We start from the raw sequence: 113,612 nt of genomic DNA, 5'->3' as shown, positions 1-113,612 counted from the left end.
GCACGTCGCGCTCGTCTCCGACGCCGACTCGATCCCCGACCCGGAAGCGGAGGAGGGCGGCGTCGTCACGCTCATGACCCTCCACACCGCGAAGGGCCTGGAGTTCGACACGGTGTTCCTCACCGGCCTCGACGACGGCCTGTTCCCGCACGAGCGGTCCATGAACAAGCCCGGCGACATGGAGGAGGAGCGGCGCCTGGCCTACGTGGGCCTCACGCGGGCCCGCAAGCACCTCCACCTCACCCGCGCCGGGACCCGCAACATCTTCGGGCAGCCCGAGTACTACGCGGCCAGCCGTTTCCTGGCCGAGATCCCCGGCGACCTCATCGAATGGTCGGAGTCCGCGCCGCCGCCGCGCGTCGTGAAATCGAAGACCACCGCGAACTTCGGCTCGCCGATCGTCATGCGCAGCGCCGCGGACATCCCGTCGCTCGACGTGGGGGACAGGGTCACCCACGACAAGTGGGGCCTCGGCCGCGTCGTCGAGCTCAAAGGCTCGGGCCCCCGGGCCCAGGCGCGCATCGACTTCGGCGACGGCGAACCGAAATGGGTCATCCTCAGGCTGGCGCCGGTGAGCAAGCTGTGAGGGCGGGCGCGCCTCAGCGGAGGTCGAGCCCGACCTCTGCGAGGTAGCTCAAGGGCTCCACCGGCTCGCCGTTCACGTGCACTTCGAAGTGGACGTGCGAGCCGAAGGAGCGGCCCGTGTTGCCCGCGTTCGCGATCTGCCCGCCCGCGTCCACCCAGTCGCCCTCGCTCACGAGTACCTCGGAGTTGTGGGCGTAGTAGGTCTCGACGCCGTCGCCGTGGTCGATGACGACGAGGTTCCCGAACCCGGTCTCCCATCCGGCGTGCGTGATCGTGCCCGGGTAGGCGGCGTACACCGGGTCGCCGGTCTCGGCGTCGAAGTCGACCCCGTTGTGGTTGCGGCCCCAGCGCTGCCCGAACAGGGACGTGATCGTGATGTCGTCCAGCATCGGCGACCACTTGATCTGCGCGTCCTGCCCCGTCACGGGCGAGGTCCGCTCGGCCATCACGACCTCCTCGGCCGCCGCCGCGCCCAGCGGCGCGTCGGCGGGAGCGGCGCCGTCCGCACCCGTCTGCGGGGCCCTCGCTTCGGCGGCGAGCGCCGCGATGTCCGCGACCGCCTGCGACGTACCGGGTTCCTCCTCCTCCGAGGAGAACCCGGCCCCCGTGGCCATGGCGACGATCGACGCCCCGGCCACGGCGGAGCCGACGACGGCGGTGTAGCGACGTTGCGTCCCCGCCAGCAGCGGGGAGAGTTCTGCGGCCCACGAGGCGCGGTGCTGGCCCCTCGTGCGATGCGGCCGGGCGGCGTGGCGCCTGATCGGTTCGGCGGCCACTGGTCCGGTGTCGGACATTCGTACTCCACGCTTGACCTGCGAGTCGAAGATCGGCTCGGATGTGGCGGTGCCCATCGGCGGCGTCGGAGGACTGGGTCAGTCCCGGGGGGCCGTCCGTGGGCTTGGCAACCGCCACACGGTAGCGCCGCGAACGGCGCACGCGCGAGATTCGTCACCGCCCGGCGTGTCGCGACAATCAGGACATTCCGGGAAGGTAATGGTCAGGCGTTCTCCCCACAAATTTATGACTCGCAAGCTTCGTCAAGACAGCGCGGCCTTCGACTCGGTGAACAGCCGCACGATCTCCGGCCGCACCTCGGCCCGCTCCGACAGCGGCGCGGCCCAATCGACCCGGACCGCCGCCTCGACCCCGTCCTCGACGACCGCGAAATCCGCGCCCTCGCCGTCGAAGCCGGTCATGCGGGCCGTCTCGGCGCCGCGCCGACCGCCCGCGCCCCTGCAGATCACCAGCGTGTCGGCCGCGTGGTCGGTGTTCATGTGATGGCAGATCGCGGCCACCACCGACGGCTCGAACGGGTTGCGGTCAAGGCCCTCACCGAGCGCCGCGAGCACCGCGCCGTTGTGGTCGTAGGCGAGGAGGACCTCGTCGATGACGCGCACTTTCGCGGCCTCGGACAGGTCCACCGCGTCGAGGCGCGCCCGGTACTCGTCCTTGAACGCCTTGGGGCTCTTGATGTCCGCGAACTCGTAGAACGACGCGCCCTCGGCCTCGAAACCGTAGTTGCGGCGCGCGGCCTTCCCGAAGGCCTGCCCGCCCGAGAGGTCGCCGAGGTAGCGGGTGTACGCGTGGGCGAGGTAGCCGCCGGGCCAGTCGGCCGACACCGCGTTGATCCGGTCCACGTAGGCCCGCGTCGCCGGGAGCGGCTCGATCCCTGAGCGCCACCTCGGTCCCATCAGGAACTTCAGGTCGGCCTCGAGCGCCGGAACGCGCGCCAGCTCAGGGAACACGAACGGCCCCGCCACCGCGTCGTCGGCGAAGCGCGCCGCCGCAGCCTCGATCGCCTCGTACACGAAGTACTGCTGGGCATGCCAGCGCGTGTAGTCGCCCAGGCGCAGCGAGCCGTCGAAGAGCCGGTCGAACACGCCCGGGGCCTTGACCGCGTCCGCGTCGGCCGACGGGTCGAGGCCCTGGTGGCGCGCCCAGGAGGCTTCGCGGATCCGGGCCGAGAAGCGGGGCGTGCCGGCGTCGGCCGGGCCGTCCGCAGCGGCGGTGTCTGCAGGCATGTGCGCATTCCTTATCGAACAACGATCGTATTCTTGAGTAAGGCGAGCCTAACCTACAGCAGTGCGCAGGGGTAGGCTCGCGAACTCCCGACCCGTGGGCAAGGCCCCTCGGAGCATCGGCGAGAATGTATGAGCCGTGCTCACCCGTACGGCTGAACCAGAAAGAGCGCGAGAATCACGGTCGCAAGCCTTCCAAAGGTGGAGCCGACTGTGGCACCATGGGCTCTACTGGTCCCCTTGACAGCACATTCCCACACCTCACGGGAGGCCTCGTGAAACCGGTCAAAATCTTCAAGCGGCTCGGCGCTGCATTCGCGGCCGCCTTCATCGTCCTCGGAGTCGCCGCCGGCACCGCATCCGCCGCATCGGCCGACGCCGCCGACAACTCCTCGGTCGTATACCAGGTGCGCGGCAACTCCGGCGACCTGCAGTAGTCTCACCCTGCGCCTGAGGGGAGCTCATCGGTGATCCGCGAACAGCACCCTCGACTCTTCAGCGCGCTCGCATGGGCCATCACCGTGGTCGTGCTGGCCGGCGCCGTCGCCGCGCTGCTCCTGACCTGGACTGCAGAACAACTGCCCTACATGGAAGCCGTCACCTTCGTGGCGGCTTTCGTGCTCGCGCAGAACCTCCAGGTCATCCAGCACTTCCGCCAGCACCGCATCGCGTTCAACCTCGCCGACATCCCGCTGGTGCTGGCGCTGTTCTACCTGTCGCCGTTCGCGGTCATCCTCGTCCGCCTCATCTCCTCCCTCATCTTCTTCGCGGGCCGCTACATCCGCTCCGACGTCGGCCCGCTCAAGCCGATGTTCAACGTGGGCATGTCCACGATCGGCGCGGCCTCCGCCGTCGCGGTCGTCCAGTACGCGGGCCTCGGCGGCCCCCATGATCCCCGCACGTGGCTCGTCGCCGTGCTCGCCGTGGTCGCCGCGGGCCTCATGACCACCGTGCTCCTCTCGCTCATGCTGTTCTTCCTCAACGGCTGGGCCAGCATGCTCAGGGCCTGGTCGGGTTTCGCGCTCACACTCATCGGCCCCGTCATGTCCGCATCCGTCGGCCTGATGCTCCTCATCATGCTGGAGGCCACGCCGTGGTCGGCGATCCCCATCGCGATCCTCCTGCTCACGACGATCGGCCTCTCCCGCAGTTACATGAAGCTGCGGCGCCAGCGCCAGATCCTCGACGAGCTCAACAACTTCACGCAGCTCGTCGCCGACTCCGTGCGGTCCAACCGGCTCATCGACGCCACCCTCGGACGGCTCCGCGAGATCTTCGCCGCCGAATCCGCGACCGTCTGGGTCCCCGCCGAAGGCCGCTACCCCGAGATCCGCCTCACCTCCTCAGTGGACGACGCCGGGCTCACCGACCTCGACCCCGTCCCCGACGAGCTCCAGCAGGCCGTCACCGCCACCGGCGCATCCGCACTCATCGGCCCCCGCCACGGCAGCCGCGAGCAGCGGGCCGTCCTCGAAGCGGGCGGGCTGCGCAGTGCCATCCTCGTCCCGCTGCGCTCCGGCGACGAGGTCTACGGCTGCCTCTCCGTCGCCGACCGCATCGGCGGCGAGATGTCGCAGTTCCTCCCCGTCGACCTGCAGCTGCTGGAGACCGTCGCCGCGCACGTGAGCATCGCCGTCGACAACTCGCGCCTGGTCGACCAGCTCCGCTACGACGCCTACCACGACCCGCTCACCGGCCTTCCCAGCCGCCGCCGCTCCCTCGCGGCCCTTCAGGAGGCACTGTCGATCACCGTGCCGAACGAGGTCGTCGCGGTCTTGATGTTCGATGTGGACTCCCTCCACGAGATCAACGACGCCCTCGGCCACGAGGCCGGCGACACCGCGCTCAGAGAATTCGCCAAGCGACTCAAGGACAACGCCCCCGCCGCGTCCTTCCTCGGCCGCATCGACTCCGACGAGTTCATCCTCCAGACCCGCCTCGCCTCCACCGACGAGGCACTCGACACCGCACGGCGACTGCGCGCCGCCATCCAGGGGCCATTCGAGGTCGGCGGCGTCACCGTGAGCCTGTCGGCGGCCGTCGGCGTGGTCACGCACCCGGACTTCGCCGCCGATGCGGACGAACTGCTCAAGCGCGCCGACGCGGCGACCAGGCAGGCCAAGAACGCCGCCGACGGCGTGCAGCTCTACCACTCGGGACTCGAATCAGAGAGCCTGCGCCGCATCGGCCTCGCCGCCGACCTCCGCCGGGCCCTCGACCGCGGCCAGCTCGAAGTGCACTTCCAGCCGAAGGTCCGCCTCGACAGGGCCCTCGGCGAGCCCGGGGCCGTCATGGGCGCGGAAGCGCTCGTGCGCTGGCCGCACCCGACGTTCGGACCCGTCGCGCCCGAGGAGTTCATCCCGATCGCCGGATCCACCGGCCAGCTCGGGCAGCTGACGGAGATGGTCCTGGACGAGGCGCTTCGTCGAGCGGCCGAATGGGCCGGCGAGGACGGGCCGCTGCCGATGGCGGTGAACCTGTCGCCGCGCACGCTCGCGGACGCGGACTTCCCGGACAAGGTCGCGGCGCTCCTTGCGCGGCACGGCGTCCCGGCGGATCGGTTGACGTTCGAGATCACCGAGGACGACGTGGTCTCGGGGGAGCCGCGGCTCACACCGGCGCTCGACCGGCTGCACGAGATGGGCGTGCGCCTCTCGGTGGACGACTTCGGCACCGGGTACTCCTCGCTGGCGTACCTGCGGCGGCTGCCGGTCCAGGAGATCAAGATCGACCTGCGGTTCGTGCAGGGCATGGCCACGGACGCCGACGACCGCGCGATCGTGGAGGCGGTCCTGGGCCTCGCCCGGCACTTCGCGATCGACGTCGTCGCCGAGGGCATCGAGGCCCACCAGACCGTCGAGCAGCTGCGCGAGCTGCAATGCGAGGCCGGTCAGGGCTACTACTTCTCGCGCCCGCTGCCGGCCGACCGCTTCTCCGCGTGGCTCGCCCAGCAGGACGGCGGACGGGGTCAGAGCCGCCTCCGGGTGGTCTGAGGCAGGCACTCGCCGCACTACTGTGGCCCGCACCGCAAGGCAGGCCCCGCGTTCGATCTGGGCGGTCCGTCATGTACTCTTGTCAAGGCCGCGAGGGAAGCCTCGCGATCGCCCCTATAGCTCAGTCGGTAGAGCGTCTCCATGGTAAGGAGAAGGTCTGCGGTTCGATTCCGCATGGGGGCTCGGAAGCACTTCAGGCTAGTATTCAGCGAAGTGCTGTACTGCTCACACAGTTTTTCTGCTCACGCAGGGCCATCTGGTGGCAGTGAGCGCACGGCGGTGTAGCTCAGTGGTAGAGCAAACGACTCATAATCGTTGTGTCGGCAGTTCGATCCTGCCCATCGCTACTTTTGTTCAGCGTCGACCACCGAGGTATGCTGGTCGACGCTTTGTTTTGTTCAAGGAACGGTCCGCAAACCGGCGGGTCGAGTTAGAGGAAGGCACTCACCGTGGCCAAGGCTACTGACGTCCGCCCCAAGATCACCATGGCGTGCGTGGAGTGCAAGGAGCGCAACTACGTCACGAAGAAGAACCGGCGGAACCACCCCGACCGGCTCGAGCTCAAGAAGTACTGCCCGCGCTGCAAGACCTCGCAGGTCCACAAAGAGACCCGCTAGTCTTCCCCGCTCCGGTACATGCTCAACACTTCGTATGTCGGCCGGTCCTTGCCGCCCACCGAACCGGTGGTCATCACCCCCGATTCGGTGACCCGTTTCGCCCAGGCCCTCGGCCTCGACGACGACGGAACAGTTCCGCCCACATTCTTGATATCGCTCACGCTGCCCGCGGCGGAGCGGCTCATCGACGACCCCGATTTCGGGCTCGACTGGAGCCGCGTACTGCACCGCGAGCAGCGTTTCGCGTACCACCGCGAGCTGCGGGCGGGCGCCGCCGTGTCGTGCGCCTCGACCATCGAGTCGATCAAGTCCGTCGCCGGGAACGACCTCCTCGCGCTGCGCACAGACGTCCGCGAGGGCGAGGTGCTGGCCGCCGAGGTGTGGACCACCCTGTTCATGGCCGGAGACGCCGCATGAGCCTGAGCGAACTGTCCGTGGGGGCCACCGTGTTCACCGCGGCGTTCCCCGTCACGCGAGCCGACCTCGTCGCCTACGCGGACGCCTCCGGGGACCAGAACCCGATCCACCAGGACGAGGCCGCGGCCAAGGCCGCCGGACTCCCCGACGTGATCGCCCACGGCATGTACACGATGGGCCTCGTCTCCCGCGCCGTACTCGAATGGGCCGCGGACGCCGGGATCGACGCGACCCTCACCGACTTCTCCGCGCGCTTCGCGAAGCCCGTGGTCGTGCCCGCCGACGGCGGTGCCGAAGTGGTCGTGGAAGGCAAGGTCCGCAAGCTCGACGCGACCTCGGTCGAGCTGGCGATGACCGTCCAGAGCGTCGGCGAGAAAGTGCTCGCCCCGGCGCGCGCGACCCTCGTCCTGAAGTAGCAGAGCAAGAGTAAACGGCGCTGACCTCCTGGTCAGCGCCGTTCTCGTTTATTCACAGGCCTGTGGATAACTGGCTGTACTCGAAGAAGCCCTTGCCGCTCTTGCGGCCGATCTCGCCGGCCGCGACGAGGCGGCGCAGCAGCGCGGGCGGGAAGAACTTCGGGTCGGCGGTGTCCTCGTAGATGTTCTCGGTCGCGTGCGTGATCACGTCGATCCCGGTGAGGTCGGCGGTCGCGAGCGGGCCCATCGGGTGGCCGAAGCCGAGCCGGCAGGCCGTGTCGAGGTCCTCGGCGGAGATCACGCCGTCCTCCACGAGCCGGGCCGCCTCGTTCACGAGGGCGCAGATGAGGCGCGTGGTCGCGAACCCGGCCACGTCGCGGTTGACGACGACGCAGGTCTTCCCGGCGGTCTCGGCGAAGCGGCGGGCGGCCTCGAGCGTCTCGTCGCTGGTGTGGATGCCGCGCACGAGCTCGCACAGCTGCATCATGGGGACGGGCGAGAAGAAGTGGGTGCCGACGACCCGCTCGGGATGCGTTGCGGCGGCGGCGATCTCCGTGATCGGGATGGCCGAGGTGTTCGTCGCGAGGACGGTCTCGGGCGAGCAGATCGCCGACAGCTTCCGGAAGACCTCCTGCTTGACCGCGAGGCGCTCGAAGACCGCTTCTACGGCGATCTGGGAGCCCGCGGCGGCTTCGAGGTCGGTGGCCGTGGTGATCCGGGCCAGAGCGGCCTCGGCGTCCGCTGCGGTGACCTTCTCCTTGGCGACGAAGCGGTCCAGTGAACCGCGGATCGCCGCCTGCGCGCGGTCGAGTGCGCCCGCGTCAGTGTCGATCAGTGTGACGTCCAGGCCGCCCAGGCTCGTGACCTGCGCGATCCCGGAACCCATGAGTCCCGAACCGATTACCGTGACTTTTGCCATGGGGCGAGGCTATATGGTCGGTGCATGGCGGTCAATCTCACCAGGATTTATACGAAGACCGGCGACGACGGCACGACCGGTCTCGCCGACTTCTCGCGCGTCCCCAAGACGCATGTCCGGCTCGCGGCCTACGGGGACGTGGACGAGGCGAACGCGGTGATCGGCGCGGCGCTCGCGCTGCACACCGGCGAGATCGGGGAGCGGGAGCGGGAGATCCTGCTCGCGGTCCAGAACGACATGTTCGACGTGGGCGCGGATCTCGCGACGCCGGTGTCCGCGGATCCGAAATACCCGCCGCTGCGGATCGACGAGTCCTACGTGACGCGCCTGGAGGGCTGGATCGACGAGTGCAACGCCGACCTGGAGGCGCTGCGGTCGTTCATCCTCCGCGGCGGGACGCCGGGCGCGGCGCTGCTGCACCAGGCGTGCACGGTGGCGCGGCGGGCCGAGCGGTCGGTGTGGGTGCTGCTCGACGCCGAGCCCGACACGACGCACCCGGTGCCCGTGACCTACCTCAACCGGCTCTCCGACCTCCTGTTCGTGCTGGCCCGCTGCGCGAATCGAGGGCCCGCGAACGGCGCCGAGGGGGCCGGTCCGGGCGGCGACGTGCTCTGGAAGCCCGGCGCGGGAAGCGGAGAGTTACCGCTTGCCGGGCCGTGCGAGGCGGAAATGAGCAGGTTTCTTTCCAGCGTGTTGTGAAATCGTTACTGCTCTGTGCAGGGGTTCCAACTTGACGAGAGCGATAACACAGGTGAGGATATGAGCGGTAACATGCGTTCACGCAAATATCCAAAACCCTCGTATTCAACACGCTTGAAAGGCGACCCCCAACGTGTTCAAGAAAGCTCTCGCCGGCATCGGCGCCGGTGCACTCCTGTTCAGCATGGCCGCTTGCGGCGCCGATGACGGCGGCTCGGAAGGCGGCGACGACGGCAGCCTCGTCATCGGCTTCGCCCAGGTCGGCGCCGAATCCGCCTGGCGCACCGCCAACTCCAAGTCGATCCAGGACGCGGCCGAGGCCGCGGGCCACGACCTGAAGTTCAACGACGCCCAGCAGGACCAGGAGAAGCAGATCGAGGCCGTCCGGGGCTTCATCAACCAGCAGGTTGACGTCATCGTCCTGGCACCGGTGGTCGAGACCGGGTGGACCGACGTGCTGCAGGAGGCCGAGGACGCGGGCATCCCCGTCGTGCTCGCCGACCGTGGCATCGAAGCCGCCGACGAGGACCTGTACGTGACGCGCCTCGGCTCCGACTTCGCCGAGGAAGGCCGCAAGGCCGGCACGTGGGCGGCCGAGACGTTCGCCGACGACGCCGACGGCACCCGGATCCTGGAGCTCCAGGGCACCACCGGGTCCGCTCCCGCGAACGACCGCAAGGCCGGGTTCTTCGAGGTCCTCGACGCCGAAGGCCTGAACTACGAGATCGTCGACTCCCAGTCGGGCAACTTCACCGCCGAAGAGGGCAAGGCCGTGATGGAAACCTTCATCACCACCCACGGCCTCGACGGCATCGACCTGCTCTACGCCCACAACGACGAGATGGGCCTCGGCGCCATCCAGGCCATCGAGGACGCCGGCAAGGTCCCCGGCCAGGACATCCAGATCATCATCGTGGACGGTTCCAAGGCCGGCTTCCAGGCCGGTGTCGACGGCAAGCTCAACTACATCGTCGAGTGCAACCCGGCCTTCGGCCCGCAGCTGATGGACGTCCTCGAGTCGGTCGTGGCCGGCGACGAGGTCGAGAAGTTCACCCCGGTCGAGGAGGGCGTCTTCGACGCCACCCAGTTCGAGGCCGAGCTCCCGAACCGCCAGTTCTGACGGCATTCCCCCGACGTCCGGGCGGACCCTCGGGTCCGCCCGGACGCTTCCAGTCTCCGCATCTTCCAACCCCAAGCGAAGGTCTCATTCCATGTCTGACGACCCGATCGTCCAGATGACCGGGATCAGGAAGGACTTCACCGGTGTCCGCGCCCTCGACGGCGTGGACTTCACCCTCAGGCCAGGAGAGATCCACGCCGTCATGGGGGAGAACGGTGCCGGGAAGTCCACACTGATCAAGGTGCTCACAGGCGTCCACGACCCTGATGCCGGCGACATCCTGCTCGACGGGAAGCCGGTCCGCTTCCACAGCCCGGGCGCGGCCCAGGCCGCCGGGATCTCCACGGTCTACCAGGAGGTCAACCTCACCGACAACCTGTCGGTGGCGGAGAACCTCTTCGCCGGGCGCGAACCGCGCCTCGGCCCGTTCATCAACTTCCGCGCCATGCGCCGCAAGGCGAAAGCGCTCCTGGACGACATCGGGATCGACCTCAACGTCGCCGCGCCCCTGTCCTCCTACTCGATCGCCATGCAGCAGCTCGTCGCGATCGCCCGCGCGGTCGACATCGAGTCGAAGGTCCTCATCCTCGACGAGCCGACCTCCTCGCTCGACCGCGACGAGGTGGCCGTCCTCCTCGGCGTCATGCGCCGCCTCGCCGCCCAGGGCACCGCCATGGTGTTCATCTCGCACTTCCTCGAGCAGGTCTACGAGATCTGCGACCGGATGACGGTGCTGCGCAACGGGAAGCTCGTCGGCGAGTGGGCCACCGCAGACCTGCCGGAGAACGAGCTCATCGGGCACATGCTCGGCCGCGAAGCCGTGGTCCTCGAGCAGATCGAGCGAGCCGCCGCCGCGCACCACGTCGCGGACGAGGAACCGCTCGTGCGGGCGTCCGGCCTGGGCCGCAGGGGATCCATCGCGCCGTACGACCTCGAAGTCCGCCGCGGCGAGGTCGTGGGCCTGGCCGGGCTGCTCGGCTCCGGGCGCACGGAGACCATCCGGCTCATCGCCGGGGCCGACCGCGCCGACTCCGGGTCGCTGGCCTTCGAGGGCGCGACGGTGGGCGGCCACAACCCGCGCACCGCCTCCGCCCGCGGCATCGCGTACTGCCCGGAGAATCGCAAGACCGAAGGGCTCGTAGGCGACCTCACGGTGGCCGAGAACATGATCCTGGCGATGCAGGCCTCGCGCGGTTGGGCCCGGTCGATTCCGGTGGCCCGCCGCGACAAGCTCGTCGCCGAGTTCATCGAGAAGCTCGACATCCGCCCGGCGAATCCACACATGCCGGTGAAGAACCTCTCCGGCGGCAACCAGCAGAAGGTGCTGCTCGCCCGCTGGATGCTCATCGAACCGAAGCTGCTCATCCTCGACGAGCCCACGCGCGGCATCGACGTGGGCGCCAAGGCCGACATCCAGAAGCTCGTGGCCGAACTCTCAGGCGAGGGCATGGCGGTCCTGTTCGTCTCCGCCGAACTCGACGAGGTCACGCGCCTGTCCGACCGGATCGCGGTCCTGCGCGACCGCGAACTCATCGCCGTGCTCGAATCCGAGGCCGACATGACCACCGAGAAGATCGTGGACACCATCGTGGCGAAGGGCGGTGAGCGATGAACGCCTACGCGAAGCGCCTCATGTGGCCGGTGCTGATCCTGGTGGCGCTCATCATCGTCAACATCGCCGCCACCGGCATCGACTTCATCATTCCGAGCGTCAACGACGACGGCCGCCTCGGCGGCGCGTTCGTCAACATCCTGCGCCGCTCCGCGCCGCTGCTGCTGATCGCGCTCGGCATGACGCTCGTCATCGCCACCAAGGGCATCGACCTGTCGGTGGGCGCGACGTACGCCATCGGCGCGGCCATCGCCTGCCAGATGATCATCGACGGCACCGACCAGTCCGCGGCGGGCCTCATCTTCTCCGCCGTGGCCCTCGCGCTCGTCGTCACCGCCGTCATCGGCGCCTGGAACGGGACCATGGTGGCGTACTTCGGCATCCAGCCGATCGTCGCCACCCTCATCCTCATGATCGCCGGGCGCGGCATCGCCCAGCTCGTCACCGGCGGGCAGATCCCGAAGGTCGACGACTCGAGCCCGTTCCTGCAGCTCGGCCGCGGCGAGATCCTCACGATCCCGGTGCCGATCTGGATCGCCGCCCTCGTGCTGACCGCGATCGCACTGCTCACCCGCAAGACCGCCCTGGGCCTGCTGCTCGAATCGGTCGGCGGCAACCCCGAGGCGAGCCGCCTCGCGGGCATCCGCTCCAAGGGCATCACCGTCCTGGTGTACCTGGTGTGCGGCCTGTGCGCGGGCCTGGCCGGGCTCATCGGCGCGGCCAACGTCGGCAGCGCCGACGCCAACAACGGCGGCCTGTGGATCGAGCTCGACGCGATCCTCGCCGTGGTCATCGGCGGCACCGCGCTCCTCGGCGGCCGGTTCTACCTGCTGGGCACCACCATCGGCGTCGTCATCATCGGCATGCTGGACGACACCATCATCAACGTCGGCCTCTCGAGCCAGTGGCAGTTCACTGCGAAGGCCATCGTGGTCTTCGCCGTCGCGCTGCTGCAGAGCCCCGAGTTCCGGGGCTGGATCCTGAAGCCGTTCAAGCCGAAGCCGGAAGCCGCCGCGCCCGCGCCCGCCGAGGAGGTCCCGGCCAAATGAGCACCGAGACACTGACCGAGCGCCCGGGGCGCTCGACCCTGTTCGACGGCCTCACCAAGTACATCCCGATCGGCGCCACCGTGGCGCTGCTGATCGTGATGTACCTCGGGGGCATCGCCAACTTCCCGAACTTCGACAGCCCGCAGGTCCTCGCCGGGCTCTTCATCGACTACGCGCCGCTGCTGGTCATCGCCGTCGGCATGACGTTCGTGATCCTCTCGGGCGGCATCGACCTCTCCGTGGGCTCGGTGATGGCCTTCTCGACGATGGGGTGCGCGTGGCTCACCGTCGACGCGGGGGTCTCGGCGCCGCTGGCGATGGTGCTGGTGCTGGCGTTCGGGACGCTCTGGGGACTGCTCATCGGCGCGGTGATCCACTACTGCAACGTGCAGCCGTTCATCGCGACCCTCGTGGGGCTCTTCCTGTTCCGGGGCCTGACGCTCCAGATCTCGGACACCGACGTGTCCATGCGCGAGGTCGACTTCTGGCAGTGGGGCATGACCCACGTCGAGTTCGGCGGGAAGGTCCGCGACGGCGGCTTCTGGCTCCCGTACCTGTCGTTCATCGCGTTCGCGGTCGTGATCATCGCGTTCGTGGTCCTGCACTACACCCGGTACGGGCGCGGCGTCTACGCCGTCGGCGGCTCGGAGCAGTCCGCGCTGCTCATGGGCCTCCCGGTGGCGCGCACCAAGATCGGCGTGTACGCGATCAGCGGGTTCTGCGCCGCCCTCGCCGGGGTGCTGGCCGCGTTCGCGACCAAGAGCGCCAACCCGCTCGCGAACGTCGGCGCCGAGCTCGACGCGATCGCCGCCGTGGTCATCGGCGGGACGCTGCTCACCGGCGGGGCCGGGTTCGTCCTCGGCACCGTCGCGGGCGTCATGGTCTGGGGCCTGCTCAACACGCTCATCTCCTTCCACGGGGGGCTCTCCTCGTGGTGGGCGCGGATCGTGATGGGCGTGCTCCTGCTCGCGTTCATCCTCCTGCAGCGCTTCCTCGCCCGCTCGGGCGAGAAGCGGCGCACTTAGCCAACCTCTCCGCACCGCGAGGGCCGTCCATCACCTGATGGGCGGCCCTCGTCGTTATACGGTTCGACGGAACTGTGCGGCGAGATGTAGTATGTGTGCTATCAATGAATGAACGTATGCAACGGAGATGAAGATGGGACACCCCCCGCCTTTGAGCAGTGCAGACGGGCCCGCGATCGTCGTGACCGATCTGCGCATGAGTTACGGCGCGACGGCGGTGCTGACCGGGCTCGACCTCGAGGTCGAGCCCGGCGGGGTCACCGCACTGCTGGGGCCCAACGGCGCCGGCAAGACCACCACGATCGAGATCCTCGAAGGCTTCCGCGCCCGCTCCGACGGCGACGTGCAGGTGCTCGGCGTCGACCCGGCGCACGGGGACGAGGCGTGGCGCGCCCGGCTCGGCGTCGTCCTCCAGGAATGGCGCGACAACGGCAAATGGAAGGTGCGCGACATCGTCGCGCACTTCGCCGAGTATTACAAGCCGTACGCCGAGCCCTGGGGCGCCGACGAACTGCTCGAGATGGTCGGCCTCGCCGCGCAGTCCGGGCAGCGCGTCAGGACCCTCTCCGGCGGCCAGCGCCGCCGCCTCGACGTGGCCCTCGGCATCATAGGCCGCCCGGCCCTGCTGTTCCTCGACGAGCCGACCACGGGCTTCGACCCGCACGCGCGCCGGGAGTTCCACGAGCTCATCCACCGGCTCACGGACCTCGACGGCACCACGATCCTGCTCACCACGCACGACCTCGACGAGGCCGAGAAGCTCGCCGAGCGGATCCTCATCCTGGCAGGCGGGCGCATCATCGCCGACGGCTCGCCCGACCAGCTCGCCCGTGCCGCCGCGACCACGGCCGAGGTGAAGTGGATCCAGGACGGGCAGGCGCAGATCCACGCCACCGACGACGCCACGGACTTCGTGCGCAAGCTCCTCGCCACGGACGGCGGCTCGGTCACCGAGCTCGAGATCCACCGCGCCAGCCTCGAGGACGCCTACCTGGAACTGGTCGCCCAGTTCGAGGCCGGGGAGGGCGCGACCGCCGTCGACACCTTCCTTGCCAATTTATGGCTCGCAAGCTTCGCCAAGAGAGAGGCCATCCGATGAGCACCAACACCCTGCACGAGTACCGGACCGGCTGGAAGCGCGCGCTGATCGAGACGAAGATCTCGCTCACGTCCCCAGGGGACATGATGGGCTTCGTCATGCCGACGGGGATCGCGATCGTCGTGCTCCTGTTCATGCAGCGCGCCGACTTCGAGGGCGCGCCGGTGTCCTTGGGCTCCATGAACATGCCGAGCCTCATCGGCATGAATGTGGTGTTCGGCGGCATCACGGCGATGGTCGGCTCGCTCGCGATGGACCGGACGAACGGCACGCTGCTGCGCGCCAAGTCGATGCCCGGGGGCATGACCGGCTACCTGGTGGGGAACCTCGTCTCGACGGCGATGTTCATCAGCGTCACGGTGGTCGTGCTGCTCGCCGTGGGCCTGCCGCTGTTCGACGGCCTCGAGTTCGGGACGCCCGACCGGTGGCTGATCTTCGTCGCGGTGCTGCTCATGGGGATCGTCGCGGCGCTGCCGATCGGCGCGGTCATCGGGGCGCTGCTCGACAACCCGCGCAACATGGGCCTGGTCATGTTCCCGATCATGGGCTTGATCGCGATCTCGGGGATCTTCTACCCGATCACGGCCCTGCCGGGCTGGCTGCAGGGGGTCGGGCAGGTCTTCCCGATCTACTGGATGGGCCTGGGCATGCGGCACGCGCTGCTGCCGGATGCGATGGCGGCCGTGGAGATCGGCGGCCAGTGGCGCACCGTTACCATGTTCGCCGTGCTCGCGGTCTGGGCCGTGGCGTCGATGGCCTTGGCGCCCAGGCTGCTCCGGCGGATGTCGCGGCGCGAATCGGGTTCGGCCGTGGCGGCGCGCCGGGCCGACATGCAGAGGGACTGGTGATCGAGTCGTGGCCGCGGACGAGGTCTACAACCGCATCGCGATGCTGCGCGCCGAGCGGGGCGTCTCGCGGCGGCAGCTGGCCGACGCCCTCGGCGTCCACTACCAGACCGTCGGCTACCTCGAACGCGGCGAGTACAGCCCGAGCCTCCACCTCGCCTTGAAACTCGCGGAGTACTTCGAGGTGCCGGTGGAAGTCGTCTTCTCCACCAAGCCCTTCCCTCGCCTCGGCGCGTAGCGGAAGGGCCGGCGCCCCGCTCCCGGCAACACCACGGCGTTGAGCCGGCCGGGTGCGCGGGGCGGCCGGGCGAGTCGGGATCCGTCGTTCGCGGCGGGTCCCGATTCGTTGGGGGCCAAGCGTTCCCCTAAGGCCGCCGCGGCACCGATATGGTAGTGGCATGACCACACGCGGACAGGCGCTGCGGCTCGACGACGTGGCCGTGGCCGGGGTCGCCGTGCTCGTGTGCGTGGCCATGGGCGTCATGGGGCAGCCGGACTGGTGGTGGTCGACGGCGATGGCCGCGACCCTGGTCCTGCGCCGCGCGGCGCCGCTGCTGTTCGCCGTGGCCGCAGCGGCCGTCTCGACGGTGCACCTGGTCCTCACGACCTCGCTGCTGGTGCCGGGCGACCTCGTCCTGCTGGTGGCGGCCTACACGGTCGCGGCGGACGCTTCGCGGCGGACCCGGCGGGGCGGGCTGGTGCTCTGGGCGGTGTTCGTGGTCGTGTTCGGCGGGCTGGCGCTGTCCGGCGATGCGCCAGTGGCGGGCGCGAACCTGTTCGCCGTGGGGCTCGTTGCGGCGGGGCTCATGACCGCGTCGTCGGTCGGCTACCTCTCGCATCGCAAGACCGATGCGCTGCGGGTCGCGGAGTTCCGGCGGATGCTGTCCGAGCACGACGCCGACGCGAGGGCGCGCCTGGCGACCTATGAGGAGCGCGAGCGCATCAGCGACGACATCCACGACGTCCTCGCCCACACCCTCACCAGTGTCGTCGTGCAGGCCGAGAGCGGGCGGGCGACCGCGCCGACCCCTGAGGTCGCGGACCTGTTCGCCGTGATCGCCTCCAGCAGCCGGGCCGCACTGTACGAGGTCAGGGGCCTCCTGGCTTCGGCCAACGAGGTGGGGACCCACCCGACGCCCGGCCTGGACGACCTCGACGAGCTCATCGCGAGCTTCGCGCGGTCGGGCCTGCGCGTCGAACTCCGGCAGTCCGGGGAGCCGACCCCGCTCGGCCCGGGCATGGCCCTCGCCGTGTACCGGGTCGTGCAGGAGTCGCTGACGAACGCCCTGCGGCACGGCCACACCGGCGAGGCCGACGTCCGGATGGACTGGGGGCCGCGGGCACTGACGCTCACCGCCACCAACCCCCTGGACGGCGGCTCCCGGCACCGGCCGATCCGGGGGAACCGGGGCCTCGCCGGCATTCGGCGGCGCTGCGCCCTCTACGGCGGCGACGCCTTCTATGAATGCGCTGAAGTTTTCACTGTGGTAGCGACATGGCCATTGACAATTCAGAAGGATGTGACCAAGGCATGAGCGAATCGGTCCGGTCTATTGATGTCCTCGTCGTCGACGACCAATCGCTGGTGCGCGACGGATTAACCCGCATCGTCAATGCGCAATCGGATATGCGGACCGTCGGCATCGCCGCCGACGGCGAGGAGGCGATCGCGCGGGTGCGGGAACTGCGGCCCGACGTGGTGCTCATGGACATTCGCATGCCTGTACTGGACGGGATCGAGGCCACCCGGAGGCTCATCGGCGACCGCGTGAGCCCCGCGACGCGGGTCCTGGGGCTGACCACGTACGACCGGGACTCGTATGCGATCCGGATGCTCAAGGCCGGCGCGATCGGCTTCATCCTCAAAGACAGCACCGCCGCCCAGCTCGTCACCGCGATCCGCTCCGCGCACAACGGGACCTTCACCGCGGCGGGGAGCACCACGCAGCGGCTCCTCGACAAGATCGCCACGGACGCACCGGTTCCGGCCGCTGCCGGCGCCGATGCGCTCGCCATGCTGACCAACCGCGAACGGGCCGTGTTCGAGCTCGTCGTGGCCGGGGCCTCGAACCCCGAGATCGCCCGGGAGCTGTTCATCGCGGAGGTCACGGTCAAGACCCATGTGGGGCGGATCCTCGCGAAGATCAACGTGCGCGACCGGGTCGCGCTGGTGATCTGGGCCCACCGGCACGGGCTCGCGGACCTCGGCACCGCCGGGGCCGGCCCGGGACGCAGGGCGGACCGAGTGTTACCAGACGAACACGTGTCGCGCTTCCGTCGATGGAACCACATCGGGAGTCCGACCATAGTGGGATATCCATGGAGAAGATCCCCGAATCGTATAATGCGGTCATCCGTGCGGACCGTTAGCCTTGGCGTTGTAAAGAGCCATCGCGAACAAAAGACGCTCGATCCCCAATCGACCGTCCTTATTACTCGTCGATGGCGACCCCCCATCTGGTTCATTCAACGGCTCCCGCGGAGATGGGCGACAATGCCGCGGACTGCCTCGCGAGATAGGAGAAGCATGAACGACTCCATTCAGCAGGAACTCACGATGGTCAGCCCGAGCTGGGACGTCGAGGCCCGCGAAACCGACGGCACCACGCCGTCGCTGCAGGCCCAGATCGACGCCGAGTTCGAGAAGATCATGAGCCCGTACCTCGCCAGCAGCGGCTGGCTGTGCACCGTCACCATCGAGTGCGGCACGTTCATCTGCGCCTGCCAGTAGGCCGCATCGGCGGGCGGCTCGGGTCTCGCACCTGGGCCGCCCGCCTTTCCCGTACCCCCGCGAAGAGACAGGATCGAACGGTGCCCACGAGCAACGACATGCTGGTACTGGCCCAAGCCGCGGCGCTCCACGAACGGCGCCCCGGCCCGGCGAACGGGAAGGGCGCGAACCCCGCGGCGACCGACGCCTGGGCGCGGCGCCTCCTCGACGAGAACGGCGCACTCGACGCCTACCTGCTGCTGCAGGGACTCGACCGGGAAGGCCTCGCCGCGCTGCTCTCCGGCGGCACCTGGACACCGCGCCCCGGCAGCACCTCCTGGCTCGTGCAGGCAGACGCGTGGCTGGTGCGCCCCGCCGCACCCCCGCGCCCGACCGGGCCGCTCGTCGTCGAAGGCACCCCCGTCGACCGCCTCCCGTTCCCCGGGCTGCTCGGCCCGGTCGCCGCCGCGCAGGCCGCGCACCTCGACCGCTGGCCCGCGCTGGCGCCGGAGGCGCGCGCCGACCTCCTGGACCGCCTCGCCGAACGCCTCGCGACACTCGCGATGCGCTGCCTGGTCACCGAACTCGCGCGCGACACCGCCCCGGGCGCGTACGAACGACTCGACACCGCGCTCGCGAGACCCGAAGAGCGACTGCGCTTCTACGCGCGGTACCCCGTCCTGGCCAAGGACCTGACCGTCGCCATCGCGAACTGGCGGGCGCAGGTCGGACGGGTCCTCGACCGCCTCGCGGCCGACGCCGACGCGCTCGCGGACGCCGGACTGCTGCCCTGCGATCCCGGCACACTGCGCGCCGTCGACCTCGCCACCGGCGACAGCCACGAAGCGGGCCAGTCCGTCGCGATCCTGCGCTTCGCCGACGGACACCGGCTCGTCTACAAGCCCCGGGACTGCGCCGTCTTCGCCCTCTACCGGGACACGCTCGACGCGCTCGCGCCGAGCCTGCCGCCCGAGTCGCGCCTGTACGCGCCGCTCGCGCTGGTGCGGCCCGGATACGGGTGGGTCGAGCACATCGAACACGCCACCGACACCGCCGAGCCCGGCCCGTACCTGCGCAAACTCGGTGCGCTGCTGGCGATCGCGCATGTCCTCGGCGCCTCCGACCTGCACCTGGAGAACGTCATCGCGTCCCCTGCAGGGCCCGTCCCGGTCGACCTGGAGACCCTCGTCCAGAACCGCAGCCACGACTCCGGCGCCGCGACCGCCGCCCAGAAGGCGGCCCGGTGGCTGAACGAGTCCGTGCTCGGCACCGGCATCCTGCCCGTCCAGCTCACCGCCGGCGAAGGCACCAGCATCGACGTCAGCGTGAGCACCGGCGGCCTCAACGAGGACGCCGGGAACGCCACCGCGCACCAGCTCGTCCACCCCTGCACCGACCGGATGCGGATCGAAGCCGTGACCGGCCCGATCGGCAGGGCCAAGAACCAGCCGCCCGGCATGACCGCCGCGCTCGTCCGCGAGCACCGCACCGCCCTGAGCGACGGCTTCGCCGAGACCTACCGGGCCGTCATCGCCCAGCGCCCGCGCCTGCGCGCGATCCTCACCGCCGCACCGGACATGACCGTGCGCCACATCGTGCGCGCCACCCGCTCCTACTCGCTCCTGCTCACCGAGATGCGCCAGCCCGGCCGCCTGCGCAGCGGCATCGACCGCGACCACCTCCTGCGCAGCCTGTGGGTGCGCCTCGCCGACCACCCCGACGACGCCGAACTCGTGCGCGCCGAAGAGCACGCGCTCCGCCGCCTCGACATCCCCCTGTTCACCACCGGCTTCGACACCGCCGCACTGCGCACCGACGGGCACGACGTCGCACCCCGCCACTTCCAGCGCACCACACGCGAGGACGTGCTCCACCGCCTCGACCGGCTCACCGGCGACACGCTCACCGCGTCGCAGCCGCTCATCGAGGAATCGATCCTCGCCGCCACCCCCGCGCGCGAACACACCGAACCGGAACCCGAAGCGCCGCAACGAGTCGGCGACACCGCCGCGGCACTGCGCCGCGCCGCCCGCGCCCAAGGCCGGCTCCTCGCCGACACCGCCATTCTCGGCGACGACGACGCGACCTGGATCAGCGTGTGCAGCAGCACCGACAGCACCGGCCTCGAATACCGGCCCATCGGCCCCACCCTCTACGACGGACTCGCCGGCATCACCTTCGCCGCCGCGTACGCCCACGAGACCCTCCCCGGCCTCGGCCTCGACGACCTCGCCCACCGCACCGCGCACGCCGTCGCCGCCATCCTCGACGACTGGGACCAGGACCGCGTCGACCTTCCCATCGGCGCCTTCAGCGGCGCCGCCGGACTCCTCTACGCCCTCGCCCACTACGACACCCGCCTCGGCGGCGGACGCCACCGGGACCTGCGTGCCGCTACCGTCCGGCGCCTCGCCGCCAACGCCGCCCACGACACGTTCTACGACGTCATGGCCGGCGCCGCCGGAGCGAGCGCGGTCATCGCGGCCCTCCCCGAAGCCCGCACCGACTACGGCCGCACCGCACTCCGCGTCCTCGCGGACCACCTCATCGCGCACGCCACCGACACCGGCGACGGCAGCCTCGCCTGGGAGACCGGCATCGCGCACGCCCGACTCGGCGGCTTCTCCCACGGCGCCACCGGCATCGGCTGGGCCCTCGCCCGCACCGCCGCCCTCCTCGGCGACGACCGCATCGCCGCCGCCGCACACGCCGCACTCCGCTTCGACGACACCCTCTACGACCCCGCCAGGCACCGCTGGCTCGACGTCCGCCCCGAAACCGTCGCCCAAGGCCGGGCCTACCCCGCCCACTGGTGCCACGGCACCGCCGGCATCGCCATGGCCCGCGCCGCCGCCGCGACACTCCTCAACGCACCCGAACTGCTCGACCTCGCCGCCCTCGGCGCGCAGGCGACCACCGGCGACACCCTCCCCACCGACGACTCCCTCTGCCACGGCACCCTCGGCAACCTCCTCGCCATGACCGAGACCGCCCGCCACACCCCCCACGACAACGGCCTCCGCGACTACCGGGCCCGCGTCACCGACCGGCTCGCCCGCACCGCACCGCACAGCGGCCTCCCAGCGGGCATCACCACCGTCCGCGGACTCATGCTCGGCACCGCCGGCGTCATGCACGCCCTCTGCCGCGAACTCGACCCCGCCCTCCCCAACCCGCTCATCCTCGAAGGCCCACCCGGGCGCTGACCGCAGCACACCATCCACTAAGGACCGCGCACCCCGGGTCGGCCGAACGGCCGACCCGGGAAGCCGCCCGGCAACTGCCCGCGGCCGACCCGGATCATACGATCGCAGGAGCCTTCGACCAGCGGATTCCATACCGTGGCATGATTCGCGAGCCGCCCCGTACAGGGATCATTGGCACCATGTTGATCACCCAGACAGGCCTCCGATGAACACGGTCATCGTCACCCGCGGCCTCACCAAGCGGTTCAAGAGCCACACCGCGGTCGACAGCCTCGACCTCCTGGTCCCACAAGGCGTCGTCTACGGATTCCTCGGCCCCAACGGGTCCGGGAAATCCACCACGATGAAGATGCTCCTCGGCCTCACCCAGCCCACCGCCGGCGAGATCGACCTCTTCGGACAAGCCCTCACCCCCGCCACCCGCGGCAAGCTCCTGCCCTCCATCGGCTCGATGATCGAAGCCCCACCCGGCTACGGGCACCTCACCGGCTGGGAGAACATGCAGATCGTCCGCGCCATGCTCGACCTCGCCGAACCGCAGATCGAACGGGCCTTCGCCACCGTCCGGCTCACCGAGCACAAGCACAAACTCGTGCGCAACTACTCCCTGGGCATGAAGCAGCGCCTCGGCATCGCCATGGCCCTCGCCCGCGAACCCGCCATGCTCGTCCTCGACGAACCCACCAACGGCCTCGACCCCGCCGGCATCGAAGAGATCCGCACCCTCCTCGTCGACCTCGCCGGACAGGGCATCACCGTCATGGTCTCCAGCCACCTCCTCGACGAGATCGACAAGATGGCCACCGTCCTCGGCATCCTCTCCTCCGGCAAGATGATCTTCCAAGGCACCCGCGACCAGCTGTTCCAGCACTCCATCCCCGACATGGTCATCGAGACCCCCGACCGCGAGACCGCCGGCCGCCTCGTCGAAGGCGCCACCGTCATCCCCGAAGGGATCACCGTCAGCGGCCTCGACAAGGACAAGACCGCCGCGCTCGTCAAATACCTCGCCGAAGCCGACGTGCCCATCCACCAGGTCCGACGCGTCCAGCAGAGCCTCGAAGACGTCTTCATGGACCTCACCGGACGATCGGGCCTCCTATGAGCCGCGCCGTCACCCTCGAATTCCGCAAGATGCGCCGCCTGCGCACCCTGCCGCTGCTCATCGGCATCATCACCGCCGTCGCCGCACTCAGCGCCGCCTCCCTCTTCGCCGGCTCCACTCGCGAGACCTTCGACGACCCCGCCGCGGCGCCCTGGGCGGCACTCCTGCTCAGCTACACCATGATGGCCGCGATGACCTCGCCGATCCTCGCCGCCGTCCTCGCCAGCCGCCAGACCGACATCGAGCACTCCGGCATCGGCTGGACCCTCGCCTCCACCGCCGGCCGCAGCCCCGGCGCGCTGTGCCGGGCCAAACTCGCGGCGCTGGCGATCCTGCTGGTGCCCGCGGTCGCGGCGCAGTCGCTCCTGGTGGTCGGCATCGGGGTCCTCGCCGGCATCCAGGTGCCGCTCGACCTCGCGCCGTGGGCGCTCTACACGGCCCTGCTGTACCTGGTCGACGTCGCGTTCTGCGGGCTGCACATCTGGCTGGCCGCCCGCGTGGAGAACCAGCTGGTCAGCGTCGGGGTCGGCGTGCTCGGCGCGTTCCTGGCAGTGTTCTCGCTCCTCATGCCCCAGGGCGTGAGCTACGTGGTCCCGTGGGGCTACTACGCCGTCATCTCCCATGCCGGGCAGTCCGGGGGATCGGTCGACTACGTGACCGCACCGTACGGGCTGGTGGCCGGATTCCTGATCCTCGTCGCGGTCCTCTTCGCCTGGTTCACCAGGCGCTTCGACCGGATCGAAAGGTAGTGCACCGTGTTCCGTGCGGAACTGATCAAGCTCAAGCGCTCCAGCACCTGGATCATCGCGCTCATCCTGCCGGTGCTCGCCGTGGTGACCGGCACCATCAACCTCGCCAACAACGACGACGTGCTCAACGCGGGCTGGGACTCGTTCACCTCGCAGGTCGTGCTGTTCTACGGGATGCTGTTCTTCTCGATCGGCATCAGCCTGCTCGCCGCGACCGTGTGGCGCATGGAGCACCGCGGCACGAACTGGTACCTGCTGCTGACGAACACCGTCCGGCCCGTGCGGCTCGTGCTGGTGAAGATCGCGGTCATCCTCGTGCTCGTCGCCGCCATGCAGTTCGTGCTCGTCGCGGGGACCGCGATCGCCGGGGAGCTCGTGCTGCGGCTCGACGGCCCGTTCCCGTGGGAGTTCGCGGTCGTCGGGGTGATCACGATCGGCGCGGCCCTGCCGCTGATCGCGGTGCAGTCGCTGCTGTCGATGTCGATGAAGTCCTTCGCGGCGCCCGTCGCGCTGTGCCTGGTCGGCTGCGTCATCGGCGTCGCCGCCGTCACCTCGGTCACCCTGCGCCCGGTCTCCTACGTACTGCCGCAGGCGATCAACACGCGGGCGTTGAACCTCGGCTCCACCGCCATCGCCGAGTCCGGGCGGCTCGCGGTGCCCGACACGCTCCCGATCCTGCTCACCGCCTTCGCCATCGGGGCCGTGTTCGTGCTGCTCACCACCACCGTGATCCGCACGGTCAAGCTGCGCTGAGCGTTCGGCGGGAGCTGTTCACGTCGGCGTTGCCCCGGGGTCGTCCTCGACTGGGAGGGTGAGGACTGTTCACTCGAACCCCACGGTGTATTGGAGACAACAGTGCAGATTGCTCGTCGGCGGCTGCTGGCCGCCGGGGCCGGCGGCGCGATCCTCCTCGGGACTCCCGGGATCTCGTACGCGTCCTCACGCCCCCAGCTCACCCACGGCGTCCAGTCCGGTGACGTGACCGATCGGGGCGCGGTCCTGTGGACCCGCGCCGACCGCGGCTCGCGGATGCGCGTCGAGCTCGCGACGCGCCCGGACTTCAAGCACGCCAGGACCATCGGCGGCCCGGCCCTGACCGCGGACACCGACTTCACCGGCAAGGTGCGGCTCCGGGGCCTGCGGCCCGGGCAGCGGTACCACTACCGGATCCGGGCCGAGGGCGAGCGGCGGTCCGAGGCGCTGGAGGGCTCGTTCACCACGGCCGCCTGCGAACCGGCGGACATCAGGTTCCAGTGGTCGGGGGACCTCGCCGGGCAGGGCTGGGGGATCAACCCGGACTTCGGCGGGTACCGGATCTTCCAGGCCATGGCCGACGCCGAACCGGACTTCTTCCTCTGCTCGGGCGACTTCGTGTACGCCGACGGCCCGCTGGTCGAGTCGGTGGCGCTGCCGGACGGCACGACGTGGAAGAACACGCTCGTGGACGAGAAGCTGAAGGTCGCCGAGACGCTCGAGGAGTACCGCGGGCAGTTCAAGTACAACCTCTTGGACGAGAACCTGCGGGCGTACCTGGCGAACGTGCCGATGGTGAACCAGTGGGACGACCACGAGGTCACCAACAACTGGTACCCCGGGGAGATCCTGGACCTGCCGCAGTACACCGAGAAGAGTGTGGACGTGCTCGCCGCGCGGGCCCGGCAGGCCTTCGCGGAGTTCACGCCGGGCGGGTTCGGCGCCACCGACGCCGCGGGGCGGATCTACCGGAAGCTCGCGTACGGCCCGCTCCTGGACGTGTTCGTGCTCGACATGCGGACCTTCAAGAGCCCCAACCCGGATGCGGACGGCGCCACCGGGACCGTGCTCGGCGAGGAGCAGCTGGCGTGGCTCAAGCGCGAGCTGCGCCGCTCGAAGGCCACGTGGAAGGTGATCGCGGCGGACCTGCCGATCGGCCTGATCGTGGGCGACGGCACGGGCGCGCAGGAAGGGGTCTCGAACGGTTCCGGAGGCGCGCCGGGCGGGCGCGAGACGGAGATCGCGGGGCTGCTCTCGTTCGCGAAGCGCGAGGGCGTGGCGAACATGGTGTGGCTGACCGCGGACGTGCACTACACCGCGGCCCACCACTACAGCCCGGACCGGGCGGTGTTCCAGGACTTCGACCCGTTCTGGGAGTTCGTGTCCGGGCCGCTGAACGCGGGCGGGTTCGGGCCCAACAGGCTCGATGCCACGTTCGGGCCCGAGGCGGTGTTCGTGCAGGCACCTCCGGCCGCGAACACGTCCCCGGCGCAGGGGTACCAGTTCTTCGGCGAGGTCGCGATCGACGCCGAGACCGAGACGTTCACGGTGTCGCTCAAGGACATCGACGGCGGCGTGCTGTTCACGCAGGCGATCGCGCCGGTCTAGGACGCGGCGATGCCCGCCTCGCTGTTGCGAGGCGGGCATCGCATCACGTCTTATTCGCCGCCGCTTTCGCGGTTGCTGTAGAACTCGGCCCCCGGCGGGGCGGCCTCGAGCCAGGAGAGGAACCCGGTGACCGCCGAGGTGGTCATCGCGAGCTCCACTTCGCCGGTAGCGCTCTTGCAGCGCAGGATCGCGACTTCGGGGGGGAAGATCTGGGCTTCGGGGCCGGCCGGCTTGCGGCGCTCGGAGACCTGCACGTCGTGGCGCAGCAGCGAGTACCGGGGCCCGAACGCGAGCGAGAACATCCGGTACCAGCGGAGCGTGCCGCTCTCGTAGACGGCGAAGCCGGGCGCCCAGCCGCGCCCCTCCATGTGCCGGGAGAGCCTGGCGGCCATGGCGACCGAGCCCGAGCGGGACAGGAAGGAGCGGCGGACGTAGGTCAGCACCAAGAACACCGCGACGGCCGCCGCCAGTGCGGCGACGACGAGCAGTGCCTTCAGCATGGCTACGCCGAAGCGGGGGCGACCGCCTCGGCGGTCTCGGCGAGGATGGTGACCCCGTCGGTGGTCACCGACAGGAAGCCGCCCTCGATCTGCCAGGCCAGTTCGCCGCCGTCGACCGGCTGCACCCTCACGGTGCTGTCGATCCGCAGCTCGCCCAGCAGGGGTTGGTGGTTCGGGAGGATTCCCAGTTCGCCTTCAGTGGTGCGCGCGTATACGGCCTTGGCCGCTCCGGACCACACTTTCGAGTCGACTGCTACGACTTCGACGTTCAGTTGCCCTGCCACAACGCTCCTTCAGCAGACTCCGGGATGATTACCGGAAGTCTAGACGGACGCGGGCGCGAACGTCGAATGGCCCAAGGGCGGGGGACCGGGTGATCACCCGCACTGACCGGGGGAAGCAAGAGGGCCCCCGGCGGTGCCGGGGGCCTTCGAGGTGGAACTGGTGAGCCGGGAATCGGCTCGGGGAATTCACACGTGAGCGTTACACGCGGGCGCGCCGGGCCAACCGCTCGGGGTCCATGATGATGACGCTCTTGCCGTCCAGGCGCAGCCAGCCGCGGCCGGCGAAGTCGGCGAGGGCCTTGTTCACGGTCTCGCGGGAGGCGCCGACCAGCTGGGCGAGCTCTTCCTGCGTGAGGTCGTGGGTGACGCGCAGGACGCCGCCGTCGCGGGTGCCGAAGCGGCTCGCCATGTGCAGCAGGGCCTTCGCGACACGCCCGGGGACGTCGGTGAAGATGAGGTCCGCCATCGAGTCGTTCGTGCGGCGCAGCCGGCGTGCTATCACGCGCAGCAGCTGCTCGGCGATCTCGGGCCGGTTGGCCAGCCAGGGGCGCAGCGCCGTCTTCGACAGGCGGGCCAGGCGGGTGTCGGTCAAGGCGGTGGCGGTGGCGGTGCGGGGACCGGGGTCGAACAGCGCGAGCTCGCCGACCATGTCGGACGGGCCCATGACCGCGATCAGGTTCTGGCGGCCGTCCGCTGAGCGGCGGCCCAGCTTCACCTTCCCGGACATGACGATGTACAGACTGTCACCCGGCTCGTTCTCGGTGAAGACGGTCTGGCCCTTGTTGACGTCGATGTACTCCATCTCTTTGATGAGCGACTCGACAGCTTCGGGATCTACGCCCTTGAACAGGGCGGCCCTGGCCAATACATCTTCCATGTCCGTTCGCACCTTTCTTCAACGCACCGCTAGTGCAAGTACTGAGTCTATGCCTCTTGTCCGCATTGCGGGAGCGAGACCCCCGTAAATCCACATGCGCACGTAGACGCCGGAATCGACATTCGTATCCGAATGAATGCGCTCCGTTCGTTCCGAGCGTCACCGCGAGAGACTCACCACGCCGTCTCAGCAGGGTGTACGTTCCGGAAAACGGAAAGCGTCGACAGCGACCGGTACAGCCTACCTGCAATGTGACGCCACGCCCAGTATCAGGCAATGACGCAATCCCACAGGAACCCACAGATCAGGTGCAGGATCCGGTGCCGACGGGGTCCGAGGCGGTGCGCCCCGCGTCCAGGACAGGCGCGGATTCGTCCATGGTGAGCGCGTATCCGGTCTCCGGGTCGTCGATCGCGGCGGCGAAGATGACTCCGATCACCTCGCCTTGCGGGTTGAGCAGGGGACCGCCGGAATTGCCGCCGATGATCTGCGCGTACAGCTGGTAGACCTCGCGGGTGACCGTGCCGGCGTCGTAGATGTCGGGGCCGGTGACGATGCGCGCCTCGCGGATGCGGGCGGCGGTCGCCGTGTACGGGCCGCCGGCCGGGTAGCCGAGGACGATCGCGTCGTCGCCGGAGGCGGCGGTGTCGGACTGCAGCGGGAGCGGGGCGGCGTCGAGGTCGGGGACGGACAGGATCGCGAGGTCCTTCTCCGGCTCGAACACGACGACCTCGGCGTCGTACAGGTCGCCGTCGGATTCGACCTGCACGTACTCAGTGCCGGCGACGACGTGCGCGTTCGTGGCCACGAGGCCGTCGGCGTAGACGAAGCTGGAGCCCTCGATCTGGCGGTCGCACGACGGTGCCGAGCCGTGGACCTTGAGGACGGAGTCCTCGGCGCCGGTGACCACGCCGGAGGCGGCGAGCTCGGGGTCGGGCGGGTCGACGGAGCGGGCCTCGGTCGGGTCGAGCCCGGAGAACACGTCCGGCATCCCGGAGGTGTTGAGCGACTCGCGCATCGACTCGTACACGCCCTTGACGGCCTCGGGCATGTGCTCGTCGATGCCGGTGAGCAGGCTCGAGTTGCGTACGGCGGAGGCGACGGCGGGCATCGAGGAGTTCGCGAGCGGCGCCGCCGCGACCCAGGTGACCAGGAGCACTGCGGCGACGGAGACGAGCGGGCCGGCGAGGTGGTCGAGCCGCTTCGAGCCGTCCCTGCGCAGGCGCTTGCGCAGCCGGTAGCCGATGGAGGTGGCGATCGCCATGCCGCCCAAGGCGAGTGCGAAGACGACCAGCAGTGAGGCGATGAGCTTCGCGAGCGCCTCGGAGTAGAAGTCGGCGGCGAACGGCGCGAGCTGGGTGCCGAGGATCGCCCCGCCGAGGAAGCCGAAGAACGTGGTCGCGGAGGCGATGAACCCCTCGCGGTAGCCGTTGATGGCGAACAGGAGCGCCAGCAGCACGATCACGACATCGACGAGGAGTCCGGCAGTGGTCGGTTCCATGCGCCCTCCGTTCAGTGCCGTTCGAGCGCCATCGTCCGGCCGGCGTCCCAGGGGCGGGCCCATCCGCCCAGGTCCAGCAGCCACGACAGTACCCCGGCGGTGAAACCCCAAATCAAGGGCACACCGGCGACCTCGAAGCCCGGGCCGCTGCGGCCGGAGGGGAACGTGACGGTGCCCCGCGAGGCCGGGTCGGCCAGGAGCGGCAGCGGCACCTGGTGCGCGGCGGCCACTTCGGAGGCCGCCTGCGGCGCGACCAGGTGCGGACGCGTCCACAGGGCGAGCACGGGCGTGACCGCGAAGCCGGACACGGGGATCCAGAGTTTCGGGAGCGAGCGGCCCACGGCCACCGAGGCCGGGTCGACCGCGAGTTCTTCGGCGGCCTCGCGCAGGGCGGTCGCCGCGGCGTCGGCGTCGCCGGGTTCAGTGCCGCCGCCGGGGAACGCGACCTCGCCCGGGTGGTGGCGCAGCGTCGCGGCGCGCTGCTGCAGCAGCACCGAAGGACCGTCGTCGCCGTCCTTCAGCAGGACCAGGACCGAAGCGGTGCGCGCGTCCGCCTCCTGGTACGGCTGCAGGTGGTCGGCGATCACCCGCATGACCGTGGGCGGCTCGGCCTCGGCCGCGGCCTTCAGCAGCGGCGGCCACCAGTCGGGTTGCGGATCGCTCATGCGAGCTCCAGACCGAACGCCGCCTCGGCGGTCTCGACCATCGACTCGGTGGTGACGCCCGGCTCGGCCACGAGCGCGGCGACCGTGCCGTCCGGGTTCACGTACGCCAGGCCCGGCAGGCCCGGCACGCCGAGCCCGATCCGCACGGCCTCATCGGGATCGAACACGGAAGGGAATGTCATCCCGAACTCCTCGGCGAAGGAGCGCCCGAGGTCCCGAGTGTCGGCCGTGTCCACGCCGAGCACGTCGACCTGGTCGCCGTACGCCTGGTAGAACGCCTCGACCTCCGGGGCCTCCTCCTGGCACGGCACGCACCAGCTCGCCCACAGGACCACGATCATCGGCTTGCCGCCGGGACCGACCGAAGTCGCCGCCTCGTCGCCGAGGCAGTCGAGTTCGAGGTCGCCGACCCCGTCGATCGGGGTCGCACCGGAGGCGCAGGTGACCGACCAGGTCGGATCGCCCTCGTCAGGGACCGCGACGCGCGGCTCGGGGGACTCGCTCGTGCAGGCCGCCAAGAAGCACAGTGCGGCAGCGAACGTCAACAGCCGCTTCACTGGCTCACCGCATGCTCGATGCCAGCCAGACGGATCAACTCGTCCACGTTGTCGCCCTTCAGGAGTTTCGCGGCCTCGGCCGGATCCGTCGGGCCCTCGCCGTACGACGGGCAGTGCTTCGCGAGCGTGCACGCCCCGCACGCGGGCTTGCGCGCGATGCAGACGCGGCGGCCGTGGAAGATGATCCGGTGCGAGAACATGGTCCACTCGCGGGGCTCGATGAGCTGCTGCAACCGGAACTCGAGCTTCACGGGGTCCTTGCCGTCGACGAGGCCGAGCCGGTTCGTGATGCGGATCATGTGCGTGTCCACGGTGATCCCCGGGATGCCGAACGCGTTGCCGCGGATGACGTTCGCGGTCTTGCGGCCGATCCCCGGGAGCTTCACCAGGGACTCCATGTCCTCCGGGAGCCGCCCGCCGTGGTGCTCGACCAGGGCCTTCCCCAGGCCCATGATCGACTTCGCCTTGTTGCGGTAGAAACCCGTGGGCCGGATGATCGCCTCGACCTCTTCGGGATTCGCCTCGGCGTAGTCCTCAGCCGAGCGGTACTTCTTGAACAGCGTCGGCGTCGTCAGATTGACCCGCACGTCCGTGCACTGCGCCGACAGGATCGTCGCCACCGCCAGCTCGAGCGGATTCGTGTAGTCGAGCTCGCAATGCGCGTCCGGGTGGGCCGCAGCGAGGAGGCGGTCGATGACGCGGGCCCGGCGCTTTTTGGCCAGCTCGCTTTCAGTGCCCTTCCGGGCGTCGGCGGCGGTCACCCCGCCATGGTACGCGGGCGCCCCGGCAGCCGGCCGCCTCGCCGAGCCCCGCGCCCGCCGCGCAGGAGCAGCGCCGACGCCCCGATCAAGCCGCCGCCCGCGGCCGTCGCCGCCGCACTCAGCACCGGTGAGATCCCCGCCTCGGCAGGCGCCGCAGGGCGCGGCAGCACCTCCGCCGCCACCGCCGCGGCCGCGTCCACGATCCCCTCGCCCAGCCCCGGCCCGCCCGCCACTGCCGTATCGGTGAGCGCCCGCCGCACCTGGTCGGCACTCCACTCCGGGTGCGCCGAACGCACCAGCGCCGCCGCGCCCGACACCACCGCCGAAGCGAACGACGTGCCCGTCACCGCCTTGTACCCGCCGCCCGGCTTCGGCGCGTACAGCTCCACGCCCGGCGCCGCCAGGTCCGTCTCCGCGCCCGTCACCGCCGTCCGCCACCGGTCACCGTGCTCGTCGGCCCCCGTCACCGCCAGCACGTCCGACACCCGCGCCGGAAACCACACGTCCTCATCCGGCGCGTCGTCACGCTGATTCCCCGTGCACGCCACGATCAGCACATCATGCTGCTCCGCGTACGCGATCGCCTCCGCGAACGGCGGCGAGTCGTAATGGCCGCCCAAGGAGAGGTTCACGATGTCCGCGCCGTTGTCCACCGCCCACTCCACCGCCGCGCCCACCATCGCCGAATCGTGGTACCGGTTCTCGTCGTCCAGCACCCGGACCGGCAGGATCTCCGCATCCGGGGCGATCCCCGGATGCCGCGACTCGGCACTCCCCGCGATCAGCCCCGCCACCGCCGTCCCGTGCCCCACCGGATCGGCCTGCCCGAACGCCCGCTCGTACACCGGCCCCGGATCCGACCCGAACGCCAGCAGCCGCGGCTCCGCACCCGGATCGACGTCGACATAGCTGCGACCGGGAAGCACCGACCCCGCCAACGCGGGGTGATCCGCGTCCACACCCGAGTCGATCACCGCCACCGTGACCCCCTCGCCCGTCGCCACCGGCCACGCCTCCGGCGCCCGCACCGCCGAGAGATGCCAGGCGACGGGCGCGGACGCCCGGCCCGTCTGCGCGGAGAGCAAGAGCGCCAACAGCGTCGAGCACAGACAGGCGAGAACGAAGCGTGCAGAGCGGTCCCCCATGAGAACCGGATCGTTACACAGCGACAGGCCCACAGCGTGGGAATGACACACGTTCTCCTTTATGAATTCGTTATTCTCGCCCTACTGACGGAAACTTGACAGCGCCCTCGCGTTACGGTGACGATCGCGAGGGGACGCCGCGTTCGCTCGACATGCCTCGGCGACGATTGCAAGCCGTCAACGAGCACCGCCCCATCCAAGACCGGTAGGGGGGAAGGGCTGAGTGGGATCGATGTGGGAACCCAGTAACGAGATCGAGCACCGCCTCCGCGAGGCGCTGCGAGCCGAAGACCAGGACGGATACTTCCGCATACTGGCGCAGATCGAACTCGTCCTCCCATTGTCCTATGAGGACTCGAACGGGTCGGGCGCCGACACCTGGGCCACCTGGACCACCGACGACCGCACCCACATCCTCGCCTTCACCTCCGAGACCGCCCTCCAGACCTGCCTCCGCGACAACGCCGGCGCCTCCCGCCGCGTCTCCTTCACTGCGCTGGCCGAAGCCTGGCCCGACCAGGAGTGGTGGCTTGCCGTCAACCCCGGCCTGCCGATCGAGGGGTACCTCCCGGCATGGTTCGTCACCCAGGTCGCGCAGGGCATGACCACGGTCCCGACCGACCCCGCACCTGAGCCGGATCCCGCCGCCGACCCCTACGGCGACACCTATAACTCTGGCGCGCAAGCGTCTCCGTTCGCCGCCGCGCAGTCCGACCCGTTCGCGAACCCGATGGCGCCCGCTCCCGAACCGCGCCGCGAGAGCTTCATGCCTCCCGCCCCGCCGGTGCCCGACGTGCCGCCCGCGCCGCGGCGCTCCTCGGACCTGAACGGCAGCGCGCAGCAGCAGTCCACCGTCGGCGGCACCACCCCCGCGGGCCTCCCGCTGCGCCAGCCGCCGCGCGAACCCGAGGCCCCCGAACCCGACCCGTTCAACGGGCACTCCTTCGCGTCCCAGCCGCCGCCCGAGCCCGAGCAGTCCCAGCCCCGTTCGTCGGGCTTCGGCTCCCAGCCGCGCGGCACCGGATCGCAGCCGCGCGAGTTCGGCTCCCAGCCGCAGGGCTTCGGTTCGCAGCCCGAGGGCTTCGGATCCCAGCCGCAGGGCTTCGGATCCCAACCCCCGCAGCAGTTCTCGCAGCCGCCGGCCGCGCCGAGCCCGCAGGCGTTCCCCGCCGAGGCGCAGTGGCCGAGCCAGCAGAACCCGCAGGACCAGTGGCCGGACGCGCCCGACTGGCTCCGCGAGCAGCAGCCCGACCCGTCGACGCTGCCGACCCGCGCGCCCGCCCCGCCGCACGCCCCGCCCACCCCGTACCCGTCCGGCGAGTCCTTCGGGAACGCCGCCGCGTTCGGCACGCCGCCCGCACCGCAGCGCCAGCCGTTCCAGGGCGACGACGCGTTCCAGGCCGGCGACCCCTTCGGCAACGACGCGTTCGACTCCGCCGCCAACGCCTCCGGTGACGCCGACGCGCAGCGCTCCGCCGAATCGTTCGCGTCCATGTCGAGCGCGTTCGGCCGGCGCCCCGCCGAATCCGAACCGCAGCCCGGCGTCCAGCCGCAGGACCAGTCGCGGCCGACCGAGCTCACCGGCGAAGAAGCCGAACCGCTGCTCGCCGAGGCCGCGACCTCCGGCGACACCGCCGCGTTCCTCCAGACCCTCCTGTGCGCCAGCGTGATCCTCCCGATCGGCGACCCCGAGGCCGCCCACCTGCGCGTAGGCGACCCGGCGTTCCGCTGGGCCAGCGACATCGTCGACGGCATCATCGGCATCACCGTCTACACCACGGTCGAGCGCATGGCCGAACGCGCAGGCGCGGACACCCCGCACACCACCGTCCCGTTCGGCTGGCTCATCCAGCACTGGCCCGCACAGGACTACGCGCTGTACGTCAACCCCGGCACCTCCGTGGGCGCCAACATGAGCGGCCCCGAGATCGAGCCGCTCATCAAGTGGGCCGAAGCGAAGGACCTGCTCGCGTTCGCCACCGAGATGGAAAAGCGCCAGGCCGCGGCCGCGCGCGCCAACTCGCCCTCGCACAAGGTCCAGCCGATCCTGTGGCAGAAGACCATCCCGCACCAGCAGGTGCCGTTCTACCTCGAACGCGGCTACGACCGCGTGGGCGGCTTCGTGCACCCGGCCGAGGCCGTGGACCACCTCCGCACGCCCGCGCAGCTGTACCTCGCGCTGGGGCTCATCCGCTCCAACGAGGAGTTCAGCCCCGCCGACGACTCGGTGCACGTGCTCCGCTGGATCGGCTACCGCACCGACCTCTACCCGGTCGCCTTGGGCGGCAACGACTACGCGACGGCCGAAGAGCGCGGCGGCACCGTCGTCGAGCCCGGCCCGTTCCGCGGCGACGGGTTCGCGCCCTCCGAGGGCGACGAGCGCATCCCCGAGCACAAGGTCGACTCGGTCCGCCTCCCGCACGGCGCCAAGATCCTCCGGATCGACTCGCGCGGCGAGGTCACCGAACTCGCGCTCTACGACGCCGACACCCGCGAATGGTCGCCCGTCGACGGCGCGTACTCGAACGGACCCGCGGCGATCGAAGCGCCTTCGACGCCGGCGCTGCCCGCCGGGCCTTCGGCGCCCGCGCCGAGCGGCCCGATGGGCGAGGCGTACGGGTACGACGGCGCCCCGGGATACGACAGCGCTCTGGGCGAGGCCTGGGGCGACGCGGACGGCCACTACGACCTCGTGCGCCCCAAGCCCGAGGAGCGGGCCGCGCACGTGCTCGACACCCGCGACCGCGAATGGAAGGACGCCTGATGCGCGACGGCTACATCGCCCGCTGGAAGGGCGCCGAATACGACTCGAGCCCCGACGGCGCCCACGTGCGGCTGTACTCGCCCACGGGCGGCGACGGGTTCGTCGAGGTCGCCGACGGCCGGTTCCGGCGCGGCGTGCCGATCGGCGAACTCGAGGACTTCTTCTACGTGCGCACCGTCGCCACCTGGCGCGGCGAGCCGTTCCTCGTGCTCGGCGCCTCGGGGGAGTGGCTGCGGCTGGAGTACCGCGGCGGCCGCAGCGACGTGGCCCGCTCGCTCGGGCTCGAGCCGTACGACAACGGCGTGTACCAGATCTGGGCCCCCGCCGAGGAAGTCACCGACATCAGCGAGCAGTACCTCTAAGACCAGCAGTACCTCCAAGACCACGTGCAAAGCCCCGGTCGCTGGCGGCCGGGGCTTTCCGCGTGCGCCGGCAGCGGCGCTCCGGCAAAACTGTCAGGCGACCGCTTTCACATAGGTGTCGTTTGATGTATAGTTCAGGAAAATAAGAAAGCGTTTGCCTCCAGCTTCGGCGGAGCGTGCGGCCGTACTTTTCGCGCTATCAGCGGCGAAACTCGCGGCCGTGCCTCCGCGCCGCCTCGGCAAGCGCTTCCGCAGCCATGTTCGGCAAGGTCTGGAGCACATCCCTATGGCAGAGAGAATCACCGTCGGCATCGCCCTCAACGGGGTGACCGGGCGCATGGGCTATCGGCAGCACCTCGTGCGCTCACTCCTCGCCATCCGCGAGCAGGGCGGCGTGGAGCGCGCCGACGGCAGCGTGATCTGGCCCGAGCTCACCCTGGTCGGCCGCAGCGCCGACAAGCTCGCCGAGATCGCCGGCCGCCACGGCCTCGACAAGTACACGACCAGCCTTGACGAAGCCCTCGGCGACGACAAGATCGACGTCTACTTCGACGCCCTCACCACCCAGCACCGCCTCGCCGCAGTCAACTCGGCCATCAAGGCCGGCAAGCACGTGTACACCGAGAAGCCCATCGCGACGAACCTGGACGACGCCCTGGCCCTGGCCCGCGCCGCCCGCGACGCCAGCGTCAAGAACGGCGCGGTCGCCGACAAGCTGTACCTCCCCGGCCTGCGCAAGCTCAAGCGCCTGGTCGACTCCGGATTCTTCGGCCGGGTGCTCTCCGTGCGCGGCGAATTCGGCTACTGGGTCTTCGAAGGCGACTGGCAGGAGGCCCAGCGGCCCTCGTGGAACTACCGCGCCGAAGACGGCGGCGGCATGGTCCTCGACATGTTCCCCCACTGGTCCTACGTCTTCGAGGAGACGTTCGCCAAGGTCAAGTCCGTGTCCGCGCACGTCACCACCCACATCCCCGAGCGCTTCGACGAGCACGGCAAGGCCTACGCCGCCACCGCCGACGACGCCGCGTACGCGATCTTCGAACTCCAGGACGGCACCGTCGTCCAGATGAACTCCTCCTGGGCCACCCGCGTCGACCGCGAGGAACTCGTCGAGTTCCACGTCGACGGCACCGAGGGCTCCGCGATCGCCGGCCTGCGCAAGGCCCGCGCGCAGCACCGCGCGCACACCCCCAAGCCCGTGTGGAACCCCGACATCGACCAGCCGATCCCCTTCCGGCAGCAGTGGCACGAGGTGCCCGACAACGAGGTCTTCGACAACGGCTTCAAGATCCAGTGGGAGGAGTTCCTGCGGCACGTCGTGGACGACGAGCCGTGGCACCACGACTTCCTCGCCGCCGCCCGCGGCGTGCAGCTCGCCGAGGCCGGCTACCAGTCGGCCCGCGAAGGCCGCCGCATCGAGCTGGAGGACCTGGTCCTGTGACCCGCAAGTTCACCTCACGCGTCATCTACTCCGCGGCCCACGTGGTCGCGGACCCCTTGGCGGACAACGGCCCCGGCCGTCCGGCCGCGGTCGACTGGGACGCCACCATCGCCTACCGCCGGCACCTGTGGGACCTCGGCCTCGGCATCGCCGACGCCATGGACACCGCGCAGCGCGGCATGGGCCTCGACTGGGAGGCCACGAAGCAGCTCATCCGCCGCTCCGCCGAAGCGGCCGGCCCGGACGACCTCCTCGCCTGCGGCGTCGGCACCGACCAGCTCGGCGCCGTACCCACCACAATGGACGAAATCCGCGCGACGTACCTCGAGCAGCTCGCCGTGGTCGAGGACGCCGGCGCGGGCACGATCCTCATGTGCTCCAGGGCCCTCGCCGCGAGCGCGAAGAGCGCCGACGACTACAAGGCGCTCTACGCCGAGCTCTTGGGCGAGGTCAGCGGCAAGGCGATCCTGCACTGGCTCGGCCCGATGTTCGACCCGTCGCTCGAAGGCTACTGGGGCTCTTCGGACCTCGACGCCGCCGCGGACACGTTCATCGAGATCATCACCGAGAACGCGGCGAAGATCGACGGCATCAAGATGAGCCTGCTCGACGCCGAGGCCGAGATCGCGGTGCGCCGCAGGCTCCCCGAAGGGGTCCGCTGCTACACCGGCGACGACTTCAACTACCCGCGCCTCATCGCGGGCGACGAGTTCGGCCACTCCGACGCCCTCCTCGGCATCTTCGACCCGCTCGCGCCGCTCGCCTCCAAGGCCGTGCAGCGCTTGGACGAAGGCGACGTCGCCGGTTTCCACGCCATCCTGGACCCGACGGTCCCCTTGGCGCGGAAGGTCTTCGAGGCCCCCACGTTCAACTACAAGACCGGCGTCGTGTTCCTCGCGTGGCTCTCGGGCCACCAGGACCACTTCAAGATGGTCGGCGGCCTCGAATCCGCCCGGTCCATCACGCACTTCGGCGAGATCGTGGACCTCGCCCTCGAAGTGAACCTCTTCCCCGACGAAGCGCTCGCCATCGACCGCTTCAACGCCCTGCTCAAGGTCGCGGGCCAGCCGAAGCGGACCCTCGCATGAGCATCATGGAGCGGTTCTCCTTCAACCACGCGACCGCGAAGTTCTGGGACCAGCGCGAGGCCGTCGAGGCCTGCGCGCGCACCGGCTCCGGGATCGGCCTGTGGCGCGAACCGGTGCAGGAGATGGGCGTCGAGGCGAGCGCGAAGCTCGTCAAGGACGCCGGCGTCCAGGTGACGAGCCTGTGCCGGGCCGGGTTCTTCACGGACCCGACTGCGGCCGCGATCGACGACAACCGAAGGGCCATCGACGAGGCGGCCGAGCTCGGCGCCCCGACGCTGGTGCTGGTCTCGGGAGGCATCCCGGAAGGCGGCACGATCGACAGCGCCCGTGAAGGCGTCAAGGAAGCCCTGTCAGTGCTCGCCCCGTACGCGGGGGAGCGCGGCGTGACCTTGTCGATCGAGCCGCTGCACCCGATGTTCGCGAGTGACCGGTGCGTCGTCACCACGATCAACGAAGCGCTCGACCTGGCCGCGCCGTTCCCGGCCGAGCAGGTCGGCGTCGTGGTCGACACCTACCACATCTGGTGGGACCCGCAGGTCTGGCAGGGCATCGCCCGCGCCGGCCGCGAGGGCCGCATCGCCTCGTTCCAGTTCGCCGACTGGGTCACCCCGCTCCCGGCGGGGGTGCTCACGGGCCGCGGCCAGTTGGGCGACGGCTGCGTCGACTTCAAGCGCTACCTGGCCGAAGTGGACGCGACCGGATTCGTCGGCCCGATCGAGGTCGAACTGTTCAACGACGCGCTCTGGGCCCGCCCGGGCGCAGCAGTCTTCGAGGAAACCAGAGCCGCTTTCGAGCGGGTCCTGGTGTAGGAGCGCCGCGGGCGCGGACCGGCATGCGGTTGGGCTGCCGGACCCCGTGCTCGCGGGTGAGCCCCCTGGAATGCCGCGGGGGCGGGACCGGTCGGGGTCAAGACCCCGGTCCCGCCCCCGCGGTCGGCTTTCAGGGGCGAGGCCGCAAGGGGAGGACCGGCCCCGCCCCTGGGGTTCACTCGTGGCTCTGGGAGACGCAGAACTCGTTGCCGTCGGGGTCCTTGAGGACGGTCCAGGAGAACCCGCCGCCGGGGGCTTCGTGGTGGGAGACCTGGGTGGCGCCGGAGGCGATGAGGCGGGCGACCTCCTTCTCGGCGTCGGTGGTGACGAGGTCGAGGTGGATGCGGCCGGGCTGCGTGCCTTCGACGTACTGGAAGGCGAGGCCGGTGCCGCCGCTGAAACCGACCATGACGTACTCGCCCCAGTCCGCCGTGATCTCGCCGCCGAGCGCGGTGAGCCACCACTGCGCGAGATCCTTCGGCCGGTCGGTGTTGACGGTGACGTTCGCGATCTTCAAATCCATGCGGGCGAAGATAACCGGAGGGTCCGACACTGGATCACTCGCTGTGCCGTTACTCGCTGTGCCGTTACTTGCTGTGCTGTTACTTGAAATGGTCGCGGCCGTTCAGGGGTCGGTCGCGGTCCTTTTCGGTGGCGTCGCGGTGGCCGGTGTAGCCGGCGAAGACCACGAGGTTCTCCGTGTAGTCGCCGGTCTTTCGGTCGAAGGCGCCGCCGCAGGTGATCAGGCGCAGGGCCGGTTCGGGTTCGATGCCGAACACCGCTTCGTACGGCAGGCGCTCCTTCGCGAAGGACTCGATCGAAGTGACTTCGTAAGCGACCACGATGCCGTCCTCGCGGGTGACCTCGATGCGGTCGCCTTCGTCGAGCTCCCGCAGCGGGAAGAACACCGCGGGGCCGGAGCGTTCGGTGTCCACATGCCCCATGAGGACCGTGGGCCCGAACTCGCCGGGCGTCGGCCCGGCCTCGAACCAGCCCGCCTCGTGGGGCCGCCACATCCGGGGGACCTCGAAGTTCCCCTCGTAGTCGAGGCCGAGCGCGGTGAGCGGGGCGTGGACTCCGACCGCGTCGATGTCGACGCGGGTCGGCTCGGAGCGGTCGAGCCAGGTGCCGCCGGCAGGGTCGGCGACGGCGAACGGGTCGTCGTGGAACGGGCTTTGGAAGTGCGGCATCCGCAGCGTCGGCACCGGGATGACGCTGCCGAGCATGAGCCCGAGGCCCCCGGCGAGCACGAACGAGAGGACGACAGCGGCCACCGGCCGGAACGCAGGTTCCGGCCGGTGGATCGATCGTTGCTGATCGGGCGACGCGTCGCCCGCCGGTTCAGACGGCACTGACATTGCTGCGGCGCCGGAGCAGCCAGAGCCCCGCAGCGGCGATGAGGACCGCGGCGGCGCCCGTCCACAGGACCGCCGTGGCCGCCTGGGAGGCGGTCGAGCCGCCGCCGGTCGCGGGGGCGGTCCCCGAGGCCACCGTGAACTTCGTCGAAGCGGTGTTGGAACCGCAGGTCACCGCCACCGTGTACACGCCTGGCCTCATCTTCTCCGTGACGGTGAAGCTGCCCTGCGCGTTGTTGTTGTTCTTCGGCAGCTTGAAGCTCGTGTCGGTGTTCTCGACATCGCCCGTGGCGTCCAGGTCGCAGTTCGCCGCGAGCACGTCCACCCGGGTGCCGACGGTGCCCGCCGTCGGCGAGAGCGTGACGGTGACGGCCGCGTTCGCCGGAGCAGCGCTGGTCAGTACGAGTGCGGCGCTGAGGCTCAGCGCGGCGAGCATCCCTCGAATGGGCTGCGTCATTCGCATGGGCACGGTTCCTCCCCGAACGGCGCCGGGTCGCGCCCGGCACGTGACGTGTCAATGGCTCACGGTAACGGCTCTTGTGGACGCAGCAGGCGGTTTCAAGGGAAAACCGGCCCCTCCCGCCACGCCTGGGGAGTCGGGAATCGGACAACCTGCTCGGCGAAACGGACCGGCAATGCAATCGCGAAGCGGACCGGCAACTCGGCCGCCGAGCGGACCGGCGACGCGGCCGCCGAGCCGACGGACAATTCAGCCGCGCAGCGCGGCCGCAGGTCTGGAATAAAGCGGCCGCATCTGCCACGATGAGGGAATGAGGCTTCCCGGGAGCGGTCTGGTCAGCGGTCTCGCCGCGACCGCGCGCACCGCCGCGCGCCGCACCGTCACCAGCCAGTACCCGGAGAACGAGCCGGAGCTGCCCGAGCGCACCCGGGGCGTGATCGCCCTGCACGAACCGAACTGCACCTCCTGCATGCTGTGCGCCCGCGAATGCCCCGACTGGTGCATCTACATCGACTCCCACAAGGAGACCGTCGAGGTCGAAGGCGCGGCCCGGCCGCGGCAGGTGAACGTCCTCGACTGCTTCGACATCGACTTCTCGCTGTGCATGTACTGCGGGATCTGCGTCGACGTGTGCCCCTTCGACGCCCTGTTCTGGGCCCCCGACTTCGCCTACGCCGAAGGGGACATCCGCGACCTGCTCCACGACAAGGAGCACCTGGGGAAGTGGATGGGCACCGTCCCCGACGCCGCGAAACCGGAGGGCGTCGAGTGACGCTCGCCGACGTCCTGCTCCTGGCCTTCGGGCTCCTCGCGCTCGGCGCCGCGCTCGCCGTCGTCACCACGAAGCGGATCGTGCGGGCCGGATTGTGGCTCGCGGTCGCGTTCGCCGGGATCGCCGGGGCCGCGCTCGTACTCACCGCCGAATTCCTCGCCTGGGTGCTCGTGCTCGTGTACGTCGGCGCGATCGTCGTGCTGCTGCTGTTCGCGACCATGCTCACCAAGGCCCCGACCGATGCCTCCGACGACCTCGACCGGACTCGGCTGCCCGGCGCGCTCATCGCCGGCGGCGTCGGGCTCGGCCTCGCGGCCGTCGTCACCGGCGCGTTCGGCTGGACCAGGGCCGGGACCGCCGACCGCGAGAGCGGCGGCGCGGCCGTCATGGGCGAAGCGGTCTTCGCCGACTGGGTGCTGCCGTTCGAAGTGCTGTCGCTCCTGCTGCTCGCGGCACTGGTCGGAGCGGTCGTCGTGTCCACCCGGACCGGTGCCGCCGCCGAACACAATCACGTAACGAAGGATTACTAGCCGCGCGGTAAGCTGACGGCCATGACCTCACCGATATTCGCACTGGCCGACGAGTACATCACCGCGTACGCCCGGCTGCACCCCATGTTCGCCGGGTCCGCCGGCATCAAGGGCGACTTCGGCGTCGCCACCGATTTCGGCCCCGAGGCCGTCGCCGAGCGGGCGAAGCTGGACCGCGACACGCTCGCGACACTCAACGCGCTGGCCTCCACGGGCCCCGCCGACGACCTGGCCCGCCTCCACATGGCCGAGCGCCTCCAGGTGAGCGTGGACCAGCACGAGGCCGGCGAATGGCGCCGCGCGCTGCGCGTCCCCTACGGCATGCTCCAGAGCCTGGTGGGCTATGTGGACCTCACGCCGCGCAAGACCGAGAACGACTGGCGGCTCAACGTCTCGCGGATGCGCGCCATCCCCCAGATGCTCACGACCTGGCGCCAGACCCTCGACGCCGGAATCGAAGCGGGCCAGACGGTCGCGCGCCTCCAGGTCACCGAAGGCGTCAAGCAGGCCCGCCGCAACGCCGCCACGCGCACCTTCGACAAGCACCTCCAGGCCTACGGCGACGGCCCCCAGGCCCGCGACCTGCGCGAAGCCGCCGAAGCCGCCTACCAGGCCTTCGACAGCATCGCCGACTACCTCGAGCGCATCTACGCCCCGCACGCCACCGAGCAGGACGGCGTCGGCGAGGAGCGGTACCTCCTCGCGGCCCGCTCCACCCTCGGCGCGGTCCTCGACCCGCGCGACGCCTACGACTGGGCCTGGGACGAACTGCACCGCATCGAGGACGAGATGGCCGCCGAGGCCGTCAAGATCGTCTCCGGCGCCGGGCTCGACGAGGTCATCGCCCACCTGGACGCGACCCAGGCCGTCGGCACCCACGAGGAGTACCTGACCTGGCTGATCGAGAAGCACCAGGGCGCGCTCGAAGCGCTCAACGGCGTCCACTTCGACATCGACCCGCGCCTGATGAACCTCGACGTGGAGGTGGTGCACGGCTCCTCCGCCGGCTCGGCGTACTACAGCGGCCCCAGCGAGGACCTCTCTCGACCCGGCCGCACCTGGTGGCCCGTCGCCGAACGTGAGACCTTCCGCATCTGGGGCGAGCTGACCACGGTCTTCCACGAGGGCGTGCCCGGCCACCACCTCCAGATCGGCCAGACCAAGGTCGCCGGCGACGGCCTCTCCCGCTTCGCGAAGGTCTTCGGCTCCGTCTCCGGCCACGCCGAAGGCTGGGCGCTCTACGCCGAGCGCCTCTCCGACGAGCTCGGCTGGTTCGCCGACACCGGCAGCCGCCTCGGGATGCTCAAGGGCTCGGCTCTGCGCGCCGCCCGCGTCGTGATCGACATCGGCTGGCACCTCGACCTGCCGCTGCCCGCCGCCGAGGCCAAGGTCCACGGCGACCGCTGGAACTTCGACGTCGCCCTCGACGTGCTCAAGACCCGCGGCCGCATCGCCGAGCACCGCGCCTACCCGGAGATCGTCCGCTACGCGGGCTGGCCCGGCCAGGCCATCTGCTACAAGCTCGGCGAACGCGCCTGGGTCGACGCCCGCGCCGAGGCGCAGGCCGCCGCCGGAGCGGACTTCGACCTCAAGGCCTGGCACACCCGGGCCCTCAACCTCGGCCCCATCGGCCTCGACAACCTCGCGGCGGTACTGCGCGGGTAGACGCATGAGCAACGGGCCCAGGGCTAAAGCCTTGGGCCCGTTCTTTGTGTTCCGGTGAGCGCGACCTCTTCGTGCTTCGTGATCCAGTAAGCGCGACTTCGTCACGCTCACAAGATCACTGCTCTGGTCACTGCCAGCGCTGGGCCATGTCCGCTGCGGCCCTGTCGATGTCCTCGCCCAGCTGGCGCAGGTTCTCCTTCTCGAGGTCGGCAAGGCTCGCGGTGAGGCGGTCGGCCCGGTCCGCGCCCGGCAGCCGGAGCAGCCAGTTGCGGGCGATCACCGCTTGGCGGTACCGGTCGAGCAGGTGCTCGAGGTCCGCCACCGGCACCATGACGTCTTCGGCGGCCCGGCCCAGTGCGGGCGCGGCGGCCTCGGCGAGGTAGTGGGCCTGCCGGGCCGCGATGCGCGTCTCGTCCCTCGCGAGCGAGAGGTCGGTGGCGTAGCTGAGCCTGGCGTAGGTGTCGAGCAGGTGCGTCTTGGCCTGCGAGAGGACGCCCATGAGCGAGGACGCGGGCTTGTCGCCGTCCCGGCTGAGCCGGGCGTGCTCGGTGAAGAGCCGCACCTGGCTGAGCAGGACCGCGACCCAGGCCTGCGAGGCGATCCCCTCCGCCTGGCGGTAGGACTCGCGCATCTCGTTCTCAAGGGCCGCATACCATTTCGGGTATTCGGGGGCCACGAGGCCGAGCTGGTCGAAGCGGTCGGAGAAGTGGACGCGGAGTCTCTCGAGGTCCTCGGTGTGCTTGAGCGCATCGAGGAGGTGGTCGATCTCCGTGCTGCGCGGCGGTGTCTCGGTGAACAGGTGCGCGTAGCCGCGGATCGCGGTGCGCAGCCGGTGGATGGTGACGCGGATGGTCCCGGCGGAGCCGGGCGCTTGGCGTTCGAAGGCCATGATGGCGCGGTTGAGCGCGTCGACGTGATCGGAAATGTAGGCCAGGACGACGACGCCGGCGCGTGTCGAGGCCGTCATCGGTTGCGGGCCGGCGTGGGCCGGCGCTGATGCTGACATGGCTCCTCCCCCCGGAAGACCTGCTGGCTCAAGTATTCCAGGAGGCCTCCGGAGGGAGGAGTCGAAGCGGCGATTATTTTGACGACCGTTCAGGTTCCGGCCCTGGGGGCGTCACCTTCGCGAATCACCGCGTTGTCACGCCGGCATGCACTCCATGGCCGGCATCGTCGTCAGGTTGCCGGTGACGTTGAAGCCGAAGCTCGCCGTCCCGCCCGATGCGATCGTCGCGTTCCAGCCGGAGGGCCCGGCCATCTGCATGTCGCCCATCGTGGAGATCGTCGTGTTCCACGAGTCCCTGATGGTGATGCCGGAGTTCGGCGGCCACAGCCAGTGGATCATCCAGTCGCTCATGGTCGAGGCGCTGGTGTTCTTGACGGTGATGTTGACCGTCGCGCCGCCGCTCCACGAGTAGATGGAGGCGGTGGCGGTGCAGGTGCCCGTCGGGCCGCCGGTCGGGGTCTCGGACGGCGTTTCGGACGGCGTCTCGGTGGGCGGGTTGACCACGCCGCCGTCGTTGCCCGGCAGGTTGGCGCCGGGGCGGATACCGGTGACCTCGCCGTTGCCGCCGTCGAAGACGACGTCGGAGCAGGCGTAGAAGTTCTCGTTCGAGTCCGAGCGCACCCAGTGCGTGAAGACCACGTGGTAACCGGACTTCTGCGGCAGGGTCAGGTTCCCGTAGTAGTAGTGGTCGTCGCTCCCGGGGCCGCCGTTGGAGGGCGGGTTCGAGAAGGTGTGGAACTTCTCGAGGTCGTCCCAGGCCAGCGGTTGGTTCGGGTCCCATCCGTCCTTGGTGATGTAGAGGTCGAACTTGCCGGGGTGGTGGGCCCAGTTGTTGTAGCGCCACTCGACGGTGTCGCCGGCGGTCACGTGGGTCTTCGGCCAGTTGCCCGGGTCGTTGAGCGGCGAGAAGTCGTACGGGCCGCGGCCTCCGCCGTTGCAGATCTGCCCGTCGGGGATGTAGCCGACGGTCTTGCCCGCGCCGTTGGAGTCGAGGTTCCCGAACCAGTTGTAGAACGGGGTGGTCCCGACCTCGTCCATCGCGGCCTGGCAGGCCTCGTTGTAGGGGTCGAGCTGACCGCCCCCGCTGAGGCCGTCGAAGTAGCAGAAGTACTGGCGCGAGCCCGGGAAGACGGTGGCGCCGTGGGCCTCTGCCTCGTCTCTGCCGAAGAGGCCCGTGATGGTCATGGCCGTTACGGCGGCCAGGACCATGGACATGACGGCGGCGATTCTGCGGCGTCTGCCGCCGAGTGCCGCCGTGGCGGTGGTGGACATGGAGTTACTCCTCTGCCGGACATGGAGCGCTCCCAACCTGGCCCTTGAGGAGCCAGCGCGATCTTGTGGACTGCTGCTGACAGTATCGTGATATTCGAGTGTATCTATATCCATGGATGGAGTGCAACGGTATCCGGCCGCCCGGCAAGGAAACGGCTCGATCCCCGGGCGCGGATACACTCGGCTCCATGGACACCGGAGACACCGCACCCGCATTCACCCTCGACGACGAGACTGGCACGCCCCGCAGCCTCGACGGACTCCTCGAGTCCGGCCCCGTCGTGCTCTTCTTCTACCCCCAGGCGATGACGGCGGGCTGCACCGCCGAGGCCTGCCACTTCCGCGACCTCGCCGCCGACTTCGAGGCCGTCGGCGCCACCCCGGTCGGCATCTCCCACGACTCCGTCGAGCGCCAAGCGGCCTTCGCCGCCAAGCACTCCTTCGGCTACCCGCTCCTGTCCGACCCGGAAGGGAAGGTCGCCGAAGCCTTCGACGTGCGCCGCAAACTGGGCATCGTCTCGACCAAGCGCAAGACCTTCGTCATCGGCGAGGGCCGCGAGATCCTCGGCGCCTTCAAGAGCGAGCTGAACATGAACGCGCACGCGGACAAGGCCCTGGAACTGCTGAAGGAGCGGTAAGCGAAGAGGCGGCCCTGGGGCCGCCTCAATCCGCTCATGTGTCGTGCTTCAGATGCCGGTCGCGAGCTCGCGACCGAGCTTCAGATTCCGCTCGCAAGCTCGCGGAATGCCTTCCCCCGGTGGGAGATCGCGTTCTTCTCGGCCGCGGTGAGCTCGGCGCTCGTGCGGTCGAAGCCGTCGGGCGTGAAGAGCGGGTCGTAGCCGAAACCGTTGGCGCCCTTCGGCTCACGGCCCACCGTGCCGTGCATCTCGCCGTGGACGACGAGCTCGCGCCCGTCGGGCCAGACGATCGCGGCGGCGCACACGAACTTGGCGCCGCGCAGCTCGTCCGGCACGTCGGCGAGCTGGTCGAGCAGCAGTGCGTTGTTCGCCGCGTCGTCCTTGGCGCTGCCGGCCCAGCGGGCCGAGAGCACTCCGGGCATCCCGTTGAGGGCGTCGACGGCGAGACCGGAGTCGTCGGCGATCGTCGGGAGGCCGGTGTGCTTGACGCCGTCATGGGCCTTGAGCAGGGCGTTGCCTGCGAACGACAGCTCGGTCTCGGGGGTCTCGGGGTAGTCGGCGACGGCGTTCAGGCCGACGAGCTCGATGTGCGGTGCGGCCTCGGCGAGGATCTGCCGCAGCTCGTCGATCTTCCCGGCGTTGCGGGTGGCGAGCAGGACCCTCATGGCGAGAGCAGGGTCCGGGCCTGGAGGCCGGCGAGTTCCTTGCAGCCCTTGAGGGCCAGGTCCAGCAGCGCGTCGAGCTCGGCGCGGTTGAACACGGCCTCCTCGCCGGTGCCCTGGACCTCGACGAAGTCGCCTTCGCCGGTGCAGACCACGTTCATGTCGACCGAAGCGGCCACGTCCTCCTCATAGGGGAGGTCGAGCACCGGCACGCCGTTGACCACGCCGACGCTGATCGCGGCGACCGAGGTCGTCAGGATCTTGTCGGGCTTGCGGGCGATCTTCTGCTCCTTGAGCCAGTCGACCGCGTCGTGCAGGGCCACGTAGGCCCCGGTGATCGCGGCCGTACGCGTCCCGCCGTCGGCCTGCAGCACATCGCAGTCGAGGGTGATCGTGTTCTCACCAAGGGCTTTGAAGTCGATGCAGGCGCGCAGGGACCGGCCGATGAGGCGCGAGATCTCATGCGTCCGGCCGCCGATCTTCCCGCGGATCGACTCGCGGTCGGAGCGCGAGTGCGTGGACCGCGGCAGCATCGAGTACTCGGCGGTCACCCAGCCCTCGCCGGAACCGCGGCGCCAGCGGGGCACGCCGGGCGTCACCGTCGCGGTGCAGAGCACCCGAGTGCGGCCGAATTCAACGAGCACCGAGCCCTCGGGGTGGTCGGTCCAGGAGCGGGTGAACTTCACGGGGCGCAGCTCATCGGCGGCGCGCTTGTCAGGTCGAGTCATCCCCACCAGACTACGGGACCCCTGACGCGTGTGAAACACTAGTTGCTGCCCATCGCCGGACCACCCGGCACGGCACCCGGCGCATCGGCGACGATGCCGCCGACCACTGCTGACGCGAGTGGCGACCGAACCTTTCGATCCGCCGCGACGCGCCGCGCGCGAGTGGCGGAACTGGCAGACGCGCAGGATTTAGGTTCCTGTGTCCTAGGACGTGGGGGTTCGAGTCCCCCCTCGCGCACCACCGAGAGGCCCTGAGCGTTCGGGGCCTTTTTCGCTGTCCGAGTCAGTCCGGTTCGACGCAGACGACCGGGACGCGCTGGACGAGGTTGTTGGCGAAGCCGCCTCGGTTCCAGGGTTGTTCGAGGGGCTGGGTGCGGCCTTCGGCGTCGGTGGCCCGGGCGCACAGGACGTGGCGGCCGGGGGTGGCGGTCCAGCTGACATGCCAATGGCGCCAAGCCCAGCGGTGGACGGTGGGCGATTCGAGGTGCGCGGGTCCCCAGGTGCGCCCTTCGTCGGTGCTGACGTCCACGGCGATGATAGGGCCCCGGCCGGACCAGGCGCGGCCTTCGAGCAGCATGTGTCCGGGGCTGACGACACGGCAGCGGGACATGAAGTCGGGGAAGCCGGGCGGGATCATCAAGGCGCGCGGGGCGATCCGGGTGACCGGCGTGCCCTCCTCGTCCGGTTCCTGCCGGAACCGGTAGGCCGCCGTCTGCTGGAAGCCCGTGAACGGCTGCTCGGTGACCGTGATGTCCCGCAGCCATTTCACATGCGCCATGCCGTACCAGCCGGGGACGATGAGGCGGAGCGGACGCCCGTGCTGCGGCGGCAGTGCCGCGCCGTTCATCGCATAGGCGACGAGCACCTCGGGTATGTGGCCCAGAGCCGTGTCGAGCGGGAGCGCGCGCTGGTAGTCCTGCTCGACGCCGCGCTCCACGCCGTGGTCGGCGCCGGTGAAGACCACGTCCACCGCGCCGTCCCGCACGCCCGCTTCATCGAGCAGCGCCCGCAGCGGCACGCCGGTCCAGTCCGCGGTGCCGACCGCTTCGAGCAGCCACGGCTGGCTCACCGGGCGGGGCGAGAGGAGCGCGCGTCCGTTCCCGGCGCATTCCATGGTGACGCGGGTGGTGACCGGGTGGAGCGCTCGGAGTTCGGCCATGCCGAGGCGCAGCGGGTGCTCCACGTGGCCGCCCACGGTCAGTTCCCAGGCCGTGTCGTCGGCGACGTACGGGATGTCGTAGTGGGTGAGCACGTAGTGCATGCCGGGCGGGGTGACGTCGTAGCGCAGGCCCTCGAGCGGCAGGCCGTGGTTGCGGGCGGCGAGGGAGAGCTCGTCCGGGCCGATGCCCTCCTCGGGCTCGGCCAGGCGTGCAGGTGTGCTGACGTCCTCGATGCGGACCACGCCTCGATCGTACTGCTCAGGGGCCCGAAAAGGGCCGTGCTCAGCGCAAAGGCCCCCGGCCCTCGCGCTGAGCACGGTCGCCGTCAGAGGAGGTCGTTGGCGCAGCGGACGGCTGCTGCGAAGGCGGTGGGGTCGGCGTCAGCGGTGGCGCTGATGCGGATTGCGGCGGTCTCGCCGGCGCGGAGGGTGATCATGCCGCGGTCGGGGGTGGCGGCCGGGTGGACGGTGTCGGTGAGGCAGTGGGCGTCGCGGACGAAGGAGGTCGCGGTCAGGCGGAGCAGGACCGTGTCGCCCTCGCGGACCGCTTCGATGCGCAGCGGCTTCGGGTCGAGGCGCTGGTCGACGACCTCGGCGGCGTAGCGGAACGCGGGGGAGAACCCGGAGCCGGGCTCGGGGGCGGCGATGAGCACTTCGGTCGCGGGGTCGCCGAACGCGGCGACGTCGGCCGGTACCGCGATCTGGGTGCTGTCGCGCGCGGGGACGCTGACCTGGAGTGCGGTCTCGGCGAGGACGGTGCCGTCGAAGGTCTCGCGGGTCACGGCGAAGGTGCCGGTGTAGTCCTCGCCGGTGTCGTTGACGAGCACTAGCGCGAGGTGGTCGGGCGCGGGCTCGGTCCCCTCCCATGCCTTCGCCTGGGCCTCTTGGGAAGCGCGTGGTTGGAGTGTGGCCAGGCGCGGGGCGTAGGCGTCGCGCAGGGCGTGCCACATGGGCTTGCGGTGCTCATTGAAGTCGACCGCGGCCCAGGAGACCACCGGCCAGTTGTCGTTGAGCTGCCACATGATCGTGCCCGTGTTGAGCGGGGTGAGCGAGCGGCAGTGCTCGACGCCGAAGCGGATGGCGTGGGCCTGGTTGAGCTGGGTCGTCCAGTGCCAGTCCTGGATGGACTGCGGGTCGGGGAGGTGGCCCTGCCAGCCGCGTTCGAGTTTGGCGTTGCCGAGGTTCGCCTTCTGGTGCACCAGCATCTGCGGGCCGAACGGGTCGAGCGGTTCGTCGTGGACCACGCCGGTGAGGGTCGACCAGGCGGGCGGGGCCTGGAAGCCGAACTCGGAGAGGAAGCGCGGCTTGTACTCGGCGTACTTCGTGTAGTCCTCGCGGTTCCACACGTCCCAGATGTGCATCGTGCCGTAGCGCTCGTCGTTGGGGTGGCGGTAGTCGCCGAAGGAGTACGGGCTCGCGGGGGAGTACGGGCGGGTCGGGTCGAGTTCGGCCAGGAGGCCCGGCAGGACCTCGCTGTAGTAGGCGTCGCCCCAGCCGCGCTCGTCGACGCGGTGCGCCCAGTCCCAGTCGACCGAGCCCCAGGTGTTCTCGTTGTTGCCGTTCCAGAGCACGAGCGAGGGGTGCGGGCTGAGCCGCGCCACGTTCTCGCGCACTTCTGCCTCCACTTCGGTCCTGGTGTGCGCGTCCTCGCTGTAGGCGGCGCAGGCGAACGGGAAGTCCTGCCAGATCAGGAGGCCGCGCTCGTCGGCGAGGTCGTAGAACGCGTCGTCCTCGTAGATCCCGCCGCCCCACACCCGCAGCAGGTTCATGTTGGCTTCAAGTGCGTCCGTGAAGCGGCGCGCGTACCGGTCGGCGTCGATCTCGGTGAGGAACGCGTGGTCGGGGATCCAGTTCGCGCCGCGCACGAGGACGCGTTCGCCGTTGACCTGCAACAGGAACGGTGCACCGTGCTCGTCGGGCGCGGTGTCGAGCGCGACGGTGCGGAACCCGACCCGGCCGCGCCAAGCGGCATCGGCGGTGGCGACCTCGACGCCGTACAGCGGCTGATCGCCGTATCCGACCGGCCACCAGCGGCGCACGTCCGGGACGCGCACCTCCACCGTGGCCGATGACGCGCCGGGCGCGACGGTGCCGGTGGCGCGGCGGGTCTGGCCGTCCGGGCCGGTCACCGTGACGGTGACCGGGACGGACGCGTCGCCTTGGGCGCGTTCGATATCGACATGCGCGGTGAGGACGCCGTCATGGCCGCCGCCGACGCGCTCGACCACGTCCACGAGCGGACGGACCGAAGCGACGCGGACCCCGGACCAGGACTCCAGGCCGATCGGCTTCCAGATCCCCGCGCCCGCCACGTCGATGCCCCAGTCCCACCCGAACGAGCAGGCCATCTTGCGGATCTGGTTGTACTCGTGGTGGTTCACGCGCGGCAGCGCGCCGTCGCGCGCGGCGCGGGCCTCGGCCTCGGGCACCGGCGCGGCGAAGTTCACGGTGAGGGTGTTCGCGCCGTCGCGCAGCGCCCGGCGCACGTCCCAGCGGTAGCCGCGGTGCTGGTTCTCGGTGCGGCCGAGCTCGATCCCGTTGAGCGACACGACGGCGACGGTGTCGAGGCCGTGCGCGACCAGGTCGTGCCGGGCCGAGCCGTCGTCTGACCAGTTGAATTCCGTGGTGAACCGCCAGGCGGTGTCGCCGATCCACTGCTGCGCGGACTCGTTGTCGCCGTCGAACGGGTCATTGATCAGTCCGGCCCGGACCAGGTCGAGGTGGGCCTCACCGGGGACGGCGGCCGGGATCCCGGCCGCGAGCGGCGCGGCGACCGCCTCGGGTGCGTCGGCCGCGAGGTCGGCGGCGGTGAGCGTCCAGCCCTCGTGGAGCGCGCGGAAGGTCGAAGGAAGGTCGGTCATCGCTGGTCCTCTTGGTGTTCGGGTGTTGGATGGGGCAGGACGGCACGTCGGGAAGCGGTGCACCTCGGGTGCTGGGTGCTCGCAACTGGTTTGTCTGCTTGTGCCGCAATGCAACAGCTCTCCTCAGGTGCCGGCCTGTGGCACGTGCGCGGCGGCGATGCGCGTGGCGAGGGCGCTCGACGCGGCGACGTCCGGGAGCAGGCCCGCGCCGTCGAGCGGGTTCGATTCGCCCACGGCCACATCGGCTCCCGGAAGGCTCGCGCGGACCTCACGGGTGAACGCCTCGGCCAGCGCCGGGTCGGTGAAGACGCCGCCGATGCCGCGCACGCGTGGTTTCGCCGCGCTCGCCTCGCCGGTGCGGCGCAGGCCGGCGAGGGCCGAGAGTGCGAGTTCGCGGCCCGCGTCGGCGAGGATGGCGGCGGCGACCAGGTCGCCGCCGGCCGCCGCGGTGGTGACGGCGCGGGCGTATCCGGCGGTGCGGCGCACGCGATCCGGGTCGGCCTGGAGTTCGAGGTAGGCGCGCTCGAGGTCGGGGAAGTCGGCCGTGACGAGGCCGGTGAGCGCGGTCGCGTCGCCGCGGCCGTCGTGGGCGCGCATGACCGCGTCCAGGGCCGCCCGCCCGACCCAGTAGCCGCTGCCGGCGTCGCCGATGAGGTGGCCCCAGCCGTCGACCCGGGCGACGTCGGTGCGGCCCACCGCGAGTGTCACGACGCCTGTGCCGGCGGCGACCACGGCGCCGCGTTCGTCGCCGAGCGCGCCGAGGAACGCCGATACCGAGTCGTGTGCGATGTGGACGGACCTGACGCCGCCGTGCCGGTACCGCTCGAGGAGCCCGGCCGCTTCGGTGTGCGCGGACTCCAGGCCCGAGACGCCGAGCGCGAGCCGTTCAAAGGCGTGGCCTTCGGCGACGGCCCGGTCGACCACGGCGGCGAGCTGGGGCAGGAGCGGGCCGTCGGTGCGGACGCCGGGGGCCGACCACTCGGTGGCGCGACCCCCGTCCCGAAGGCGCACTTTGACACTGGTCTGCCCTGCGTCGATCGCCAGTGTCGCGGTCGCACCGTTCACCGGGCGGTCCTCTCGGTGTAGTGGCGGGCGATCACGTCGGCCGCGGGCTTGCCGTACGGGCAGTAGTCGTCGTTCGCGGCGGCCTCGTGCTCGGCGTAGAGGCGCGGCGGCCAGTCCCAGAGCATGAAGCCGCCGACCCAAGGGCGGGCGTCGCACGCCGCGAACATGGCCTCGTAGTACCGGGCCTGCTCCGCACCCGACGGCTCGCCCGGCAGGGACCAGTCGTTGGGCCGGTCGGGCGAGCCGGTGCGGGACGGGCAGCCGGCCTCCATGAAGAAGAACGGCCTGCCCGCGACGGCGGGCTCGATGCGGTCGAGCTCGGCCTCCCACCGGTCGATCGGGTAGTAGCCGCTGGAGGAGACCACGTCCACGGCGTCCCACCAGGTGACGCGGTCCTCCTGGTACTTGTCGCAGTTGTACGTGACGAGCCCCGAGTACACCTCGCGCACGTCGGCGATGAGCGCGCGCCACTCGGCCTCGCGGGCGTCGGCGCGGACCATTTCGCATCCGACGCAGAGCATCTCGCAGCCCTCGGCGGCGGCGATGCGGGCCGCGTGCAGGATGAACTCCCGGTAGGACGCGAACCACTCGCCCCATGTCGGCTCCCCTGGCACGTCCTGGTCGAAGAAGCCGATGTGCGCGCGCCAGGTGCCGTCGCCGACGTTGACCACGGGCTTGAGGCAGACCTTGAGGCCGTGGGACTTCGCCTCGCGGATCGCCCACACCACCTCGTCGTCGCTGACCGTGGGCGCCTCGCGGAACGGCACCTCGGTGGACTGGGCGGTCTCCTGCACGGCGGCGTAGGCGAGCGCGGTCCAGTTGGCGCCGATGCCGAGCATCGCGCGCATCGACGCGGCGGCCTCCGGGACCGCCCAGGTGCCGCGTATGCCGGTCCAGCCCCAGGTCATCCCCGCCACGTACGGGGCGAGAGGGTTCGTGCTCATTTCACGGCTCCCGAGGTGAGGCCCCTGTAGATCCAACGCTGGAGGAACAGGAACGCGACGAGGGTGGGGATGATGACGATGAGCGTCCCGGCCGAGATGACCTCCCACTGCGCGCCGAACGGCCCCTTGAACCGGAACAGCGACGTCGAGATCATGTCCTGCGAGGGCAGGTACAGGAACGGCGTGTAGAACTCGTTGTAGATCGCGATGCCCTTGATGATCACGACCGTGGCGATCGCCGGCCGCAGCAGCGGCAGCACGATCTTCCAGTAGATCGTCCACCGGTTCGCGCCGTCGATCATCGCGGCCTCGTCCAGGGACGGCGGGATGGCCTGCATGAACTGGATGAACAGGTAGATCGCGATGATGTCGGTGCCCATGAACAGCAGGATCAGCGCGGCCTTCGTGTCGTACAGGCCCATGCCGTTGATGACCTGGAACGTGGCGACCTGGCTCGTCACGCCCGGGACGAGCGTGGCGATGAGGAACAGCGCGAACACGAGCTTCTTGCCGCGGAACTCGAACCGGTCGAGGCCGTAGGCGGCCATGGTGCCGATGAGGATCGTGCCCGCCAGCGAGACGGCGAGGACGATCCCGGTGTTGACGATGCCCTCGAGCATCTTGCCGCTGTCGAAGGCGGTGACGAAGTTCGACAGGTTGAACCAGTTCGACGGCGGCGTGAGCGCGCCGGTCGAGCCGTACTCCTCCGCGGTCTTCAGGCTCGCGAACAGCACCGTGACGAGCGGCAGGAGCGTGCACGCCGCGGCGATGACCAGGCTGAGGTACTTCGCGGTGCCGACGGTGACCCGCTGGGCCTTCACGCCCGGGCGCTGGACATTGTGGATGGTGGTCATGTCAGGTCCACCTTCTCGTCGGGGAACAGCTTGCGCTGCACGAACGTGACCACGAGGACGATCACGAGCAGGACCACGGCCATCGCGGAGGCGACCCCGACCTGGCGGTGGGTGAACGCGGTCTGGATGGTCTGGATGACGAACGTGGAGGTGCCGTTCGCGCCGCCGGTCATGATGAACGGGATCTCGAAGACGCTGAGCGAGCCCGCGATCGACAGGACGAAGCACAGGCCGATGATCCGGCGGATGCCCGGCAGGATGATCGCCCAGAACTGCTGCCACTTGTTGGCGCCGTCGAGCTCGGCCGCCTCGTAGATGTCGCTCGGGATCGACTGGATCGCACCGAGGAACAGCACGAAGTTCATGCCCATGTACCGCCACACGCTGGTGCCCGCGAGGGACCAGTTCGCGACGTCGGGGTCGCCGATCCACTGCGGCGGGTCGGCCAGGCCGAACCACGACAGGACCGTGTCGAGCGTCCCGTCCGGCTGGAACAGGTACAGGAACACGAACCCGATGGCGACGCCGTTGATGAGGTACGGGAAGAACAGCACGCCGCGGAAGAAGTTCCTGAACTTCGTGTTGAAGCTCAGGATCGTCGCGAAGTACAGGGCCAGCCCGATCTGGAGGAACGAGGCCCCGAAGTAGTAGAGGCTGACGAAGAAGACCTCGAAGATGCGCGGATCGGTGAAGACCTGCACGTAGTTCTCGGCGCCGACGTAGTTGAGGTCCTGGTCGAGCCCGTCCCAGTCGGTGACGCTGAAGTACAGCAGGTTCGCCGCGGGCCAGTACGTGAGCAGGAGCAGCAGCGCGACCGCCGCCGCGATGAAAAGGTACGGGGTGAGCTGGCGCCGCGTGTGCCTCCAGGTCCGCCGCCGGGCGGCCCCGGAGGGCCGCGCGGGGCGGCCCTCCGGGTGGAGGCGGTCGGCGCTGGTGTCCGCCGCGGCGGCACCGGTTGCGTTGATCGCCATGGGATTCCCTTTAGCTCGCGACCCGTTCGACCGACTCGCCCCAGCGGGCGTTCAGGTCGGCGAAGACGCTCGCCTTGTCGCCGTCGGCGGCGCCGCGGGCGACGTCGACGAGCTCCTGGCGGTAGATGTTGCCGAACAGGTCGACCTGCGAGTCGCTGGAGACCTCGTTGAGCAGGCCCTCCTCACCGGCGGGAGCGGCGTTCATCTCCATGAGCTCGACGCCGTTCTCCTCCAGACCCGCGAGGTTCTGGGGCAGCGGGTCGGCCTTCACGGTGGAGATCATGGCCTCGTTCTCGGCGAAGCCCGACTCCTCGATGAACCACTGGATCCAGGCCCAGGCCGCGGCCTTGGACTCGGAGTGGCGGCTGACGGCGAGGTTGTAGTCGCCGCCGATGACCGCGTACTGGGTGCCGTCGACGTTCGCGGGGAACGCCATGTAGCCGATGTCGTCCGCGGAGGCGCCGTTGGCCTCGGCGGCGGCCTGCATCTGCGAGATCGCCCAGGAGCCGAGGGTCATCGTGCCGATCTTGCCGGTCGCGATGTCGATCTTGGACTGCTCCCAGTTCGTGGTCAGCGGGTCCTCTTCGGTGAGGCCCGCGGCGACCGCGTCGTAGAGCAGGGAGTCGATCGCGTACATGTCCTTGCCCTCGGTCCAGGGCGCGGGGTCCTTCGCCATCTCGCTGGAGGCGTCGGGGTCGGCGGTGACGCCGCCGAGGTTCCCGAAGGACTGGCCGAGGGGCCAGCCGTCCTTGTAGTTGGTGTACATCGGGATGGCGTCGGTGTTGTCCTCGACCTGCTGCAGCGCGGCGATGAACGCCTCGGGGGTGGTGGGCAGCTCGGTGATCCCGGCCTGCTCGAAGACCCGCTTGTTGTAGAGGACGCCGTTCGCGTTGCCGCCGATGGCGAGCCCGTACTGGGTGCCGTCGTAGGCGGCGCCGTTGAGGAACCGGTAGGTCTCCTCGAACTCGGCCTTCTCGCCGAGCGGCTCGAGGAACTGCTCGAACTGGTCCGGCTGGATCGCGGCCGGGATGCCGATCACGTCGCCGTAGTTGTCGCTGCTGAGGCGGGTCTGCATCTCGCCCGCGTAGTCGGTGATGCCTTCGACTTCGACCGTGACGTCCGGGTACTGCTCTTCGAACGCCGCGATGTACTCGTCGAACTTGCCGTTCTCGACGAGGTCGGTGCGCCAGGTGATGATCTTGAGGTCGCCCTTCACCTCGCCGTCGATCGTGTTCGAGGGGTCGTTGTCGCCGGCGCCGCCGGTGGTGCAACCGCTCAAGGCGATAGCGGCGGCGGCGAAGGTCGCGACACCGGCCAATGCCTTCTTTGTCATGAGGGACTCCTTGTCGGGTTCTTCATTGAACTGCTCCGCGCGGCCGTTCAAGCGGAGCTCTCGAAAGCCTAGGTTCTGAACCGGTTAATCGCAAGTTCATGTCAACGCTGTCTTGTTATCGATCGGTGACCAGGGTGACCTCGATCTCCGCGTTGAACTGGTGATTCATTTCGATCGCGCGGCCTTCAATTTGCCGAAACTCGTTCGACTGTCCGACGATGGACATCGCTTAACTTGACCGGGTAAGCTCAACTTTCAAGTGGAGGGGGCCGGTATGGGGGTGCAGCAGCGCGCGACGGTCGAGGACGTCGCGCGACTCGCGGGGGTCAGCTCGAAGACCGTGTCGCGCGTGTTCGGGAACCGGGACCTCGTCGCCCCGGCGACCGTGGAGCGGGTCCTCGACGCCGCGAAGCGGCTGCGGTTCCGCCCGAACTCGCTGGCGCGGACCCTGCGCCGCGGCGGCGGCACCGACACGATCGGCTTCGTCATGGGCGAGCTCGGGAACCCGTTCTACTACGGGATCGCCTCCGGGATCGAGCAGGAGGCCTCGCGCAACGGGAACGCGCTCGTCGTCGCCACCACCGGCGACACCCCGGACGGCGAGCAGCGGGTGGTCGACGCCCTGCTCGCGCAGCGCGTCGGCGCGCTCCTCCTCGTGCCCGTCGCGGGCGACCAGTCCTATCTCGAAGGGGAGCGGCACCTCGGGACGCCCGTGATCGCCATCGACCGGCCCGCGAGCAACCTGGTGGCCGACGCGATCGTGCTCGCCAACCGCAGCGGCGTCTTCGACGCGACCTCGCGGCTGCTCGCCCGCGGCCATCGCCGCATCGGCTACGTGTGCAACCCCGCCGCGGTCCGCGCCCAGGTCGAACGGGTGCAGGGGTACCGGGAGGCCATGGCCGCGTACGGCATCGGCGGCACCGAGCGCTGGGAGCGGCTCGTGGACGACCCGCGCGCCGCGCCGGAGCGGATCGTGGCCGACCTGCTCTCCGGCGAGGACCCGCCGACCGCGGTCGTGACCGGGAACAACCGGATGACGATCGGGGCGCTGCGCGCCCTCCGCGGCCTCGGCGAGGACGCGCCGGCCCTCATCGGCTTCGACGACTTCGACACCGCGGATGTGCTCGGGGTCAGCGTCATCTCCCACGACCCGGTCGAGCTCGGCCGCCGCGCGGCCCGGCTCGCGATCGAGCGCATGGGGGACCCGCTCGGGTTCACCCGGCGCATCGAACTGCCGACCCGCTTCATCGAACGCGGTTCGGGCGAGCGCCCGCCGCGGGACGCCTGAGCCCGCAGCGGGCCCGCCGGACATCCGGAGGCACCGTCGAGACTCGACTGTGCTGCGTGCCAGGCGATCGGCGCGGCAGCCGCCCGGTGCGAAAGCGGTCGGCGCGACCCGCCGACCGGGAGGCGTGCAGGCCCGGCGAGTCGATGCCTTCGACGGTGCGGGCGCGAGGCGGCCCCCGGCGAAGCGCCGGGGGCCGCCATCGTCGTGTGCGTCAGCGCAGGTCGAAGCGGTCCAGGTCCATCACCTTCGCCCAGGCGGCGACGAAGGCGCGCACGAAGTGCTCCTCGGCGTCGTCGGCCGCGTACACCTCGGCGACCGCCCGGAGCTCGGCGTTGGAGCCGAAGACGAGGTCCACGCGGGACCCGGTCCACTTCACCGCGCCGGTGGCGCGGTCGCGGCCCTCGTACGTCTGCGAGTCGTGACCCGCAGGCTCCCAGTCGATGTCGAGCGAGAGCAGGTTCCGGTAGTAGTCGTTCGTGAGCGTCCCGGGCCGCTCGGTGAGGACGCCGACCGGCGAGTCCTCGAAGTTCGCGCCCAGGACGCGCAGGCCGCCGATGAGGACGGTCATCTCAGGGACCGTGAGGCCCAGCAGGTTCGACCGGTCGACCAGCAGGTACTCGGCCGGCAGCGGGTGGTCCTTGCCGAGGTAGTTGCGGAACCCGTCCGCGGTCGGCTCGAGCGGCCCGAACGACTCGACGTCGGTCTGCTCCTGCGACGCGTCAACCCGGCCGGGCGAGAACGGCACCTCGACCTGGTGCCCCGCGAGCTGCGCGGCCCGCTCGACCGCCGCCGAACCGGCCAGGACGACGAGGTCCGCGAGCGAGACGCCCTTGCCGCCGGCGTGCGCGTTGAACTCCGCCTGCACGCCTTCGAGCGCGCGCAGGACCATGGCCAGCGACTCCGGTTCGTTGACCTCCCAGTCCCTCTGCGGTTCCAGCCGGATGCGCCCGCCGTTGGCGCCGCCGCGCTTGTCGCTGCCGCGGAACGACGAGGCCGCGCCCCAGGCGGCGGCGATGAACTGCCGCAGCGTCGGGCCCGACGCGAGGACCCGCTCCTTCAGCTGCGCGATGTCGTCGGCGTCGATCGGCTCGTACGTCGCGGCCGGCAGCGGGTCCTGCCAGATGAGCTGCTCGGCGGGCACCTCCGGGCCGCGGTAGCGGACGATCGGCCCCAGGTCGCGGTGGGTGAGCTTGAACCACGCGCGCGCGAACGCGTCGGCGAGCTCGTCCGGGTGCTCCAGGAAGCGCCGCGAGATCGCCTCGTACACCGGGTCGAAGCGCAGCGCCAGGTCGGTGGTGAGCATCGTCGGCGCGTGCCGCTTCGTCGGGTCGTGCGCGTCAGGCACCGTGCCTTCGCCCGCCCCGTCCTTCGGCCGCCACTGGTGCGCGCCCGCCGGGCTCTCGCACAGCTCCCACTCGAAGCCGAACAGGATCTCCAGGAAGCTGTTGTCCCAGGTGATCGGCGTGTTCGTCCAGATCCCTTCAAGACCGCTGGTGATCGTGTCGTTGCCTTTGCCGGTGCCGTGCGTGTTCGCCCAGCCCAGGCCCTGCGCCTCCAGCGGCGCGGCCTCGGGCTCGGCGCCCAGGTGCTCTTCAGGAGCGGCGCCGTGCGTCTTGCCGAACGTGTGGCCGCCGACGATGAGCGCCACGGTCTCCTCGTCGTTCATCGCCATGCGCCGGAACGTCTCGCGGATGTCGTGGGCCGAGTCCACCGGGTCGGGGACGCCGCCCCGGCCCTGCGGGTTCACGTAGATGAGGCCCATCTGGGCCGCGGCGAACGCGTCCTCGATCTGGCGGTCCTCGCCGCGGCGCTGGTCGTCGAGCCAGTCGGTCTCCGGGCCCCAGTAGATGTCCTCGTCGGCCTCCCACACGTCCGCCCGGCCGCCGCCGAACCCGAAGGTGCGCAGGCCCATCGACTCCAGGGCCACGTTCCCGGTGAGGATGAGCAGGTCGGCCCAGGAGAGGCTGCGGCCGTACTTCTGCTTGACCGGCCACAGCAGCCGCCGGGCCTTGTCGAGGTTGATGTTGTCCGGCCAGCTGTTGAGCGGCGCGTACCGCTGCTGGCTGGTGCCGGCGCCGCCGCGGCCGTCGCTGATGCGGTACGTGCCCGCGCTGTGCCAGGCCATGCGGATGAACATGGGCCCGTAGTGCCCGAAGTCGGCCGGCCACCAGTCCTTGGAGTCGGTCATGACCGCTTCGATGTCGCGCTTGACCGCGGGGAGGTCGAGGGACTCGAACGCCGCACCGTAGTCGAAGTCCGCGCCGAGCGGATCGCGCACGGGCGGGTTCTTCGCGAGGAGCTTGAGGTTGAGCCGGTCGGGCCACCAGCCCTGGTTGCCGCCGCCTTGGACGGGGAGCAGTGCGCGGCTGTGCCGCACGGGGCAGCCGCCGGTGCCCTGGTCGTTCGCTTCTTGCTTGGCAGACATGGGAATCCTTCCGCATGGTCGCGTCGGGGAGCCCAGTGCTCGGATGAGGGAGCCCCCCATGAGGTCATACCATCACAATGCCTACTTATGCCAGCAATCGCCCCACGGCTGCCGGCCGATTCGAGGCGGAGAACCGGAGAACCCGTTCAGGGGCAAATCGGACATCGATCGTTGCAGCCGCGTCCGGTCCGGTTCACCTCCGGTTCGCCTGGAAGACGCCTGCAACGTGGACGGTCGTGGCATGAACGCTGACAACGGTGCCGCCCGCGACCTCGCGCGGGTCGCCGCCCTCGCCCTCGCGGTGCAGCGGTCGGGGCTGCTGCCGCAGGAGGAGCAGGCCGCCCTCCTCGACCGGTACCGCCGCCTGCGCGAGCACGTGCTGCGCACCGGCACCGCCGAGACCGCCCGGCGGCTCCTCGAGCTCGACGAGGCCGCCGGAGCCCGCCCGCCCGCGCTCACCCGCTGACTCTTACCGTTCTTTGAGCCGACTCCCAGCACCGCTGCGGTCCACCCCGGTAGACATGCCGGGTACGCAGCACCGAAGGAGTCCAGGTGACCGAAGCGACCGAGCCCAGAGACCGCATCCTCGTCGTCGACGACGAGGAGAACATCGGCGCGCTCCTCTCCGCCACACTCCGCCTCACCGGATTCGAGGTCGAGGTCGCCCGCGACGCCGCCGAAGCCCTCCGGGCCGCGGACCGGTTCGAGCCCGACCTCGTGATCCTCGACGTCATGCTCCCCGACATGGACGGCTTCGCGGTCGCCACGCGCCTGCGCGCCACCCGCGACCTGCCCGTCCTCTTCCTCACCGCCCGCGACGCGGTGCGCGACCGCGTCACCGGCCTCACCGTCGGCGGCGACGACTACGTCACCAAGCCCTTCGACCTCGAAGAGGTCGTCCTCAGGGTGCAGGCCATCCTGCGCCGCGCCAAGGCGCCCGCGCCGCCCGAGGACCGCGTGCTCCGCTACGCCGACCTCGAACTCGACGAGGAGGTCCACGAGGTCCGCCGCGCCGGGCTGCCCGTCGAGCTCTCGCCCACCGAGTTCAAGCTCCTGCGCTACCTCATGCTCAACGCCGGCAAGGTCGTGAGCAAGTCCCAGATCCTCGACCGGGTCTGGAACTACGACTTCGGCGGCAACGGCCGCATCGTCGAGTCCTATGTGTACTACCTGCGCAAGAAGATCGACCACGTCGAACCGGCGCTCATCCAGACCGTGCGCGGCTTCGGCTACGCGCTCAGGGAACCGCGAGTCCCCCGGTGACGAGGCCCCGGCGCTGGCGGCACTGGACCGTCCGCTCCCGCATGGCGGTCACGATCGTGGCGCTGTGCGCCCTGGCGCTCGCCGCGGCGGTCCTGACGGCGACGCTCCTGCTCCAGAACGTGCTCACCGACCGGATCGACTCGCAGCTCCGATCAGCCGCGGCGGCGGTGCACGACGAGCCGCCGGGCGGCGGGTCCGAGCCGCCCGGGCCGCAGCCGGAGAAGCCGGACGCGCCGCAGGTCTGCGTCTACGACGCCGACGGCACCCCGATCCAGGAGGAGGACGACGCCGCCGACCTCACCGGCCTGAGCGACCTCGCTGCGCACACCGGCGAGGCCTACACCGTCGCTGACGCGGACGGGAACGCCTGGCGGGTGTTCGTGGAGGAGGGCGAGACGGACGGCACGTACGTCGTGTACGCCCTGTCCTCGGAGTACGTCGGCGCGGCCACCGAGTCGCTGCTGCTCATCGGCGGCGGCGTGACGCTCGCGATCCTGCTGCTGGTGGCGGTGAGCGCGTTCCGGATCGCGCGGCTGGGCCTGCGCCCGCTCGACCGGATGCAGGCGACCGCCGATGCGATCGCCGGAGGCCGACTCGACGCGCGCGTCACCGACACCGACCCGCACACCGAGACCGGGCGGCTCGGCGCCGCGCTGAACACGATGCTCGCCCGCATCCAGGCGGCGCTCGACGCGAGCGCCGCCTCTGAAGCGCGCCTGCGGCAGTTCCTCGCGGACGCCTCGCACGAACTGCGGACCCCGCTGACCTCGATCAAGGGGTTCGCGCAGCTGTACCGGCGGGGCGGGGTGCCGCCGGGGCCGGTGCTGGACGAGACCATCGGGCGGATCGAAGCCGAGTCGAAGCGGATGGGGCTGCTACTGGACGACTTGATGCTGCTCGCGTCCCTCGACCGGGAGCGGCCATTGCACCGGGGGCCGGTCGACCTGCTCGGCGTCGCCGCCGACGTGGTCGGGGACGCGCACCTGCGCGACCCGGGGCGGTTCATCGCGCTCGAGTCGCTGCGCGCGTCCGAAGGCGGCGTACAGGCCGACGCGCTCGACTCCACTCGGGTCGACGCGCTCGACTCCACTCAGGTCGACCCGCTCGATTCCGTTCAGGTCGACGCGGTCGACGACGACCTGCTCGATGCGGTCGACATCACGGGGGACGAGCCGCGGCTGCGCCAGGTCGTGACGAACCTGGTGGCGAACGCGCTGCGGCACACGCCGCCCGACGCGCGGATCACCGTGCGCCTCGGCTGGAGCGAGGACCTCGACGGGCCGCGGTGCCTGGCGCAGGTCGGGGAGGTCCCGGTGCTGCCGGCGGCCGTGGTCGAGGTGGCCGATACCGGGCCCGGTGTCGCGCCGGAGCACGCCGCAGCGGTGTTCGAGCGGTTGTACCGGGTCGACCAGGGCCGCGCCCGCGGCGCCGAAGGCGGCTCGGGGCTGGGCCTGTCGATCGTCGCGGCCATCGTGGTGGGTCACGGCGGCTGCGTGCGCCTGTGCGGGACGCCCGGCGGCGGAGCGACGTTCCAGGTGGTCCTGCCGAAGGGCTGACCTGGACTAGTCCTCGAGGCCGAGCTGCTTCTTCAGGCGCGCGACGTGGCCGGTGGCCTTCACGTTGTACTGCGCGAGCTCGATGTCGCCGTGCTCGTCGATGACGAACGTGGAGCGGACGACGCCGACGATCGTGCGGCCGTAGTTCTTCTTCTCGCCCCAGGCGCCGTACTCCTCGAGCACCTTGTGCTCGGGGTCGGACAGGAGCGGGAAGGTCAGGCCGTCGCGCTCGACGAACTTGGCCAGGGCCTCGGGTTCGTCGGGGGAGATCCCGAGCACCGCGTAGCCGGCGGCCTGCAGGCCGGTGAGGCTGTCGCGGAAGTCGCAGGCCTCCTTGGTGCAGCCGGGCGTCATGGCCTTCGGATATGCGAACAGGATCACCTTGCGGCCCTGGAGGCTCGACAAGGTCACCGGGTCGCCGGTGTCGGTGGTCAGCGTGAAATCAGGCGCCGTCTCACCAGGCTGAAGTCGTACGTTCACAGGTCGCAACCCTACTGGTCGTCCCTGACAATCGCCTGGGAGCACGCTTGACGGTCCCTGTTCGGCGGTCGGCGGCTTCCCGACACTTCCCGGTCCGGGTTGACGGCGATGATGAGGCTATTGCAAAATAATTGCAATAGCCTGACAGTGGGCTGTTGATTCCACGCGTGGGCGCCTTGCATCCGGTGAGGCGACCGCCAACCCTTCCGGCCCGCCCCGGCCCCCACAACCAGTCGAAAGGCGGCACTGCCCGTGTCAGACCTGGCGCTGCACATCCCGACGGACGTCGTCAACGGACCGACCTCCCTCGCCTTCGCCCTCCTGGCCGCCGTCGCCGTCGGCCTCTGCGTGGTCATGGCGCGACGGCACCTCGACGAGCGGCTCGTGCCGCTCGCGGGCCTCGCCACCGCGTTCATCTTCGCCGCGCAGATGCTCAACTTCCCCGTCGCCGCCGGCGTCTCCGGCCACCTCCTCGGCGGCGCGCTCGCCGCCGCGCTCCTCGGGCCCTGGCTCGGGGCGCTCTGCGTCACCGTCGTCATCGTCATCCAGGCGCTCCTGTTCGCCGACGGGGCCGTCACCGCCCTCGGCCTGAACGTCGTGAACATGGCCGTCATCGCCAGCTTCACCGGCTACGCCGTGATCGTCCTGGCGCTCAAGGTCCTCCCGCGCACCCGCTGGGGCCTCGGCGTCGCGGTCTTCGCGGCCGCGCTCGTCAGCGTCGTCGCCGCCTCGGCCGGGTTCGTGCTCCAGTTCTGGCTCGGCGGCGAGGAGGTCGGCCAGTCCTTCGGGGCCATGGCCGCCGCGATCCTCGGCACCCACGTCCTCGTCGGCATCGGCGAAGGCGTCATCACCGCCGGTGCCGTGACCGCCGTCGCCGCCGCCCGCCCCGACCTCGTCCACGCCCTGCGCGGCACCCGCCTCGCCGAGACCGCCAAGGAGTCCGTGTGAAGACCAGGCCGTTCATCATCGCCGGCGTCGTCGTCACGCTGCTCCTCGCCGGCGTCGTGTCCCTGTTCGCCTCCGCGTCGCCCGACGGGCTCGAATCGGTGCTCCTCACCGGCTGCGACACCACTGACGGCGAGATCACCGGCGGCGCCTGCGTCCTCCAGGCCGCGGGCGACCACGAGATCGGCGGCGCCTTCGCCGACTACGGGATGTCCTTCCTGGACAACGAGGTCCTCGGGGCCTCGCTCGCCGGGATCCTCGGCGTCCTCCTGACCTTGGCCATCGCCACCGGGTTCTTCTGGCTCCTGGCGCGCGGCAAGCGCACCCAGGGCGAAGCGTGAGCCCGGTCGACGGACTCCACCGGCCGGGGGACTCACCGGTCCACCGACTCCGGCCGCAGGTGAAGATCGTCGCGCTCGTCGCCTTCACCTGCGCCATCGCCGCCACCCCGCGAGAGGCGGTGTGGGCCTTCGCGGTCTACGCCGCCCTCATCGCAGGGCTCTTCGCGCTCGCCCGCGTCCCGCTCACCTGGGTGCTCTCCCGCAGCCTCGTCGAATCACCGTTCCTGGTGCTCGCCCTGGCATTCCCGTTCATGGTCGAAGGCGACCCCGTCCAGATCGGCTTCCTCCAGGTCTCCGAACCGGGCCTTTGGGCCGGATGGAACCTCCTCGCCAAAGCGACGCTCGGCGTCTGGGCCGCACTCCTGCTCTCGGCCACCACCCCGATCGCCGGAGTCCTCGCCGGGCTCTCGCGGCTGCGCTGCCCCGAGATCCTCCTCCAGATCACCGCGTTCGCGATCCGCTACGCGCACCTCACCGTCGCGGAAGTGACCCAGATGCGACTCGCCCGCCTCGCCCGCTGCGACGACCCGCGGTTCCTGTGGCAGGCCGGCGCGCTCGCCCGCAGCCTCGGCGTCGTCTTCATCCGCTCCTTCGAACGCGGCGAACGCGTCTGGCAGGCCATGGCCGCCCGCGGCTACACCGGGCGGCTCCCGCTCGAAGTCGGCCCCGCCCCCGCGAGCGCACTCCAATGGTCCGCCGCACTCGCCGTCCCCGCGCTCGCGGCGGGCATCGCGACCTGGACGGCGGTGATCGCATGACCGCCGAAACCACTGCCGCCCTCCGCATCAAGGCCCTCGAACACGTCTACCCGGACGGGCACCGCGCCCTCGACGGCGTCGACCTCGACGTGCGCGTAGGCGAACGCGTCGCCATCCTCGGACCCAACGGCGCCGGCAAGACCACGCTCATGCTCCACCTCGCCGGGCTCCTCACCGCAACCGAAGGCGAAGTGTCGGTCGGGGGTGTCACAGTGGAGAAGAAGACGCTCGCCGAGGTCCGCCGCCGCGTCGGCATCGTCTTCCAGAGCCCGGACGACCAGCTGTTCATGCCCACCGTCGCCGACGACGTGGGCTTCGGCCCCGCCAACCTCGGCCTGCGCGGGCCCGAACTCGCCGCCCGCGTCGCCGCCGCACTCGCCGCAGTGGGCCTCAGCGACCTCGCCGACCGCCCGCCGCACCACCTCTCGGTCGGCCAGCAGCGCCGCGCCGCGCTCGCCGGCGTCCTCGCCATGCGGCCGGACATCGTGGTCTGCGACGAACCGAGCGCCAACCTCGACCCGGCCGCCCGCCGCGACCTCGCCCGGATCCTGCAGTCCACCGCGCCCACACTGCTCCTGGTCACCCACGACCTGCCGTACGCCCTGCAGCTGTGCGAACGATCGGTCATCCTCGACGCGGGCCGCGTCGCCGCCGACGGCCCGACAGCCGACATCCTCGCCGACACCGAACTGCTGCAACGGCACCGGCTCGAACTCCCCTTCGGCTTCTCCCTGGAGACGGCGCTGGCGGCGATGCGGGCGTAGGGGCCGGAGCACACCCACCGGGCACCGTCCGCCCTGAACGGGCGCGGACCCGCCCGGGGCTTCGACACCCCGTCGACCCCGTCCCGCGGAGTCCCGCCCCCCGTCGGGCTCCGCGGGACGGCCCGCCCGGGCACACGTCCCGCCGGCGCCGAAAAGGGGCGCGGCCGTGAGAACGGCCGCGCCCCTTGCAACAACCTCAGATCAGCCCGCGTTGATGGCGGCCTGGACCTCGTCGGCGAACGCCGAGTTCTCGACCACTTCGCCGTTGACCTTCGCCGTCGGCGTGCCCGTGACGCCCTGGTCGCCCGTCGCGCTGGCGTTGCCCTCCTGGACCCAGCCGCGGTACTGCTCATCCTCCACACAGGACTGCCAGTCGGCGTCCAGGCCGACGTCGTCCCTGCCGATCGCGATCAGCTCCGCGTCCGTCAGGCCCGAGGTGTTCTCGGCGGGCTGGTTCGCGTACAGCGCCAGCGTGTAGTCGAGGAACTGCTGCTCGCCGACGTCGGCGGCGCACACGGCGGCCGCGGCCGAGCGGCTGGAGTACTCGGTGCCCGCGCTCAAGCGGTCGAGGATCGCGAGCGGGTGGTAGTTCACCGTCACCGAGCCGTCGTCGACCCACGACTGGATCTGCTCCGCGTACGCGGACTCGAACTGGTTGCACGCCGGGCACATGTAGTCGATGTAGAGGTCGACCTGCACCGGGCCGTCCCCGATCTGCACCCCGTACGTGTCGGTGACCTGCGCGGCCGGCTCGTTGACCTCGTACTCGGGTTTGCTGTTCATCCAGATGCCCCAGGCGAGGAGCCCTCCGATCAGCACGACGGCGGCGCCGATCGCCACTCCGAACACGATCTTCCGGCGCCGCGCCTCCGCGGCCTGCTGCTTGCGCAGCGCCTCGGCGGCCTGGCGGCGGTCGGTATTCCGGTTCGACTTCCCCATGTGCCTCGCTCAGCCTTTCTGCGGTCCAACTCTCGATTCACGAAGCGGATTCGAGTACGCTCAGCGGCGATGCGCTCCCGATCCGACGACCGCCGCACTGCCGCACAAGCGACCCGCTTCGCCTGGTCGTCGCTCGCAGCGGCCCTCCTCGGCGTGCTCTTCGGCGCGCTCTGGGCCTCGGGGGCCTGGGCGCACGCCACGGCCACCAAGACCACGCCCGCCTCCGGGGCGCTCCTGGACACGCCACCGAGCGAAGTCGTCGTCGAGTTCAACGAACCAGTCACCCCCGTAGACGCGGCCACCGGCGTGGTGGCTCCCGATGGTGACCGAGCCGACACCGGGGTCTCGCAGAACGCCGACGAGACCACGCTGACCATCGCCGTCGACGCCGACCAGGAGGGCACCTACCTCGTCGGCTACCGGGTCGTCTCCCACGACGGGCACCCCGTCTCCGGCACGTTCACGTACTCCGTGGGCGTCGAGAGCGAAGCGCCGAGCGCCGAAGCGCTCACGGCCGGAACCGATCCGTTCGTGCAGGCCCTGCTCTACGGCAACCGCTGGCTCGGGTACGCCGCGCTGGCCCTCGCGCTCGGCGCCGGGATCTTCCTGGCCCTGGGGGCCCGGCCGCGCGAGGCCGTGGCCAAGACGGTCGCGACCGGGCTCGCGGTCGTCGCCATGACCGCGGTGCTCGGCCTGCCGCTCCAGGCCGCGTACGAGACCGGGACCAGCATCTCCAATCTCGACGCGGTCGGACTCCAGTCCGTCATGGAGTCGAACGTCGGCCTCGCCGGGCTCCTGCGGCTGCTGCTCGTGCTGCTCGCCTTGCCGCTCATGCGGACCGTGGTCACGAGCGAAGAGGAGCCGAAGCCGCTGCTCGTGGCCGGCCTCGCCGGCGTCGGGCTCGCGCTCGCGGCGACCTGGCCGCTCGCGGGGCACCCGATGGCGACGGAGCCGATTGTGGTCGCGTTCGTCGCGGACCTGGTGCACCTGGCGGCCGCGATGGCCTGGGCGGGCGGGGTGATCGCGATCCTGGTGCTCGCGTGCCGCAAGGACGCCGAGATCCCCGACAAGACCGCCGAGACCTGGATCGTCCTGGTGCCCTGGCTGTGCGCGAACGTACTCGTGGCCGGGCTCGCGACGGGGCTGCTCCACATCGACTCGATCGAGGCGCTCACCGACACGACCTACGGGCGCTTGGTGATCCTCAAGGCGGCGCTGTTCGTTCTGATCGTCGGCGCGGGCCTGTTCACGCGGCGGGCGCTGCTGCGCCGCACGCAGGCCCGGCGGCGGCTGCGGGTCGCGGCCGGCGTCGAGGTCGTGTTCCTCGCGGTCGTGATGGGCGCGGTGTCGGTGCTCGTGCAGGCCGTGCCCGCGAAGACCGCGCTGCTGGAGACCGAGACGACCGAGGCCGAGTCCACCGAGACGGCCACGCTCGTCACCACCGAGCTGTTCTCGGCGCAGGTCGTGCTCGAGCCGGGCCGGCCCGGGCCCAACAGCGTGCGGATCCTCGCGACAGACCTCGCAGGCGAGCCGTTCCCCGCCGAGGAGTGGACCGCCACGTACGGCCTTGAAGGCGAAGCGCCCGAGGAGATGCCCCTCATCGAGCTGCGCACCGGCATCCTCGCGGGCGAGGTCAGCCTGCCCGAGGAGGGGCGCTGGATCGTCACCTTCACGTTGACGGACGCCGAGGGGAACGCCGCGACCGCCGAAGCGGCCGTGGACATCTCGTAAGGGCCCGCTCCCGCCCAACCCTATACGATATATCCTATAGGATCTCGGCTCGACTACCAGGGGCCGAAGGCCGCCTCCGTGTTGGCCCACAGCCGCTCGCACCAGGCCTCGAGGTCGCGGTCGAGGTGCTCGGCCAGGAACCGCGCCGTGTAGTTGGTGAGCGCCGGGTGGTTCCGGTGGCCGCGCACGGGGATCGGCGCCATGAACGGCGCGTCCGTCTCGACCAGCACCAGCTCCGCGGGGGCGACCGAAGCGGCGTCGCGCAGGTTCTGGGCGTTCTTGAACGTCACGTTCCCGGCGAAGCTCATGAAGAACCCGCGGCGCGCGCACTCCTTCGCAAACGCGAAGTCGCCCGAGAAGCAGTGCAGGACAACGCGGTCGGGGGCGCCGTCGGCGTCGAGGATCGCGAGGACGTCCTCGTGGGCGTCCCGGTCGTGGATCACCAGGGCCTTGCCGCGCGCCTTCGCGATCTCGATGTGCGCGCGGAACGAGCGCTGCTGGGCGGCGCGGCCGGTCTCATCGGTGCGGAAGTAGTCCAGGCCGGTCTCGCCGAGCGCCGCGACCCGGGGGAGCGCGGCGATCGCGTCGATCTCGGCCAGCGCCGCGTCCAGATCCGGCTGGCGCGGGGCGTCGTTCGGGTGCAGGGCGGCTGCGGCGAGCACGCGCGGGTCGGCGGCGGCGAGCGCTGCGGCCCAGCGGGAGGACTCGATGTCGGTGCCGACCTGCACGACCCGCGCGACCCCGGCGGCCTCGGCCTCGTCGAGGCGGGCGCGCACGCCGGGCGCGTCGGGGGCGGGCGTCGGGAGCTCCTCTTCCGCGCCGAAGACGTCGACGAGGTCGAGGTGGGTGTGGCTGTCGGCGACGGGATGCGGCAGCGGTTCGGGCAGCGGCGCGGGTTCGGATCGGTACACGCCTCAACGATGCCACGGGCCGGCGCCGGCGACGGACCGCCTGTGCGTTTGCCGAGGCCGCAAGTGCGCGATGCTCTCCACGTAACATCTTTTTCATATTCCGGACATCAGCGCCTGACACGCCGCGCTTACGTTGGCGGACAGTCGAACCACCGGCTGTGGACCGGCCACTACCATCCGGCGACAGGACTGATCCACGACACCGCCGTCGCATCCGCGCAAGACGAATCGAGACGCACATGACCCGCGACCTCGCGTCCCGCCGCAACCGCGCCGCAGCGCTCCAGCAACGCCGCCCCGCCGTCCCGGCCGAACCGACGCAGACCCAGACCCTCGTCACCGTCGAATGGCGCGGCGAGAAGTTCCCCGGCACCCCCTACGCCGACGGCGCCGCCTGGGAGCTCTACTCCGCCCTCCCGCGCCCCGACTTCCTCCCCAACCCGCACCCCGGCAGCGACTACCCGTACCGCTGCTTCGCCCATTCCGGTGAGGTCCTGCGCGACGGCGTGCCCGTGGCCGTCGCCGACGACCGCTCCCTCACCGTGCCACTCGCGCCCGGACTCGACCTCGAGTACGTCCGCCGCCTCACCCAGACCCCGCATCTCGACCCGGCCGCGCGCGTCCTCCTCGACCGCGTCCGCCGCTCAGCCGCGGTCGCCGCCGGCGAGGTCATGGAGCGACCCGTCACCGCTCCGATGATCAGCCGGCTCATGGAGACCGCCGCCGTCCCCGGCGGGTTCTGCTACCGCCGCTGGGACATCGCGCACCTGCGCACCCCCGCCGCCCGCTCCGTCCTCGGCGGCGAGACCGAGCCGAGCGAACCGTGGGTGTTCGCCCTGCGCTGGCCCGCCGCCGACCCCTGGGACTACCAGGCGCCGGTCGCCCCCGAGTACGAGGGCCTGACGGCGATGCCGTCCTCCGACCGGCGCGGTATGCCCGTGCTCGGCACCGGTTTCGCGATCTCGACCGCGCACCTCCTGCCCGAGCACGTCACCGCCGACCTCACCGACCTGCCGCTCCCCGAGGGGGCGCGGATCCTCGCCTACACCGACCAGGGCGCCGAGCTGGAGCTGTTCGCGTACGCGGGTCAGCAGTGGTCGCCGCTCACTCTCGAACGGCGCGTGGACATCCCGGGCGTCGAGCAGGGCCGCGCGCACCAGGTGCGCCGTGTGCTGCGCGAAGCGAACCACGTCGTCTGGAAGGGCGTCCCAGGATCCCTTGTGGACGCCGACGAGGACTGGGGCCGGTTCCGGCTCTCCCGCCCGAGCCCGGACGTCCTGTCCCGCACCGGGGCCGAGCCCGTGCGCCGCGGCGTCTACGAGAAGTGGGTCGAGCGCAGCGAAGTGACCTCGGCGCTCTGAACCCTATACCATATATCCTATAGGATCTGTGATCCTATGGAACGGAAAAGGGCCCGGCGACCGCCGGGCCCTTCCGCTTGCGCTGTCTACGCGTTCAGGCGCTCGATCTCCTCGTCCACGATGGACGGCTCGAGCTTCGTGAACACCGGGACCGGCTTCTCCAAAGCGGTGCCCGGCACCAGCGGCACGGACTCCCACTTCGGCACGTCCGAGTAGTCGCCGGTGAGAATCGGGTACGCCCCGTCGGTCACGCCGCCCTCGTCGAGGTCGGCGACCTCCTCGATGTACGGCATCGGCGCGAACACGCCCTCGCCGCCGAGCAGCTCGTGCACCCGCTGCGAGGAGTGCGGCAGGAACGGGCTCATGATCGTCTTCAGGTCCGAGACCGCCTGCAGCACCGTGTAGAGGACCGTGCCCTGGCGCTTCGGGTCCTCCTTCATCTTCCACGGCGCGGTGTCCGCGAGGTACTTGTTCGCCGCCGCCACGGTCTTCATGGCCTCGCCGATGCCGGCGCGGACCTTGTTGGCGCCGATGAGGTCGCCGACGGTGTCGAACGCGTTCCGCGTCGTCGCCAGCAGCTCCCGGTCGACGTCCTCGAGCTCACCGGGCTCGGGCACGGCACCGAAGTTCTTCGCGGCCATCGCGATCGAGCGGTTCACCAGGTTGCCCCAGCCCGCCACCAGCTCGTCGTTGTTGCGGCGCAGGAACTCCGCCCACGTGAAGTCCGAATCCTGGTTCTCCGGGCCCGCCGCGCAGATGTAGTACCGCAGCGCGTCGGGGGAGTACCGCTCCAGGAAGTCGCGAACGTAGATCACGACGCGCCGCGAGGACGAGAACTGCTTGCCCTCCATCGTCAGGAACTCCGAGGAGACGACCTCGGTCGGCAGGTTCAGCTTCCCGAGCGGGCCCGGCTCGCCGCCCTTCGCGCCCTCCCCGTTGGCGCCCAGCAGCATCGCCGGCCAGATCTCGGAGTGGAAGACGATGTTGTCCTTGCCCATGAAGTAGTAGGACACCGCCTCCGGGTCCTGCCACCAGCGCTTCCACGCCTCCGGGTCGCCCGAGCGCCGCGCCCACTCGATCGTGGCGCTCAAGTAGCCGATCACCGCGTCGAACCACACGTACAGGCGCTTGTCCGGCCGGTCCACCCAGCCCTCGAGCGGGATCGGCACACCCCAGTCCAGGTCGCGCGAGATCGGGCGCGGGTGCATCTCGTCCAGCAGGTTCTTGGTGAACCGCAGGACGTTCGTGCGCCAGCCCGTGCGCGTGTCCAGCCACGCGTTCAGCGCGTCGGCGAACGCCGGCAGGTCCAGGAAGAAGTGGTCCTCCTCCACGAATTTCGGCGTCTCGCCGTTGATCCGCGACTTCGGGTCGATCAAGTCCACCGGGTCGAGCTGGCGCCCGCAGTTGTCGCACTGGTCGCCGCGCGCCGAGTCGAACCCGCAGTGCGGGCACGTGCCCTCGATGTACCGGTCCGGCAGGGTGCGGCCCGTCGACGGGCTGATCGCGCCCAGCGTCCGCTGCTGCAGGATGTACCCGTTCGCGTGCAGGGTCGTGAACAGCTCCTGCACGGTCTTGTAGTGGTTCCCGGTCGTCGTCCGCGTGAACAGGTCGTACGAGAGGCCCAGCGCGTCCAGGTCCTCCACGATGATCCGGTTGTACTTCGCCGCGGCCTCCGCCGCCGTCAGACCCTCCGCGTCGGCCTGCACCAGGATCGGCGTGCCGTGCTCGTCGGTCCCGGAGACCATGAGCACGTCGTGACCGCGCATGCGCATGTAGCGGGCGAAGACGTCGGCGGGGACCCCGAATCCTGCTACATGGCCGATGTGGCGCGGGCCGTTGGCGTAAGGCCAGGCCAGCGCGGTCAATACATGAGTCATGCGCCCCATGTTATCGGTCCAGATGTCAGGACCGCACAGTCCGCACACCTAAACGGCGCACGTCTCGCACGCATTCGGCACACGTCCCGCCCTCACTGCGACACACTACCGCCGCCCGATTCCGCCCATGCCAGCCGATTCGGTGATGCAATAACCGGTATGTCTGGAACCAACCGCGCGGTCGACCCCCAGCACCAGCCCGTGCCCCCCGCCGCACCGGAGCCGAACGTGCCCGTCCCCGAGATGCCCGCCGCGTACGGCGTCGTGCGGGACACCGCCGGGGACCCCGCATGGGACCCCGCCGCAGAACCCGCGCCCCGCCCCGTCTCCCAGCGCGGCCCCCTCGGCTCGCAGACCGACGGCATGGCCGCCATCCGCGCCGTCTGGGAGCGGGCCGCCGAGACCGAGCGCCGCCGCCCCGCCAAACCCGGCATGCCCCACCGCCGCCGCGAACCCAAGGCCTTCGCCCCCGCACTGCTCGGCATCCTCGTCTGCGCGTGCCTGCTCATGTTCTTCGCCTGGACCGCCGCCCCCGCCCTCTGGATCTCCGTGGGCCACTACGAGTACGGCACCGTCGAGGTCACCTACTGCCAGGACGGGTTCGCGCCCTCCTGCACCGGCCGCTTCGAAGCCGACGGCTGGTCCCGCGAACTGCACCTCACCGGCGACGTCACCGCCGCCGACCTCGGCGCCCACCTCCCCGCCCGCTCCACCGGACCTGACGCGCACAGCGCCTACGTCGGCGACACCGCCGGCCTGCTGCTGCGCTGGGCGCCCTCGCTCGTGCTGTTCATGGCCGTCGCGTTCGCCCTCGTCGGCGTCTCCGGCGCCACGAGGCTCTACGAAGGACGCTCGGGCGCGATCGGCCTGTGCTGGGCCGCTGCCGGAGCCGTCCTCGCCGCCGCCCTCGCATTCGCCTGGTGACCGCCGCGCGCGAACCCGGGACGGGCTGTAATGACGCCCACCCGGGTCGGACGGCCCCTCAGCGCGCGAGGCGCGGCGTCGTAGAGTGAACCCGCCCCCGGATCTCCGCTTGACTCGGCGCTACGCCGCGCCCATTTGCATTGACCGTACCTACCCCGGCTTCGGGGCTCCTCGGGAGACAGCGTGAGTGATTCTTCGAAACCGGTGGCGCAGACCTGGTTCGGACCCATCACCGCCGTGCAGCGACGCGCCATGTTCGCGCTCGTGCCGGTGGCGGTCGCCTTCGGACTCGTCGTCGGGCTGGCCTTCCTGCCGCTCACGAGCGCCTTCGGCGGCCTCGCCAAAGTCGGCTCCGAGACCGTGCTCGAACTCCCCGACGAACTCGTGCTGCCGCCCGCGCCCGAGTCCTCGACGCTCTACGCCTCCGACGGCACCACGGTCATCGCCACGTTCGGCGACCAGTACCGGGTCCAGCTCGAATACGACCAGATCCCCGAATCGGTGGTCGACGCGCTCGTCGCCACCGAGGACTCGAACTTCTTCGAGCACAACGGCGTCGACCCCGAAGGCGTCATGCGCGCGCTCGTCACCAACGTCGCCAGCGGCGGCACCTCCGAGGGCGCCTCGACGATCACCATGCAGTACGTGCGGCAGGTCCTCTCCTACACCGCGACCACGCCCGACGAGGTCGCCGCCGCCAGCGAGGTCACCATCGACCGCAAGGTCAAGGAGATGGGGTACGCGCTGGCGCTCGAAGAGGAGATGACCAAGCAGGAGATCCTCACCAACTACCTGAACACCGTCTACTTCGGCAACGGCGCGTACGGGATCGGCGCGGCGGCGCAGGTCTACTACGGGAAGGTCCCCGCGGACCTCACGGTCGCCGAGTCGGCGATGCTGGTCGGCCTGATCCAGTCGCCGTCGGTCTACGACCCGATCAACGGCTCCTCGGAGGCCGCGCAGGTCCGCCGCGACCACGTGATCAACCGCATGGTCGCCGTCGGGTCCCTCACGGGCCCTGAAGGCGAGGCGGCGCGGGCTGAGGGCCTGAACCTCAACCCGCAGGACGCGAACAACACCATGGGCGGCGCGATCGACTCCGACTACGGGTTCTTCGTCGACTACTTCGAGCAGTGGTGGAACCAGCAGGCGGACTTCGGCGACTCCGAGGAGGTCCGCAAGGCCCGCCTCTACCGCGGCGGGTATGAGATCGTGTCGACCCTCGACGTGGAGCTGCAGGACACCGCGCAGGACGCTGTCGAGAAGCAGAAGCCGATGGGCTCGGAGTTCGCGCTCGGCTCGGTCGTCGTCGAGCCCGGGACCGGCGGCATCCAGGTGATGGCCGTCAACCGCAACTACTCCAACGACACCTCCGAGAACGGCCCCAACACGTCGAACTCCGAGTACAAGGGCTCCTACCCGAACACCACGAACCCGCTGCTGAGCGGCAACTCGGCGGTGCCGGGCTACCAGGCGGGCTCGACGTTCAAGCTGTTCACGATGCTCGCGGCGCTCGAGGAGGGCCTGCCGCTGGACACGACCATCTACTCGCCGTACCAGTACACGTCGCAGTACGTGGTGGGCGACGGCGCCGCCTCCTGCGGGAACTACTGGTGCCCGTCCAACTCCTCCGCCTCCATGGCCGGGAACTACAACATGTGGAGCGCCTTCGGTTCGTCGGTGAACACGTACTTCATCCAACTGGCCGAGCGGGTCGGCGTCGAGAAGTCCATCAACGTCGCCCAGCGGCTGGGCATCGAGTTCCGGTCCCAGGAGGACCTGAACCTGGTGACGAACAGCCCGGAGACGTACGGCCCGTTCGTCCTCGGCGTCACCCAGAGCACGCCGCTGGACATGGCCGCGGCCTACGCGGCACTGCCTGCCGACGGTGTGTACTGCCCGCCGATCCCCGCTGTGAGCGCGACGACGCTGACCGGTGCGACCATCCCGTTCGAGTCGGCGTGCGACCAGGCGCTCAGCGTCGAGGTCGCCCGCGCGGCGGTGGACGCGTCCCGCTGCCCGACCGGGTACGGTGCGGCCGAGGGCAGTTGCTCGGGGGGCACCGCACCGCAGGTCGGCAATGCCGTGGACGGACCGGTCGCGGGCAAGACCGGCACCACCGACGAGAACTCCACCAACTGGTTCGTGGGCTTCACCCCGAACGCGGCCGCCGCGGCGTTCATCGCCGACCCCGACAGCCCGCAGAACCTCGTCGGCAAGGGCAACCTCGGCAAGCCCGCGAACGCGGTCGCCGAGATCCTCGCCGCGCAGTGGGAGCTGAACGGCGAAGGCGACTTCACGCCCCCGAAGGAACTGGTGCACTGACCGGCGGGCGAAGGGCCTGATCGCGACTCGCCACAGTCCGCGTTCAGGCCCTAGGGCCTGCTGCGGCACCCCCGCCGGGCGGTATCCGGCCCATTCGCCCGCTCGCTGCGTTGTCGGCCTCCCAGATACAACACCGGTATCTGGGAGGCCTTCCGCCTTGCGAGTGCGCAAATGGACTCGGATACCGCCTCGCCGGGCATGCCGCAGCAGGCCCTAGACTCACACCGGTGAGCGCCACCGCAGTCCGGCCCGAGCAGCCGCCCGCCGATTGGCGGCCGACCCCGCTCCCCGGCCCCCTCCCCGCCGTCCGGGCCCGCCTCTCCAGCACCCTCCCGGACGACCGCAACCGCGCCCTCTGGGTGACCCTCGTGATCACCGGGATCGCCGCCGCGCTGCGCCTGATCGGCCTGAACCACCCCAAGGGCCTGATCTTCGACGAGGTCTACTACGCGCAGGACGCGCACTCGATGCTCAGCCACGGCGTCGAATGGGACCCGGGCGCGGACGGCTCCGCGTACGTCGCACACCCGCCGTTCGGCAAGTGGCTCATCGGCCTCGGTGAATGGGCGTTCGGCTACGACGAGGTCGGCTGGCGCATCGCCGCCGCCTTCGCCGGGATCATCGGCGTCGCGATCCTCATCCGCCTCATGCGCCGCCTCACCGGCTCGACCCTCCTCGGCGGCACCGCGGGCCTGCTCCTCGCCGTCGAAGGCAGCCACCTCGTGCTCTCCCGCACGTCCCTGCTCGACATCTTCATCGCCACACTGCTCCTCGGCGCCATGTACTGCCTGGTGCGCGACCGCGACTGGCGCCGCGCCAAGTGGCTCGCCGCGATCGAGGACGGCCTGGACGCGCAACGCCGCCGCCCCCGCATCGGCCTGCCCTGGTGGCGGATCACGTGCGCGGTGCTCCTCGGACTCGCCATGGGCACCAAGTGGAGTGCGCTCTGGTACATCATCGCCGTCATCCTCCTGTTCATCGTGTGGGACTGGCGGCTGCGCGTCGACGCGGGCGCCCGCAAGCCCTTCCGCGACACCGTCATCTACGAGTTCGGGCAGAACCTGTGGTTCGGGCTCCTCGCGGTAGGCGTCTACACGCTGTCGTGGACCGGCTGGTTCCTCAACGACACCGGCTCCTACCGGCACTGGCTCACCGACCAGGGCAAGAGCGAGCCGCCCGTCATCGGCGCGCTGGTCAACTGGATGCAGTACCACTTCAGCGTCCTGAACTTCCACGAGACGCTGGACTCCGAGCACGCCTACCAGTCCTGGCCGTGGCAGTGGCTGTTCGACCTGCGGCCCGTGGTCTTCTACTGGAGCTCCGAGGTCGACTGCGGCACGAACGACTGCGCCGGCGAGGTCCTGCTCCTGGGCACCCCGCTGCTGTGGTGGACCTTCGTGCCCGCCACCCTCGCCCTCCTCGTGTGGGCGCTGCACCGGCGCGACTGGCGCGCCTGGTTCCTCCTCACCGGCCTCGGCGCGGGCATCGCCCCGTGGTTCTTCTACCCCGAGCGGACGATGTTCTTCTTCTACTCCGCCCCGGCCGTCCCGTTCTTCATAGGCGCCGTCACCTGGTGCCTCGGCCTGATCATCGGCCGCACAGGGCACCGCCGGCGCGAGCTCGGCCTCATGCCCCTGGGCTCCCCCGAGCGGCGCCTCACCGGCGCGCTCATCGCCGGGGCCTACGTCGCCGTCGTCGTCCTCTGCTTCGCCTACTTCTGGCCGATCTACACCGGCGAGGCCATCCCCCGCGACGAATGGCACGCCCGCATGTGGCTCGACTCCTGGATCTGACCGCCCCCCGGGACGAGACCCGGCCCACACGCCGCCCTTGCGGCGCCCTCCCGCCGCTGTGCTAACCTTGTCGCCGCAAGGGGCTTTGGCGCAGTTGGTAGCGCGTTTCGTTCGCAATGAAAAGGTCAGGGGTTCGAATCCCCTAAGCTCCACTGAATCAGACATTGGGTACATGAGCGGTCATCAGGTTGATGACCGCTTTTGGCTGTTCAAAGGATGATCGCAGGCTAGAAGGTCTCGAACTCAACCTACGCCTGCTGACCGATGTCGACTTCGCGCGGGCGTGCTTGAGGCCGAGGGTTCGGTCCTGGAGTTCTATGCGACCTGGTGTGGCCCTTGATGATCTGCTCGCAACGGGATGCGACCTGGATGCAAGGCAGCAGGTCTCGCCGACTCGGGTGATCGTGGTCTGGTCGCCTCTTTTTTCAGGTTCGGGCCTTGGCGGGGAAGAGCCGCTGGACGGCGGTGACGACGGCGGTGCGGCGGGCGCTTAGGAACCTGTCGCGTTCGGCGGGATCGGCGGGGTCGAAGTCGGTATACGCGGCCCAGGAAGCGGTCATCTGGTTGAGTAGCACCAGGATGTCGATCGGATCCCAGGACGGATCGAGGATCCCTTCGGTCTGCGCTCGGCGCAGCCGCTCGAGTTTGCCGGCCATCGTCGCCCGGATCGGATCCTCTGGCGCAGCCTCGTCAGGGTCGAGTTCGAGGCGGCCCCACTGCAAGAGACGGTACTGCTCAGGGTGCGTGACGTAGTAGTCGTGCAGGCGGCCCGCGTAGCCGGGGAGATCAGCCGGATCCATCTGTGTCGCCTCCACCATGGCAGCCAGCTCCTGCCCGGAGACGAGCCGGTACAGCGCCTCCTTGCTCGTGAAGTACGCGTACACGCGCTCCTTGCTGGTCTTCGCCGCCTTCGCGATGCGATCGATGCGGGCCCCGGCGATCCCGTAGCGCGCGAACTCGGCGCGGGCGGCACTCAGGATGCGGTCGCGGGTGGCTGCGGTGCTGGAGGCGGGTGGCATCCGTCCAGCGTACCTCCCCGAACCGTTCGGTTTGACGATCGAGGATGCAAAGGAGTACGGTTCAAACCGAACAGTTTGGTTTGATGAAGGGACTTGTCATGCAACACCGCGCACTGGGCACCCAGGGCCTCCGCGTCTCAGCGATCGGCTACGGCACCATGGGCTTGACCATGGCCTACGGGCCCGGCGACGAAACCGAAGGCCGCGCCACGATCCGCCGCGCCCATGAGCTGGGCGTCGACTTCTTCGACACCGCCGAGCTGTACGGCTGGGGAAGCGGCTCGAACGAGATCCTCCTCGGCGACGCCATCAAGGACTTCCGCGATGAGGTCGTCATCGCCACCAAGTTCGGCTTCGACCTGAGCGGCCCCATGGACCCGGAGACCTGGTTCGGTCTCAACAGCCGTCCCGAGAACATCCGCAAGGTCGCCGACAACAGCCTCCGCTACCTCGGCGTCGACCAGCTCGACGTCTTCTACCAGCACCGCGTCGACCCCATTGTCCCGATCGAGGACGTCGCCGGCACCGTCAAGGAACTCATCGACGCCGGCAAGGTCAAGTATTTCGGGCTTTCCGAGGCCGGGCCGGAGACCATCCGCAAGGCGCACGCCGTGCAGCCCGTCTCGGTCCTCCAGGGCGAGTACTCCCTGTTCGAGCGGGACGTCGAGCAGGTGTTCCCCGTGCTGGAGGAACTGGGTATCGGGTTCGTCGCCTACTCCCCGCTAGGTCGCGGGTTCATCACCGGCACTGCCAAACCCGCCGCCGAGTATGACGAGACTGATATGCGCCGGGAGGACCCGCGCTGGCAGCCCGGCAACTACGAGCGGAACGTCGCCGCGGTCGACCGACTCTCCGAGTTCGCCGCAGCCAAAGGCGTCACGGTTTCACAGCTGGCGCTGGCCTGGGTTCTGCATCAGAAGGACTACATCGTCCCGATTCCTGGCTCGCGCAGCCGGACCCGCGTTGAGGAGAACACCGGCGCGGCCGGCGTGACCCTCACCGGGGCGGATCTGGCCGCGATCAAGGAGATCCTTCCGACCGGCGGATTCGGCGCCCGCTACGCCCAGCTGCCCGAATGGGTCTGAGGCACTGAACTCACCGAGTCTGGCTTGCGAGACCGACGCTGGGTCCGCGCCTCCGGTGCACTCGTTTCCGCCGTCGTCCGGGCGTCCGAACTGCAGTGTGGCGCAGGGCCGGGAGCCTCGTCAAAGGCGAGGCTCCCGGCCCTGCGCCGCTTGAGGTTCAGTCGAGGACGACGACGTGCTTGCCCGGTGTCGTACCGGATTCCAGCTTGGTTTGGGCGTCGCGGACCCGCTCCAGGCCGCGGTAGACCCCGGCGACGGCGACGCGGAGCCGGCCTTCTGAGATCGCGTGCAACTGCCCAGCGAGGACGTCGGCGGGCAGGTCCGCGGCCTCGCCGCCGTAGACCGTGAGCCGGACGCCACTGGGAATGTACGCGAACGGACTGAACTCGGGGATGACCCATTCACCCGAGAGCGAGCCGGTAAAGCAGACGGTGCCTCCTGTGCGGAGGGCCCGGAGCGTGTCGCGCAGGGCCGGGCCGCCCACCAGTTCCAGGGCCGCGTCGATCCCGTCGGGATACAACTGGCGTACCTGGTCGGCAATGTCCCCGTCATCGACGAGCGGATAGTCGACCCCGATCGTGCGCAGCTCTTCGGTGCGTTCGGGTTTGCGCGTGGTGGAGAGGACGGTGGCGCCCATGTCCTTGGCGAGCGTCGCCGCGCTGAGCCCGACGGTCGAGGTCCCGCCCCGGATCAGCAGGGACTGGCCCGGTTGCAGGTCGAGGCCGGTAGTGAGTGACCCGTATGCGGTCTGGAACATCTCCGGCAGCGCGCCGAGCGTCTCCCACGGCAGGTCCGATGCGAACGGTATGACCTGGGTTGCGGGGACGAGCATGTACTCCGCATAGGACCCGTCGTAGGACCGGCCCATGCCGCCCATCATGGTCGCGACCTGCTGTCCCGGCCGCAGGCCGCTGTCCTCGTCGGCATGGTCGACCACGCCGACGCCCTCAATGCCAGGGATGCGGGGGTAGGTCACGAGCGGGTCCGACTCGCCCTTGCGGGTGGTCACCTCGGACTCGTTGACGCCGAACGCCTTCACCTTGATGCGGACCCACCCCGGCTTCGGTTCGGGCACCGGCGCCTCGGTGATGACGAGCTTCTCGATGCCGCCGGTCTCGGTGACCACGACCGCCCGCATCGTCGCCGGTGCGCCGTCGCCTGCTGCTGTGGATTCGCTCATGTCAGCTCCTTGCCGTGTTCGGTCCCGTGGACTTGAGGAAGGCGCAGGTATCCGATCGAGGGCGAAACGGTGCCGCCCCGTCTTCGGTCCTCAAGGTCGATCGATCCCCTGCCACAGTTCAAGCGCCGCTTCGTAGTGGGCGGTGGCCTCGAAAGGCGGGTTGCCGACGCTCGCCGACGTCGGTCGGTCGGTGACGGCGGGCCAGAGGCGGGCGTGCTCGCCAGTGGCGAAGTCGAGCACGATGTCGCGGATCCGCGTGTCGCGGTCGGCCTGTTCAGGGCTGCGGCCCGGCTTCTCCTGGCCGACGAGGGCGTACATCTCGGTGCCGTGCACGGCCGGCGCCCCCTCGGCGGGCCCGATCTGGAGGAGGCGGGCGTTGCCGCCCGCCGCCGCGTGGGCCAGGGCGCCGCGGGCCGCCGGGAGGCCGAACAGGTAGTCGGCCATGAGCGCGGCGCGGACCTCGGCCGGGCTGCGGCCGTCCCGGTCGTAGGCGGCAACGAGCGTCTTCGCGCGGGAGCGGGAGATGCGCCAGCCCGCCACCTCGTCGACGACGCGGTCGAGGGTGTGCGGGTCGAACCGGTCGAGGTCGTTCGCCACCCACCAGCCCATGTCGTCGCTGGCCATGCTCAGCAGCACGTCGACATCGCGGTGCGCACCCGAAGCGAGGACGTCCATAGGGTGGGCCCGCATCACCGCTCCGGGCTGCCCGGTGTCCAGGACGACGCCGGTGGCCTGGTTGTCCACCCCGCCGCGGACGCCGAGATCGGTCGGCAGCACCTTGCGGAACGCCGCCATCATCACGGCCGCGTCCAGATCGACCACCTTGTCGGGGTTGTCCGCGACACCGAGTTCAGTGACGAACCGGTCCGCGAGCTCCTCGGCCCACCAGGCCGGGATGCTGCGAGCGGGCCCGCCGGAGAACCCGGCCAGGCGCCGGTACAGGCCGTCTGCGGAGGGGGCGCCGAGCAGCCCGAACGTGGTGTAGGCGCCGCCGCTATGGCCGTAGACGGTGACCTGGTCGGGATCGCCGCCGAAGCGGGCGATGTTCCGCCTGATCCAAGTCAGCGCGGCGATGACGTCCTGCAGGAGGAGATTGCCGGCCTCGGCGAGCCGCCCGCCGTACTGCGAGAGCGAGAGCGTGCCCAGGGCGCCGAGCCGGTAGTTGAGCGACACGCCCACCACGCGACCGGTCGCGGCGAGACCGGCGGCGTTCGAAGTGGTCTGCGTGTTCGCGCCGTACTCGAAGCCGCCGCCGTGGATGTACACGGCCACCGGGAGCGCCTTCGCGTCCGGCTGCTCGGGGGCCCACACGTTCAGGTTCAGGCAGTCCTCACCCATCCCGGCATCGGCTTCGAGCCAGTCGCCGCTGTCGGGCTGGATCGAGACGACACCCTTGCGGTCGTACGGGAGGTCCGGATCGAAGTCCGCGACAACAGGGCGGCGGAACCGTTCGGCGGTGGCGTACGGGATGCCCCACCAGGAACGCACCCCCGGTACAGTCGGTGCCTTCGGAGTATCGGTGGCGGTCATGGCATGTCCTTCCGTTCGGTGTCGCGAATCGCCGCTGCCCGGAGCGATCGGCCCGGCACTCGAACGGTGCCGATGGGACGAATCCGTCGGCCCCGGGGATATTGTTGCCGCGTTCAGGGGGTTCCGAGACGCAAACGACGGACACTTCATGGTCACCTGCGGACACTTGGGAGGATCGGTGCCCGACGACCGCTCCGCGGGCGCTCCAGCGCCGCTATACGGTTTCCAGCCACCGGTTGGCACACCGTACGGGCTGGAGGTCACCACGATCGAGGACTTCTTCGACCGGCACGACGACTGGCCATGGAACCCGCCCCGCCCCGGTCGCGCCACCTTCCACTACCTGATCCTGGTCACCTCAGGCGAGCTGCTCCACGACGTCGACCACATCACCCGCACCGTGCGCGCCGGCCAGTGGCTCTGGGTCCGCCCCGGCCACACCCAGTGCTGGTATCCGCCCGGAGAGGCCCGTGGACCGTTCATCCTGTTCGAACAGGACGTCCTCCACCCCGAGACCGCAAGGCTGCTCACCCCCGCCACCGCCCACGATGCTCCCGCCGTGCTGACCCTGGGCGCCGATCGCCACTGGGCCGAGCAGACCGCGTTCCAGCTCCTGGACGAACACCGCGCCCTCGGAAGGCGCCCGCTCGAGCTGCATCACGCGCTGCGGCGCAGGCTGCTCGAAGCCCTGCTGCTGCGCCTCGCCTGCGGGCAGGACACCGCCGCGCCGCCACCACCCAGCGACCGGCGCGCCTCGACCTACAGGCAATTCCTCGATGCGCTCGAGATCCACTTCTGCAGCCTGCACCATGTGGACGACTACGCCCGCCTCCTCGGCTGCACCGCCCGCACGCTCACCCGCGCCGCACACGCCGCAGCCGGCACCACCGCACGCGCGGTCATCGACGGGCGAAGGCTCCTGGAGGCCCGCCGCCTCCTCGGCACCGGCCGGACAGCCAAGGCGGTAGCCGCCCACCTCGGCTTTCCCGACACCGCGAACTTCGGACGGTTCTTCCGCAACCGCACCGGGCTTCCCCCCGCGGCATACGCCGCGAGGCAGGCACATCAAGACACCGAATCCGGCTGCCCCGCCCTGCCTCGCGCTCACTTGGATGGGATCGCCCAGGTCAGTGATGCTTAAGAGGGGACGGTTGGGCTGGCCCGAAAAGCGTTCGTCGCGACGTCCACGCGGACCTGGCGTTCGGTTCCCGAATCGAGGATCGTGTTCCGCTTCGACTCCGGGTCGACCTTGACGGTCGTGACTGGGAGGTGTTCCGCAGCATCGGTCGAGAGGAGGGCGTCGACTTGCGCCGCGTAGGCGGAGCTGCTCGAGTTGCCGCGTACGTCCATCGACACGACGTGGTTCGTGGCGACGTAGTTCCCCTCTCCCGTCTTCAGGCTGATGATGACGGGCGTCGCTCCCTCCGGGCGGATCCTGTCGGTGTCGACGATCGCGGAGAAGTGGTTGCCGATGACGGAGTTGTCGCTGCCGCTGACGATGAGGAGTCCGAAGTCGTCGTCGAGTCCGTTGTCGACGCTGAAGAACGGGGACCAGGGTTCCTGGTCTCGCAGGAAGTGGTTCGAACCGACCAGGTTCTCTGAGCTCGCTTCCAGGACGACCATCCCGGGATAGAACGAGTGGAGCCGGTTGTTGGTGATGCTCGATCGTGTGACGCCGTTGAGGCGGACGCTGCTCGCGCCTCGGGGAAAGATGTTGTTGGCGGTGATCAGCAGCCCGCCATGGTGCTCTGCGTAGATCGAGTGGCCCTTGAAACCGGCTCCGATAAGGTTGTCGGTGATCTTGGAGGCCTGGCCCCATCCGCGCAGTTCAATGCAGCTGCCGCATTCGGCGATGAAGTTGTCGTGGATCGAGAGCGCGTCCGCGTTCTTGACGGTGAGCGCATGTTCAAGGTAGATGAAGCCCATGCCGTTGACGCGGAACGAGTCGTTGGCGTCCGCGACATAGATGCCGCTCTTGCCGTTGATGTAGGTGTTCTCGGGATGGAGCCCCGACCCGTCCGAGGTGAAATGCAGCCCGTCGATGCAGAAGTTCATGAATTCGACCGAGCTGATCCGCGGGTTGCCGCTTCGTGCGACGTAGAAGGCGGCGCCTGCGGTCTCCTCGTCTCCTGGAGGGAGGTCGACGAGGATGCGGCTGCCTCCGGGCCACAGTTCGTGGAGGTCCGGCCACTGGTCCTCGGGGAGGTTGAAGCGGATGCTCGAGGACGTGAATCCGTGTCCGGCGCCCTCGATCCGCAGGAAGCTGATGTCGATCAGTACTTGGGTGCGGAGGCGGTAGTCCCCGGGAGGTATGTAGATCACGGCCCCGGGCTTGCCGCCGTCGTGCTCGCCAGTGCTCATTTCGTCGGTGGCCTTCTGCCGGCTCTTGATATCCGCGATGATGCTGTTGAGCACCTCGCCGATGTCCTCGGCCGCATTGCCATAGGGCCATTGCGTGACGTCGTAGTGGTTGGCGGTCGACATAGGTGTCTGCGTTCTTGTCGACAGTGATTCGGACCGGTCTGTCCCATCGATCGCGAGTCGGCCGTCGACCCATTGGACCGGTTGCGGGTCGGTGATCTCGCCGATCCAGTTCCCGTGCCCATCGACGTTGCGGAACGCCAGGAAGCACCACTGGCCCGTGCGGTCTTGCACCAGCCGGCCGACATAGAAACGCTCGTCGGTAATGCGGTACGCCTCGTCCAGCGGGTACGGCCCGGTAAGGGAGTCGATCGGGAAGGCCCAGACGCCGCCCGTGGGGTCGCTTTCCCTGCGGCCGTGGGCCAGCTCGGAGCCGAGGCAGGAGAACAGCCCGACCGGTGTGCCGTCGATGACGGCGACCTGGACCACCTCGATGTGCCCGAATCCGATACCCGGCTCGGACAGCGGGGGCTGGACGGTCCAGTTGACGAGATCCGGTGAGGTCGCGTGCCCGATCACGCCCCGGTCGTCGGGCGCGCCGCGGTTCGCGCGCGCGGTGGTCAGCATGTGCCAGCCGTCCTGGTCGCGGAACACCCACGGGTCGCGCCACGCCTGGTCCGGCCACTGCCGCGTCGCGGCCGTCTCGTACCAGCGGGCGTCCGGTTCGAGCACCTGACGCTCGGGTTCGCGACGCCAGGTGAAGAGGTCATCGGAGACGACCGAGCTGATCCGCTGTTCGAGCCCGCCTTCGGCGCGGCTGACCGCCGTGTAGAACATCCGCCATCTGCCGTGATCGTCGCGGACGACGGATCCCGTCCAGGTGGCGAGGTCGTCGAACGCGGGGGCGTCGTCCGGTATCACTGCGTCGGCGTGCTCGGTCCATGTCGTCAGATCAGTGGAGGTCGCGTGTCCGATCGTGGCGCGCCAGTGCCGTCGGTCGGGGTCGAGGAGCGCCCGGGGCGCCTTCAGGAAGAACAGGTGGTAGCGGTCGCCGTCGTCGGCGATCCAGAAGTCCCACACCCACGATGCGGCGAGTCGAAACATGCTTTCAGGCCTTTCAGTGCTCTCGGGGTGCGGCGACTGAACCGCGGGTGATCAGTGGGCATTGGAGTCGGGTCGGGCCGCCAGGGGCGTGCTTCTGCTCGGTGTCACCGCTGAGCAGGTGCACGAGCATCTCGACGGCCCACTCGCCCATCTCATAGTGCGGGAGTGCCACCGTGGTGAGGCCGGGGAACAGGTTCGCGGCGATGAGCTCCTGATTGTCGAAGCCGACAATGGACAAGTCGCGCGGGATGTCGAGGCCCAGCTCGGCCGCGGCGCGATAGGCGCCCATCGCCATCCGGTCGTTGTAGCAGAACAGGGCAGTCGGCCGGCCAGGTTCGGCCAGGACCTCCCGCGCGAGCGCGTAACCGGGCAGGGTCTCCGACGGCGCCTGCAGGATCAGGCGGTCGTCGATCGGGATGCCATGCTGGTGCAGCACCTTCTTGAAGCCGATCAGGCGCTCGTGTGTGGCCGGCACGTCGTCGTCGTTGTTGAGGAAGCCGATGCGTCGGTGGCCGGCCTCGACAAGGTGGGTGACGGCGGCGACCGCACCGCCCACCTCGTCGGGGACGACCGCGGGAACGACGCCCGCCCGGTCGGTCGAGTCGATCAACACGGCGGGCACGCCACGCAGGTTCGCAGGCACGGATATTTCGCGGTGGTACATCGTCGCGTACAGGATCGCCTCGACTTGCCGGTCGATCAGCGTCTCGACGTCGTCCTCGTGCGAAGTGCCGCTGGATTCGCGTTCGGCGTTGACGATGACCAGGGTCAGGTCGTGGGCGCGGGCCGCATCCTGCGCGCCCAGGATGATCCGACCCGCATGCGGCGTCGTCGCGATCTCCTCGCTCAGCAGCCCGATCAGTCCGGACCGGTTGGTGCGCAGCGTACGGGCTGCCCGGTTGGGGCCGTATCCGAGCGTCGCTGCCGCTTCGCGGACGCGCGCTCGCGTCTCTGCGGAGACCCGGGTCTGCGGCGTGTTGTTGAGGACGTGGGACACCGTGGTGATGGATACGCCGGCCAGCTTGGCCACGTCCCGGATGCCGACTCCGTTCACCGCCACTGTCGTCTCCTGTCTTCCTGGGTCTGGTTGTGTCTGCTCATCCTTTCACCGCGCCTAGGGTGAGGCCCGCGACGATGTGGCGCTGGAGCGTGAGGGTGAGCAGGATGACCGGGATCGAATAGACGGTCGCGAGTGCGGTCATGGCTCCCCAGTCGAGCCCGAACTGCGTCTGGAAGTTCGCGATCACGATGGGGGTCGTCTGTGCGCGTACCGAGGTGAGCAGCAGCGCGAACAGGAACTCGTTCCACGAAGCGAGGAATGCGAAGATCGCCGTTACCGCCAGGCCGCCGGACACCACCGGCAGAATGACCCGCCATAGTGCTCCGAGCCGCGACGCCCCGTCCATTTTCGCGGCCTCCTCGAGCTCGTCGGGAATGGCCTCGAAGAAGCTCGCCATGAGCCAGATCGAGAGCGGCAGCGAAATCGTCGTATGGGCGATCGCGAGGGCGAACGAGGTGTCGCTGATCCCGAGGGCCCGCATCGTCTCCACCAGCGGGGCGCCGATCGCGATTGTGGGCACCATCCGGGTGACCAGGGCCGCGAGCACGAACACCCGCCCGCTCGGAGTGCGGTACCTGGTGATCGCGTAGGCGGCGGGAACCGCGAGCACAAGGGAGATCAGCGTGCTGAGCATGGCTGTGACGACACTGTTGATGAGCGCTGGAGCGACGCCCTCCTTGGTCAACGCCGCCATATAGTTCTCCAGCGTCCACACATGCGGCATCACCGACGGGGGCACCGCGATCGCGTCGCTCGGAGGTTTGAAGGAGGTGAGCAGCAGATAGATGAACGGGAAGCCGTACAGCACCAGAACTACGGCGAGCAGGACGTAGAGGAGGGCCTTCGTCGACCGTCGACGAGTTTCCAAGCCGTTCATCGTGCCTCCCCGGGCTGCCAGATCGCGAGGACGGCCACGGAGGCCACGAGGAGCATCCCGATCAGGTAGATCGTCCCCATGGCGCTCGCCAGTCCGATGTCGCCGTAGCGGGTCATAGTGCGGTAGATGAGCAGGCTCAGCGTGGTCGTGCTCTCCTGGGGGCCGCCGTTCGTCTGGATGAGGATGATGTCGAACGCGCGGGCCGCGTCGATGCCGCGCACGATGAGCGCGACGGCGATCACGGGACGCAGTAGCGGGAGGATCACCCGGAACAGCATCGTGGGGTATCGCGCTCCGTCGATGCGGGCGGCCTCAAGGATCTCGCCCGGAATCGTCTGCAAGCCTGCGAAGAGCACGAGGGTGATGAACGAGGTCGTGAGCCAGATGTCGGGGAGGGCGACCGAAAAGAGCGCGATCGTCGGATCGCTGAGCCAGCCGACCTCGCTTGAGCTCTGAAGGACGCCGGCCCGGAAGAGGATCTCGTTGACGATGCCGAAATTGTCGATGAGCAGGAAGCGCCACAGCAATCCGGCAACGACCGGCGCGATCATGAGCGGGTACATGAAGATCGTGCGGAACACCGTCGAGCGTCTGCCCAGCGACGCGAAGATCAGGGCGACGACGAGCCCGAGGGCGAACTCGAGGGCGACGACGACGACCGTGTAGACGACAGTGCGGACTGCCGCGCCCTGAAACGAGGCTGAGGCGAACGCGTCGATGAAGTTCTGCAGACCGACGGGGGTACGGGGTCCACCCGCGATCGGGGAGATGTCGTAGAAGGCGTTCGAGACGAACCGGATGAGCGGCCAGAGCACGAAGGCCGTGAGGAATAGGGCTGCCGGCGCCATGAGCAACAAGGCGAATCGGCGATCGGTGACACGCAATGTGGAAGAACTTTCTGGTCGGACGGGGTGGCCGACTGCGATGCAGGCGGCCACCCGTGCGGAGCGGTTGGCGCTAGTAGAGGATCGCCTCGATTTGCGCCTCCGCCTCCTTCAACAGGGCGGCGTTGTCCGCTCCGGGTTCGACGGCTTTCTGCAGCATGGGCGTGAGCACGGTGTCGACGATCTCCTGCCAATGCGGCGTCGCCGGGCGGGCGCTGGTGGCCGGAGCGTTGAGCGTTTCGAGGATCGCGGGGTAGTTCTCCCTGCCGGCGACTCCCGCCTGAGACTCGAACGCCGAGATGCGCGCGACGAGGCCGAGCGACGTGTCGATCGAGAGCTCGTTGTGCTCGTACGCGAAGGCGACGAAGTCCTTCGCCAGGTCCTGCTTCGTTCCCACCGCGGGCACCGAGAGGTACCAGGCGCCGGGCACCCCCGCAATGCCGCCTGCGCCCGCGATCATGGGAGCCGCACCGATCTCGCCCGCGACGGGCGAGTCGGCCGGGGTCTGGGTGTAGGCGTGGCCCCAGAACCGCATCATGGCGAGCTGCCCCTGGTAGAAGAGGTTCTGCGCCCCGGCCCAGTCCAGCTGCGCCGACCCGGCGGGGGCGTACGGCAGCAGACTCGTGTAGTAGTCGAGCGCCTCCAGGTGCTCGGCGTCGTTGATGGTGACCTCGCCGCTCTCCGGGTCGAGGACCATGTGCTCCTCGCCGGTCTGCGAGACCGTGGCGAGCCATTCGGTTTCGACGGCCCCCTTCACATCGGTGCCGTAGAGGTCGATCTGACCATCGCCGTCGGTGTCGCGCGTGAAGAACTCCGCGGCGTCGCGGTACTGCTCCCAGTTCGCCGGTGGCGCTAGCGGGTAGCCGTACTCCGCTTCGAAGTCGGCCTGGTTCTGCGGGTCCTCGAATAGGTCCGTGCGGTAATAGAGGATCTCGGAGTTGGTGAAGATCGGCATGCCGACGAACTCGCCGCCGACCTGCGCCTCGCTCACGAGGCCCGGGAACAGATCCGCCTGCACATCGTCGGTGAACAGGTCGTCGAGAGGCGAGACCCCGTCAGCGAACGCGCTCAGCCAGATCGCATCCAGAGCGGCGACGTCAAAGGACACGGTGCCGGATCCGAGCTCGGTCTGGATGCGGTCGTAGAGGCCGTCATACGGAAGTTCGACGAGGGTGACCGTCGTTCCCGTCTCCTCCTTGTAGAGGTCGGCGATCGGCTGCAGCTCCGCTAGTCCGCCTCCTTCGACAAGGACGGTGAGCTCGTCCTCCGCAGCGTTGCCGCCTGCACCGCACCCTGAGAGTGCGAGCATGGCCGCCGTCGCCGCAGCGGTTCCGAGGGATGCGGTTCGAGCACGACCGCTGGGTTTGCGAAGCGTCATGACTTCGACTCCATTCTTGTAGCTGCACTGCTACGAGCGAGGGGTCACCGTCGGGGCGGTGACAAAACGTTTTGACAAAACGTCTTGGCATGAGTGTGCGACTCCGGATCAGCGACTGTCAATGCCAAACACTGAAAAAGTTTCGCCAAAGTTGTTTGGCGCATTGACCTCAGAAACGGCCAGGCCTAACATCGGTCAAGCATGATGCCAAATCCATTTGGCTCCACCCCTCGACAATGACGGAGCACCATGAGCACCCCATCGCCCAGCCTCAGCCGCCGTGCCCTCATCCTCGCCGCCGGCGTCGGCGTTGCCCTGTCGGTGCTCGGCACCGCACAGCCCGCCCGCGCTGAGCAGGAAGCGGCCTCTGCACAGGAGGCCCTGCCTCAGGAGCGACCGCACCGCACGCTCCTCGGCCTCATCTAGACCACGACCCCACCTGCAGCATCGACCTCAATGAAGCGGAGACCACCATGCCCTCGACCATCTACGACGTGACCACCTGGAGCATCCCAGGCAGTCCCGGCACGACCGCGTACACGGACATCGGCGCCGTCGTAAACAGCATCATCGCTGACATCAAGGCGAATCAGCCCAGCCAAGCTTCGAAGCCGGGCGCCGTCGTCTACATCCCGCCGGGCGACTACTCGCTGAAGACCCGCATCGTCATCGACATCAGCTACCTGCAGATCAAGGGGTCCGGGCACGGATTCACCTCCTCGAGCATCCGCTACAACACGGCCAACACCGCAAGCTGGTGGGAGATCTGGCCCGGCGGCAGCCGTATCAAGGTCGAGAACACTGACGGGAACGCGGAGGCGATCCTCATCAGCCGGGGCGGATCGCCTCGCCTGAGTTCGATCGAACTGGTCGATTTCTGTCTGGACGGGCTCTCGTTCACCCCGAACCAGAACAGCTACCGCAACGGCAAGATCGGCGTGCGCTCGACGAGCGACACCGATGCGCTGCGCATCGCCGGCATGGGCATGGTCTACCTCGAACGCGGAGTCGTGCTCACCGGCGTCGACGCGCTGCAGCTCAACGGCAATTTCATCGCCGAGTGCGGCAGCTGTGTCGAACTCGTGGGCTCCGGGCAGGCCTCGATGGTCAACAGCAACCACCTCGGCGCTGGGCCCGCGGGATTCTCGATCTTTGCCGAAGGGCACTTCGGGCTCATCGTGTCGGGCAACAACATCTTCCCCCGCGGCAAGAGCTCGGTGCACCTGAAGAACTGCAACGACAGTGCCATCTCGGCGAACCGCCTCCACTCGTTCTCGTCCGGCATGGTGACCCTTGAAGACGTCTGCCGCAACAACCTCATCGGCGCGAACCACTTCCTTCGAAACCGCGAATCATTCGGGCCGTTCCAGAGCGTGCCGCTCACGACCGACGACCTGTTCGGGCTGGTGCACATCAATGGCGGCGGCAATTCCGTCACTGGCAACCACTTCTCGTACGACGTGCCGCCTGCCTCCATCACTCCCTCGGGAGCGGTGCCGACCCTCGTCCTGGTGAAGTCGGGGAACGACAACTACCTGGCGATGAACCACCACGTCGCGAACGTCAGCGTCCGCTCGGCCGTGCTCGATGGCAGCACGAGGAACACGAAGGTGCTCGACTCCGGGACAGCCGCCGAGTTCCAGGCGCTCGGCGCGGCGACCTTCGGATTCCGCGCGACGCCGTAGTCTTCCGCAGGATTCCTCCGCGTTCCTGGGGCGGTCGCCCGTCCCCGGCGAAGATGCGGCGGTGGGGCTGCCCACTCGCGCACAGTCCAGTTCACCAGATTGGGGACCTCCTGGCCCGGCGGCCCGATCCCCGCCGGGCCTGTTGCAGTCACAGCGGTTACCGGCGCGCGGCGTACTTGCGGGCTCCTGCGTCGCGGAGAATGGTCTTAACGCTGGAAAGTCCGATGGCGTACCGCGTGGCGAGGTCCCTCTGGAGCGCCCCATCGAGATAGTCTGCAATGAGTCGTTGCCGGTCCTTCGGGGCCAGCCGCTTACGGAGCGGACGCAGTTCTCTCCGAACACTAGATTTGCGACCTGGACCGCATTCCTGGCCTTTCGTGTCGGGTTTCGCATGGTTCGCAAGATCGGATCGCAACGCTTTGACCAGCGGAAACGTGTCCGAATAATCCTTCAGTACCTCCACTGAATCGGACATTTGGCACCTTAGGGATCTTCATATTGAAGGTCCCTATTTTCTTGCCCAGCAAGGTTTCTCGTACATGTTGTGCCGCGAGCGGGTCGCTTCCTCGCTGCGCGGTCATGGTGTGGCGAGTCCGGTTCTCCAGGCCCAAGCTGCGATGCCGACGCGGTTGCGGGCCCCGGTCTTGCGCTGGGCGTTGGCGATGTGGGTCTTGACGGTGCCGGCTGAGATGAACAGGTCAGTGGCAATTTCGGCATTTGACTTGCCTTCGGCGACCAGTTTGACCACTTGTCGTTCGCGTTCGGACAGATCGGGCCCGTTCTCGGACTTGGGCTTGGCCTCGGTCAGGCCGGTCAAGAGTCGGATGGTGAGCGAGGGGCTGATGAGGGTGTCTCCGGCGATCGCGGCGCGGACGGCCTCCACAAGCAGTGCCGGTCCCGAGCGTTTGAGGACGAATCCGGAGGCGCCTGCGTCCAGGGCGGCGCGGACGTAATCGTCGTCGTCGAATGTGGTCACGACGATGACCTTGGGCGGGTGAGGTTCGGCGTTCAGGTGTTTGAGGACTTCGATCCCGTCGAGTCGCGGCATGCGGATGTCGGCGAGTACGACGTCAGGGCTGTGCCTGCGGGCGGCTGCGAGCGCCGCTTCCCCGTCGGCGGCCTCGCCGACGACGCGCATGTCCGGTTGGGCGTCGAGGATCATGCGGAAGCCGTGGCGGACCAGGTCGTGGTCGTCGGCGATGAGGACGCGGATGGTCACAGCGGCAGCACCGCGGACAGGCGCCAGCTCTCGTGGCCGTCGGGTCCGGCATCGAACGTGCCGCCGCGGCCGTTCACGGAGCCCTCCAGTTGATGCAGGCCTTGGCCTCCGGCGATCCTGGCCTGAGGTTCGCCGTTCGGTTCGGGTGGCAGGTCGTTGACGACCTCGACCGCCAACGCGTTCGGGAGTCTGTTCAGTGAGATGCGGACGTCGGCAGCGTCGGGCGCGTGTCTGCGGACGTTGGTCAGCGCTTCGGTCACGATGCGGTGCGCGAGCGCGCTGACCGTCTCGGGGATCGGGAGGCTGGCGAGCCCATGATCGATGACGAGGCTGGTTCTTGCGCCCCCGGCCTCCTCGAATCGGCTTGCCAGAACGGCGATGTCGGCAAAGCCGTCGTAGTCTCGGAGGAGGGCGTCGTGTTCGCGCAGGAGGAGGACCGTGCGATCGAGCGAGGAGAGGGCCTGCAGCCCGGCTGCTTCGATGCGGGCGAGCGCGGCCTGGGCCTGGGCGGGTTCGCCGACGACCTGTGCCGCCTGGGCTTGCACGACGATGCCGGTCACGTCGTGGGCGACGTAGTCGTGAAGGTCCCGTGCGAGTGACAATCGCTGCGCGCGGCGGGCCTCCCTGACCGCGCGATCCCGCTCGTGCCGTTGCCGTCGCATGAACCGGCCGAACGCGGCTGCCGAGCCCGCAGCGATAGTCCACAGCAGGACCAGCACCGCGAGTTCTTCCGGCGCGGAGGGCGGGTCCATGCGCAAGCCGAGGCGCAGCGGCGACAGCCCTATCGCGATGCCCGCAGCAACGACGGCGGTCGCTTCGATTCTGGTCGCGGCCATGTGTGAGCCCAGCGCAACCAGTGCGAGCAGCACCGCGGTTTCAGCGATCCACCACAATGCGGCGCGGTTCGAGGTCGCCGCTCCCGGGTCGGCCGTGGCCATGAGGGAGACCGCTGCGGCGGCCAGCAGCGCCCACGGTCGCTGACGGTCTCGCAGGCTCGGCCGGGCGGCGAGGACTGCCGCTGCCAGAGCGGCGGGTGCGGACGCCGCCGAGCCGGTGCCGAGCCCGTCGAACACCGCCAAGCCGAGGACCGCCGCTGCGGCCGTCCAGCGTGCCGCCGGTTTGATCCACTGCTGCATGGGAGCCAAGTCTAGAGACGCGTGACGGGACCGCCCTCTGCCGAAAGGCAGAGCGGCGGCACATGAACGGCCCGGGAATCAGCCGCTCGGGGATACCGTCCTCCGCTCGTCTCGGCCAGAGTCGACGGCATGACAGATCCGAGAAGCAGGCACCGATTCCGTTCGCCCGCATTGATATTGGCTTCGTTGCTGGCGCTGGCGGCGGGTGCGGTGGCCTGGGAGGCCACCGCACGACCCGCTCCTGCCCTGCTGCTGGCCGACACGAACCGCGACGGTCGTGTCAATGCCGCCGACAGCGCGGGGAGAAGCGAATGGACGACCGACCGAGGCGCCATCATGGTGCCCAACCTCGACGACGACTTCGAAGCCTGCCCAACCGTTGGAGCCGAAGGGGAGCGGCTCGGCGACGACGCCCTGGCCGCCTGCTCGGATGGCGCAGATGAGGTGGTCAACGGCGCGGCCGACCTCCTCGACATGGCATCGCTGAGGATCAGGCCGATGCGCGGCGTCGGGGACAGCGCAAGTGCCTCGATCAGCGTCGACGACGCCTCGGCGGCGACCGCGCGCCTGTTCGTACGCGACGGCGACGACTACAGCCTGCTCGGCCCGAACGACCCGATCACCGCCGACCATCTGCGCGGCGGCATCGACCTGGCCCTCGAAGCCACCGACTTCACCCGGGACTCGGAGGGATGGGACGGGTTCATCGACGTGACGCTGACCGTCCGGAACGGTGGAACCGTCGAATCCGACCAGGTGCGCGTCCGTGTCGCGCCGCTGCTGCTGAGCCACGAGCTGGCTCCGATCGACCAACTGATCGTCGCCGACAACGGGACGGAAGTGGAGGCCGCCGAAAGGGACGGCTACGACCCGGATGCCGAAGCCCCTCCCGTCCACGACGGTGAGGAGGCCTTCCGCCAAGACTTGGTCGCCGGCCTGGTGTCGGCCGGGCTCGACGAACGACTGACCATGTACCCCACCGGCGATGACCGGTGGATGCGGGACCAGTTCATCACCGGGTACGCCGCCATGCCCGGCCGCGGCGGCGTCCCGCACACCATGACGGTGCTGCTGCGCTCCGCCGTCGTCGACCCGGAGGGCAGCACCGCCGAGTTCCCGCTGCGCGATGCGGGACGGCCGGTGTTCTCGCTGCTGCGCGGGGCCGACACCGCCGCGGTCCAGACGTACAGTCCCGACCGGGTCGGCCAGGACGAGTACAACGCCTTGTGGGGTTCGTTCAGCTCCACTGGCAATGTCATCGTCGCACCGCCCTATGCCACCGGCGAGGGCACCTGGCCTGCCGGGAGGATCCTGTACGGCTCGGACGGCGGCGACGCCGCGCCCGATCCCTCGTTCGTCGAGCTCCTTGAGGCGCAAGGAGACCAGGAGCCGCTTGCGGTCGACACGAGCTGGCTCGGTGTCGGCCACATCGACGAGTTCCTGTCGTTCACCACGGCCGACAACGACCGAGGGTGGGCGGCGGTCGTCGCCGACCCGGAGCTGGGTACCGAGCTGCTTGAGGGACTGGTCGACGAGGGTCTCGGCGGCCAGACGCTCGTGCAGGGCCTCGAGATGGACCCGGCCATGACCGTCGAGGAGGCACTGGCATCGCCGGAGCTGCTCGAAGGCAACCGGATTGCGACCGAAGGCATCGACGCGGCGCTTGCGGTAGTGACCGAAGCGCTCGGTCTCGGGGAGGAGGAGATCGTGCGGGTCCCTGCGGTGTTCACTGAACTCGTTGTCGACGGCTACCCTCGCCAGGGCATCGTGGCGAACCACCTGCCCGCCATCGTCAACGGCGTCGAAACCGGCACTGGCACCTTCCTCGCCATCAAACCCCACGGGCCACTCGACGCGGCCGGGCAGGACGTACTCGCGAACACCGCCGAAACGGCCTTCAGCGCCGTGGGAAGTCGGATCGCCTGGGTCGAGGCCTGGGACTACGGGCACGCGGTCGGCACCGTGGGAGGAGAGGTCCACTGCCTCACCAACACCACCCGCGATCAATCCGCAACCCAGGCATGGTGGCGAGCCTGAACTTGTTCCGGGCGCTCGGCCTCAAGGCCGAGCGCCCGGAACAACCCGCAAGTGGCGCGCTCGCGTGCGGCCGCGATGGCCGCCGGCCGCGAGATACTCCTATCCGACGGATGGGAGGCAGTCACCTACGTGACGGTGGCCGAACGCAGCGGCGTCGGCCGCACCACGCTGTACCGGCACTGGCCCACCATCGACCGATTCCTCCACGACATCCTCTTGCACGACTGGGCCGTCGAGCACCACACTCCGACGGGCGTCACCCGTGACGACCTCGTAGAAGAACTCGACGACTTCCGGGTCCAACTGCACGACCCCGCCGTGGAGCGGCCGATGCTCACCACCATGGACCGGGCCTCCCGCGATCCGGAGTTCGCTCAGCTGAGCGCCAAGCTGTACGAGGCCTGTTCGGAGGCCGCCGGGCAGATCATCCGGGCAGCGCAGCAGCGCGGCGACATCGATACCGGCCTCGACCTCGAACGAGCGGTCGCCGAACTGGCCGGACCGCTGATCTACCAGCGGTTCCTGGGCCGCAAGACCCTCGATCGCCAGTTCGTCGAGCACGTGGTCGACGACTTCCTCCGTGCCCAATCGACCACACCGGCCGACCCACATTGAGGCAGAACCAGCGACGACGGACATCAACGCCAGTTTGAACCCGGCCACGGTCATTCGCCGCTATTCAACCTGAAGGCCGAGGATTTTGCAGCGCCGGGAGGCCCGGACACCCCTGCCTAGTCCGGAAACAACGCTTCCGTCCAGGTCTCGACCTAGATCTTGCGGGAGGCCAGCGGCCGCGTCTTTGGTTGTAGTCGATCAGTTCCACAGGCCCTGGGTTCCCGCAGCGCGTGCGAAAGCAGCGAAGTCGCGGGGCGGCCTGCCGAGGAGGCGTTCAACGTCGTTGGAGAGCGACGCGAGCCGACCGGACCCGATCTGCGCGTACAGCGAAGCGGAGGTCCGCGCCCAATCCTCCGGCACTCCGAAAGCCAGCTGCTCAGCGATGAAGGCCGCTTCGGTCAGCGGGACATAGCGAACCTCGCGGCCGGTGGCGGCCGTGATCGCGGCGGCGATGTCGCCGAATGTCAGCAGGCGCGGCCCGGTCAGCTCGTACGCCGACCCGGCGTGACCGTCTTCGGTCAGGACGCGGACCGCCGCCTCGGCGATGTCGTCGGCGTCGATGAACGCCTCCGCGCCGTTCCCCGCCGGGAGCCGGAGCTCACCGGAGCGCACGGGGTCGCGCAGGAAGTCCTCGCTGAAGTTCTGGAAGAACCACCGCAGCCGCAGCGCAGTCGTCGCCAGTCCCGATGCGGCGAGCGAGGCCTCAGCGGCCAGGCCGCTCTCGTCTGGAGTGGACACCAGGGCCGTGCGCCGCACCCCCGCCGCGATCGCCGTTTCGCCAAGGGCAGCAAGGGCTTCAGCGGCCCGATCGACGGACGTGTATGGCGGGATGAGATAGAGCGCGCTCGCACCCTCCAGAACCGGGGCCCAGGTGGACCGGTCCTCCCAGTCGAAGCGCGTCGCAGATGTCCGCGAGGTCTCGCGATGGGCGACTCCGAGGTCGTCCAGCAGGCGCACCACGCGTCGCCCGGTCTTGCCAGTCGCGCCGGTCACCAGCACTAGTTCATCACTCATGCGAGCAAGCCAAGCATGATCAGAGCACCGTGACCATGGCGATGCGGCTCGTCTCTATACGCGAGCGTCTAGCATCGTCGGCATGCCCGACCTGGAACCGACCGGCACCGATCCGCTGACCGACCTGCTCGAACGCGTCCGCTGCGCCGGGGCGGTCTTCGAGCAGCCCACGCTCGCCGGGCGGCTGCTCCTGACTGTCCCGAACGGCTCTCCACTGACGGTGGCGGTACCGCTGCGAGGTCGTGTCCGGATCGCTGCAGCAGGCGCCGCTCCAGTCGACCTCGCACCCGGCCACGTCGCCATTCTCTCCGGGGGCGCACCCTACGAGATCACCGTGCAGGACACGGCCGGCGAAACCAGATCAGCTGGCCTGATGACCGGCCGGTACACGGTCAAAGGCGGCATGCCAGCGCGGCTGCTCGCCGCACTGCCGCCGCTGGCGGTCATCGAGACCGGACCCGACGACTGCCCGGTCAGCGCCGCCGCCTTCGCCGAGATCGACCGGACCCTGCCCGGCCGCCAGGCGTTCCTGGACCGGATGCTCGACCTGATGCTCGTCGCCGCGCTCCGCACCTGGTTCACCCGCCCGGGCGCACCCGTCCCCGACTGGTACCGGGCCCACGGCGACGCGGTGACGGCGACCGCGCTGCGCCTGATCGACGGCAACCTCGCCTATAGGTGGACGCTCGCGGAACTGGCGGCAAGGACCGGCGTCTCACGTGCCGCGCTGGCCCGGCGCTTCGCGGACCTGGTGGGTCAGCCGCCGATGACGTACCTGCGCGAACGCCGCCTCGATCGGACCGCCGAGCTCTTGTGCGACACCGACCTGACCCTGGCCGCGATCGCGGCCAGGGTCGGCTTCTCCACGCCGTTCGCGCTCAGCGCCGCGTTCAAACGCGCCCGAGGCCACAACCCCAGTGAACACCGGGCACGACGCCGCAGAGCACCCGACTCCCCAACCTCCCTTCCTCCCGGCGAGACCAAGATGTGTCCTCCCGGCATGCCCCTAGGTCAGGCTGCCATCTAGCAAGACCGCAATCGCCAAAGGCCCTGTCCCTGAGAGTTCGCCGCAGAGAAGGCAAGGGCGAGAGTGTACGCCGTTTCGGTCGCTCAGGCCGTGAATCTTCGAGCCCGGCTTGCCGCGGTCGACCGAGTTTGGGCCGGTCAGCGATCCCCGATCAGGGTTTTGGGAAGCGGTGAAGTGGCCGGGGTAGCTCCCTGGGTCATCTCGTGAGGATGGCGGCCACGCTGGCTCGCGTGCCCCTTGCTGCCACGAGCGGCACGCTCGGCCTCCGCCAGGCTGCTTAGGCTCGGGTCGCGTACTTGCGGGCTCCGGCTTCGCGGAGGATGGTCTTGACGCTGGAAAGTCCGATGGCGTACCGCGAGGCGAGGTCTCTCTGGAGGGCCCCGGCGAGGTAGTCTTCGATGAGTCGTTGGCGGTCCTCCGGGGCCAGCCCTTTGCGGAGCGGACGCGGTGCTGTCCGCACAGGAGATTTCAGGTCTGTACTGCGTTCCTGGCTATCTGTGTCGGGTTTCGCATGGTTCGACAGGTCGGATCGCAGCGCTTTGACCTGCGGGGAACGTGTGCGGATAAGCGTTCAGTACCTCCACAAATAATCAGGGCCGGTCTCCCGTCACGGGGGACCGGCCCTTTTGCGTGCGTGCGGGGTCGGCTCCTAGCCGACCGAGATGCGGACGCTGTGGAGGCCGGTGGCGCCGTCGGGGATGACGCCTTGGACCTCGCTGGTCTGCGGGACGCCGTCGCCGTCGGTGGCGCGGACGGTGAGGGTGTGGTCGCCGGGCTCGGCGTCCCACTCGATGAGCCACTGCCGCCAGGTGTCGGTGGTGGCGACATCGGACAGTTGGCAGGGCGTCCACTCGCCGTCGTCGACGCGGAGTTCGACGGCGCTGATGCCGCGGTGCTGGGCCCAGGCGACTCCGGCGACGACGACGGTGCCGGAGTCGGCCTTGGAGCGGGGCGTGTCGATGCGCGACTGGGTCTTGATCGGCTTCGGGGTGGACCAGCCGCGGGTGATCCAGTACGCGTCGTACGCGTCGAAGGTGGTGAGCTCGAGATCGGTGAGCCACTTGGTGGCCGAGACGTACCCGTACAGGCCGGGGATGACGAGGCGGGCGGGCCAGCCGTGGTCGACCGGGAGCGGTTCGCCGTTCATGCCGAGGGCGATCATGGCGTCGCGGCCGTCGAAGACGAGGTCGGTGGGGGAGCCGGCGGTCCAGCCGTCGGTGGAGCGGGACACGAGCTGGTCGGCGGCGGCGTTGACGCCGGATTCGGCGAGGAGGTCGGCGAGGCTCACGCCGAGCCAGCGGGCGTTGCCGATGAGGTCGCCGCCGACCTGGTTGGAGACGCAGCACAGGGTGATGTCGCGTTCGATGAGTTCGCGGCCGAGCAGGTCGTCCATCGTGTAGGTGCGTTCGCGGTCGACCATGCCGTGCACGCGGAGCCGCCATGTGTCGACGTCGACGCGGGGGACGGTGATCGCGGTGTCGATCCGGTAGAAGTCGCGGTTCGGGGTCAGGTACGTGGACAGGCCCCGCTGCTCGAATTCGGCGACCGGGCCCGGTTCGACGGCGGGGACGTCGGGTTCGGGCAGGGTGAGCGCCTCGCGGTCGGCCTCGACCGCGGCCGGTCCGACCCGGCCGGCCCACCAGGAGGCGGCGACCGCGGCGGCCGCGACGCCGCCGACGGCCGCGAGGAATCCGCGTCGGGCGGTCGACGTCCCGGTGTCGAAGCGCGACGCCCACCATTGGAGGCCTGCGAGCGCGACCGCCCCGGCGAGCAGTGAGGGCATTGCCGCGCCGGCCCCGAGGCCGGGCCTGGTGACGGCCGCTGCCGCGCCGATGAGTGCGAACGCCACGATCGCGGCCCGCGCCGGCCACGGCCGGGTCCGCCACAGCCTGCCGATCCCGTACCCGGCGGCGGCGACGCCGATCGCGAGGCCGAGGACCAGGAGCGGCTTGTCGAGGGTGCCGACCAGGTCGATGAACCAGTGCGAGACCTCGAGCGGGACGATCGCGATCACGGTGTCGCTGAGCGCGGACAAGGGGGCGGACCGCGGCGCGGCGAACGCGGCGACGAGGTGCCCGACCGCCAGCCCGGCGAGGGTCGCGAGGAGCCCGGCCGCGGCCCAGGCGCGCGGTGAGGCGGGTTGCGTGGTGTTCACTCCACCATCATCGCGCTTTCGCTGCTCCGGGTCCCGCGCCGGAGCCTTACGTTCCGCTAAACAACGCCCGGGGAGCGGGGCCGGGGAGCGCACGAATGCGGGTGGGGTCTGTGGCCTGGAAGCGTACGAGTGCGCGTCGGTGCCTGTGAGTCGCGGTCCGGCGGAGTCCGGGGCGGCGAGCTGGTTCCGCGGCCCCGGAGCGTATGGGCGGACGCCGGTCCGCGGCCCGGGATCGCACGGGCGCGTGCCGTGCCCGGGGCCTGAATATCAGGGAGCTCGCAGGTACCGGTGTCAGTCGCGGAGGGCGCTGGCGAAGTCCGCGACCAGGTCGTCGGTGGCTTCGATGCCGGCCGAGAAGCGGATCAGGTCGTCGGGGAGGCCCGCGGCTTCGCCGCGGGCGGACACGCGGGTCACGAGTGATTCGACGCCGCCCAGGCTCGAGGCCGCGTACGGCAGCCGCAGCGACGCGACCAGCTCATCGGCCGCCGCGGCGCCGCCGACCGGCCGGAATGCCAGCACCGACCCGTATCCGTCGAAGAGTGCGGTCGCCCGCCGGTGGTCGGGGTGGGCGGCGAGGCCCGGGTAGCGGACGTCCGCGATCCGGTCGTGCCCTTCGAGGAAGGTCGCGACCGCCATGGCGTTGGCGTGCTGCTGGCGCACCCGCAGCGCCAGCGTTTTGAGTCCGCGGGAGAGCAGGAACGCCGCGTGCGGGTCGAGGGCGCACCCGTAGGCGCTCATGACGGACGCGACCCGCGCGATGCGTTCGCGTGAGCCGGTCACGACGCCGGCGGCGAGGTCCGAGTGGCCGTTGAGCGCTTTGGTCGCCGAGTGGCACACCAGGTCGAAGCCGACCGAGTGCGGGCGGAAGACGACGGGGGTCGCGAGGGTGTTGTCGATGAGGGAGGCGATGGCGTGCTCGCGGGCGAAGCGGGCGGCGCCGGGGAGGTCGCCGACCTGGACGAGCGGGTTGGTGATGGTCTCGGTCAGGAACGCCTTCGTCTCGGGCCGCAGCGCCTTCCGCCAGGCGTGGTCGTCGGCGGGGTCGACGAGGTCGTACGTCCAGCCGAGCCGTTCGGCGTGCTCGGTGAGGAACCGCAGGGTGCCGCCGTAGAAGGACCCGGCGGCGATGAGGTGGTCGCCGGCGCCGAGGACGCTGTGGAGCGCGACCGAGATCGCGGCCATGCCGGAGGCGGTGGCGACGGCGTCCTCGGCGTCCTCGAGGGCGGCGAGCCTGCGGTGGAGGTGGCGCTGGGTGGGGTTGGTGCCGAGCCGGATGTAGGGGGCGTCGCCGCCGGGGCCGGTCTCGTAGACGGTGCCCTGGTGGATCGGGTGGACGACCGAGCCGCCTTCGGGCGGGCGGGGTTCGCCGCCGTGGACGGCGAGGGTCTCGAACCGTTCGGTGTTCACGTGGCCAGCCTCGGGATCGCGGCGTCGAGGAGTTCGCGGACTTTGTGGAGGTTCGCCTCGAAGACGGCGAAGACCGCGTCCTGGCTGACCGGTTCGATGTGCGGGTCCTCGTCGAGGCCGGCGTCGTAGTCGGTGACCAGGGCGATGCCGACGAAGGGGATGCCGGCTTCCATGGCGAGCGGCGCTTCGGGGGCCTGGGTCATGTTGACCACGTGCCATCCGTTGTCGCGGTGCCAGCGGGATTCGGCGCGGGTGGAGAAGCGGGGGCCGTTGACGACGACGACGGTGCCGCCGTCGTGCGCGACCGCGCCGACCTCGGCGGCGGCGTCGAGCATGATGCGGCGCAGCCGCGGGTCGTACGGTTCGGCGAAGGGCAGGTGCACGGGGCCGTCGGTGAACTCGTCGTGGAAGGTGGACTCGCGGCCCCAGGTGCGGTCGACGAGCTGGTCGCAGACGACGAACTCGCCGGGCCGGATCTCGGGGCGCAGGGACCCGGCCGCGAACGGCGAGACGAGGGCGCGCACGCCCAGCTGCCGCATGGCGTCCACATTGGCGCGGTAGTTGACGCGGTGGGGCGGGTACCGGTGCCCGGTGCCGTGCCGGGGCAGGAACGCCACGCGGACGGCGCCGTACGTCGCGATGGCGACGGGCGCGGAGGGCGGGCCCCACGCGGTCTGGAGGTCGTGCGTTTCGGCTTCGGCCGCAAGGGCGTAGAAGCCGGAGCCGCCGAAGACGCCGATGTCGGCCCGGGGCGGGGTCTCGTTCACTGCCTGCTCCTCATCGTTTCCCGGTCGTGAACTGCGCCAGTTGCGCGCGCATGTCCTTGACGGCGCGGAGGGTCCCGCCGAGGGTCCCGGTCACTTTGCTCCTGCCGATGCGCGGCCGGTAGGGGACGGGCAGTTCGGTGATCCGCCAGCAGTCCTGTCCGGCACGCAGCACCATTTCGAGCGGCCAGCCCGAGCGCCGATCGGTGATGCCGAGGCCGAGGAGGGCCTCGCGGCGGGCGGCGCGCATCGGCCCGAGGTCGGTGACGTGCGCGTTGCAGCGGCGGCGGATCTGCCGGGCGAGGTAGCGGTTGGCGAGGCGCCCGTGGAGCGGCTGCGCGCCCGCTTCGGCGTTCCTGGCGCCGAGCACGAGGTCGGCGTCGCCTGCGAGGACGGGCGCGCAGACCCGGGGCAGGTCGGCGGGGTCGAGGGAGGCGTCGCAGTCCATGAAGGCCACCACGGGCGCGGTCGCGGCGGTGAGCCCGGCGAAGCAGGCCGCGCCGAATCCGCGGCGCGGCTCGCTCACGACGTGCGCGCCGAGGTCGGCGGCGACCTGGGCCGAGCCGTCGTCGGAGCCGTTGTCGACCACGATCGGCCGGTACCCGGGCGGCATCCGCTCGAGCACCCACGGGAGCGCGCCGCGCTCGTTGAGCACCGGCAGGACCACGTCGACCGTGGGCAGCAGCGCCCGGACCCGCTGCGCGGTGCGCGTGCGCGGCGCGAGCGCACTGATGATCCGGGCGTCCTCGGCATTGTCGAGGTCGCGCAACACGGGCAGGTCGGCCACGGTGAGGCCGAGGGCCTCCAACCGCTTGCGCTGCAACGCACCCGTGTCGCCGCGGCTCATCGGGACGCCCTCGAACGCGCCGGGGTGCGGCCGGGCCAGGCCCAGGGCCCACCATCCGCCGTCCTCGGCCAGGCCGAGCGCCGCCTCCGCGCCGCCGGTCACGACCCCCAGCGCCGCATCGAGCAGGCCCGGCGTCACCTGCGGCGTGTCCATGCCGATCTGCAGCCCGGGCCCGCCCGCGAACGCCCACGCCGCGGCCAGCCGCTCGTTGAACGTGCCCTCGACCTGCGGCACCACTTCGAAGCCCGCGGGGAGCCACGGCCCGGGCTCGCCGTCGAGCGCGAGGATCCGCCGGTCCGCGCCGCACGCGGCGACCGCTTCGAGCGTGTCCGCGAGCGCCGCCTCCGCGACCGCCGCAGCCTCCACAGTGGTCAACGGCGGGGTGAGCCTGGTCTTGGACCGCCCCGGGACCGGGGCCTTCGCCAAGACGAGGAGATGGGTCCGCTGCATGGGGCCGATGCTACTGACGGACGGGCCCCGAAAGGGAGGGACGATTCTTACGGTATGCGAAAGTCTTGGACCATCCGGTGACGGCGGCGCCCGGCATCGGTCATCGTTGACCCATGAGCTCCCAAGCCGCCCCCCGCGTGCTCGTCGTCGACGACGACACCGCACTCGCGGAGGTCGTCGCCCGCTACCTGCGCCGCGAAGGCTTCGACGTCGACTACGCCGCCGACGGCGCCACCGGCCTCGAACGCGCCCTCGCCACCCTCCCCGACCTCGTCGTCCTCGACCTGATGATGCCCGGCATGGACGGCTTCGAAGTCTGCCGCCGCCTCCGCGAGGCCACCAGTGTCCCCGTCGTCATGCTCACCGCCCGCGGCGAGGAGCACGACCGCATCGCCGGCCTCGACCTCGGCGCCGACGACTACGTCACCAAGCCCTTCTCCCCGGGCGAACTCGCCGCCCGCGTCCGCGCCGTCCTGCGCCGCGCCACCGCCGCACCCCCGCCCGCCGCCGTCCTCACCGGCGGCGGCCTCGAGATCGACACCCTCGCCCACAAAGTGCACCGCGACGGCGCACCCGTCGACCTCACCGCCAAGGAGTACGACCTCCTCGTCTGCTTCCTCAGCAACCCCGGCCGCGCCTTCCAGCGCGACGAGCTCCTCGAAGCCGTGTGGGGCTGGAGCATCGGCGACACCTCCACCGTCACCGTCCACGTCCGCCGCCTCCGCGAGAAGATCGAGGACGACGCCTCCGCGCCCCGCCACCTCACCACCGTCCGCGGCGTCGGCTACCGATGGGAGCCCTGATGGAGCACCTGCGCCACCGCCGGACCGGCTCCCTGCTGATCCTCGCGACCGCCCTCGCCGCGGCCACCGCCCTCGCGGTCGCCTTCGACTTCCCGCCCCGCGACATCGCCGTCCTCGTCACCGTCGCCGCGGTCGCCTCCGCCGTGGCCGGCGGCGTCGGCGGCGTCGCCCTCCGCCGCCTGCGCAGCCGCCCCGCCCGCGTCCAGACCATGACCGTCGCCCTCTCCTCGGTCCTGGTCGCCGCCACCGGCGTCGTCACCGCCGCGCTCGCCATGTTCATCTCCTTCCACGACCTGGTCGTCCTCTTCGTCGTCCTCATCGTCGCCTCCGGCGTCGCCTTCGGCGCGGCCTGGCAGCTCGGGGACGACATCGGCGCCGGCGCCCAGCAGGTAGGCGCCTACGCCCGCACCATGGTCGGCAGCGACGGCCGCATCAGCGCCGGCCACGCCCCCGCCGTCACCGGCCCCGGCGAACTGGCCGCGCTCGCGGGCGAACTCGCCGACGTCTCCCGCCGCCTCGATGAGTCCCAGCGGCGCGAACGCGCCCTCGAATCCTCCCGCCGCGAACTCATCGCGTGGGTCTCGCACGACCTGCGCGCCCCCCTCGCCACCATCCGCGCCATGGCCGAGGCCCTCGACGACGGCGTGGTCGACGACGACTCCGCCGTCAAGCGCTACCACTCGCAGATCCGCACCGACGCCGAACGCCTCACCGCCCTCGTCGACGACCTCTTCGAGCTCTCCCGCATCAACAGCGGCACCCTGCGCCTCGGCCGCGAGAAGGTCGACCTGTGCGACGCCGTCGCCGACGCCATCGCGGGCGCCAGCGCCGCCGCCGAGGTCAAGGGCGTCGCCGTCGTCGAACACCTCAACGCGCTCCCGCCGATCGAGGTCGCCGCCCGCGAATGCTGCCGCGCCCTCGACAACCTCTTCGACAACGCCATCCGCCACACCCCCGCAGGCGGCACCGTCGTCATCTCGGCCGCAGCCGAAGGGGACACGGCCGTCCTCCACATCGACGACGAGTGCGGCGGCATCCCCGACCACGACCTCCCGCGCGTCTTCGACATCGCCTTCCGCGGCGACGAGGCCCGCCGCCGCGACGACCGCGGCGGCGGCCTCGGCCTCGCCATCAGCCGCGGCCTCATCGAAGCCCACGCCGGATCGGTGACCGCCGCCAACACCGCCCGAGGATGCCGCTTCACCGTCCGCCTCCCCGCCCCGGCCCGCCCGTGACGACCCGCGCCCGGACCGGCGCCGCCCTCGCCGCCTGGACCCTCCTCCTCGCCCTCGCATGGGTACTCGGCCAGGTCAAACGCAACACCACCGACCGCGATCTCAAACTCGACGCGATGCCGCTCTACGGCACCTGGGACCCGCACTTCGACGCGACCCTGCTCGCCCCGCTCGCCGCGGGCGCGCTCGTCATCGCCGTCCTGCCCGCCGCCGCGGCGCGCTGGCGGTGGCGGTACGCCGTCATCGCGACCGCGGCCGCCGCCGTCCTCTTCAGCACCGCGCTGGCGCTGGCCCACTCGCATCCGAGCACGTGGGGCGATCTGGACAAGCACTATGCGAGCGGCGGCCGCTTCGTGGACGAGGCCGGCGGGGTCGCGCCGTTCCTGCGGCAGTACACGGAGCTGCAGCTGGAGGGCGTCTTCCCGGTGCACCTCCAGTCGCATCCGCCGGGTCTCGTCCTGTTCCTGTGGGGCGCAGCGAAAGCGGGCCTCGAAGGCCTGCTGTTCCAGAACGCGGTCGTCCAGCTCGCGGTCGCGGCGGCGGCGGTCGCGGCGCTGGTGATCGGCCGCGATGTCGCGGGGGAGCGGCTGACCCGCCGGGCCGCGCCGTTCCTGGTCATCGTCCCGGCCGCGTTCTGGCACAACAACGCTGACGTGGTGTTCGCGGGCGTCACGCTCAGTGCCGTCGCCTGCCTGATCCTCGCGACCAACCGCACGGGCCCGAGGTCGGTCGTCCTGACCGCCGTCGGCGGCCTGCTGGCGGGCGCGGCGCTCATGCTCTCGTTCTCGGCGGCGCTGCTCGCGGTGCCGGTGCTCGTCGTCGCGATCCGGCGCCGCCGCTGGGGCGTGCTGATCGGCGGTGGTGCGTTCGCGGCGGCGGTGGTGCTCGCGCCGCTGCTGTGGGGGTACTGGTGGTTTGAAGGGCTGCAGGTCACGCGGGCCCGCTACTACGCGGGGGTGGCCTCGGCGCGCGGGTACTGGTACTTCCTGCTGGCGAACCTCGCGGTGTTCGCGTTCGCGCTGGGCCCGGCGATCGCGGTCGCGCTCGCCCGGCTGAACCCCCGCACATCAGGCGAAAGTCGCATGTGGATAGTTGTGGGTTCGTGCCTGGCGGCCGTGGCGATCGCGGACCTGTCGGGGATGTCCTCGGCGGAGACCGAGCGGATCTGGCAGCCGTTCATGCCGCTCGTCCTCCTGGCCGGGTGCGCCCTGACGCGACCCCGGGGGTGGCTGGCGCTGCAGCTGGCCGTCGCCGTCATCCTCGCCGCCGCATTGAGCGTGCAGTGGTGACCGAGAGAAAGGCAGATCCCTTGCGTGTACTGGTGACCGGCGGTGCCGGGTTCATCGGCGGCCATATCGTCGAGCGGCTCGCCGCCCGCGGCGATGCGGTCGTCGTCCTCGATTCCCTTGCAGCCCATAAAGAACCACCCCCGCTGCCCGACAACGTGGAGCTCGTCGTCGGCGACCTCCGGGACGAGCGCGCCGTGCGGCGCGCGGTCGAGGGCGTCGACGCCGTCTGCCACCAGGCCGCGCGCGTGGGCCTCGGCGTGGACTTCGACGACGTGAGCGACTACGTCGCCGACAACGACGGCGGCACCGCGAACCTCCTGCGCGCCTTGTGGCGCCGCTCCTTCACCGGCCGCCTCGTCGTCGCCTCCTCCATGGTCGTCTACGGCGAAGGCCGCTACCGCTGCCCCGACCACGGCGACGTCGGCGCCGCGCCCCGCGACCGCCGAGACCTCGACAATGGACGGTTCGAGCCCCGCTGCCCCGGCTGCGGCGCCGACTTGTCCTGGGCTCCCGTCCGCGAGGACGCCCGACTTGACCCGCGGAACGTCTACGCCGCCACGAAGGTCCACACCGAGCATCTGTCGTTCCTGTACGGCCGCGAATCCGGCGCGCGGGTCTGCGCGCTGCGCTACCACAACGTGTACGGGCCGCGGATGCCCCGCGACACCCCCTATGCGGGGGTCGCCAGCATCTTCCGCAGTGCCCTCGAGTCGGGTTCGGCCCCAAGGGTGTTCGAGGACGGGGGCCAGACCCGCGACTTCGTCCACGTCCACGACGTCGCCCGCGCGAACCTCCTCGCCCTCGACAGCGACTGGGTGGGCGCCTGCAACATCGCCAGCGGCGAACCGCGCAGCGTCGGCGACATGGCCCGCGCCCTCGCCGCCGGCTTCGGCGGCATCGAGCCCGTGGTCACCGGCGAGTACCGCCTCGGCGACGTCAGGCACATCGTCGCCGCCCCCGACCTCGCCGCCGACGCCCTCGGCTTCCGCGCGGAGACCGGCTTCGCCGAAGGCATGCGCGCCTTCGCCGACGACCCGCTCCGGGACTGAGCGGCGCTCGAGACGGGCCGAACCCACAGGCGGCCGCACCCGCTTCCCGGCCACCGCTACGGCCCGGCCGAGCATCGACATCGCGAGCGGAGAGGGACCGCCCCCACCGGGGGCGGTCCCTCTGCTCCTCAAATGCGTCTCGCGGCTCAGGCCTGCGCGAAAGCGGCCTTGTGCTCGGTGAGCCACTCCTTGAACGTCTTGAGCTCGGAGTTCAAGGCGCGCACGGTGTCGAGGTCGCGGCGGCCGGTGAACTCGTCGTCGAACTCGGCGTAGTACTGGAACATGTTGCCCATCTCCTCGGCGGCCGGGAATCCCGCGGCGCGGAAGGCGTCGAACGGCACCGGCTGGTAGGCGACCGGCTCGCCGAGGACCTCGGCGAACACGTCGGCGTACTGGGAGCCCGTCAGATGCTCTCCGGCGATGCTCACGGTCTTGCCCACGAGCTCCTTGCCGCGCTTGAAGATGCCGAACGCGGTGCGGCCGATGTCCTCGGCGGCGATCCCGGCGAGCGCGCCGTCGCCCATCGGCATCGCCAGGACCAGGCTGCCGTCCTCCTGCCGCCGGGGCGGGAGGAAGGCGGCGAAGCCCTCCCAGTAGAAGGTGGTCTGCAGGAACGTGGTCGGGACCCCGGCCTCGCTGAACAACGCGTTCGCCTCGCCCTTGACGTCGAAGTGCGGGACCTTGAAGCGGCCCAGGAGGGTCGGCATGCGGTCGTCCTCGAGCGGCACCGCGTCGCGCGTGTCCTCCAGGGTCGACCAGATCGCGTGCTCGACGCCCGCGCTCGCGGCGGCGCGGGCCAGGTTGGCGGCCTGCTCGTACTCGCGGTCGGGGGACATGTGCTGCCAGAAGTCGGTGACGAGGTACGCGCCGTACACGCCGTCGAAGGCCTTGGCGAGGCTCGCCTCGTCGTCGAGGTCGGCCTCCACCACTTCAGCGCCGAGCCGCGCGAGTTCGCGGGCCTTCTCGGAGTCGGCGTTGCGGGTGAGTGCGCGCACGGTGAACCCGGCGTCGGGGTCGGCGAGGATCGCGCGGGCGAGCCCGCCGCCCTGCTGTCCGGTCGCGCCGACGACTGCGATGAGCTTCTGCTCGGTCATGTTCGTGCCTTTCGGTTCGGTGTCCCCGGTGCTTCACCCGGGACGATAGGTCGGTGACGGAGTGCTCCGGTGCGGTTCGGACGAACCGTCCTCGGCGGTGCGGGAATCAGAACGCGTGCGGGCCGAACCGGCCCCAGGCGACGACGGCGGCGAGGGCGAGCAGGACCAGGTTGGTGACGACGGCCTGGCCTTCCTTGCGGCGGCCGTGCGTGACGGCGGCGCCGACCATGAGCAGCGCGAGCCCGGCGGCGGCCAGCGGCACGAGGACCACGGCGGTGTCGAGCACCGCGGGCAGGATGAGGCCGACCGCGGCGAGCACTTCGAGCGCGCCGATCAGCTTGATGAGACCCGGCGGGAAGTCCTCGGCCCAGCCCATGCTCGGCGACTCGAGCAGCCGCGCCTTCGGCTTGGCCAGCCTGGTCAAGCCTGCGAGCAGGAAGAACGCGGCCAGGAGGCCCGCGAGTATCCAGAGGACGAGGTTCATGATCCCACCTTCGAGAACGCTAGTTGATGCATCATCTATCTCGTCATGAGGATGCATGATGCATCATTTACTGTAGCGCTAGATAGATGATGCGTCAAGTATCGGGGTCGGATCGAAGTCCGTTCTGTTCAAGACCGCCCCGCCCGCCGGGGCCTAGCGTGGAGGGCATGGGACGCATCACCGACACCATGACCGAACGCGCCGCCGAGTTCATCTGGCTCACCGGCTCCGCCCTCGACCAGCGCCGCCTCGAGCACCTCCTGGGCGAAGGCGACCGCGACGCAGTGCTCACCGCACTCGCCGGCCACCGCACCGCCGACGGCGGCTACGCGTACGCCCTCGAACCTGACGTCAAAGGCCCCGCGCCGCAACCGCTCGCGGCGATGTCCGCCCTGGAGGTCCTCGACGACACCGACGCACTCGACCAGGACACCGCCGGACCCGTCTGCGACTGGCTGCTCCGCCACACCGCACCCGACGGCGGCGTACCCGACCTGCTCCCGAGCATCAGCAGGTACCCGCACCCGCCATGGGTCGAGCCGCCGCCGCAGGACCGCGGCGGCCTGCTCACCACCGCGCGCAGCGCCGGACTGCTCCTCGCGCACCGGATCGACCACCCCTGGCTGACCGGAGCGACCGCGTTCTGCCGCAACGCGATCGCCGAACTCGAGACCACCCATCCCTACGAGGTCTTCAGCATCGTCCGCTTCCTCGACGGCCTCGCCCGCGACCCCGCCGACCGCGCCTGGGCCGAGACCCAGGCTGAGCGGATCGGCGCCCTCGTACGGGACGCCGGCCTCGTCCTCCTCGACCCGGCGAACCCCGACGGCATCCCCACACCGCCCGGGTACGCGGACGAGGAGTACACGCACCCGTGCGAGTTCGCCGCCGACCCGCACAGCCTCGCCGCCCGGTGGTTCTCCGCGGAGGAAATGGCCGCGTCCCTCGACCACCTCGCCGCCGACCAGCGCGACGACGGCGGCTGGCCGATCTACTACCGCCGCTGGAACCCGGCGATCGAGCAGCAGGCCCGACCCGGCTTCACCCTCCGGGCGCTGCGCACACTCAAAGCCTGGGACCAGGTCGCCTGACCAGCAATGCCACGCGAGGCGTCCCCGCGCACCGCGAGCGTCCGCGGGGCGGTGTCCTAAGCCCGCGGCGGGCTCGCCGGGACCGTGAACGCCCGCGAGGCGCCTACCTCGTGAGTGCGCGCGACCCGTCTGGATCGCGAACGCGCGCGAGTCTCGTCTGCGCGCCGTAAGCGCACGGTGCCATCGTCCGCCCCGTGGCCGCGCGATGGCGTCGCCCGGGCCACGATCGCACCCGGGGTCGCACCCGCCCAGCGCCGCACTTGGCGACTCAGATGCGCCTGATCGGCATACCCCTGCTCGGCCGCGATGCGGCTCCAGTCAGGGCCGGAAGTCCACGCAGGACCAGCTGATCGAGTCCGCACCGACGCCCGGTCGGGCGTGCCGCCCCGCTTCGGACCAAGGCCCGGCGTCCGACCCGGCTCGGCGGACCGCGTCGGACCGGAGGACACCGCTTCGAGCCCCGCGACTCCAGACCCGGCGGCAGCGGACGAGGCGGCTTCGAGCGCGCGGCGGAAGCGCAGGATCTGCTCCAGCGTCTTCGGCCCGTACCCGGCCGCGGCCCGCACGCGGCGACGCAGGTGGCGTTCCGAGAAGCCCAGTTCCCAAGCGAGCCCGGCGATCGCCGGAGGCCGCGGACGGTCCAACGAGGCGGCCACGGCCACCGCGACCCGATCGGGCCCGTGAACGCCCATGCGGTCCCCGAGCGCGCCGGCGAGGACCGCGGCGATCCGCCACGGCTCCCGCACGCCCTCCAGCGTGTCCGAGAGACGCAGGGCCGCTTCGCCCCACAACTCGCCCAGCCCGGGCTGGGCGTCGGTCACATCGGTCGCCGGCACCCCGCCGAGCAGCAGACGCGCGGCACCCGGGCGCAGGCGGACACCGACGATCAACTCACCGGGTTCGAGCGGCACCTCCCGATGACGCGTGTCCGGGCCCGCGATCTCAAGCGCCCCGCGCCGCCACAGAAGATCGGTGCACCCGTCCGGCACGACCCGCGCGGCGACCGCACCGCACTCGCGCCCGCCACCGAGGACCGCCCGCCCGGATGCAGCGTCCGCACCCGCGGTGTCCGCTCCCGCGTCGGGCGCGGCACCCGCATCGTTCCCGGGAGCACGACGGACCCACACGCAAGGCGACCAAGGACGCAGCGGCCCCTGCGGTGAGCGCTCCTCGTAACTCGGCTGCGCTGGCACGTTTCCACCGTAACGCCAGGGTCCGACACTCCGCCCTCGAAGCACACCCCGTGCGAATCCGATCGAGCCACTCCCGCTCAGGCGACAGCACCGGCCCGGCCCGCACCGCTCAGCCCCACCGGCCCGAACGGCACTCAGCCAGGTCACTCGGGCCGCGCTGGCCTAGGGCCTGTCCTGTGAATCAGGCCGTTCGTTATCCGGCCCATTCGCCCGCTCGCTGCGTTGTCGGGGCGTCTGCATACAACACCGGTATGCAGACGCCCCTCCGCCTTGCGACCGAACGAA

Annotated in this window: 102 protein-coding genes, 4 tRNA genes and 4 pseudogenes (1 of these 110 running past the window's edge); 59 read left to right on the top strand and 51 right to left on the bottom strand. The window is 70.2% G+C overall.

Features of this window, described 5'->3' with window-relative positions; genetic code table 11:
• Positions 1-586 carry the 3' end of a DNA helicase PcrA gene (gene pcrA, locus AB0I03_RS19425; RefSeq protein ID WP_360414723.1) on the top strand. It extends 1,643 nt beyond the left edge of the window, so only the last 586 of its 2,229 coding nucleotides appear in the window; its start codon lies off the left edge, out of view; the stop codon is at positions 584-586.
• 13 nt (positions 587-599) lie between these two features.
• Here pcrA and AB0I03_RS19420 read toward each other — a convergent pair whose 3' ends face one another.
• On the bottom strand, positions 600-1,379 hold the full coding sequence (locus AB0I03_RS19420) for a M23 family metallopeptidase (RefSeq protein ID WP_360414721.1): 780 nt from the start codon (positions 1,377-1,379) through the stop codon (positions 600-602).
• Between the two features lie 243 nt (positions 1,380-1,622).
• Positions 1,623-2,606, bottom strand: coding sequence for a biliverdin-producing heme oxygenase (locus tag AB0I03_RS19415; RefSeq protein ID WP_360414720.1), 984 nt, complete (start codon positions 2,604-2,606; stop codon positions 1,623-1,625).
• A gap of 272 nt (positions 2,607-2,878) precedes the next feature.
• Here AB0I03_RS19415 and AB0I03_RS19410 point away from each other — a divergent pair, with 272 nt between their 5' ends.
• The 7 genes from AB0I03_RS19410 to AB0I03_RS19380 all read left to right on the top strand — a co-directional run bounded on the left by AB0I03_RS19410 (position 2,879) and on the right by AB0I03_RS19380 (position 7,046).
• Entirely contained in the window at positions 2,879-3,040 is a 162-nt protein-coding gene (locus AB0I03_RS19410; RefSeq protein WP_360414718.1) for a hypothetical protein, read from the top strand.
• 30 nt (positions 3,041-3,070) lie between these two features.
• Positions 3,071-5,596, top strand: coding sequence for a bifunctional diguanylate cyclase/phosphodiesterase (locus AB0I03_RS19405; protein ID WP_360414716.1), 2,526 nt, complete (start codon positions 3,071-3,073; stop codon positions 5,594-5,596).
• Between the two features lie 110 nt (positions 5,597-5,706).
• A tRNA-Thr gene (locus tag AB0I03_RS19400) sits at positions 5,707-5,779 on the top strand.
• A gap of 92 nt (positions 5,780-5,871) precedes the next feature.
• A tRNA-Met gene (locus AB0I03_RS19395) sits at positions 5,872-5,943 on the top strand.
• A 102-nt stretch (positions 5,944-6,045) separates the two neighbouring features.
• Positions 6,046-6,213 carry a 50S ribosomal protein L33 gene (gene rpmG / locus AB0I03_RS19390; protein WP_270116154.1) on the top strand — a complete coding sequence of 56 codons (168 nt, stop codon included), beginning with the start codon at positions 6,046-6,048 and terminating at the stop codon, positions 6,211-6,213.
• Positions 6,214-6,231: 18 nt separating this feature from the next.
• Positions 6,232-6,630: a MaoC family dehydratase N-terminal domain-containing protein gene (locus tag AB0I03_RS19385; RefSeq protein WP_360414714.1), complete on the top strand. Its 399-nt coding sequence runs from the start codon at positions 6,232-6,234 to the stop codon at positions 6,628-6,630.
• A complete protein-coding gene (locus AB0I03_RS19380) occupies positions 6,627-7,046 on the top strand; it encodes a MaoC/PaaZ C-terminal domain-containing protein (protein WP_360414712.1) in 420 nt (139 codons plus the stop codon). Before AB0I03_RS19385 ends, AB0I03_RS19380 begins: the two co-directional genes overlap by 4 nt.
• A gap of 52 nt (positions 7,047-7,098) precedes the next feature.
• Here AB0I03_RS19380 and AB0I03_RS19375 read toward each other — a convergent pair whose 3' ends face one another.
• On the bottom strand, positions 7,099-7,965 hold the full coding sequence (locus tag AB0I03_RS19375; protein WP_360414710.1) for a 3-hydroxyacyl-CoA dehydrogenase family protein: 867 nt from the start codon (positions 7,963-7,965) through the stop codon (positions 7,099-7,101).
• Positions 7,966-7,989: 24 nt separating this feature from the next.
• Between AB0I03_RS19375 and AB0I03_RS19370 the strand changes: the two genes are divergently transcribed.
• From AB0I03_RS19370 to AB0I03_RS19300, 15 genes are all read left to right on the top strand, one after another.
• Positions 7,990-8,664 carry a cob(I)yrinic acid a,c-diamide adenosyltransferase gene (locus AB0I03_RS19370; RefSeq protein WP_360414708.1) on the top strand — a complete coding sequence of 225 codons (675 nt, stop codon included), beginning with the start codon at positions 7,990-7,992 and terminating at the stop codon, positions 8,662-8,664.
• Positions 8,665-8,797: 133 nt separating this feature from the next.
• Positions 8,798-9,784, top strand: coding sequence for an ABC transporter substrate-binding protein (locus AB0I03_RS19365; RefSeq protein WP_360414706.1), 987 nt, complete (start codon positions 8,798-8,800; stop codon positions 9,782-9,784).
• A 91-nt stretch (positions 9,785-9,875) separates the two neighbouring features.
• Positions 9,876-11,396 (top strand): sugar ABC transporter ATP-binding protein, encoded by a 1,521-nt coding sequence (locus AB0I03_RS19360; protein WP_360414704.1) that lies wholly within the window; start codon positions 9,876-9,878, stop codon positions 11,394-11,396.
• Complete coding sequence (locus AB0I03_RS19355) at positions 11,393-12,445, top strand: ABC transporter permease (RefSeq protein WP_360414702.1); 1,053 nt, start codon at positions 11,393-11,395, stop codon at positions 12,443-12,445. Before AB0I03_RS19360 ends, AB0I03_RS19355 begins: the two co-directional genes overlap by 4 nt.
• Positions 12,442-13,470 (top strand): sugar ABC transporter permease YjfF, encoded by a 1,029-nt coding sequence (locus tag AB0I03_RS19350; protein WP_360414700.1) that lies wholly within the window; start codon positions 12,442-12,444, stop codon positions 13,468-13,470. The genes AB0I03_RS19355 and AB0I03_RS19350 overlap by 4 nt, the downstream gene beginning before the upstream one ends.
• A gap of 196 nt (positions 13,471-13,666) precedes the next feature.
• Positions 13,667-14,569, top strand: coding sequence for an ABC transporter ATP-binding protein (locus AB0I03_RS19345; RefSeq protein WP_360414923.1), 903 nt, complete (start codon positions 13,667-13,669; stop codon positions 14,567-14,569).
• Entirely contained in the window at positions 14,566-15,417 is an 852-nt protein-coding gene (locus AB0I03_RS19340; protein WP_360414698.1) for an ABC transporter permease, read from the top strand. Before AB0I03_RS19345 ends, AB0I03_RS19340 begins: the two co-directional genes overlap by 4 nt.
• 40 nt (positions 15,418-15,457) lie before the next feature.
• Complete coding sequence (locus tag AB0I03_RS19335) at positions 15,458-15,652, top strand: helix-turn-helix transcriptional regulator (protein WP_360414921.1); 195 nt, start codon at positions 15,458-15,460, stop codon at positions 15,650-15,652.
• 160 nt (positions 15,653-15,812) lie between these two features.
• Positions 15,813-16,949, top strand: a complete 1,137-nt coding sequence (locus AB0I03_RS19330; RefSeq protein ID WP_360414696.1) for a histidine kinase — start codon at positions 15,813-15,815, stop codon at positions 16,947-16,949.
• Complete coding sequence (locus AB0I03_RS19325) at positions 16,946-18,145, top strand: response regulator transcription factor (RefSeq protein WP_360414693.1); 1,200 nt, start codon at positions 16,946-16,948, stop codon at positions 18,143-18,145. The genes AB0I03_RS19330 and AB0I03_RS19325 overlap by 4 nt, the downstream gene beginning before the upstream one ends.
• Positions 18,146-18,225: 80 nt before the next feature.
• Complete coding sequence (lanM, locus tag AB0I03_RS19320; protein ID WP_360414691.1) at positions 18,226-21,330, top strand: type 2 lanthipeptide synthetase LanM; 3,105 nt, start codon at positions 18,226-18,228, stop codon at positions 21,328-21,330.
• A 205-nt stretch (positions 21,331-21,535) separates the two neighbouring features.
• Positions 21,536-22,435, top strand: a complete 900-nt coding sequence (locus AB0I03_RS19315) for an ABC transporter ATP-binding protein (RefSeq protein ID WP_360414689.1) — start codon at positions 21,536-21,538, stop codon at positions 22,433-22,435.
• A complete protein-coding gene (locus tag AB0I03_RS19310) occupies positions 22,432-23,184 on the top strand; it encodes an ABC transporter permease (RefSeq protein WP_360414687.1) in 753 nt (250 codons plus the stop codon). The genes AB0I03_RS19315 and AB0I03_RS19310 overlap by 4 nt, the downstream gene beginning before the upstream one ends.
• A 6-nt stretch (positions 23,185-23,190) precedes the next feature.
• Complete coding sequence (locus AB0I03_RS19305; RefSeq protein ID WP_360414685.1) at positions 23,191-23,937, top strand: ABC transporter permease; 747 nt, start codon at positions 23,191-23,193, stop codon at positions 23,935-23,937.
• A gap of 150 nt (positions 23,938-24,087) precedes the next feature.
• Entirely contained in the window at positions 24,088-25,545 is a 1,458-nt protein-coding gene (locus AB0I03_RS19300) for an alkaline phosphatase D family protein (protein WP_360414919.1), read from the top strand.
• A 50-nt stretch (positions 25,546-25,595) separates the two neighbouring features.
• Here AB0I03_RS19300 and AB0I03_RS19295 read toward each other — a convergent pair whose 3' ends face one another.
• From AB0I03_RS19295 to AB0I03_RS19260, 8 genes are all read right to left on the bottom strand, one after another.
• The gene (locus AB0I03_RS19295) at positions 25,596-26,045 is read right to left on the bottom strand and encodes a DUF2550 domain-containing protein (RefSeq protein ID WP_360414683.1); all 450 of its coding nucleotides are present in this window, start codon (positions 26,043-26,045) and stop codon (positions 25,596-25,598) included.
• 2 nt (positions 26,046-26,047) lie between these two features.
• Complete coding sequence (locus AB0I03_RS19290; protein ID WP_360414681.1) at positions 26,048-26,329, bottom strand: F0F1 ATP synthase subunit epsilon; 282 nt, start codon at positions 26,327-26,329, stop codon at positions 26,048-26,050.
• Between the two features lie 199 nt (positions 26,330-26,528).
• A complete protein-coding gene (locus tag AB0I03_RS19285; protein ID WP_030144656.1) occupies positions 26,529-27,206 on the bottom strand; it encodes a Crp/Fnr family transcriptional regulator in 678 nt (225 codons plus the stop codon).
• Between the two features lie 304 nt (positions 27,207-27,510).
• Positions 27,511-28,707, bottom strand: a complete 1,197-nt coding sequence (locus AB0I03_RS19280; RefSeq protein ID WP_360414679.1) for a MarP family serine protease — start codon at positions 28,705-28,707, stop codon at positions 27,511-27,513.
• Between the two features lie 11 nt (positions 28,708-28,718).
• Positions 28,719-29,372 carry a CoA pyrophosphatase gene (locus AB0I03_RS19275; protein WP_360414677.1) on the bottom strand — a complete coding sequence of 218 codons (654 nt, stop codon included), beginning with the start codon at positions 29,370-29,372 and terminating at the stop codon, positions 28,719-28,721.
• A complete protein-coding gene (locus tag AB0I03_RS19270) occupies positions 29,369-29,929 on the bottom strand; it encodes a TlpA disulfide reductase family protein (protein ID WP_360414675.1) in 561 nt (186 codons plus the stop codon). Before AB0I03_RS19270 ends, AB0I03_RS19275 begins: the two co-directional genes overlap by 4 nt.
• On the bottom strand, positions 29,926-30,690 hold the full coding sequence (gene nth, locus AB0I03_RS19265) for an endonuclease III (RefSeq protein WP_360414673.1): 765 nt from the start codon (positions 30,688-30,690) through the stop codon (positions 29,926-29,928). Before nth ends, AB0I03_RS19270 begins: the two co-directional genes overlap by 4 nt.
• On the bottom strand, positions 30,687-31,868 hold the full coding sequence (locus tag AB0I03_RS19260) for a S8 family serine peptidase (RefSeq protein ID WP_360414671.1): 1,182 nt from the start codon (positions 31,866-31,868) through the stop codon (positions 30,687-30,689). Before AB0I03_RS19260 ends, nth begins: the two co-directional genes overlap by 4 nt.
• Before the next feature lie 199 nt (positions 31,869-32,067).
• Between AB0I03_RS19260 and AB0I03_RS19255 the strand changes: the two genes are divergently transcribed.
• From AB0I03_RS19255 to AB0I03_RS19235, 5 genes are all read left to right on the top strand, one after another.
• Positions 32,068-34,599, top strand: a complete 2,532-nt coding sequence (locus AB0I03_RS19255; protein ID WP_360414669.1) for an SseB family protein — start codon at positions 32,068-32,070, stop codon at positions 34,597-34,599.
• Positions 34,596-34,961: a hypothetical protein gene (locus AB0I03_RS19250; protein ID WP_344473611.1), complete on the top strand. Its 366-nt coding sequence runs from the start codon at positions 34,596-34,598 to the stop codon at positions 34,959-34,961. The genes AB0I03_RS19255 and AB0I03_RS19250 overlap by 4 nt, the downstream gene beginning before the upstream one ends.
• Before the next feature lie 286 nt (positions 34,962-35,247).
• Positions 35,248-36,402 carry a Gfo/Idh/MocA family oxidoreductase gene (locus tag AB0I03_RS19245; RefSeq protein WP_360414668.1) on the top strand — a complete coding sequence of 385 codons (1,155 nt, stop codon included), beginning with the start codon at positions 35,248-35,250 and terminating at the stop codon, positions 36,400-36,402.
• Complete coding sequence (locus tag AB0I03_RS19240) at positions 36,399-37,490, top strand: dihydrodipicolinate synthase family protein (protein WP_360414666.1); 1,092 nt, start codon at positions 36,399-36,401, stop codon at positions 37,488-37,490. The genes AB0I03_RS19245 and AB0I03_RS19240 overlap by 4 nt, the downstream gene beginning before the upstream one ends.
• The gene (locus AB0I03_RS19235) at positions 37,487-38,299 is read left to right on the top strand and encodes a sugar phosphate isomerase/epimerase family protein (RefSeq protein ID WP_360414664.1); all 813 of its coding nucleotides are present in this window, start codon (positions 37,487-37,489) and stop codon (positions 38,297-38,299) included. Before AB0I03_RS19240 ends, AB0I03_RS19235 begins: the two co-directional genes overlap by 4 nt.
• A gap of 175 nt (positions 38,300-38,474) precedes the next feature.
• Here AB0I03_RS19235 and AB0I03_RS19230 read toward each other — a convergent pair whose 3' ends face one another.
• The 3 genes from AB0I03_RS19230 to AB0I03_RS19220 form a co-directional block, all read right to left on the bottom strand.
• Complete coding sequence (locus AB0I03_RS19230) at positions 38,475-38,822, bottom strand: VOC family protein (RefSeq protein ID WP_360414662.1); 348 nt, start codon at positions 38,820-38,822, stop codon at positions 38,475-38,477.
• Positions 38,823-38,901: 79 nt separating this feature from the next.
• A complete protein-coding gene (locus AB0I03_RS19225) occupies positions 38,902-39,573 on the bottom strand; it encodes a class F sortase (protein ID WP_360414660.1) in 672 nt (223 codons plus the stop codon).
• Between the two features lie 67 nt (positions 39,574-39,640).
• Positions 39,641-40,117, bottom strand: a complete 477-nt coding sequence (locus AB0I03_RS19220) for a hypothetical protein (protein ID WP_360414658.1) — start codon at positions 40,115-40,117, stop codon at positions 39,641-39,643.
• 307 nt (positions 40,118-40,424) lie between these two features.
• Between AB0I03_RS19220 and AB0I03_RS19215 the strand changes: the two are divergent.
• The 3 genes and pseudogenes from AB0I03_RS19215 to AB0I03_RS19205 form a co-directional block, all read left to right on the top strand.
• Positions 40,425-40,853 (top strand): annotated as a pseudogene (locus AB0I03_RS19215) (4Fe-4S binding protein); the annotation flags it as partial.
• A gap of 29 nt (positions 40,854-40,882) precedes the next feature.
• A pseudogene (locus AB0I03_RS19210) lies at positions 40,883-41,427 on the top strand (NADH-quinone oxidoreductase subunit J).
• A gap of 10 nt (positions 41,428-41,437) precedes the next feature.
• On the top strand, positions 41,438-43,081 hold the full coding sequence (locus AB0I03_RS19205) for a DUF885 domain-containing protein (RefSeq protein ID WP_360414656.1): 1,644 nt from the start codon (positions 41,438-41,440) through the stop codon (positions 43,079-43,081).
• 127 nt (positions 43,082-43,208) lie between these two features.
• On the opposite strand, the gene AB0I03_RS19200 is transcribed toward AB0I03_RS19205, so the two are convergent.
• Complete coding sequence (locus AB0I03_RS19200; RefSeq protein ID WP_360414654.1) at positions 43,209-44,087, bottom strand: hypothetical protein; 879 nt, start codon at positions 44,085-44,087, stop codon at positions 43,209-43,211.
• A 135-nt stretch (positions 44,088-44,222) separates the two neighbouring features.
• The gene (locus tag AB0I03_RS19195; protein ID WP_360414652.1) at positions 44,223-45,359 is read right to left on the bottom strand and encodes a lytic polysaccharide monooxygenase; all 1,137 of its coding nucleotides are present in this window, start codon (positions 45,357-45,359) and stop codon (positions 44,223-44,225) included.
• Between the two features lie 188 nt (positions 45,360-45,547).
• On the opposite strand from AB0I03_RS19195, the gene AB0I03_RS19190 reads away from it, so the two are divergent.
• A complete protein-coding gene (locus AB0I03_RS19190) occupies positions 45,548-45,997 on the top strand; it encodes a peroxiredoxin (protein WP_360414650.1) in 450 nt (149 codons plus the stop codon).
• 80 nt (positions 45,998-46,077) lie between these two features.
• On the opposite strand, the gene rdgB is transcribed toward AB0I03_RS19190, so the two are convergent.
• Together rdgB and rph are read right to left on the bottom strand one after the other, a co-directional pair.
• Positions 46,078-46,662, bottom strand: coding sequence for an RdgB/HAM1 family non-canonical purine NTP pyrophosphatase (rdgB, locus tag AB0I03_RS19185; RefSeq protein ID WP_360414648.1), 585 nt, complete (start codon positions 46,660-46,662; stop codon positions 46,078-46,080).
• Positions 46,659-47,387, bottom strand: a complete 729-nt coding sequence (gene rph, locus AB0I03_RS19180; protein ID WP_360414646.1) for a ribonuclease PH — start codon at positions 47,385-47,387, stop codon at positions 46,659-46,661. Before rph ends, rdgB begins: the two co-directional genes overlap by 4 nt.
• 156 nt (positions 47,388-47,543) lie before the next feature.
• On the opposite strand from rph, the gene AB0I03_RS19175 reads away from it, so the two are divergent.
• Positions 47,544-47,628, top strand: a tRNA-Leu gene (locus tag AB0I03_RS19175).
• Between the two features lie 42 nt (positions 47,629-47,670).
• Here AB0I03_RS19175 and AB0I03_RS19170 read toward each other — a convergent pair.
• From AB0I03_RS19170 to AB0I03_RS19140, 7 genes are all read right to left on the bottom strand, one after another.
• The gene (locus tag AB0I03_RS19170; RefSeq protein WP_360414644.1) at positions 47,671-48,789 is read right to left on the bottom strand and encodes a sulfite oxidase; all 1,119 of its coding nucleotides are present in this window, start codon (positions 48,787-48,789) and stop codon (positions 47,671-47,673) included.
• An 83-nt stretch (positions 48,790-48,872) separates the two neighbouring features.
• Entirely contained in the window at positions 48,873-51,407 is a 2,535-nt protein-coding gene (locus AB0I03_RS19165) for a glycoside hydrolase family 2 protein (protein ID WP_360414642.1), read from the bottom strand.
• 123 nt (positions 51,408-51,530) lie between these two features.
• On the bottom strand, positions 51,531-52,472 hold the full coding sequence (locus AB0I03_RS19160) for a BadF/BadG/BcrA/BcrD ATPase family protein (RefSeq protein ID WP_360414640.1): 942 nt from the start codon (positions 52,470-52,472) through the stop codon (positions 51,531-51,533).
• A complete protein-coding gene (locus AB0I03_RS19155; RefSeq protein WP_360414638.1) occupies positions 52,469-53,416 on the bottom strand; it encodes a 1,4-beta-xylanase in 948 nt (315 codons plus the stop codon). The genes AB0I03_RS19160 and AB0I03_RS19155 overlap by 4 nt, the downstream gene beginning before the upstream one ends.
• Complete coding sequence (locus AB0I03_RS19150; RefSeq protein ID WP_360414636.1) at positions 53,413-54,270, bottom strand: carbohydrate ABC transporter permease; 858 nt, start codon at positions 54,268-54,270, stop codon at positions 53,413-53,415. Before AB0I03_RS19150 ends, AB0I03_RS19155 begins: the two co-directional genes overlap by 4 nt.
• Positions 54,267-55,241 (bottom strand): sugar ABC transporter permease, encoded by a 975-nt coding sequence (locus AB0I03_RS19145; protein WP_360414634.1) that lies wholly within the window; start codon positions 55,239-55,241, stop codon positions 54,267-54,269. Before AB0I03_RS19145 ends, AB0I03_RS19150 begins: the two co-directional genes overlap by 4 nt.
• A 10-nt stretch (positions 55,242-55,251) precedes the next feature.
• Positions 55,252-56,574 (bottom strand): extracellular solute-binding protein, encoded by a 1,323-nt coding sequence (locus AB0I03_RS19140; RefSeq protein WP_360414632.1) that lies wholly within the window; start codon positions 56,572-56,574, stop codon positions 55,252-55,254.
• A gap of 274 nt (positions 56,575-56,848) precedes the next feature.
• Between AB0I03_RS19140 and AB0I03_RS19135 the strand changes: the two genes are divergently transcribed.
• The gene (locus AB0I03_RS19135; RefSeq protein WP_360414630.1) at positions 56,849-57,862 is read left to right on the top strand and encodes a LacI family DNA-binding transcriptional regulator; all 1,014 of its coding nucleotides are present in this window, start codon (positions 56,849-56,851) and stop codon (positions 57,860-57,862) included.
• A gap of 211 nt (positions 57,863-58,073) precedes the next feature.
• On the opposite strand, the gene katG is transcribed toward AB0I03_RS19135, so the two are convergent.
• Positions 58,074-60,287 carry a catalase/peroxidase HPI gene (gene katG / locus AB0I03_RS19130; RefSeq protein WP_360414627.1) on the bottom strand — a complete coding sequence of 738 codons (2,214 nt, stop codon included), beginning with the start codon at positions 60,285-60,287 and terminating at the stop codon, positions 58,074-58,076.
• Positions 60,288-60,528: 241 nt separating this feature from the next.
• Between katG and AB0I03_RS19125 the strand changes: the two genes are divergently transcribed.
• The 3 genes from AB0I03_RS19125 to AB0I03_RS19115 all read left to right on the top strand — a co-directional run bounded on the left by AB0I03_RS19125 (position 60,529) and on the right by AB0I03_RS19115 (position 63,106).
• Complete coding sequence (locus AB0I03_RS19125; RefSeq protein ID WP_360414625.1) at positions 60,529-60,753, top strand: hypothetical protein; 225 nt, start codon at positions 60,529-60,531, stop codon at positions 60,751-60,753.
• 86 nt (positions 60,754-60,839) lie between these two features.
• Positions 60,840-61,550: a response regulator transcription factor gene (locus AB0I03_RS19120; protein WP_360414623.1), complete on the top strand. Its 711-nt coding sequence runs from the start codon at positions 60,840-60,842 to the stop codon at positions 61,548-61,550.
• A complete protein-coding gene (locus AB0I03_RS19115; RefSeq protein ID WP_360414621.1) occupies positions 61,547-63,106 on the top strand; it encodes a HAMP domain-containing sensor histidine kinase in 1,560 nt (519 codons plus the stop codon). The genes AB0I03_RS19120 and AB0I03_RS19115 overlap by 4 nt, the downstream gene beginning before the upstream one ends.
• Positions 63,107-63,112: 6 nt before the next feature.
• Here the strand turns inward: AB0I03_RS19115 and bcp are convergent, their stop codons facing one another.
• A complete protein-coding gene (bcp, locus tag AB0I03_RS19110) occupies positions 63,113-63,586 on the bottom strand; it encodes a thioredoxin-dependent thiol peroxidase (RefSeq protein WP_360414619.1) in 474 nt (157 codons plus the stop codon).
• A gap of 252 nt (positions 63,587-63,838) precedes the next feature.
• Between bcp and AB0I03_RS19105 the strand changes: the two genes are divergently transcribed.
• Genes AB0I03_RS19105 through AB0I03_RS19090 form a run of 4 tightly spaced genes read left to right on the top strand, consistent with a single transcriptional unit; the run spans position 63,839 to position 66,394 of the window.
• Positions 63,839-64,534, top strand: coding sequence for an energy-coupling factor ABC transporter permease (locus AB0I03_RS19105; protein WP_360414617.1), 696 nt, complete (start codon positions 63,839-63,841; stop codon positions 64,532-64,534).
• Positions 64,531-64,872 (top strand): PDGLE domain-containing protein, encoded by a 342-nt coding sequence (locus AB0I03_RS19100; protein ID WP_360414615.1) that lies wholly within the window; start codon positions 64,531-64,533, stop codon positions 64,870-64,872. Before AB0I03_RS19105 ends, AB0I03_RS19100 begins: the two co-directional genes overlap by 4 nt.
• Positions 64,869-65,630: a cobalt ECF transporter T component CbiQ gene (cbiQ, locus tag AB0I03_RS19095; RefSeq protein ID WP_360414613.1), complete on the top strand. Its 762-nt coding sequence runs from the start codon at positions 64,869-64,871 to the stop codon at positions 65,628-65,630. Before AB0I03_RS19100 ends, cbiQ begins: the two co-directional genes overlap by 4 nt.
• Complete coding sequence (locus AB0I03_RS19090; protein WP_360414611.1) at positions 65,627-66,394, top strand: ABC transporter ATP-binding protein; 768 nt, start codon at positions 65,627-65,629, stop codon at positions 66,392-66,394. The genes cbiQ and AB0I03_RS19090 overlap by 4 nt, the downstream gene beginning before the upstream one ends.
• A gap of 201 nt (positions 66,395-66,595) precedes the next feature.
• Here AB0I03_RS19090 and AB0I03_RS19085 read toward each other — a convergent pair whose 3' ends face one another.
• Positions 66,596-67,333, bottom strand: coding sequence for a thioredoxin domain-containing protein (locus AB0I03_RS19085; RefSeq protein ID WP_360414609.1), 738 nt, complete (start codon positions 67,331-67,333; stop codon positions 66,596-66,598).
• Positions 67,334-67,402: 69 nt separating this feature from the next.
• Between AB0I03_RS19085 and AB0I03_RS19080 the strand changes: the two genes are divergently transcribed.
• Positions 67,403-69,064 (top strand): copper resistance protein CopC, encoded by a 1,662-nt coding sequence (locus tag AB0I03_RS19080; RefSeq protein WP_360414606.1) that lies wholly within the window; start codon positions 67,403-67,405, stop codon positions 69,062-69,064.
• Between the two features lie 53 nt (positions 69,065-69,117).
• Here AB0I03_RS19080 and AB0I03_RS19075 read toward each other — a convergent pair whose 3' ends face one another.
• Complete coding sequence (locus tag AB0I03_RS19075) at positions 69,118-69,975, bottom strand: TatD family hydrolase (RefSeq protein WP_360414603.1); 858 nt, start codon at positions 69,973-69,975, stop codon at positions 69,118-69,120.
• Between the two features lie 239 nt (positions 69,976-70,214).
• Here AB0I03_RS19075 and AB0I03_RS19070 point away from each other — a divergent pair, with 239 nt between their 5' ends.
• The gene (locus tag AB0I03_RS19070; protein WP_360414600.1) at positions 70,215-71,336 is read left to right on the top strand and encodes a hypothetical protein; all 1,122 of its coding nucleotides are present in this window, start codon (positions 70,215-70,217) and stop codon (positions 71,334-71,336) included.
• An 86-nt stretch (positions 71,337-71,422) separates the two neighbouring features.
• Here the strand turns inward: AB0I03_RS19070 and metG are convergent, their stop codons facing one another.
• A complete protein-coding gene (gene metG, locus AB0I03_RS19065; protein WP_360414597.1) occupies positions 71,423-73,213 on the bottom strand; it encodes a methionine--tRNA ligase in 1,791 nt (596 codons plus the stop codon).
• A gap of 159 nt (positions 73,214-73,372) precedes the next feature.
• Between metG and AB0I03_RS19060 the strand changes: the two genes are divergently transcribed.
• The 4 genes from AB0I03_RS19060 (at position 73,373) to AB0I03_RS19045 (ending at position 78,407) form a co-directional block, all read left to right on the top strand.
• The gene (locus AB0I03_RS19060; RefSeq protein ID WP_360414594.1) at positions 73,373-74,137 is read left to right on the top strand and encodes a hypothetical protein; all 765 of its coding nucleotides are present in this window, start codon (positions 73,373-73,375) and stop codon (positions 74,135-74,137) included.
• Positions 74,138-74,320: 183 nt separating this feature from the next.
• Positions 74,321-76,462 carry a transglycosylase domain-containing protein gene (locus AB0I03_RS19055; RefSeq protein WP_360414591.1) on the top strand — a complete coding sequence of 714 codons (2,142 nt, stop codon included), beginning with the start codon at positions 74,321-74,323 and terminating at the stop codon, positions 76,460-76,462.
• Between the two features lie 227 nt (positions 76,463-76,689).
• Positions 76,690-78,255, top strand: a complete 1,566-nt coding sequence (locus tag AB0I03_RS19050; RefSeq protein ID WP_360414588.1) for a phospholipid carrier-dependent glycosyltransferase — start codon at positions 76,690-76,692, stop codon at positions 78,253-78,255.
• Positions 78,256-78,334: 79 nt separating this feature from the next.
• Positions 78,335-78,407 (top strand) — tRNA-Ala (locus AB0I03_RS19045).
• A gap of 273 nt (positions 78,408-78,680) precedes the next feature.
• Here AB0I03_RS19045 and AB0I03_RS19040 read toward each other — a convergent pair.
• The gene (locus AB0I03_RS19040) at positions 78,681-79,274 is read right to left on the bottom strand and encodes a TetR family transcriptional regulator (protein WP_360414585.1); all 594 of its coding nucleotides are present in this window, start codon (positions 79,272-79,274) and stop codon (positions 78,681-78,683) included.
• Between the two features lie 98 nt (positions 79,275-79,372).
• Here AB0I03_RS19040 and AB0I03_RS19035 point away from each other — a divergent pair, with 98 nt between their 5' ends.
• Positions 79,373-80,359 (top strand): aldo/keto reductase, encoded by a 987-nt coding sequence (locus AB0I03_RS19035; protein ID WP_360414582.1) that lies wholly within the window; start codon positions 79,373-79,375, stop codon positions 80,357-80,359.
• 157 nt (positions 80,360-80,516) lie between these two features.
• On the opposite strand, the gene AB0I03_RS19030 is transcribed toward AB0I03_RS19035, so the two are convergent.
• Together AB0I03_RS19030 and AB0I03_RS19025 are read right to left on the bottom strand one after the other, a co-directional pair.
• Positions 80,517-81,539 (bottom strand): zinc-binding dehydrogenase, encoded by a 1,023-nt coding sequence (locus AB0I03_RS19030; RefSeq protein WP_360414579.1) that lies wholly within the window; start codon positions 81,537-81,539, stop codon positions 80,517-80,519.
• A gap of 90 nt (positions 81,540-81,629) precedes the next feature.
• Complete coding sequence (locus AB0I03_RS19025; RefSeq protein ID WP_360414576.1) at positions 81,630-83,069, bottom strand: carboxylesterase family protein; 1,440 nt, start codon at positions 83,067-83,069, stop codon at positions 81,630-81,632.
• 178 nt (positions 83,070-83,247) lie between these two features.
• On the opposite strand from AB0I03_RS19025, the gene AB0I03_RS19020 reads away from it, so the two are divergent.
• On the top strand, positions 83,248-84,210 hold the full coding sequence (locus tag AB0I03_RS19020; protein ID WP_360414573.1) for a helix-turn-helix domain-containing protein: 963 nt from the start codon (positions 83,248-83,250) through the stop codon (positions 84,208-84,210).
• On the opposite strand, the gene AB0I03_RS19015 is transcribed toward AB0I03_RS19020, so the two are convergent.
• The 6 genes and pseudogenes from AB0I03_RS19015 to AB0I03_RS18990 all read right to left on the bottom strand — a co-directional run bounded on the left by AB0I03_RS19015 (position 84,207) and on the right by AB0I03_RS18990 (position 90,664).
• Positions 84,207-85,553, bottom strand: a complete 1,347-nt coding sequence (locus tag AB0I03_RS19015; RefSeq protein ID WP_360414917.1) for a right-handed parallel beta-helix repeat-containing protein — start codon at positions 85,551-85,553, stop codon at positions 84,207-84,209. The two genes, AB0I03_RS19020 and AB0I03_RS19015, sit on opposite strands and share 4 nt — an antisense overlap.
• A gap of 345 nt (positions 85,554-85,898) precedes the next feature.
• Positions 85,899-86,534: pseudogene (locus tag AB0I03_RS19010) on the bottom strand (glycosyl hydrolase family 32); the annotation flags it as partial.
• A 13-nt stretch (positions 86,535-86,547) separates the two neighbouring features.
• Positions 86,548-87,588, bottom strand: a complete 1,041-nt coding sequence (locus AB0I03_RS19005; protein ID WP_360414915.1) for a LacI family DNA-binding transcriptional regulator — start codon at positions 87,586-87,588, stop codon at positions 86,548-86,550.
• A 43-nt stretch (positions 87,589-87,631) separates the two neighbouring features.
• Complete coding sequence (locus tag AB0I03_RS19000; protein ID WP_360414570.1) at positions 87,632-88,471, bottom strand: carbohydrate ABC transporter permease; 840 nt, start codon at positions 88,469-88,471, stop codon at positions 87,632-87,634.
• The gene (locus AB0I03_RS18995) at positions 88,468-89,355 is read right to left on the bottom strand and encodes a sugar ABC transporter permease (RefSeq protein ID WP_360414567.1); all 888 of its coding nucleotides are present in this window, start codon (positions 89,353-89,355) and stop codon (positions 88,468-88,470) included. Before AB0I03_RS18995 ends, AB0I03_RS19000 begins: the two co-directional genes overlap by 4 nt.
• Positions 89,356-89,428: 73 nt before the next feature.
• Positions 89,429-90,664: an extracellular solute-binding protein gene (locus AB0I03_RS18990; protein WP_360414564.1), complete on the bottom strand. Its 1,236-nt coding sequence runs from the start codon at positions 90,662-90,664 to the stop codon at positions 89,429-89,431.
• A 318-nt stretch (positions 90,665-90,982) separates the two neighbouring features.
• Here AB0I03_RS18990 and AB0I03_RS18985 point away from each other — a divergent pair, with 318 nt between their 5' ends.
• On the top strand, positions 90,983-91,159 hold the full coding sequence (locus AB0I03_RS18985) for a hypothetical protein (protein ID WP_360414561.1): 177 nt from the start codon (positions 90,983-90,985) through the stop codon (positions 91,157-91,159).
• Between the two features lie 47 nt (positions 91,160-91,206).
• Entirely contained in the window at positions 91,207-92,418 is a 1,212-nt protein-coding gene (locus AB0I03_RS18980) for a NosD domain-containing protein (RefSeq protein WP_360414558.1), read from the top strand.
• A 577-nt stretch (positions 92,419-92,995) separates the two neighbouring features.
• Here AB0I03_RS18980 and AB0I03_RS18975 read toward each other — a convergent pair.
• On the bottom strand, positions 92,996-93,637 hold the full coding sequence (locus AB0I03_RS18975; protein WP_360414555.1) for a response regulator transcription factor: 642 nt from the start codon (positions 93,635-93,637) through the stop codon (positions 92,996-92,998).
• Positions 93,634-94,773, bottom strand: coding sequence for a histidine kinase (locus AB0I03_RS18970; protein ID WP_360414552.1), 1,140 nt, complete (start codon positions 94,771-94,773; stop codon positions 93,634-93,636). Before AB0I03_RS18970 ends, AB0I03_RS18975 begins: the two co-directional genes overlap by 4 nt.
• A 186-nt stretch (positions 94,774-94,959) precedes the next feature.
• Here AB0I03_RS18970 and AB0I03_RS18965 point away from each other — a divergent pair, with 186 nt between their 5' ends.
• Positions 94,960-96,810, top strand: a complete 1,851-nt coding sequence (locus AB0I03_RS18965) for a protein-arginine deiminase family protein (protein WP_360414549.1) — start codon at positions 94,960-94,962, stop codon at positions 96,808-96,810.
• Between the two features lie 51 nt (positions 96,811-96,861).
• Positions 96,862-97,425 carry a TetR/AcrR family transcriptional regulator C-terminal ligand-binding domain-containing protein gene (locus AB0I03_RS18960; protein ID WP_360414546.1) on the top strand — a complete coding sequence of 188 codons (564 nt, stop codon included), beginning with the start codon at positions 96,862-96,864 and terminating at the stop codon, positions 97,423-97,425.
• 198 nt (positions 97,426-97,623) lie between these two features.
• Here the strand turns inward: AB0I03_RS18960 and AB0I03_RS18955 are convergent, their stop codons facing one another.
• A complete protein-coding gene (locus AB0I03_RS18955) occupies positions 97,624-98,439 on the bottom strand; it encodes an NmrA family transcriptional regulator (RefSeq protein ID WP_360414543.1) in 816 nt (271 codons plus the stop codon).
• Positions 98,440-98,521: 82 nt separating this feature from the next.
• On the opposite strand from AB0I03_RS18955, the gene AB0I03_RS18950 reads away from it, so the two are divergent.
• Positions 98,522-99,466, top strand: coding sequence for an AraC family transcriptional regulator (locus AB0I03_RS18950; protein ID WP_360414540.1), 945 nt, complete (start codon positions 98,522-98,524; stop codon positions 99,464-99,466).
• A 35-nt stretch (positions 99,467-99,501) separates the two neighbouring features.
• Here the strand turns inward: AB0I03_RS18950 and AB0I03_RS18945 are convergent.
• The 6 genes and pseudogenes from AB0I03_RS18945 to AB0I03_RS18920 all read right to left on the bottom strand — a co-directional run.
• A pseudogene (locus tag AB0I03_RS18945) lies at positions 99,502-99,613 on the bottom strand (IS5/IS1182 family transposase); the annotation flags it as partial.
• A 130-nt stretch (positions 99,614-99,743) separates the two neighbouring features.
• Positions 99,744-99,926 carry a hypothetical protein gene (locus AB0I03_RS18940; RefSeq protein ID WP_360414537.1) on the bottom strand — a complete coding sequence of 61 codons (183 nt, stop codon included), beginning with the start codon at positions 99,924-99,926 and terminating at the stop codon, positions 99,744-99,746.
• A gap of 189 nt (positions 99,927-100,115) precedes the next feature.
• Positions 100,116-101,621: a molybdopterin-dependent oxidoreductase gene (locus tag AB0I03_RS18935; protein WP_360414534.1), complete on the bottom strand. Its 1,506-nt coding sequence runs from the start codon at positions 101,619-101,621 to the stop codon at positions 100,116-100,118.
• A gap of 291 nt (positions 101,622-101,912) precedes the next feature.
• Complete coding sequence (locus AB0I03_RS18930) at positions 101,913-103,028, bottom strand: PLP-dependent transferase (protein WP_360414531.1); 1,116 nt, start codon at positions 103,026-103,028, stop codon at positions 101,913-101,915.
• Complete coding sequence (locus tag AB0I03_RS18925) at positions 103,025-103,795, bottom strand: MTAP family purine nucleoside phosphorylase (protein ID WP_360414528.1); 771 nt, start codon at positions 103,793-103,795, stop codon at positions 103,025-103,027. Before AB0I03_RS18925 ends, AB0I03_RS18930 begins: the two co-directional genes overlap by 4 nt.
• Before the next feature lie 10 nt (positions 103,796-103,805).
• Positions 103,806-105,089 (bottom strand): DUF2064 domain-containing protein, encoded by a 1,284-nt coding sequence (locus AB0I03_RS18920; RefSeq protein WP_360414525.1) that lies wholly within the window; start codon positions 105,087-105,089, stop codon positions 103,806-103,808.
• Between the two features lie 113 nt (positions 105,090-105,202).
• Here AB0I03_RS18920 and AB0I03_RS18915 point away from each other — a divergent pair, with 113 nt between their 5' ends.
• Genes AB0I03_RS18915 through AB0I03_RS18900 form a run of 4 tightly spaced genes read left to right on the top strand, consistent with a single transcriptional unit; the run spans position 105,203 to position 109,465 of the window.
• A complete protein-coding gene (locus AB0I03_RS18915; RefSeq protein WP_360414522.1) occupies positions 105,203-105,892 on the top strand; it encodes a response regulator transcription factor in 690 nt (229 codons plus the stop codon).
• On the top strand, positions 105,892-107,127 hold the full coding sequence (locus AB0I03_RS18910) for a HAMP domain-containing sensor histidine kinase (RefSeq protein ID WP_360414520.1): 1,236 nt from the start codon (positions 105,892-105,894) through the stop codon (positions 107,125-107,127). The genes AB0I03_RS18915 and AB0I03_RS18910 overlap by 1 nt, the downstream gene beginning before the upstream one ends.
• Positions 107,124-108,416 (top strand): hypothetical protein, encoded by a 1,293-nt coding sequence (locus tag AB0I03_RS18905; protein WP_360414517.1) that lies wholly within the window; start codon positions 107,124-107,126, stop codon positions 108,414-108,416. The genes AB0I03_RS18910 and AB0I03_RS18905 overlap by 4 nt, the downstream gene beginning before the upstream one ends.
• A 20-nt stretch (positions 108,417-108,436) precedes the next feature.
• A complete protein-coding gene (locus AB0I03_RS18900; RefSeq protein ID WP_360414913.1) occupies positions 108,437-109,465 on the top strand; it encodes an NAD-dependent epimerase/dehydratase family protein in 1,029 nt (342 codons plus the stop codon).
• Positions 109,466-109,611: 146 nt separating this feature from the next.
• On the opposite strand, the gene AB0I03_RS18895 is transcribed toward AB0I03_RS18900, so the two are convergent.
• Entirely contained in the window at positions 109,612-110,559 is a 948-nt protein-coding gene (locus tag AB0I03_RS18895) for an NmrA/HSCARG family protein (RefSeq protein ID WP_360414514.1), read from the bottom strand.
• 106 nt (positions 110,560-110,665) lie between these two features.
• Positions 110,666-111,043, bottom strand: a complete 378-nt coding sequence (locus tag AB0I03_RS18890; RefSeq protein ID WP_360414511.1) for a DoxX family protein — start codon at positions 111,041-111,043, stop codon at positions 110,666-110,668.
• Between the two features lie 167 nt (positions 111,044-111,210).
• Here AB0I03_RS18890 and AB0I03_RS18885 point away from each other — a divergent pair, with 167 nt between their 5' ends.
• Positions 111,211-112,134, top strand: a complete 924-nt coding sequence (locus tag AB0I03_RS18885; protein ID WP_360414508.1) for a hypothetical protein — start codon at positions 111,211-111,213, stop codon at positions 112,132-112,134.
• Positions 112,135-112,190: 56 nt separating this feature from the next.
• Here the strand turns inward: AB0I03_RS18885 and AB0I03_RS18880 are convergent, their stop codons facing one another.
• Positions 112,191-113,123: a DUF6597 domain-containing transcriptional factor gene (locus AB0I03_RS18880; RefSeq protein WP_360414911.1), complete on the bottom strand. Its 933-nt coding sequence runs from the start codon at positions 113,121-113,123 to the stop codon at positions 112,191-112,193.
• Between the last annotated feature and the right edge of the window lie 489 nt (positions 113,124-113,612).

Origin of the sequence: Glycomyces sp. NPDC021274, assembly GCF_040641195.1 — a bacterium.
Classification (GTDB): Bacteria; Actinomycetota; Actinomycetes; order Mycobacteriales; family Micromonosporaceae; genus Glycomyces.
The sequence above is the reverse complement of the archived record's forward strand: the minus strand, read 5'-3'. Positions and strand labels throughout refer to the sequence as shown.

Bases quoted from the DNA above. Each gene is read 5' to 3' on its own strand.
- AB0I03_RS18970 (WP_360414552.1), bottom strand. From the start codon at position 94,773: ATGCAGCAGTGGATCAAACCGGCGGCACGCTGGACGGCCGCAGCGGCG.
- AB0I03_RS19380 (WP_360414712.1), top strand. From the start codon at position 6,627: ATGAGCCTGAGCGAACTGTCCGTGGGGGCCACCGTGTTCACCGCGGCG.
- AB0I03_RS18910 (WP_360414520.1), top strand. From the start codon at position 105,892: ATGGAGCACCTGCGCCACCGCCGGACCGGCTCCCTGCTGATCCTCGCG.
- AB0I03_RS19015 (WP_360414917.1), bottom strand. From the start codon at position 85,553: ATGTCGACCGCCAACCACTACGACGTCACGCAATGGCCCTATGGCAAT.
- AB0I03_RS19330 (WP_360414696.1), top strand. From the start codon at position 15,813: ATGACCACACGCGGACAGGCGCTGCGGCTCGACGACGTGGCCGTGGCC.
- AB0I03_RS18990 (WP_360414564.1), bottom strand. From the start codon at position 90,664: ATGCTCGCACTCTCAGGGTGCGGTGCAGGCGGCAACGCTGCGGAGGAC.
- AB0I03_RS19205 (WP_360414656.1), top strand. From the start codon at position 41,438: ATGACCTCACCGATATTCGCACTGGCCGACGAGTACATCACCGCGTAC.
- rph (WP_360414646.1), bottom strand. From the start codon at position 47,387: ATGACTCGACCTGACAAGCGCGCCGCCGATGAGCTGCGCCCCGTGAAG.
- AB0I03_RS19355 (WP_360414702.1), top strand. From the start codon at position 11,393: ATGAACGCCTACGCGAAGCGCCTCATGTGGCCGGTGCTGATCCTGGTG.
- AB0I03_RS19025 (WP_360414576.1), bottom strand. From the start codon at position 83,069: ATGACCGCCACCGATACTCCGAAGGCACCGACTGTACCGGGGGTGCGT.
- AB0I03_RS19200 (WP_360414654.1), bottom strand. From the start codon at position 44,087: ATGTCAGCATCAGCGCCGGCCCACGCCGGCCCGCAACCGATGACGGCC.
- AB0I03_RS18890 (WP_360414511.1), bottom strand. From the start codon at position 111,043: ATGAACCTCGTCCTCTGGATACTCGCGGGCCTCCTGGCCGCGTTCTTC.
- AB0I03_RS19070 (WP_360414600.1), top strand. From the start codon at position 70,215: ATGACCCGCGACCTCGCGTCCCGCCGCAACCGCGCCGCAGCGCTCCAG.
- AB0I03_RS19280 (WP_360414679.1), bottom strand. From the start codon at position 28,707: ATGGAACCGACCACTGCCGGACTCCTCGTCGATGTCGTGATCGTGCTG.
- AB0I03_RS18920 (WP_360414525.1), bottom strand. From the start codon at position 105,089: ATGCAGCGGACCCATCTCCTCGTCTTGGCGAAGGCCCCGGTCCCGGGG.
- AB0I03_RS18955 (WP_360414543.1), bottom strand. From the start codon at position 98,439: ATGAGTGATGAACTAGTGCTGGTGACCGGCGCGACTGGCAAGACCGGG.
- AB0I03_RS18985 (WP_360414561.1), top strand. From the start codon at position 90,983: ATGAGCACCCCATCGCCCAGCCTCAGCCGCCGTGCCCTCATCCTCGCC.
- AB0I03_RS19235 (WP_360414664.1), top strand. From the start codon at position 37,487: ATGAGCATCATGGAGCGGTTCTCCTTCAACCACGCGACCGCGAAGTTC.
- AB0I03_RS19370 (WP_360414708.1), top strand. From the start codon at position 7,990: ATGGCGGTCAATCTCACCAGGATTTATACGAAGACCGGCGACGACGGC.
- AB0I03_RS19420 (WP_360414721.1), bottom strand. From the start codon at position 1,379: ATGTCCGACACCGGACCAGTGGCCGCCGAACCGATCAGGCGCCACGCC.
- AB0I03_RS19000 (WP_360414570.1), bottom strand. From the start codon at position 88,471: ATGAACGGCTTGGAAACTCGTCGACGGTCGACGAAGGCCCTCCTCTAC.
- AB0I03_RS19145 (WP_360414634.1), bottom strand. From the start codon at position 55,241: ATGGCGATCAACGCAACCGGTGCCGCCGCGGCGGACACCAGCGCCGAC.
- AB0I03_RS18950 (WP_360414540.1), top strand. From the start codon at position 98,522: ATGCCCGACCTGGAACCGACCGGCACCGATCCGCTGACCGACCTGCTC.
- AB0I03_RS19415 (WP_360414720.1), bottom strand. From the start codon at position 2,606: ATGCCTGCAGACACCGCCGCTGCGGACGGCCCGGCCGACGCCGGCACG.
- AB0I03_RS19385 (WP_360414714.1), top strand. From the start codon at position 6,232: ATGCTCAACACTTCGTATGTCGGCCGGTCCTTGCCGCCCACCGAACCG.
- AB0I03_RS19285 (WP_030144656.1), bottom strand. From the start codon at position 27,206: ATGGAAGATGTATTGGCCAGGGCCGCCCTGTTCAAGGGCGTAGATCCC.
- AB0I03_RS19135 (WP_360414630.1), top strand. From the start codon at position 56,849: ATGGGGGTGCAGCAGCGCGCGACGGTCGAGGACGTCGCGCGACTCGCG.
- AB0I03_RS19335 (WP_360414921.1), top strand. From the start codon at position 15,458: ATGCTGCGCGCCGAGCGGGGCGTCTCGCGGCGGCAGCTGGCCGACGCC.
- AB0I03_RS19345 (WP_360414923.1), top strand. From the start codon at position 13,667: ATGAGTTACGGCGCGACGGCGGTGCTGACCGGGCTCGACCTCGAGGTC.
- AB0I03_RS19195 (WP_360414652.1), bottom strand. From the start codon at position 45,359: ATGTCCACCACCGCCACGGCGGCACTCGGCGGCAGACGCCGCAGAATC.
- AB0I03_RS18885 (WP_360414508.1), top strand. From the start codon at position 111,211: ATGGGACGCATCACCGACACCATGACCGAACGCGCCGCCGAGTTCATC.
- AB0I03_RS19375 (WP_360414710.1), bottom strand. From the start codon at position 7,965: ATGGCAAAAGTCACGGTAATCGGTTCGGGACTCATGGGTTCCGGGATC.
- AB0I03_RS19030 (WP_360414579.1), bottom strand. From the start codon at position 81,539: ATGAGCGAATCCACAGCAGCAGGCGACGGCGCACCGGCGACGATGCGG.
- AB0I03_RS19310 (WP_360414687.1), top strand. From the start codon at position 22,432: ATGAGCCGCGCCGTCACCCTCGAATTCCGCAAGATGCGCCGCCTGCGC.
- AB0I03_RS19155 (WP_360414638.1), bottom strand. From the start codon at position 53,416: ATGAGCACGAACCCTCTCGCCCCGTACGTGGCGGGGATGACCTGGGGC.
- AB0I03_RS19350 (WP_360414700.1), top strand. From the start codon at position 12,442: ATGAGCACCGAGACACTGACCGAGCGCCCGGGGCGCTCGACCCTGTTC.
- AB0I03_RS18980 (WP_360414558.1), top strand. From the start codon at position 91,207: ATGCCCTCGACCATCTACGACGTGACCACCTGGAGCATCCCAGGCAGT.
- AB0I03_RS19325 (WP_360414693.1), top strand. From the start codon at position 16,946: ATGAGCGAATCGGTCCGGTCTATTGATGTCCTCGTCGTCGACGACCAA.
- AB0I03_RS19140 (WP_360414632.1), bottom strand. From the start codon at position 56,574: ATGACAAAGAAGGCATTGGCCGGTGTCGCGACCTTCGCCGCCGCCGCT.
- AB0I03_RS19060 (WP_360414594.1), top strand. From the start codon at position 73,373: ATGTCTGGAACCAACCGCGCGGTCGACCCCCAGCACCAGCCCGTGCCC.
- AB0I03_RS19040 (WP_360414585.1), bottom strand. From the start codon at position 79,274: ATGCCACCCGCCTCCAGCACCGCAGCCACCCGCGACCGCATCCTGAGT.
- AB0I03_RS19190 (WP_360414650.1), top strand. From the start codon at position 45,548: ATGGACACCGGAGACACCGCACCCGCATTCACCCTCGACGACGAGACT.
- AB0I03_RS19085 (WP_360414609.1), bottom strand. From the start codon at position 67,333: ATGGGGAAGTCGAACCGGAATACCGACCGCCGCCAGGCCGCCGAGGCG.
- AB0I03_RS18915 (WP_360414522.1), top strand. From the start codon at position 105,203: ATGAGCTCCCAAGCCGCCCCCCGCGTGCTCGTCGTCGACGACGACACC.
- AB0I03_RS19090 (WP_360414611.1), top strand. From the start codon at position 65,627: ATGACCGCCGAAACCACTGCCGCCCTCCGCATCAAGGCCCTCGAACAC.
- AB0I03_RS19275 (WP_360414677.1), bottom strand. From the start codon at position 29,372: ATGAGCGATCCGCAACCCGACTGGTGGCCGCCGCTGCTGAAGGCCGCG.
- AB0I03_RS19315 (WP_360414689.1), top strand. From the start codon at position 21,536: ATGAACACGGTCATCGTCACCCGCGGCCTCACCAAGCGGTTCAAGAGC.
- AB0I03_RS19125 (WP_360414625.1), top strand. From the start codon at position 60,529: ATGAACGCTGACAACGGTGCCGCCCGCGACCTCGCGCGGGTCGCCGCC.
- metG (WP_360414597.1), bottom strand. From the start codon at position 73,213: ATGACTCATGTATTGACCGCGCTGGCCTGGCCTTACGCCAACGGCCCG.
- AB0I03_RS19165 (WP_360414642.1), bottom strand. From the start codon at position 51,407: ATGACCGACCTTCCTTCGACCTTCCGCGCGCTCCACGAGGGCTGGACG.
- AB0I03_RS19230 (WP_360414662.1), bottom strand. From the start codon at position 38,822: ATGGATTTGAAGATCGCGAACGTCACCGTCAACACCGACCGGCCGAAG.
- AB0I03_RS19360 (WP_360414704.1), top strand. From the start codon at position 9,876: ATGTCTGACGACCCGATCGTCCAGATGACCGGGATCAGGAAGGACTTC.
- AB0I03_RS19340 (WP_360414698.1), top strand. From the start codon at position 14,566: ATGAGCACCAACACCCTGCACGAGTACCGGACCGGCTGGAAGCGCGCG.
- AB0I03_RS19035 (WP_360414582.1), top strand. From the start codon at position 79,373: ATGCAACACCGCGCACTGGGCACCCAGGGCCTCCGCGTCTCAGCGATC.
- AB0I03_RS19295 (WP_360414683.1), bottom strand. From the start codon at position 26,045: ATGCTGAAGGCACTGCTCGTCGTCGCCGCACTGGCGGCGGCCGTCGCG.
- AB0I03_RS19255 (WP_360414669.1), top strand. From the start codon at position 32,068: ATGTGGGAACCCAGTAACGAGATCGAGCACCGCCTCCGCGAGGCGCTG.
- AB0I03_RS19150 (WP_360414636.1), bottom strand. From the start codon at position 54,270: ATGACCACCATCCACAATGTCCAGCGCCCGGGCGTGAAGGCCCAGCGG.
- AB0I03_RS19220 (WP_360414658.1), bottom strand. From the start codon at position 40,117: ATGCGAATGACGCAGCCCATTCGAGGGATGCTCGCCGCGCTGAGCCTC.
- AB0I03_RS18895 (WP_360414514.1), bottom strand. From the start codon at position 110,559: ATGACCGAGCAGAAGCTCATCGCAGTCGTCGGCGCGACCGGACAGCAG.
- AB0I03_RS19080 (WP_360414606.1), top strand. From the start codon at position 67,403: ATGCGCTCCCGATCCGACGACCGCCGCACTGCCGCACAAGCGACCCGC.
- AB0I03_RS19245 (WP_360414668.1), top strand. From the start codon at position 35,248: ATGGCAGAGAGAATCACCGTCGGCATCGCCCTCAACGGGGTGACCGGG.
- rdgB (WP_360414648.1), bottom strand. From the start codon at position 46,662: ATGAGGGTCCTGCTCGCCACCCGCAACGCCGGGAAGATCGACGAGCTG.
- katG (WP_360414627.1), bottom strand. From the start codon at position 60,287: ATGTCTGCCAAGCAAGAAGCGAACGACCAGGGCACCGGCGGCTGCCCC.